Here is an 82,481-nt window from a genome sequence, read left to right as displayed (position 1 = left end):
TCCATTCCGAACCCAGAAGTGAAACATACCAGCGCCGATGGTAGTGTGGGGTCTCCCCATGTGAGAGTAGGACACCGCCAGACTTCAAATAGAATAACCCCAGCCAAGCGGCTGGGGTTTTTTTATGCCTGCTCGCCGGGCGCCCGTTGCGCCCGCACGGCTTACGTCACGCATTCTGCGCGACAATCCACACCGCCCCGTGCGCCCAAGGCGCACGCTACGACGTTATGATATAATGTGGTGGTTATTTTGATTTGGGGTGTTGTTTGTGTGGCCTTTAGCTAATTATCACAGCTTTAAAATTAGCCGTTCTGCCTCGGAGCTATACGAAGTGCGAACGATTGACGATGCACGAAAAGTATCAGGCTTTGATAAGTTTCTGATCTTAGGCGATGGTACCAATACTATCTTCATCGATGATTACGATGGTGTAATAGTCAAAAGCTGTATTTCTGGCGTAGACTGCCAAGCTCAAGATGAGGGCTGGTACATTCGGGTGGGCGCGCAAGAAAACTGGCACCGCTTTGTCACTTGGACATTAAACGAAAACATACGAGGCTTAGAAAACCTTGTATTGATCCCTGGCTCGGTCGGTGCTGCACCGGTTCAGAACATTGGTGCATATGGTGTAGAAGTCAGCCAGTATATTAAAACTGTTGAAGCCGTTCATCTAGCAACAGGTCAACAACACACGCTTACTAACCATCAATGCGACTTCTCCTATCGGGATAGCATTTTTAAGCGGCAACCTGGCGCTTGGCTGATAACTCACGTCAACTTCTTTATCCCTAAGTCCTGGCAACCCAATCTCAGTTATCCTGCACTTGCCGAATTAAACACCGAGACAAGCGTCACAGCGCAGTCGATCGCTGATAAAGTCATAGCGATACGGTCTTCAAAACTACCGGATCCTGCTCGGTTACCAAATGCTGGCTCATTTTTTAAGAATCCACTTGTAAGCGTTGAGCATTATCAACAGCTCATTGGTTCATTTCCCGATCTTATCGCTTTTAAACAAAATACCGGCTATAAGCTAGCCGCAGGTTGGTTAATAGAACACTTAGGCTTAAAGGGTGCTTGTTGTGGTGATTGTTGTGTTCATGATAAACAAGCACTTGTACTTGTGAATCAAGGTCATGCAACAGGTGGTGATGTATTGGCGCTGTGTCGGTTGATTCAACAGCGTGTCGAGCACGCGTTTGGTGTCATGCTTGAGCCAGAAGTCCGAATGGTCGGTCATGGTGGCTTGATTCATGATGTCTCACACTATCCAGGATGAATGGTATGAAAATCGAACAGCGTCTTGAACAGTTAATAACGTTGCTCAGTGACGGAGAGTTCCACTCCGGAGAGGCGCTTGGCGAAGCGATGTCGGTCTCGCGCGCGGCGATTAATCAGTATATCGAAAGGCTCAATGAGCTGGGGATCGACGTGTTTTCAGTATCCGGAAAAGGCTATCGCTTAGCAGCACCTATCGACCTACTGAATGCTGAGTCGATATTGAAAACAAGCAAACTACCTAAAGAGTTACTCAAGGTAGCCGCCATCGTTGGCTCAACGAACGATGATTTGAAGCTTGAAAGCGAGCAACAACAATTACCTCAGGGTTATGCAATTTTAGCTGAAGCGCAGACCAAAGGCAGAGGTCGCCGGGGGAAGCAGTGGATTTCTCCGTTTGGGACTAATCTCTACATTAGTTTGTTTTGGCGTTTGGAAGAAGGCCTTGGTCGAGCGATGGGATTGAGCCTTGCTGTCGGCTTAGCGATTGCACGTGTGCTCCGTGAACAGCTTGAGATCGATCAGGTATCCGTCAAATGGCCAAACGATGTATATATCGAGGGCAAAAAGGTGGCAGGTATTCTCATCGATATTGATAGTTTAGAAGATGGCAGTGCGCGCTGTATCATAGGTGTAGGGATTAACTTAACGCTTCCGGATACTGTTGCCCAGCATATTGACCAAGCCTGGACCGATGTCAATAGCCACCTACCAGCACCTCTGCAACGAAATCAGTTCGCAGGACGGCTACACCAATATCTTGTAGATACACTGACTGATTATGAACGCTCCGGCTTTACGCAGTTTGCTCCACTTTGGCAGCAATACGATAAGTTTGATAATAAACCTGTGCGTTTGTTGTTAGGTGAGCGCAAAGTAGAGGGAATTTGCCGCGGTGTGGATGATACAGGAGCCTTGCTCGTTGAGGTTGACGGTCGTGTTAAACGCTTTTTTGGCGGAGAAATATCTGTGAGGTCCGCTGATGCGACTGGTCATTGATAACGGTAATACGCGCACTAAACTCGCTATTTACCAGAATAATGAACTTATCCATGAATATAAGTATGTGAATGCAGAACTGTTGAGCAATGAACGTTGGTTAGACGATTTGAAAGACGTCAGCATAGCCATCGAGACTGCTTTCGGATGCTCTGTAGCGAACCAAGAAGTGCGCGAAGCGATTGAGCGTGGCCTTCATGTCTTATCAATTGAAGTTGAATGGTTAGGCAGTGCGGGTACGTGGCGTGACGTCAAAAATGCGTATGCAGAGCCTAAGAAGTTGGGCGCTGATCGCTGGTTTGCATTACTAGGATACCGTGTAGAAGCACATAATCACTGCATGATTATTGATGCCGGCACTGCGATGACGATTGACTGGATGGACGCATCGGGTTGTCATTTAGGGGGATGGATTATTCCCGGTCGTCGTTTAATGCATGAATCGATGCATCAAAAAACGGCATTGGTGAAAGGTGAGTTAGCCGAAGACTGCTTTCGAGAACCTGCTAATAATACCGCGACGGCGATGAGTTACGGCGTGCACTACGCGCTTGTTGGCGCCATTAGCCAAGGACTTCATGTGAGTCGTCAGCAGTTCGCTGATGAGCCTTTTGATGTGGTTGTAACGGGTGGCGATGGAGAACGGTTAATTCAGTCGCTCAGTTGTATTGAACCTATTAGTTATATTCGAAAAGACGATTTAGTATTCAAGGGTTTGCTTGCTGCTGCCGATAGCGAGTTATAGAAATTACGTTTTAGGGTAAGGTGATGAGGCAGGTTTTAATTACACTCGCATTGACTGCCCTTGGGTTTAACGCTGTGTCTGCTCAAGAGCAAGGCGGAGAACTCGAGGCTGTGCAGCTCTATAGTGACGCTGAGCTCGTAGATATGTTCGCTGAGAACACACATTTACGACGTGTAGAGAAACAAGATCGCTGTCAATTGGTACAGGATATCGAAGCACAAGCAAATATCGAGTTACGCCCGACTTACCAGTTTCTATATGGCGACATGTTAGCGTGGGGGATTTGCTACTCACAAGACGAAGCCTTAGGCATACTTTATATGGAAAAGGCGGCTCAGCAAGGTCTCATCGCGGCGCTTGAGCAGTTGGGGCGCTATTATCATCAAGGTACGCTGGTGCAAAAAGATGTCGACAGAGCGATTCTCTATCTTCGCGAGGCTGCTTCGCTCGGCAACATTCCCGCACAATTGCGACTCGCCGATATTCTGATCGCCGGGCAAGGCAGTCCGTATGACTTTAAAAATGCCTATCAGTGGTTACATCAATCGATTACTGCTGATGAAACAACATATCAGGCGATAGAGCAACGGATGGATAAACTTGCTCAGCGAATGCCGCCTTCCGTGGTTGAAGAAGCAAAAAGCCCCTTAAACTAGGGGCTTTTTAGTAGGTACTGGTGAGCAGCCGAGATTAGGACAAGCGGGCGCTGAAGTCCTCGTACGTGAAGTGACGTACGACTTCGAAACGGCCATCCTCGCGCAAAATACCGATATCAGGGTGTTGTACACCATTAAAGAACGTCGTCTTTACCATGGTATAGTGCATCATATCGGCAAATACCAAGCGGTCACCGGGTTTCAGCGGTTCATCAAAGCTGTACTCGCCAATAACATCACCTGCAAGGCAGCTATTACCGCCGAGTCGGTAACGGTATGGCTTATCCGCAGGCAGTCCAGCTCCTTCAATATGTGGACGATACGGCATTTCTAATACATCCGGCATGTGTGCCGTCGCAGAAATATCTAACAGTGCAATCGCACCTTGGTTTTCTACGATATCGACCACCTCACAAACGAGAGGACCGGTTTGCCACGCCACAGCAGAGCCCGGCTCCAGAATAATTTCTAGATCGTAGGTTGCCTTGAGACGTTTTAACTGACCTATTAAGTGGTCAACATCGTAACCTTTGCGGGTCATTAAGTGACCGCCACCGAGGTTCAACCACTTTACTTGGTGCAATAAGTCGCCAAACTTACTTTCGACCGCCGCTAATGTTCGTTCTAAGGCAAACGAATCACATTCACATAAGTTATGAACATGTAAGCCCTCAACGTTGTCTAGCGCAACGTTTTCAAGCTCACTTGCACGTACGCCTAAACGCGAACCCGGTGCACTGGGATCATACAGCTCAGTATCAGCTTCTTGATGTTCTGGGTTAACACGTAACCCGACAGAAACGCCGGCTGCTTGTGCTTGTTCACTGTAAGCTTCCCATTGGGTGATGCTATTGAACGAGATGTGATTAACGATCGGCAACAACTGCTCAATGTCCTCAGCCTTGTAGGCGGGAGCATAGGCATGTACTTCACTACCAAACTTATCGGCAGCGAGTTTAGCCTCCCAAACGGAACTTGCAGTACAACCTTTTAAATATTGCTTGATAAGCGGGAAAGCCGACCACATCGAATAGCCTTTAAGCGCCAGAATAATACTGGCGCCGCTTTCCTCTTGCACACGCTTCATCAACTCGAGGTTGTTACGCAAGAGTGCCTCATCAAGCACGTAACACGGCGAGGGGATGTCCTCGCGCAGGTATTTATTCATGTTACTCACCAAAAGGCTGCTCGCATTCAGTGACATGCCAAGGCAAGCCATACTGGTTCAGGCGGTTCATGAACTCGTCTGGATCAAACTGCTCCATGTTCCAAACACCAGGTTTCATCCACTCGCCTTGCAACATCATTGCTGCACCGATCATGGCTGGTACACCAGTGGTATAAGAGACAGCTTGAGCACCGACTTCTTTGTTGGTTTCGGCATGGTCGCAGTTGTTGTAGATGAAGATGGTTTTTTCTTTGCCATCTTTCAGACCTGTTACGTAAGTACCGATACAGGTTTTGCCTGTGTAACCCTCAGCGAGTGAGCCTGGGTTAGGCAATACCGCTTTCAAAAACTCTAGAGGTACAATGTCTTGACCTTGGAACTGAACTGGCTTGATTGACGTCATGCCTACGTTTTCCAATACACGTAAGTGCGTCAGGTATTGGTCGCCAAAGGTCATCCAGAAACGAGCACGCTTAATAGTTGGGAAGTGCTTAACAAGCGACTCAAGTTCTTCGTGATACAACAAATACGATGGGCGCTCACCCACATTCGGATAATCTAAATCTTTACGAACGCTAATCGGATCAGTTTCATGCCACTCGCCGTTCTCCCAGAATTTACCTTTTTGGGTAATTTCGCGGATATTGATTTCTGGGTTGAAGTTAGTCGCAAATGCCTGACCGTGGTCACCACCATTACAGTCGACGATGTCGAGGTAGTGAATTTCGTCAAAATAGTGCTTCGCTGCATAGGCTGTGAACACATTGGTCACGCCTGGATCAAAGCCTGCGCCTAACAGGGCCATTAGACCTTTTTCTTTAAAGCGTTCTTGATAAGCCCACTGCCACGAGTACTCAAATTTAGCTTCATCTTTTGGCTCGTAGTTGGCGGTATCGAGGTAATGTACGCCCGTTTCTAAACACGCATCCATGATCGGCAAGTCTTGGTAAGGCAAGGCAACGTTGATAACCAATTTAGGCTGCACTTTACGAATAAGATCGGCGACTTTAGCAGCGTCATCTGCATCGACTTGGTAAACACCCACCACGCGATCAGCGCCTGCTTGCTCTTGCAATGCTTCACACTTAGAAAGGGTACGGCTTGCCAAATGGATTTCTGAAAAAACCTCTGGCAACTTGGCACATTTTTGTACAACTACGCCGGCTACACCGCCCGCGCCAATGATTAAAACCTTAGACATTCGCTCTATCCTCTATCGTAAATGCGGTCTTGTTTATTGTTGCGAAAGATAGCATAAAATTATCAGTGCTTCATTCGCTATCTTTGCTTTGCGTAATGCGCATGTTGAGCTTATTGGCTGCAAATGTCCAAAGCTGACTTACGTGCTCAATCGTCATCCATGTGGGTCGATCGTTTAAGTGACCAGCCGATGGTTGTGTGAGTAATAGTATCGATTGTTCACAGCCTTGAGCGCGCTGCAATGCAGCGGCAAGTTTATAACTGTGCCAAGCGGCAACACGCGTATTGTTTTGTGACGTGCTGACAATGGTGGCTGGGTAGCAGACATTAGGTTTCACGTTGTGTAACGGTGAATAACTCAATAGCGTATCAAATTGCGCAGCGTTCGAACTCAAACCGTACTCGGTAAACCACGCTTTGGCGTTGGCATTGGCTGTTTGATAACGCAGCATGTCGAACAAGCCATTATCAAGCAGTGCCACACTAAATAAGTCAGGAGACTCAACCATGACAGCAGCGCCCAGCATTGCACCATTACTACGCCCGTAGAATCCGAGTTGATCACTGCGGGTGTATTGGTTGTTGATGAGGTAGTGTGCAGCGGCCTCGATATCGTGAATAACTTGTTGTTTGCCGGCTAACCGACCTGCCTCATGCCACTGCTCGCCAAATTCACCACCGCCACGGACATTGGCGATAGCGATCTGACCGCCAAGCTCTAACCAAGTTAACCAAGCGGGGTTGTATGCAGGCAACATCGATACACCAAAGCCACCGTATGCTACGAGCAGGGTCGGACGTTGAGTTGGCGCCGATGTAACATCTTTACCAATAATAAACATGGGGATGGGTTGCTGATCACTCGATAGGTAACTTACCTGAGTCGCCTCATAGTCATCAACACCAGCCGGCTGTTGAAATGAACGCCACAGGGTGGTGCGTTGCTGTGCTGCCTGATAGCGGTAGATACTACCTGGCTGAGTAAACTGTTCAAATTTGAAAAAGGCCTCATCACCATTTGCTGTGGCAGTGAGTTCTGAGATATGCCCTTGACCCGGTAACGCCAGTTCTCTGAGCATTTGCCCTTGATGATTTAAAATGACGAGTCTTGATTGTGCGTCGTCGAGGTAATGAACCATCAACTGGTCCTTGATGACCACGGCGTCGGCTAAGGTCTGTTCTTGCTCATCAACCAACACGCGATAGGGTTCTGTCGGTTGTTGACGATCAACAGCGACTAAGCGTCCTCGACCTTGCTCGCCGCGCAGTTTAAAAATCAAAGACTGCTGCGTGTTACCAATAAACGTCGCAAATGCGTTGTCTGGAAAATCTATTGCTGTGAGTTGATGTGGCTGTTGCGGGTTGTCTAACAAATACCAATTATTCTGATCGAACCCCGCGGTCGCCTTTACTAGAAGAGAAGACCCATGAGTGAGTGTATAGATATAGCTGTCATTGCTGATACCTGTTTCAATTTTCTGGTCTTCGGTTTGTGACGTGCCGATGCGATGAAAATATGTTTCGACGTGAGCCTGTCCGTCATATTCATTATTCCCAGCCTTGGGGTAACGGCTGTAATAGAACCCATTGGCGTTGGCTGTCCATGCAAGGTCGGTAAATTTGACCCCACTGATGACAGGCTGCTCGGGTAACGTGGGTTTAGCAACTGACGTCACGTACCAGTCGACCCAATCACTGCCTTGCTGGCTGAGGGCATATGCGATCAGTGAACCATCTGGTGAAACGCTAAAGTTATGAATCGACGTGGTGCCTTTATCATCGATTAGGTTGGGGTCAACAATCACATGTGGCGCCCCCGAATCGGAGTGACGTGCATAAAGCACTGATTGATGCTGTAACCCATCATTCTGAAGGTAGAACCAATGGCCTGCAGTCTCAATAGGCGCACTCGTGCGCTCATAATTAGATAGTTCGGTCAGGCGCTGGCGGATAAATTCTGCGCTACTCAGTTCATCCAAGTGTTGCTGAGAGAATGCACGTTGTGCAGATAGCCACTGTTGAACGCCCTGTTTTTGCTCATGTTCTAAAACACGGAACTCGTCAGTCACTGTCTTACCGTGATAGTCATCGTTGGCGGGTTCCGCGTTGATAGCTGGATAACCGTAAGGGTTTTCAGGGGTTGCAGATTTATCGCTCTGGCTTGAACACGCTGATACTAGAGTGACAATCAGAAGGCTCACAATCCGTATCATTTTCATAGGTTATCCTTTAATTGAGTGACTCTACCATTTTATGAACCCTCGCTCGGTGACTCAATCGCTTTACAAAAGTTTAGCGATATCTGACCTTAATACTGCGCTGAGCTGCTTGAACGTATCGACAGCGTAGGTACGTTTAAGTGATTCGATGGTGTGTTCGGGTACCCTGAAATCAGCGGGTGAACAGCGTAATTCACCGTTGTCACTGACTGTCGCTATGGCGCAGAGTGCACTATCGAGCGGCAGGATATACTGGTTGAACGCGCGCAAAAGCTTATTCGCTGTCGCACTGTAAGTTTTTGTTGGTAATTGCTGATCAAACCACCACTGATACTGTGCGTCTCCCCATTCGTACAATGGCACGCACTGGCTTTCGACTTGTGGGGTTAATGGTGAGACCCATAAAGAAGCGTAGCGAGCACTGACCCGATCTTGTTTTGAGCTTAAGCGTACGAGTCGGTAACCGTTATTTTTCCAAAATTGAGCTAAACCGGGCTCGTAACCAAAACTCGTGCCGAGTGCATCAATTTGGTTTGACTTAGCCCAACTGCGGATAGCGTTCAACATATCTGAAGCGATCCGTTGCCGGCGTTTACCTTGTTGTACTGCAATGCGACTGACTCGACACCAGTGAAGAGTCGCTAAGTCAGGGCTTTGTAAGAAATAACTTAAACTTTGCGGAAGAAGGTTCCCTGGCGGACGCCGCTTGCCCAACTGAACTTGCGTCGCAAGTGCTTGGCTAAGAGGCCCCTCTAGCGCGATCCACGCGACTGCAGCCACAACCTTATTCTCGATGTGCAGATACAGATACTGTTGCGGCTCATCGAGCAGCATCTTTAAATCATTGGGGCTACTTTGATAATGTGCCTCAAGTAGCAACTCAAACGCTTGATGTAGCGCACACTCAGGCAAGTCACTGGCGTGGTAAACACCACTGTTTAACTGATGGGTTAACTGCTCAGGTGCTGGGCTCAACAGTAGTGACTGGTTTAGCCAATGTTCGAGAGGGTCGTTGGCCAACCAGCGTAATGGCGCCTCTAATGTGTGCAGGCTAACTTTTGCAAAGCTTCGTTTTGCCCACTCAACAAAGTGAACGGCAAAACCTCGTCCACAGCCCTCGTAACCATCGACAGTTGTTGCCAGCATCCATGTGGGATAGTTTTTTACGAGCCGCTGAATGGCCCATAATGGAATGCCGGCGGCTTCATCAATGATAAGGCGCTCGTTAGTACTTGTTTGCCGCACAAGTGTGTCCCACGCAACAAATTGCACGTCGGGCGCATGTTTTAACAGCACTTGAGCGTTTGCCTTTCGCGGAGCAGTCACAATGCAAGGGGCTGCGTTTTTAGTCGTTGCTAGCGCTGTTCCTAAGCATGCGCTTTTGCCTCGGCCTCGTGGAGCAATAACAATGTGGACTGTTTCAGTGTCACGCAGTTGCTCAATTAGGTGTTGTTGAGCGACTGTCGGTAAGCGAGCAGGGACGGTGTCTGTTGACTCCGCCTCGGGGATCGCTTGCCAGCAATCAATCAAGCGTTTCAGCGCCGGGGTCGGCTGCAAAGGGATGAGTAAGCTGAGCTCGCCACCTGCCATAATGGTTCCGCACACGGTGGCGATTGCATCAAAGTTAACCGTATCGCGACAATCGATAATGACCCGACTAAATTCATGACCGAGGTAATCTCGATACCTGTGGGTGGGGGCATGTGCTGCTGAGTCACTATCCGATAGATAAAGTGTTTGATTATCCGTAACACCATCAAAAGAGGGGCTCAAAAGAGCCCCGTCTGTAACTAACCTTAAGTGTCTAAAGTCGGTGTTTTTTAGAACCACGTGATACCAAAAAACTTACTCATGACAGTATTAACGAACACGACGAATAAGATCGCCGGAATGAACGTGGTGATCGACACGCGCACATATTTCGCCAAAAATGTATTCGGATAATTTGGATTGCCCTCGGCCAGCTCCTGCTCAAGACTGGTATAGCGCCAGTGCCACCATACAAATAAACAAATCAGAAGGCCGTTAAGCGGCAGAATGGTGTCGTAGAACACATCGTAAATAACATCAAATACCGACTTTGTCGCACCGCCATAACTCACGAACTCGGTGAACGCGGGGATAAAGCCAAATGATGTCGCGGCAATAATGGTTAAGATTGTGGTTGCAGCACACATTACAGAGAGCGCTTTCTTACGTGATGTTCCGCGTTGCTGGATAATCGCAGCTGTTGGTACTTCAATGATAGAAACTAATGAGGTAATTGCGGCAACAAAAGCCAACAGGAAGAAAATAGTCGCAGCGATGCTTGCTCCTAAATATCCGATCGAAGCTTCAAGTGCGATAAAAATCTGCGGGAAGAATGAGAAAATCATGCTCACCGACGAGTCACTTAATGAGTTTGGATCGGTATCTGGGTTGATCGCAAAAATAGCAGGCAAGGTCATTAAGCCTGCTGTGAAGGCAACCGCGGTATCGGTAATAGCAACTAACTTACCTGAGGTGACGATGTCGTCTTTACGGCTAAAGTAAGAGCCGTAAGTGATTAGGATCCCCATCCCCAAAGACAAGCTAAAGAATGCTTGCGACAGCGCACCGCTAATCACTGAACCATCAATTTTGCTGAAGTCGGGTACTAAATAGAACTGGATACCCAATACCGCATTGTCGAGCGATAGAACAAAGATAACCAATAGAACCAGCATGACAAACAAAGCGGGCATCAAGAATTTTGCCGCTTTCTCAATGCCCTGGCGTACGCCGCCCATAAGAATGACGTTTACGATTAACGTAACAGCAACCAAGAAACCCACGAAGCTATAGTCGTTGACGAATTGGCCAAAGTAACTGGGGTCGGCGAGTTTATCTAAGTCGCCTATTGCGGCGTGGTATAGATAGCCAAAAATCCATACGGTGATCACCATATAGAAAATTGCGATCATGAACGGTGTTAGGACGGCCAAAAAGCCAGAAAAACTCCAAAATGGTTTGCCGCTGCCGAGCGCTAAGTATGAGCCCAGCGGGTTTTTTTGTGCCTTACGACCGAGACCCATTTCAGCCAGCATTACGGGCAGACATATAAATGCAACAAATAGAGCGTAAATTAGCAAAAATGCGCCGCCGCCATTTTTTGTCGCAGCGACGGGGAATCCGACCAGGTTACCAATACCAACTGCTGAACCTGCAGCAGCTAGAATGAACCCGATCTTCGAACTGAATTGATCGCGTTGTTCGCTCATTAGTTTCCTTCTTCTTTTTAATTGTTATTGTCGAGCTCATTTTTGCGAGCTAAAAATTTAAGCAATCCTAGCAAGGGGCAAGGCACTCGGCAAGCGTACGCCCATCTGTTCTGCGATTAAAGGTGTAAAGCCCGAGTTTAATAAGAAAATTTAAGAAGTTTTAAGGCGCTCTTCAGGAGTTTTAATCTCCTTTAATTCAAGCTCTCTCGTACTGATTTTGTTCGAGGTACACCTATGAGTTTTATCAAGAAGAGCCATAGCAACCCATTTGCAACGATTGTTTGTTTTTTAATTGTTGTGATCCTTGGGTTAAGCACGCTGAATAAATTGCCTGTTCAGTTGATGCCGAATATTGACCGTCCTGTTATCACCATACTCAACTCTTGGCGCTCTGCCTCTCCTAAAGATATGGAGTCGGAAATCGTTGAGCCCCAAGAGCATATGCTTAAAAGTATTGTTGGCATTGAGGAACTCAGCAGTACCGTGCGGAATGGTATTGCACTTACTAAGATTGAGTTCGCTGTCGATGCAGACATGCAACAAGCTTTTATGAATGTGATTAATGCGTTGAACCAGGTCAAAGGCATGCCGCGTGATGCGGAAGAACCAACGACCATCCTAGGTGAGCTTGAAAGTGGCACCGCGACAATGATGGTACAGAAGATTGGCGGTGATCGTTCGAAGGACTTTACCGGTGTTCAGGAACTGATTAAGCAAAAAGTTGAACCTGAACTGCGCAAAATTAATGGTGTAGCCGATGTTTCTTTGCAAAGTTACCTGACCAACCAACTTCAAGTGGTTTTTGACCCATACAAACTCGCTGCTTTAGGTATTACGATTCCTCAGTTGTTAGATAGTGTTAGCCAATCAAAGGACTTTTCCGGCGGGTTTTCTCAAGTGGGGCGACGCGAGTACTCTGTTCGCTACTTGGGTCAGTACACTCCAGAAGATATGGCGCAAATGGTGATTGCCCATAATAACGGGCGGCCAGTTTACCTTCATGAGGTGGCGCGAGTGAGTAAAGGTCACAGTGAGCAGCGCAATTTTGTTTATCGTAACGATGCGCCCGCGTTCTATATCACTTTAGACGCCGCAAAAAATGCCAACACGGTGAAAATATTTGAACAGCTGAAGACAGTGATCGCTGATTTAAATGAGAGAGAGTTAAAATCTCGCGGACTTGAGTTGGTGCTCAGCTTCGATGCCTCCACACATATCAAGCGCGCAGTGGCTTTAGTAAAAAACAATCTTGGTTTCGGTATTGCCCTTGCCATGCTAATGCTATACGGAATGATCAGGGGCGTTCGCTCAACACTATTGATTAGTGTCACGATCCCAGTCTCTCTATGTGCGGCATTACTTGGTTTAGGGCTTCTCGACCGGTCTCTTAATATTATCTCACTTGCTGGGCTTGCCTTTTCAACAGGGCTTGTTCTGGATGCTGCGATCGTCGTTCAAGAGAATATTGTTCGGCTCAGACAACAAGGCCTTGCGCTCATGGATGCATTGGTGCAGGGCACTAGGGAAGTGGCAAGAGCACTTTTTGCAGCCACGCTTACGACGGTCGCTATTTTTGCTCCAGTGGCCTTTCTCGGAGGCGTTGCCGGTCAACTGTTTTATGACCTTGCAATAACCATGACCATCGCGGTTATCGCTTCGATGATGACCGCTTTATTTCTTATCCCGGTGCTGACTGGACTGCTATTTAAGGATAAGGATGTTCACAACAACGAAAGCCAAATCTGGCAACGTTTAGCGGGCATCTATAATCGCTTATGTAGTAATTTTTCTCAGGCATGGCTCTGGGTACTGAGCATGGCTGTCGTGGCTAGTTTAACGATTATCTTTTTAGCACCCAAAACCGATTTCCTACCAGAAGCCAAGTGGGAGGGGATCATTGCTGTGCTGCAAACGCCTCCGGGTGCGAATTATGAGGTGTTGGAAAAGGAACTTGGACAGACACTGATCAAACGTTTACAGCCTTACCGAAACGGTAGCAAGACACCGTCTATAAAGGACTTTAACTTAGCTATGAGCGCTGGTGGCAGAGTCTTGTTTATCTATCCCGAAAAGGCAGAAGACTCAAAGGAACTTCTGAATTTGCTGCAAACCGAGATACTTGCCGACCTTCCTGATACGCGTGGTGTTGCCTTTAACATGTCACTGCTCAACTCAATGGAAGTCAACGGCGGGCGCAGTGTTTATATGGACTTTTCTGGGCGTCTAGATGAGACCACTCGTTTAGTGATTGAACGCACAATCGCATCATTACGTGACAAATTGCCCGGTGGCTATGTGCGACAAGTACCGGGTGCTCAGTTATTGCAAGCGCAGCTTAATATCACGCCCAATAACTATGCTGTTGCGAATGCAGGGCTGAGTAGAAATCAATTGGGGCAAATTATCCGCAGCCTTACCGATGGTCAATACGTCGGAGAACATTTTGACGGCGTTCTTCGTCGCGATGTGATTGTTAAAGCGGACAAATGGACTTCGCCCGAACAGCTGCAAGCCGTGCCTTTGTATACACCGACCAGTGGCGTGCAAACCGTTGATCAGCTGACTGAACAAGAACGCACGGTGAGTGCTACGCGGTTGCGTCGTCTCGGGGGTCAACGCGTACTGACTATTGGCGTTTCTCCTCCAGAAGGAATGTCGTTAGAAGAGGTCGTTGAAATTATGCACCAAGCAAAAACCGAAGCAGAGCAACAACTCGGTTCAGACACGTTTATTAATTTGAGTGGCGGTGCGGATGATTTAAATGAAACGATTAACGCGATGATGGTGAACTTTCTATTTGCAGTGTTGATCTTGTTCCTCATTATGGCGGCTATTTTCCGGTCAATTGGCGATAGTTTATTAGTTTTATTGACCACACCTGTTGCTGTTGCTGGGGGCGTCTTAGGTTTGTGGGTTCTTAACCTACTACAGTTTCAGCCGCTCGATCTGCTCACCATGATTGGCTTTGTTATCTTGCTTGGTTTAGTCGTAAATAACGCCATTCTTCTGATTGAACGGACACGGGCAGGGCAACAGCATGGCTTAACGATTACAGCCGCGATTAAGCAAGCGCTTCAAGAACGTGTACGTCCGATTTATATGAGTTCCCTAACATCTGTGGTTGGCATGCTACCGCTTGCGTTTACTCCGGGTGCTGGCAGTGAACTGTATCGTGGCCTTGCTACGGTCATTATGAGCGGCATGTTGTTTAGCACACTGTTTATGATGGTGTGTATGTCGAGCTTGCTCATGGTGAGTGAGCAACTTAAAGCCAAGTTTAGCCGTTTAAAATCGCTCGCCCCTGTTTCTAATGATTTCAATTAATCGGAGTGCCTAATTATGTATCAGCAAACATCAAAAATTATTTTCTTACTTGGTTTATTGGTGTCACTTTCGCCTTGGGCGAATGAGAAACCTGTGGTTTCAGTAGCTAAGGTGAAAGCAGAGCAGGTCAGTGCAGAGATCAAAGTAACAGGACAGGTTCAATCACGATTTAACTCCGAACTATCCTCAGGCGTATCGGGAATGCTTGAGTGGGTTGCAGAAGTTGGCGATGAAGTTAAACAAGGTGATGTGTTAGCACAGCTTGATAAACGGCAACTGGAACTCGCTCATAAACGCCTAGGCGTACAAATTCGACGGAAGCAAGTTGAAGTGAGGCAGGCGACTCAAAGTTACCAACGCTTAGTTTCATTAAAGCGTTCACAATCGGTATCACAACAGGCTATTGATAATGCCCTAGCAGACATGGAACTTGCGCAGGCTGATCTCGAGTTATTAATGTTAGAGCAACAACAAGCGTTGGATAACCTCAATAAAGCGACGATTGTTGCACCTTTTGATGGCGTTGTTGTTGAGCGCTTTATTCGAGAGGGGCAAGGAGTCACATCGACAACACCTATTTTGCGGCTGGTGAACCTTGAAGCGCTTGAAGTGCGCGTACACGGTCCGTTAAAAATGGGGCGCTATTTAAAGCACAAAGGCTATGCTGATGTTTATTCAACCAAGCAAGTCACTCGTCTTGAATTGCGTGCCATTGTTGCGGTAAGTGACGACCGTTCGCAAACTTTCTCTGCATACTTACCGATTCCTGAGCCATTGGTCGAGCGATTTAATATTGGTCAGGTGGTCAGTGTGAGTGTGCCAAGCTCACAAGTAAAAAATCACTTCACCGTTCCTCGTGATGCTCTATTGCTTGACGACGGGCGCTATTCAGTCTTTGTGTTAGATGATGAGCAGGTAGCGCATCGTGTTGATGTTGAACTCTTGCAGGGGAGCGGTGACCGCATTGCAATCAAAGGCAATGTGCGGCCAAACCAACGCGTTATTGTGCGTGGCGCAGAGACCATGCGAGAGGGTGAGACGGTACGCATCCTGTCAGCAAATGAGTTTCCGTTGGCCACTTAGCGCTGTGTTGTTTTAGCAATCTGCTGCTTAATTTCATGGAACCCTGGATACCCTGACAGCCTTTGATACAACGGATCAACAGGAATAAAAGTAGCAGCAGGTTGCTTTTCGTTTACCGCCCGACCGAGCCACTCAATCGCTTTATCATAGTTTCCAGCAATGATGGCGTAACGAGCCCAAGCCAGCGGCGGCGCATGCTGACCTAAGTTAAGTTGTATCTTTTCTTCAAACAAACGGGCATAGACACTTTGCAAACCTGAGCTAAGGTAGAGCGTTTTGTAGTGATTTACCTGCTCATCGGGCATGCCTTCCGACTTCATCAACTGAATGAGTGTTGAAAAAGCTTCCTCATCGTTGTTTGTCATGATAGCGATTCGGTTGAGCATACGGGGCGAAAGAACGGATTCTGCTTCGGAATTGGCGATTCTTTGAATTTCGGCCTTAGCGCGCTGATACCGGCCTTGCATTAAGTAAACATATGACAAATTGAGGTATTTGTAGTAGTCGGGATTAGTTTGCCGTAGTTCATCAAAGAGCGCCTCAGCCTCTGCAAACTTACCTTGAGAGATGAGTAACTCTGAATAACCTAAATAGACAAGCGGGTTGTCGGGACTGTATTTCAAAGCGTTCAAATAATAGGATTCAGCGGTTTCGAATGCCCAATTAGCACTTTGTTCAATGAAGGCTTTCAATACCCACGCCTCACCATTGCTATTATCACGCGAGAGCACGAAGTCGGTTAGACTGAGTATTTCCTCTTTATAAATACCGATATCGCGAAAACCGTTAAGCTGGCTAATGTTAATTTTTGCGAGTGCGATCGTGTTATAAGCGGGCAAATAGTTGGGATACTGGTCGATTAGCTCCCGTGCTTTGGAAACTGCTAACTGATACTGAGCTAAGTCGTTTGACTCTGTGTGAGCGCGTATGTCTTGGTGACGCTGATCAAGTTTCTCGAGCGTTGTTGGCGAAAGCTGTGCCGTTTGAGCGCTTTCGTGCTGCATTATAAAAAAGCTGGCGCATGTAACCAGCACTACCAGAGTGATAGCAGCGTAAACAGGATAACGTTTGCGTTCACTCTGGTGATTTTCCAGCGTTGAACTGAATTCAGTAGTGTCGGTTACTTCGGGGAGCCATTGATAACCTTTTCCCGACAGGGTTTTTATAAACTTTGGATTGAGACGGTCATCTTGCAGCACCTTGCGTAGTTTGCTAATGGCGACAGATAAGCTGTCTTCGTTGACAATCCGTTCCGCCCAAATTTGGCTCATTAAGTACTGTTTATCAAGAGGTTGCTGAGGGTGTCGGCAAAATACTGTTAATAGGTCACTGACGCGTTGCTCTAGAATAGTCTCTGTCGTGAGATGCACTAGTTTATTTTCGAGCGGGAAAAACGCGTAATCAGAAAAATAAAATACGTTGTCCATAACGATGCTTAATTGTTTTTTAAGCAAACTTACTATTTACCAGGTTTCAGAGCAACTCTTACCAAGACTGCATTTCTATAATCCGTGAAACACACCGTTGAAATGGAAACTTAAGTAGCTCTGCTTGGTACAGGCGATCAGGCTCATCGGCGGCGTTTAGCACCAGTAAACAACCGCGGTCGTAGCATTCATCGACCAACGCAATAAAACGACGCGCTTCGTTATCTAAGTGGCTCTCGTGCTGATGTGTGGCGGCGCGTTGATAACCTTCCTCAATACCTTGCTGGGCAGCATGTTTGGGCTTAAAGGTAAAACGCGGAACATGATTAATCGCAATTTGCTTATAGCGGGATGCCAGCTCCATGTAGTCGCGTTGACTTCGAGGACCGGAGCAAAGCTGATTAAAGTCAAATAAGATGGCGCTGTTAGAGCCGCATTGGCACGGCAACTCGCGGTTCATAATGGTAACGGAGTCACGCGGTGTTAAATCACCGAACTGATTGGTGACATGCTGTTTGAAGCGATGCTCTGGCAAGTCGATAAAGTAGTAGGGTGCCTCGCCTTGTTTCAGTCGTCGGTAATCAATGCCCGAATCAAGGTCAACGATATCGCATTGTTGCTCGAGTAATCGAATAAAAGGCTCAAAACGATGACGCGCCAGTCCACCGCGATACAGTTCAGACGGCGGCGTATTTGAGGTGGTTACGAGGGTCACGCCATGGCTAAATAACGCTTGCCAGAGGTTAGCTAATAGCATGGCATCACCAATATCTTCGACGATAAATTCATCAAGGCATATCACGCGATAATCCTGCGCCCATGCTTCTGCGATACTCAATAAGGGGTCGGATTCACCTTGGCGCTGGTTGAGCTGGTCGTGGATATGCTTCATGAAGTGGTGATAATGCAACCTGACTTTTTCTGAAATGTTCAACTGACCGTAAAACAAATCCATCAACATCGACTTTCCGCGCCCCACCGGGCCGTAAATATACACAGAGGTTGGTTCAATTGACTGAACAAGTTGCTGGCGAAGGTGTTCAAGCCGTGCGCACACTGATGCTTGCAGCGTATCTGCTTGTAATTTTCCCGAGTGGATTAGGCTTTGATATTGAGTTTTTATCATAAAAAAGCGGCCGGTTGAGGGAACCGGCCGAACTCGTTGCTAGTGAACAGCCATTAATACATCATGCTGTATAACGTTCTACGCGCCTTGGATGCGAGCGGATCACCATCAGGTAGCTGATTGATGACGTCCAAAACGTACTTTCTGGCTTCTGTGCTTGCAGGGTCTTTGCGCATGACATCAAATAACAATGCAATGGCTTCTTCGTCTCGGTGTGACTGGTGCAATTGCAACGCCAATTTGATTTTTAGTTCAGTGTTGTCAGGCGCTTCCTCGACTTGCGCTTGTAGCGCTTGTATTTCTGGCGAGTCGGCACTGTCTTCGGCAAGCTCGATTTTGCTCATAATGCGTTGATAGTCGCTATCCTGCTCAACCATCGGGATACTCGCAGCAAGCTCTTTTGCTTGCGCTAAACGACCATGATCGACGGCGGCTTCGGCGAGAAGTTTAACCGTAACCATATTGCGACTATCAATGTCATAGGCTTGTTTAGCCTGCGTGTAGGCTTCTGCCGCGTTACCTTCAGCAAGTGCTTGCTGGGCTCTCTGGATGAAGGTGTCTGCTGGACCTGGTAGGTGGGGTTCAAGCAGGGTCATAATTTCGGATTCAGATTTAACACCGGCGAAGCTATCAACGGGCTGCCCGTCTTTAAAGAAGGCTACCGTTGGTAAACTACGCACGCCAAACTGCATGGCGAGCTCTTGTTGCTCGTCACAATTAATCTTTGCCAAGGTAATATCATCGGGGTATTGGCTCGCAATACGCTCGAGCACAGGCATCAATTGTTTGCATGGTTCGCACCAATCCGCCCAAAAATCAATGATGACTAAACGCTCTTTTGAACCTTCTAGTAAAACCTGCTGAAAATTCTGCAAGGTAATATCGACAATATTGCTTTGTGCCATGAGTCAGCCTTTATTTAAATGTATCAATACCATGCAACATCGGGGCTATGGATAAGAAATTCAATGGCGAAATTACTTAAGCCATGCCAGCACCTTGTCCTTAAGTTGGGTGTAGGGTGGGTATCGCAGTGCAACATCAAACTTAAATGAACGGGTCATAACCGACTTGTGGTGACTTAGCGTATCGAATCCGAATTTGCCGTGATAACGACCCATTCCACTTTGACCTACACCGCCGAACGGAAGCTCTTCATTGAGCATAAACATCAAGGTATCGTTAGCGCAGTAGCTACCAGCACTAACATGCGTTTTAATCTGTGCCAGCGTCCGGTTACTTTTACTGAAGGCGTAGCAAGCTAGAGGTTTAGGTTTCGCGTTAACGTAGTCGATGGCGGTTTGGATAGACGACACTGACTTGATGGGCAGAAGCGGGCCGAAAATCTCTTCATGATGAAGTGGGTGTTGGTCATCTAATCCATCAAGATTAATCAGCGTGGGTGCGATGTATTTTTCCTTACGCTTATAATCGCCACCTGTGAGCACTTCAGTGCCTTCCATTAATTTGATTAAGCGCTGCCAGTGATTGACACTGATAATCCGACCATAATCATCACTTTGTTGTGGATCGGCGCCATAGAAAGTTTCGATTTGACGCTTTATTTGCTCAATCAACGCGTCGCGCACCGTATCCTGAACTAGAACATAGTCAGGTGCGATGCACGTCTGACCCGCATTAAGGTACTTACCCCAAACGATCCGCCGTGCGGTCACTTCAAGATCGCAGTCCTCACTCACAATCGCCGGACTTTTTCCGCCGAGTTCGAGAGTTGTCGGTGTTAAATGAGTGGCGGCATTGCGAAGCACAGCCCGAGCGCCATTACTGCCACCCGTGTAAAAAATGTGGTCAAACGGGAGCTGGGTTAACTGATCAGCGATTGCTACATCGCCAGTGACGACTTTGATGGCATGACTATCAATATAATCACTCAGCTTGTTAGCGATCACTTCGGCTGTTTTAGGCGCGTGCTCTGAAGGTTTTAGCACCACACAATTACCGGCGGCAATGGCTGCGATAGCGGGTGCAATAAGTAATTGCAGTGGATAGTTCCAAGCCCCTAAAACGAGCACCGTCCCCAATGGCTCTGGATACAGTTGGCTGGAGCCTGGCCATGCGAGTAAGGGGGTTCGTACACGGGTCGGTTTAATCCATTTGGCGAGATGCTTTAAGGTATAGTCGATGTGACTCAGCAAATAGTTAAGTTCCGTGAGTCGACTTTCGCTGGGATGTTTACCTAAATCATCGGCTAGCGCCTGCTCTATGGCGTGTTGTTCATGGGTTAAAAAACGCTTTATACCTTCGAGCTGCTGTTTACGCCAAAAAACCGGGCGTGATAGCCCGGTTTTATAGGTGTTACTGAGTGATGTGAATAACTCAGTTACGGATGGGGTGGTGCTCATTCAAGTCCGCCTAACGTAATGGTCTTAATCTCTAGATATTCATCTATACCGTATTTTGACCCTTCGCGTCCAATGCCCGACTCTTTGATACCACCAAACGGGTTATAGGCATGAGAAATACCGCCGGTATTAACGCCGACCATGCCATATTCCAACCCTTCACTGACGCGGAATATGCGCGCTGTGTCTTTCGCCGCAAAATATGAAGCCAATCCAAAAGGCGTATCATTTGCCTGTTGTACGGCTTCTTCCTCGGTTTCAAAGGTAGAAATCGCAATCACTGGACCAAAAATTTCTTCTTGCGTGATATCCATCTCTTGGGTGACGCCTGATACGACTGTGGGCGCGTAGAACAAGTCACCGAGTTCGGTCATCACCGAACCACCGGCTTCGATCGTTGCACCGTCAGATTTAGCACTGATAACAAGGCGCTGAACTTTATCGACGGCGTCTTGATCAATAAGTGGACCGAGGTCAACATTTTCTTTGTCTCCAGGTCCTACATTCAGTGCTTTAACTTTGGCGACGATTTTCTTAACGAATTCATCTTTAACGCTGTCTTGTACAAGCACGCGGTTAGCTGAAATACAGGTTTGGCCGCCGTTGCGGAATTTACAGGCCATGAGTTGCTCGGCCGCTTCATCTAAATCGGCATCATCAAACACGATGAATGGCGCATTGCCGCCAAGTTCTAAAGAGATCTTCTTAATGTTCTCGGCACATTGTTTCATCAAAATTTTGCCGACACCTGTTGAACCGGTGAATGACAGCTTTCTGACTTGCTTAGATGTGGCAAGAATCTCGCCGACCGTTTTTGAGTCGGTCGTTGGTAAAATATTAATCACTCCGTCAGGGATACCCACTTCGCTAGCGAGCTGAGCCAATGCCAAGCTTGATAACGGTGTCAGTTGGGGCGGCTTAACAACAATGGTGCAGCCAGCTGCTAATGCGGGTGCGACCTTGCGTGTGATCATTGCATTTGGAAAGTTCCAAGGAGTGATTGCGGCGCATACACCAACCGGCTGCTTAATCACCATTACACGCTTACTGTTGTCAGTGATCGGTAAGATGTCTCCATTGATACGTTCCGCTTCACCCGCAAACCAATCAACAAAGCTGGCGCCGTACTCTACTTCGCCCACCGCTTCGGCGACAGGCTTGCCTTGCTCGGCGCTCATCAGTTCACCTAACGCCTGTTTGTTGTCGATAATCGCCTGATGCCATTTACGCAATAACGCAGCACGCTCTTGAGTTGATGTGGTGCGCCATTTGGCTAAAGCTGTTTCAGCCGCGTTGATAGCCCGCTGGGTAAGGTCTCCATCAGCGTCGGCCACTTCAGTGATTACCTCGCCATTGGCAGGGTTGGTGACGGCAAATCGTTTTTCCGTCGGTACCCAGTGTCCCTCAATAAAACAATCCTGCTTCGTGAGTGACGACATTGAGTGAGATGACATAACGCCTCCTGTTATTCGGGTTAGTATATCAATGTAGGCAAAAAGCAGCAGAATGGTTCAGTTTTTTAGAAAAATAAATGTTTATCTATGCGTAAATGCATAAAACGTATACAAATGAGTTGTAATTTTCTTATAACTCGGTACAATTCGCGCCTCGCAGTTATCCGTGATAAATAATCTGCGACCGAGTAAGGGTAAGCCTAATTTCTAGAGATGCTCAAAAGCATAATGGTGGCCGGGCGAAACCCTCGAACACACATCGTGGTTTGATACCACCTTATGATTTTGAGAATTTTATGAAAAATGATACTACAGCTGTGTCTTTCCAAGACATGGCATTGCCTTCTGTTGTCTTAAATCAACTTGAAGCTTTAGGTTTCACACAACCTACCCCTATCCAGCAACAAGCCATTCCTAGCTTATTAGAAGGCAACGATGTGCTGGGTGAAGCGCAAACAGGTACAGGTAAAACCGCCGCGTTTTCTTTGCCTGCGTTAGCGTCTATCGATGTAAACCAACGCCAAACTCAAATGCTTGTTGTTACACCTACCCGAGAGCTCGCGATTCAGGTCGCTGATGCCATCGAAAGCTTTTCTAAGCTGATGAAAGGGATGGAAGTTGCAACGGTATACGGTGGCAGCGCATTTGGTCCGCAAATCCAAGCCCTCAAGCGTGGTGCTTCTGTGGTTGTTGGTACGCCTGGACGTTTAATCGACTTGCTCAACAAGAAAGTGTTAAAGCTCGATGGCTTGCGCTTTGCTGTGTTGGATGAAGCCGATGAAATGTTAAACATGGGCTTCATTGAAGACATCGAAACGATTTTACAGTCGGTGCCAGATACTGCACAACGTGCGTTATTCTCGGCGACGATGCCTACGGCGATTCGTAAGTTGGCAAAGACTTACTTAACTGAGCCTGTCAATATCCGCATTGCTCCGGTAGAACAAGCCAAAGCAAACATTCGTCAGCGCGCATGGAAAGTCATGGGTATGACGAAAATGACCGCATTGACTCGTCTTTTAGAAGTGACGGAATACCAGCGTGCGTTGGTGTTCGTGCGTACACGCCAAGACACGATGGACGTCGCTGAATTATTGCAACGCCAGGGTTTCCGTGCAGCACCATTGAGTGGTGATTTGAACCAGGCACAACGCGAGCAGACAGTGACGCAATTGCGCAGCGGCCATATTAAAGTTTTGGTCGCAACTGACGTTGTTGCACGTGGTCTTGACGTACCTGAAATCACTCACGTAATTAACTATGACTTGCCAAGTGATACTGAGTCTTACGTTCACCGTATCGGTCGTACCGGTCGTGCTGGCCGTAGTGGTGAGGCGATCTTGTTCTATCGTGGAAAAGAACGTCACTTGTTGCGTCATTACGAGAAACTGACTAACGGCTCAATCGAATACTTTGACGTACCGTCAGCTGATGAATTGAGTCGCTTCCGTCAAGAGCAGTTGCAGCAGAGCCTGTTGAAGCAGCTCGAGGCGGACGTTGATACAAATATCCAGCAGCTTCTTGCTCGCTGGTTGGAAGATGGCTCGATGACTGCGGAGCAAGTTGCTTTGAGCTTGCTTGCGCAACGTAACGAGCAACAGCCGTTATTCTTAAAAGAAGAGCGACGTCCGCGTCCGGAACGTACTGAACGTGCAGAACGTGGTGAGCGTGATAATGCACGCCCACAGCGTGGCGAGAAGCGTGTACGTGCAAACACTAAACGTGTGCCAGATAGTGAATTTGATACCTACAAGATCCAAGTGGGTCGCGATCACGGTGCACGCCCTGGTGATATCGTTGGCGCAATTGCTAACGAAGCAGATATCGATAGCCAATTTATCGGTCAGATTCAGTTATTTGCTCAACATTCACTGGTTCAATTGCCAAAAGGTATGCCAGCAGAACTGAAGAAAGCGTTGCAGCGTACTCGAGTACGTCAACAACCGATGGCACTTGAGTTATCGGATAGTCCACTTAAGAAAATGCCGCCTCGCGCGAGCAAAGGCAACAGCGACAACCGTCGCCGCGCCCCGCGTAAAGGCCAACCGGCTGCGCGTCGATTTAATTAATCGGCGTTAGCCACTCCGATATCGGCCAGTGATTGCGTGACAATCATCTGGTCGATGTCATATCCCCATTCATTTGCTTTAGCTAGGGCAAAGTCAATATCACTCTGATCGACCTTGGGTGAGCGTGATAGCAACCAAAAATAATCATGCGAATCACTCGTGACAATTGCCATGCTGTAATCGGGCGATAACCAACTCACGTAGTAACCACCATAGAAAGGCCAAAAAAACGTGACTTTATAAGCTGCCGTCATACCTTGCACAGGCTCTGCTTTGCCAATCGCTGTTTGCCATTCTTTATCGACCACGTTGTAGCCGCGATTAGTGACCTCAATGGTGCCATCTGCATTTAAGCGATACTCAGCCGTTACCCCTTGTAAGTTCTCTTCGAAGCTGTGGGGCATGCGAACAATCTCATACCATTTGCCTAAATACTTTTGTGCAGAGAAGTTCTTTACGGGAGGCGCAACCGGTGTTGGATCAGACTTGCAACCCGATACGCCAGCGACCACGGACAATGTGACCAGACCGAAAATGACTTTACTGAGATAATTCATGTTATAACTCATCCATGTTGTTGAGGTAATGTTCCGCTTGGTCCAATAAAGCGCGTTGTTCTTCTTGAGGCTTCTTGTTCCAAAGCGAATACATCATTGCCATACGTTGATTATTGCTAAAATGGGACTCGTGTCGAGACAAGAATTGCCAGTATAGCGAGTTAAATGGGCAGGCGTTCGTGCCCGTCTTTTTATCGGGACTGTAGCGGCACTGTGCGCAGTGATTACTCATCTTCTTGATATAGTTAGCACTCGATATGTACGGTTTGGTGGCGAGCACACCGTTATCGGCGAACTGGCTCATGCCTCGCGTGTTGGGGAGTTCAACCCATTCAAGTGCGTCAATGTAAATACCCAAATACCAAGCGTCAACTTGATCGGGATCGCAACCTGCAAGCAGTGCAAAGTTCCCGGTGAGCATGAGTCGCTGGATATGGTGCGCGTATGCGTACTTTAATGATTGCTTGATGGCTTGCGAGAGACAGCGCATCTGGGTCTCGCCGTTCCAAAAGAACTGAGGTAGATCGCGTTGATGGTTAAGGGCATTCAGGTTTTTATAAGCCGGCATGTGATGCCAATAAATCGCACGTATGAATTCACGCCAACCAATAATTTGTCTCACAAACCCTTCGACTTGATTAATCGTAATGCTGTCTTGGTTTTCACGCCAGTGAGCAATGACCGCGTTAACCACTTCCATGGGGTGAAGCATCTTACTGTTCATCGCAAAGGATAGTCGTGAGTGATACAAGCTCCACGCGTGATCATGTACTTCTGTATCGGTCATGGCATCTTGGTAAGTACCAAAATGCGCCAATTGGTGTTGGCAAAAGAACGCTAAAATATCACGTGCTTGTTGGCGTGTTGTCGGCCAAATGAATTGCTTCGGATCGATTTCACCGAACGACTGTACATCTTGGTCTTGAAGCATTTGATGAATTTCAGTGACGTCGTTTTCGGGACAATAAGGGGCCACCACGGTTTCATTTTTGGGTAGTTTATTGCGGTTTTGATGGTCGTAGTTCCATTGACCCCCTTCGGGTTTGTCGCCTTCCATCATTATATTAAACTGCTTTCGTACGCGACGATAAAAACTTTCCATGAGGAAGTTATCTTTGCCTGGGAACCACTCGGATAAAATGGCTCTAGGCGTCAGAAAGTGCTCACTATCAACCCAATTAATATCGAGGTCGAGTTTACCTGCCCAGCTACGCAATTGATGGTCGACGCGATACTCATCCGGCAACATACAGCTCAGGTTGGCTTTGGTGTGTTGTTGGAGGAGGTTTTCTAAATTATTCGTCAGTGATTGCGTGTTATCCGCGTCATCTAACCTGATGTAATGAACGCGATGACCCGCGTGCTCGAGCGCTTGAGCAAAGTTGCGCATGGCAAGAAAAAACGCAGTGATTTTTTGTATATGGTGTTTGACGTAATCCGTTTCCTGACGCATCTCCATCATCACATATAACACGTGGTCCTGCTTCTCTCGCCACCAACTATGTTTAGCATTCAGCTGATCGCCAAGTACTAAACGAATTTCGGTTATTTTAGTCATTGCTTGCTGAGATACCCTTTAACGGAATTTCTTTGACCGATTTATCCGGTTTAGCATAGCTCAGACGAAACAGTCTCGAAGTGCTGTGATAGCAATCGAGTCCCGACACAGCGACAGTTTCTAACTGGGTCAAGTCAATATAACCGTCTTCCTGTATTGCTTCTTCTCGAGTTTGGATCCATTGAATTTCACCGATAACGAAATCGGTTCCGTTGTGCGTAATATTGGTGATCTCGACCAATTTAACACCCATCGTCAATGGACTTTCTTTAACGAGAGGCGCATGAAAACCATTACAACGTTCCGGTGTTAAACCAGTCGCCTCAAACTCGGACGTCGTACGGTCATAACGCGCCGCCGTTTGATGAGCGGCTTTGACTATCGACTGCGATACATGGTTTATCGTGTAAACACCTGTTTCCTCGATGTTTTCAAGTGTATGTCGCTCGACTGAGTTGGGACGCATAATAAAACCAATCAGTGGTGGATTAGCGCCCAAATGAACCACTGAGCTAACAATGGCTAAATTGTCTTCATTTTTACGGCTGCTTGTGCCAATTAAATTCGCGCTTTTATAACCCGATAGTGAGTTAATGAAGTTAACGCGGTGGCGGTTATCCATATTTGCTAAATCGGCTTGAGCGATGTGTTTGGTCATATAGTGAATACTCCTCTTTGCCTTCAGTTACGTGCTAATCTTGGGATAGGATCTAATACCGAACTGCTTTAATTTGTGGCATTATGGGCAGATTAGATGATTAGGGAGCCGTTATGAGCGACGCACAACAAAAAGTGAATGTAATCTGCATAAAATGGGGTGACAAATACGGTAGCGATTATGTGAATACGCTATATTCCATGGTCAGCCGTAATTTAAGTCTGCCACACCGATTTGTATGCTTTACTGACGAAGCTGAGGGGATTCGCAGTGAGGTCGAAGTGAAGCCAATTCCGAAGATTGGGTTTGAGGACTTTGACGAGAAAAAGCCGTGGGCAAAAGCGCACGGATGGTTAAAACTCACGTGCTTTGCAAATCCTTTGTCGGATCTGACGGGACCGACTTTGTTCCTTGATTTGGATATTGTTATTGTTGGCTCGCTCGATGATTTCTTTACTCCTGAAGGCGACTTCATGGTGATCAAAGAGTGGGATAAATCAGACGCGACCGGTAATACCTCGGTGTTCCGCTTTGAAGCAGGCGCGCATGAGGATGCGCTTGATTACTTAAAGGCGGATCCCGAAAAGGCCACTGATCCTGTGCGCAATGAGCAAGAGTATATTACTCAGTTTGTCGATCGCCAAAACCGCCTTAAATATTGGCCGGAGCAATGGTGCCGAAGCTTTAAGCGCCACTGTATTCGTCCGTTTCCATTGAGCTTTTTCCAACAGCCTCGGATCCCTAATGACGCGCGTGTGATCATTTTCCATGGCAAGCCACACCCAGATGATGCGTTGGCTGGTCGTAGCGGTAAATGGTACCGTAAAGTGCTGCCGACCCGTTGGATAGCCGAATACTGGCAATAACGATGTTACGTTGGCTCTACGGCGGTGTGATGACGGCTATCACGCCGCTGGCGCTTGCTTGGTTTTTTTATCGAGGACGCAGGGATGCTGGGTATCGCAAATACCTGCGTGAGCGCCTTGGTATTATGAACGCTTCAACCGATAAGCAGAACGGGCTTCTTATTCATACGGTATCGGTAGGCGAAACTATTGCTGCTCGGAGTCTTATCCGACAGGCCATCGAACAGTTTCCCAATTGTCCCATCACGATTAGTTGCATGACACCGACAGCGCGTCGCCTCATCAAACAAAGCTTTGGCGATAGTGTCAGCGTGTGCTATTTACCTATCGATAACCCATGTTCCGTACGCCGGTTTTTGTCGCAACTGAGACCGCGTGCGATATGGGTGATGGAAACAGAACTTTGGCCAAACTTGATGCATCATGCGAGCCGGCGCTACATTCCTGTGAGTCTTTTAAACGCGCGGCTATCAAAGCGGTCAGCTCGAGGGTATGCGCGAGTAGATCGATTAGTACGTGACAGTTGGAAAAGCCTTGCCTATGCTGGCGCTCAGTCACGTGCCTCTGCTCGACGTATGCGATGCCTCGGTATGCGAAATGAGCGGCTCTATGTTGACGGGAACTTGAAATATGATGTTTCGGTGCCCACATCAGAACAATTGGCTGCTGAACAGTTGCTTTGTTTGTCCGAGCAACGACCAGTGTGGCTTGCTGCGAGCACGCACCCAGGTGAGGAAAATGCGGTGCTACGCGCGCATCAGCAGCTATTGAAAAAGTATCCAGAAGCACTGCTAATTTGGGCTCCGCGACACCCTGAGCGATTTGACGGGGTTGCAGAGCTGTTGCAAGAGGCTGAGATTAAATGGAGCCGCCGAAGCACGCTTCGAACAACCGGCGTGACAAGCGATTGTCAGGTTTTATTGGCAGATACAATCGGTGAAATGTTGAAGTGGTGCAGTGTTGCACATGTTACATTTGTCGGCGGTAGCTTAATTGAGCGCGGTGGACATAATCCGTTGGAAGCAGTGGCGGCGGGCTCGGCTGTTATTAGCGGGGACAACATATTTAATTTTGCCGAGGTGTATCGGCTATTGGATAAGCAGGGGAGTGTGCACTGGGCAAAGGATTTTGATCTTGCCACACCGCTGCAACATTTGTTTGATAATGATTCAGTAAGAAAAGCGAGCGTAAGTGCCGCTGAACACGTGCTTAGCACGCATCAGGGCGCCAGTCGACGCATGTTAGCCCATGCGCAAAGGTTTAGCGATATAGGACAGCAAATGATAGCGACATTTACGACAAAACGTGATGTGATTAAGTTTGATAAGGACGTGTTGCCAGAATTTGAGGATAACTTCTTTTCTGCTAAATATTGGCAGCAGAAAAAGGCGATTGCTGGTAACGCGGCGGGTCGAGCAACCGTTTGGTTTATTCAGCAGGGTGATCACGGTATGGTGCTACGGCATTATTATCGGGGCGGTTTAGTGGGTAAGGTGAACAAAGATAAGTTCATGCGAGAACCTGTTGAACGCAGCCGTGCGATTGCTGAATTTGATTTATTGGTGAAACTTCGAAACCAAAACCTGCCCGTGCCCAGACCAATTGCTGCACGCATGCGTAAAGTGGGTGTAATGAGCTATACCGCTGATATCTTGGTGGAAGTCATTCCTGGCGCTGTGGACGTATGTCGCTTGTTAAGCGAGCGGCAACTGAATGAAGAACAATGGCAATCTTTGGGCGCAGCCATTCGTCAGTTACATGATAAGAACGTCTACCACTCGGATTTAAATTGTCACAACATTATGCTCGATGACAATGATAAGCCTTGGATCGTGGATTTTGATAAATGTGGCTTTAGAGAACCGGGTGATTGGAAGAAAGAAAATTTAGAACGGTTGCTACGCTCACTGAAAAAAGAAAAAGCGAAGCATGAGACGTTTTATTGGAAAGAGAGCCGAGATTGGCCAGAGCTTTTAACGGGCTACGAAAAAGGCTAATCACATATTCAGACAGGTCAGTATAAAAAGGCCCGTCAATTTCAATTGGCGGGCCTTTTTGTATGCTCTCAGAGGTTTCGGTTAGTCACGAATCTGACCGTTACCTGTGACCACAAATTTCTCGGTAGTGAGCGCTTGCAAGCCCATCGGACCATAAGCGTGTAGCTTACTCGTAGAGATACCGATCTCTGCACCGAGACCCAATTGACCGCCATCAGAGAAACGCGAAGAGGCGTTCGCCATGGTAACCGCTGAATCGACTTCGCGGATAAAGCGTTTTGCTGTTTGGTCGTTCTCTGTAATGATAACTTCAGTGTGTCCGCTACCAAAACGTTTGATGTGTTCAAGCGCGCCATCAAAGTCATCAACAGTGCGGATAGCAATTTCAAGGGCAAGGTATTCTTGACCGAAATCATCGACTGCGATTTCATCAGCACCATCAAAATAGCTGACTGATTTGTTGCAGGCGTGCACTGTGACGTCTTTTTCTGCTAAAGCCTTGGCAGCCATCGGCAAGAACTTATCTGCGATGTCTTGATGCACTAACAAGCCTTCAAGCGCGTTACATACGCCTGTACGCTGCGTCTTACCGTTAAGCAAAATCGCGAGTGCTTTGTCTAAATCAGCATCTTTATCAACATAGAGGTGACAAACGCCTTTATAGTGCTGAATGACAGGGATCTTGCTGGTATCACTGACAAAGTGAATCAGTCCCTCACCGCCGCGTGGGATCACTAAGTCAATATAGTCTTTCTGTTGCAGCAACTCAGTCATAACTTCACGGTCTGGTGTAGGAACCACTGTGATGACATCTTTTGGCAAACCACTTTGCTCAAGTGCTTCATGCAGTGCCGCAGCAATGGCTTTACTACTCTCGATTGCTTCGCGTCCGCAGCGTAGGATCACCGCATTGCCTGACTTAAAGCACAATGCACCTGCGTCCGCTGTAACGTTAGGACGTGCTTCATAAATCATGCAGATGACGCCCAGTGGGATGCGCATTTTTTCAATTTTCAATCCATTTGGACGTTCTTCTAGCAAGTAGCTGTCGCCCACTGGATCTTGTAAATCGATGATTTCTTCAATCGCGGTTGCCATCCCCTCGACACGTTCTGCGGTCAGGTGTAAGCGATCCATCATGGCGTCACTTAAACCTTTCTCTTTACCTGACTGCATATCGGTTTCGTTTACTTTAAGGATTTCGTCCTTGTGTGCACGAATAGTATCAGCCATTTTCTGCAGAACGGCGTTTTTCTCTTTTTCTGATAAAGTGGCCACAGCATGCGCTGCATCGGCTGCGCGCTTGGCAATTTGTTGTGCTAAATCTTGACTCATGAGTCCTCCAAAATCATCAAATCGTCACGGTGAATCACTTCAGTAATTGGGCTATAGCCGAACTGTTCAGCGATATCTTCCGTTTGTTGACCCTTGATGTGCATTAATTCGTGTGAGCTATATTGGCAAATGCCCTTGGCGATAGCGTCGGTATCATTGGCGCTGCGGACAAGTACCGCGTCGCCTCGGTCAAAGTCGCCTTGAACGTCGACAATGCCCGAACTGAGCAGTGACGCACCGTTCTCTAATAAAGCTTTCTCTGCGCCCTCATCGATTAAGACTTCGCCTTGCGCGACGAGCGTGTGACGTAACCAGTGCTTCTTATTGCTAATTGGGTCTGATTGACGTCTAAATAACGTGCCCGGAATTTCACCTTGCAACAACGACTCAAAGGTTTCACCTTTGCGGCCATTGACGATGTAGGTATCGATACCGTGTGAAGTCGCTTTTTCAGCAGCTTCTACTTTGGTTCTCATGCCGCCTGTGCCTACAGCACTGACTGAGCCACCGGCTAATGAGTATATGCTCTCGTCGATTTGCTCAACGACAGGAATCTTTTTCGCGTCAGGGTTTACATTAGGGTCAGCGTCATACAGACCATCAATGTCTGAGCAAATGAACAACGCATCGGCGTCAACGAGGGTTGCGACCATCGCCGCTAGGTTGTCGTTATCACCGACTTTCATCTCGTCTGTCGCGAGTGCATCGTTTTCGTTTACAACAGGTAAAACATTGTGTTCTAACAATCTGTTGAGTGTGTTCTTGATACTTACGTAACGAGCACGGTCACGTAAGTCACTATGTGTCATCAATAGTTGGGCGCATGGAAAGTCAAAAAAGCGCGACCAATATGCCATCATTTCGTTCTGACCAACAGCTGACATGGCTTTTCGGACAGTAACGGGTAGCTTCTGATGCTCAAATGGAATGTGCTTTCTTCCAGCGGCAACACTGCCTGAAGAAACGAGTACGACTTCTTGGCCGCGTTCTCGACACTCGTTAATAAAACGGGCGATGGGCAGTAGGTACTTGGTACTCACTCCGGTTTCATCTGGCGCAATGAGCGCACTGCCTACTTTTAGGACGGCTCTTCGCCAGGATGGCGCTTTCATATAGACTCCCTTTTCATGAATTCGTTAGTAGTCTAACAGATTGGCTTTTTTATCTCTACTCACAGAGCCTTAAAGCTTCATAAGCCAAAGCTATTGTCAATATATTAGTCAAAAATAAATTACTGTGTTAGCTCTATTTCAGATTTATGATTCACTCGGTGGTGTATAGCCTTCCACCGTGACGTCCTTTCTTTCGAATAGGAACTCTTTCATACGTTCTTCTAAGAATTTTCGATCGTCCTCGGCCATCATATTTAGACGATTTTCGTTAATCAGCATGGTCTGCTTTTTTTGCCATTCAGCCCATGCCTCTTTGGATATGTGATTAAAAATACGTTCGCCTAGTTCGCCCGGGTAAAGCTGGAAGTCCAGCCCCTCGGCTTCTTTTTGTAAATATTCGCAATAAACGGTTCTACTCATTTTAACGTCCTTAGTTTTTTAAATAGTTTGACTGTGACAGCGGAGTATCCTAGTTCTTCTTCCTTATTGAATGATACCCAGCGTTGCTGTCTTTCATTAATGGCATTTGAAGCGTCGCTGTCAACTACGATTGGGTGACAATCTAAGGTGAAATGACTGAAGACATGCTTAAACGGTGATAATTCGATCACTTGCTCGGGGCCGGCTGGCAATTCACGTAATAGTTCGTTCTTACTCTCATATTCCGGAAAGCTCCATAGACCTCCCCAAATACCTGTCGCAGGACGTTGCTCAAGCATTACCGAGTGAGTTTTTGGGTTGCGTTGGATAAGAAGGTATCGCGTGCGCACAGGGTTTTGTTTTTTCGGTTTGGGTGCTGGTATGGTGTTTACTGCATCCTCTTTGAGTGCGATACATTGTTCTGCTAAAGGGCAGTGAGCACAGTCAGGTTTGCCTCGAGTACACACCAACGCGCCTAAATCCATCATCGCCTGGTTGTAGTCATCGTGACGTTTGCTCGGCGTGAGTGCCTCTGAATGCTGCCAAAGAGAGCGCTGTACTGATGCTTTTCCGGGCCACTCACGAATACCGTAATAACGCGCAAGTACGCGTTTAACGTTGCCGTCGAGTATCGCGGCGGGCTTGCCAAAGCCAAGAGATAGCACTGCACCTGCGGTCGAACGTCCAATCCCCGGCAGCGCCTCGAGCTCCTCTTGCGTATCGGGTAACTGGCCACCATGTCGCTCAACGGCACATTGCGCTGCCTTGTGTAGATTTCGCGCGCGAGCGTAATAACCCAAACCTGTCCATAAACTGAGTACGACATCTTGGTCGGCTTGCGCGAGTGCCGATAATGATGGAAAGCGCTCTATGAATCGTCTAAAATAGGGAATAACCGTATTGACTTGTGTTTGTTGTAGCATAATTTCTGATAGCCACACCTTATACGGCGTCTTATCGATTTGCCAGGGAAGGGTCTTTCGCCCGAATTTATCAAACCACTGCAGAACATGGTCTGAAAACAGCTCGTTCATTAAGGCCTCTGATTAACATCAATGTATTTTTATATCACTCAGTCTATTGTTTAACGCTTTGTAAATAAACCGCAAACCTGTCTGACAAATAAAAATTTAGCTTTATAATTCTAATTATTATGAACGAACATTATGATCCGCATATGTTATTTATCGTACTAGGTAATAGACGAAGTACGAGATTCTTAATTGCATGAAGAAGGAGATTGCAATGAACAAATTGAACGCAATATTATTGGCTTTAGTGAGCGCTGGCGTGACAGGAACGGCGATGGCGCAACAAACTCAAGTTGAACAAAACGACATTTATGTAGGCGCACGCCTTGGTGCATTTGCTCCGGACTCTGAACGCGTTGCAATCGATAATAACGCACTCGTACCTGTCGATTCTGGTTTCGACACACTTGCGACAGGTCTTGAAGTCGGTGTAATGCTGACCAAAGCATGGGAAGCACGTGTTTACTATGATTACATGGAATCAGATTTGGATCCGACTGGAAACGCCTATGGCGAAAGCTACGGTTCTGACATCCTGTATCATTTTAATGATTTGGTTTACGGTGGTTTAGGTGTTGTCAGTACCGATATTGGTGGAGTCGCTGATAAAGCAGCACGCGCAACTGTAGGTCATCGCTCATTTATTAATAATAATTTAGCGTGGCGCGTTGAAGGTGGTGTTCAACGAGGCTTTGATGAAGATTATACCGAGGGTTTTGCTAACGTCGGTTTACAATGGTTCTTCGGTGGACGCGACGCGGTAACAGAAGCGAAACCTCGTCCAGCTCCGGCAAAACCTGCTGAACCAGCACCGCAGCCTGAACCACAACAGGCTGTAGATAGCGATGGTGATGGCGTAGTTGATAGTCGTGACCGCTGTGCAAACACGCCGGCGACATACTCAGTTGATGAGAATGGTTGTGTACTGTACACCAATGAAACGATTCGCGAAGAGCTACTTGTTGAGTTCGACCTGAACTCTTCTAAAGTCCGCAAAGACGCGATGGAACCCATTGCTGAAATGGCTGAGTTCATGAAAGAGCATCCACAGTTGGATATTACAATTCATGGACACACGGACTCTACTGGCGAAGCTAAGTATAACCAGTGGTTGTCTGAGCGCCGCGCCAAGTCAGTGGCTGACGTATTAGTGGACAGCTATGGTATTTCTGCAAGCCGAGTGAAATCGGTAGGTCATGGTGAAAGCCAACTTAAAGTGCAAGAAAACAGTGCGGCCGATCGTCAAGAAAACCGTCGCATTGAAGCTGAACTGAAGGTTGTTACACGCGTACCGGTTGAAAAGAACTAAATTGCGTTAACCGCCTTTAATAGGTGATAATAGAGAGCAGGCTCATGAAAATGAGCCTGCTTTTTTATTTTAGTGAGCGCAACAGTTGAGTGAAAATAGATGAGTCAGTTTAAAAGTGCTGAAGAAGCCGCAGCAGCTGGAAAATATGTACGTCGGATCCGCAGTTTTGTGAAGCGTGAAGGGCGGTTAACAAAAGGCCAAGCCGCCGCTATCGAACGTCAATGGCCGCAGCTTGGGCTGGCACTTGAGCAAGGGCAGCTCAATTTTGAGACGGTATTTAACAATACCAACCCAGTGACTCTAGAAATTGGCTTTGGTATGGGGCATTCATTGGTCGAAATGGCAAAGAATGCGCCTGAAACGAACTTTATTGGTATCGAAGTGCATGAACCTGGGGTAGGAGCCTGCTTGATGGCTGCAGAGGACGCCGGCGTTACTAATTTACGCTTGTTCAATGACGATGCAGTTGAAGTGCTTGAGCAGTGTATCGCTGATGAGAGCTTACAACAGGTACAAATTTTCTTTCCCGATCCGTGGCATAAAAAGCGCCATCATAAACGCCGTTTGATCCAACCTGAGTTTGTCGCCCACCTGTGTAAAAAGCTAAAGCCGAACGGCGTGATTCACTTAGCGACCGACTGGGAAAACTACGCCGAACATATGCTAGAAGTGTTGTCCGGCGAACCACAGTTAACAAACCTCGCAAAAATGGGGGACTTTATTCCTCGTCCAGACGAGCGACCTAAAACTAAGTTTGAGCAACGTGGCGAAACGAAAGGCCACGGTGTTTGGGACCTTAAGTTTCAGAAAGCAACGTAGTCAGCACATCATTTAAGAACCGGTGACCTAGGGGCGTGAGTTGCCAGTGGTCACTGGTTGACTCGACCCAGCCCTTGGCTATGGCTTCTTCGAGGGCGCTATCGCCTTGTTCTACGCTGAGACCTGTAAAGCGCTCAAATTGTTGTTTTGAAACAGGCTGGAACAGACGAAACTGGTTCATGAAGAACTCGAAACTACGCTCCTCGGGTTCAACATGCCACTCGCGGTATCGTAACGCTCGGGTGAGGTCGAGATAGCCTTGTGGGTGTTTTATTTTTTCACAACGGAGAATCGTGTCTTGCTCCGGTATCGTGATCTTACTGTGCGCACCACAGCCAATACCCAAGTAATCGCCAAACTGCCAATAATTCGTGTTATGCACACTTTGGTGACTCGGTTTGCAGTAGGCACTGACTTCGTATTGTTGGTATCCCGCTTTGATAAGCGCTTCATGCCCGCGTTGATATATCGCCCATAAGGTATCGTCATCGGGTAATGTCGGTGGTCGACTGGCAAACAATGTATTGGGTTCTATTGTTAATTGATACCATGAAATATGAGGTGGATTGAGTGCGATAACGCCCTCTAGGTCACTCAGTGCATCAGCTGCCGACTGTCCTGGCAGCCCATGCATTAAGTCTAGATTAAAGCTTTTTAATGACAGCTCGCTCGCATGCGCAGCTGCGGTGCGTGCTTGTTGTGGGTCATGGATTCGACCCAGTGTACGCAGGTGCTCAGCATTTAGGCTCTGGATACCAATCGAAAGACGGTTTACGCCGGCTTTAATGAATCCCCCAAAACGCTCGACTTCAAAAGTGCCTGGGTTAGCCTCCAAGGTTATTTCGCAATCTGCGGTCAGCGTCACACGCTTTCGCACGCCATCGAGCAATCGCTGAATACCTTCAGCGGTAATTACACTCGGTGTTCCACCGCCAATAAAAATTGACTTAATGGGTCGATCTTGCACGCCTTCGAGATCGGCTGATAGATCATCTAATAAGCGACCAATGTATGCGTGCTCGGGAATACTTCCTTGGATTTTATGTGAGTTAAAGTCGCAGTAAGGACATTTCTCCACACACCATGGGATATGAATGTAAAGCGATAGCGGTGGACGCGTTAATGACATATTAAGCCTGTTCTGCAAATTGCTGAATTAACTGGGAAAGTGCCTTTCCACGATGACTGATTTGTTGTTTGACGGCTTTCTCAAGTTCGGCGGCTGAGCAGTCATGCTCAGGCACATAAAAAATAGGATCATAACCGAAGCCGCCCGTGCCGCTGGGCTGCTTGAGCAACGTACCGCGCCATTCGCCGTGGCAAATCAACGGCGTCGGATCGGCTGCATGTTGCATAAACACGAGTACACAGTGAAAGCGTGCTTCACGTTGCTCAATCCCAGACATCTCGGCAAGTACGCGCTGAATATTATCGGCATCGGTTGCTTGTGCGCCCGCATAGCGAGCAGAGTAAACCCCAGGGGCACCGTCAAGCGCTAATATTTCCAGCCCCGAGTCATCCGCAATGGCGGGTAATCCCGTATATGTACATGCATTGCGCGCCTTAATAATGGCGTTTTCTACGAACGTTGTGCCGGTTTCTTCGGCTTCTGGCACGTCCCACTCACTCTGCGGACGTACTTGCCAAGTCTGGGTTGCAGCTTGGTTTGCCAACATCGATTGCAATTCACTTACTTTTCCTTGGTTTCCTGTTGCTAGCACCAAGGTGAAATCGTGTGTTGTCATAGAAAAATCTCAAGTCAAATTAGTGACATCATGATACCGTTTGAGCGTGCCTTTTAAAATCAATGATTCATAATAAAGGGCATGGATAAATTATAAGAAGAAAAGGAGAATGCATTTGGATGCTGCAAATACACTGATTTTAGTGTGTGGTTTTTTGTTAGTGGTGAGTATCCTTGCAGGTATTATCTCTAATCGCCTGGGCGCACCGATTCTACTCGTTTTCCTCATCGTCGGGATGCTGGCAGGCACCGATGGTGTGTTAGGCCTGAGCTTTGATAATCCTAATATTGCGTTTTTTATTGGTTCGATTGCGCTGGTAATTATTCTATTTGATGGCGGTATGCGGACTAATCCAGAGCGCTTCCGTGTCGCGCTCTGGCCTGCGATAAGTCTAGCGACTATTGGCGTCGCATTGACCTGTACCTTGGTCGCAACGACCGCTGTATATCTATTTGATTTGCCGTGGACAGCGGCACTACTCATCGGTGCGATCTTAAGCTCAACTGATGCGGCGGCGGTATTTGGTATTTTCCAATCGCAGGGCTTGCAGATTAAAGAGCGTGTTGGTGCGACGCTTGAAATTGAGTCAGGCAGTAACGACCCGATGGCGGTTATTCTCACGTTAACCATGACCAGTGCTGCGGCATCGGGTGAGTTCTCAGCATGGTATCAGATGGTCGGTAACGTCGCTTGGCAGCTCGCGGGGGGCCTGATTATGGGATGGCTCGCGGGGCGCGCATTTATTATAGCGGCGCGTAAATTGCCCCTCAGCTTCTCGTTTTTACCACTATTGGCGATAGCCAGTGCCGTCATGGTTTACGCGCTGACTGCTTTTTTGGATGCCAGTGGGTTCTTAGCGGTATATCTAATGGGATTCGTGATCGGTAATTCGCGGTTACCGCAATTGGTGCATATTCTTCATGTGCAGGACGGTCTAGCGTGGTTGAGTCAGATTAGTATGTTCCTCATACTTGGCTTATTGGTAACCCCATCGCACGTGGTGCAGTATTTACCTGTTGCCATCGGTGTTGCGTTTACGCTGATCTTTGTCGCCCGCCCGATAGCGGTGTTAGTAAGCTTATTGCCGTTCAGCTTCCCTTGGCGTGAACAGGTCTTCATTAGTTGGGTGGGTTTGCGCGGCGCTGTGCCGATTATTTTGGCACTATTCCCATGGTTAAGTGGTGTTGAGCAGCAAGAGCTGTACTTTGATGTAGCCTTTGTCGTAGTGCTCATTTCGTTGATTATTCAAGGCTGGACCATCGCGCCCGTTGCGCGCTGGCTTCAATTAGAGGTCCCGAAACGTCCCGAACCAGCTCAGCGAATGCCGCTCGCATCTGTTTCAAGTCGTGAGGCGCTTGAGGTATGGTCTTATCCGATAGATAAAGACTCGCCCGCCTGCGATCACGCATGGAAAGAGCTCAAACTGACCGCGCCTGCGACCTTCGTGGGTGTCATTCGTGACGGCGACTGGCTGCAACCCGAAACACAACCCATTGTGCGTGAAGGCGATGTATTGTTGGTAACCGCAACGGTTAAGGATATTGACGAAGTCAGTCGTATTCTGGCATCCGGTGGCAAAGGCATGCAAATGAGTGACAAAGGCTTCTTCGGTGACTTTACTCTGCGTGGTGATCTGACGATTGCCGAGCTTGCCAGTGTTTATCCAACCGGTGATGTGGATGAGTCGATACTCAGTATGACGCTGAATGACCACTTTAAGGATAAATTCCATCGCCGTGTGGTGATTGGCGATAGCTTAGTTATTGGCTCACTGACAGTAACGGTGCGGAGTTTGCGTAAATCGGGTGATATTGAAGCGGTGGGTGTGAAAGCAACAGAGTGAGCCTCGGCTCACTCTTGATAAAGCTGCTGCTCGAATTCAAGACGGTGGCTTTTCCCGGCACCATCGCTAATATCGATTTTAAAACGCATGAGCTCTTCATCACCGAACAAAAAGTCGGCGATGTAATAAATGCTCTTGCCTTCATCGATTTTTTGAAAGTCGAGTGTTTGTACACCACCGCGCGGGTTGATTACGTGCCCCTTCAAATTGGCTGCAACGGCTTGTTGATCTGCGCTGTTGAGCACGGCGATATTGATTAAACCGGTTTTTTCACTGCGTTGAATGTCATAGGTTGAGGCAATTTCAGCGGTCAAAAAGGTTGAGTTGAACGCATTGTAATGGACATCCCATCCACCCAATTGCTGCTTTTGCTCGGCAAGCGAAGCACCGGAGAAGGTGCTCGCTGCGAGTAATAGGGTAAAGGTTAAATAGCGACTTAGTTGTTGCATTGCTGGCTCCTAAACGCCGATCAAGATGCGTAAGAACTGAATTACAATAATCACAATCAACACCGACAAATCCAATCCACCCAGCGGCGGTATGATACGACGCACAGGGGCAAGGAAGGGTTCGGTTAATTGATACAGCATGGCTTCCATTGGATTGTAGCCCTGCGAGAACCAACTCAGTAATGCGCGGATAATCAGGATCCAGAATAATGTGGTTAGAAACGCACTGACGGTCGACAGTAAGCCCTGTACCACAATTACTAAAGGATTAACGGGGATATCGTTTAACCACACGAGCGCGCCGATTTTGAGCATGCCAAGTGCAACCGCCAATAGTAGACAGGCTAAATCAATTCGTCCGCGTGATGGGATGACTTTGCGCAAGGGGCCAACAACGGGCTCAGTGGCTTTGACGACAAACTGGCTGAGCGGATTGTAGTAATCCGCTCGAACCGCTTGCATCCAAAGGCGCAAAACAACCACGATCAAATAAAGTTCGACCAGTGTGGTTAATAGAAACTGCATCGCGTTATTCATGGTCGCTCCTAAAACAGATCCGCCATTTCCTGATTACGTTTTACTGCGGCTTTAACAGCATCAGCGGAAATAGTGTGCAGATCACGTTGCTGATAAACTTCAACACCTTTTGCGGTTGAACCGCCTTTACTGGTTACTTGTTTGCGCAGATCTTCTAACGTTAGGTCGCTTTCTTTTGCCATTTGCGCAGCACCTAAGCAGGTTTGCTGCACCATCGCGCGCGCCTTTTCGGGATCAAAGCCCAGTTCCATCGCGCCCTTAGCTAAGCTATCCATAAACTCGAAGAAGTATGCTGGACCACTGCCTGCGACCGCACCTAAGATGTCGAGCTGGTCTTCATCGGCGACCCATAACGTATCACCTACGCCATCAAAAACCTCGGTCACATAGGCTTTGTCTTTATCATCGGCACTGTCGGTCACCAAGCCAGACATCCCCTGACCAACCAGTGAAGGTGTGTTTGGCATCACGCGAATGATAGTGATGTCATCACCCAGGTAAGTGCGGTATTTCGGCATGCGAATACCTGCGGCGATTGTAATGATGAGCTTGTCTGCCAAGTTATCAACTTTGCTTTTAATATCTGCGCACACTTGTTCCATTAACTGTGGCTTGACTGAAAGTACGATAACGTCAGCTTGTTTAATGACTTCAATATTGTCTTGGCTGGTGTTAACACCCAAGCTACTCTTCATTTTTTCAAGTTTTTCGGGGCTTGGGTTGCTGACAAAAATGTGGTCAGCAGGGTAGCCACTTTTGCACATGCCGCCGACAATGCTTTGCGTCATATTACCTGCGCCAATAAATGCGATTTTACGAATATCGTTCATTATCACTCCCGTTGTCCAAAAATTGCGCTTCCAATACGTACCATGTTAGCACCTGCGAGTATGGCTTGTCGCATATCACCGCTCATCCCCATGGAGAGGGTGTCAACCGATGGGTGCATTTGCTGTAATTGTTCGTACAGCGAGCGCATGGCCGCGAAGCTGTTGAGTTGTTGGTTTTCGTTGGTATCTGCTTCTAAGATGGTCATGATGCCTCGCAGTTTCAAGTGCGAGCATTGACTCACGAACTCGGCGAGTGCATTCACATCATGTTTCTGCACGCCCGATTTATTCGGGTCGTTGTCGATATTGACCTGTAGGAGCACGTTAAGCGGCGCTAAGTTTTCGGGACGTTGCTCATTCAAGCGACGCGCGATTTTTTCGCGCTCAATGCTTTGCACCCAGTCAAAATGTTCAGCCACCAGTTTCGTTTTGTTCGACTGAAGAGGACCGATAAAATGCCAAACCAGATCGAGGTCGTTAAGCTGTTCAACTTTATCGACCCCTTCTTGAACATAATTTTCGGCAAATTCACGTTGACCTGCCTCATAGGCGGCACGAATCGCCTCAACCGGATGCTTTTTGCTGACCGCCAGCAATCGCACCGTCTCGTTAAAACGACTCTGCGCGGTTATCTCATCGATTTCTTGGCGAATTTGACCAAGACTTTTCACAATATTTTCTGCTACCTTTGTCACTATTATTCCTTGCTTAACAAATAGAGAAATCAACAATGAATGTAAGCGAACTGCTTTCCTTTAGTATGAAGCAATCTGCTTCAGATTTGCATCTTTCTGCGGGCAGTGTGCCTATGATACGGGTGGACGGCGATATTCGACCACTGAAAATGGATCCGCACTCCCACGATGAGCTGCAAGCCATGTTGTTTGAAGTCATGTCTGATAGCCAGCAACAAGAGTTCAATGAACGTTTTGAATGCGATTTCTCGTTTGCGATTGAGTCTGTTGCGCGATTCCGTGTCAACGTGTTTACTCAACGTCATGGCATCGCTGCTGCTTTCCGTGTGATCCCGAGCGAAGTGACGACACTCGAAGAGCTCGATGCGCCTGATATATTTAAAGAGATCGCCGATGCTCCGCGTGGCTTAGTGCTGGTTACCGGGCCTACTGGCTCGGGTAAGTCGACTACGCTCGCAGCTATGGTGGATTACATTAACCGTTCGCGCGCTCAGCATATTTTGACCATCGAAGATCCGATCGAATTTGTGCATGACAATAAACAGAGCTTAATCAGTCAACGCGAAGTACATCGTGACACACGTAGCTTCGAGGCGGCGTTGCGCTCGGCATTGCGAGAAGATCCTGATGTTATTTTAGTGGGTGAGATGCGCGACTTGGAAACCATTCGGCTTGCCATGACAGCGGCCGAAACAGGTCACTTGGTGTTAGGTACATTGCACACAACGTCGGCGCCAAAGACCGTGGACCGCATTATCGATGTGTTCCCAGGGGATGATAAGCCGATGGTGCGCTCGATGCTTTCTGAGTCATTACGGGCCGTGATTTCGCAAAGCTTATTAAAACGTGTGGGCGGAGGCCGTGTGGCTGCACACGAGATCATGCTTACCACGCCGGCGATAAAAAACCTGATTCGAGAGGATAAAGTAGCGCAAATGTACTCAGTCATACAGACGGGTCAGGAAAAGGGCATGCAAACCCTCGATCAATCGTTAAAGAAATTACTCTCACGGGGCGATATAGATAGAGAGGAGGCGCGTCGGTGCGCCGCAAATAGAGAGGATTTTTAGTGGTACGTCTTGGGTTAGCGATAGTATTCACTGTCACCTTTGCATTGGCTGCGCAGGCACAACAGTCAACGCGTATTGCGTTGGGATGTTGTGTCGATCAAAGCGAACGGCAAGCCGTGTGGGATGCGCTGAATCTCGCGGAACCTGAGGTCTTTGCCTTATTGGGCAACGGTGTCTCGGCAGATGCTGATGACATGGATGAGTTGTTAGCTGCTTATGAAGTATTTAACCGTTATCGTGGGCCTCGCTTGTTGAGGCGTAACAGTGCTTTTGTCTCGACCTGGGGTGCTGATGATTACAGTATCGACGGTCATGAAGGTGCGGATAATCCGAGGCGTTATGCGGTCCGCAATCATTTCTTAACGTTTTGGCGCGAACCTTTAACATCGCCGCGCATGTTTCAAGAGCACGGTATTGCTAAGAGCTTTATCGTTGGCGAGGCACCACAGCGCGTTCAGATTATTTTATTAGACACGCGTTGGGCGCGCGAGCCTCTCAAAACTAAAGGTGTGTTCGCTCGGATCGGTCATTATTTTGACGACAATACCGGTCCTTACCAAGTGGGTCCTACTCACCGATTGCTAGGCGAGGGTCAGTGGCAGTGGCTCGAAGAGCAGCTTAAGAAAGACGCAGAAGTCCGTGTGATACTCTCAGAAATGCCTTTTGTTGCGCCGCAGAATGGCTTCCCGAGTTGGGCATTGTTTACCCAAGAACAACAACGCCTATTTGCGCTGATTGATAACCTTGAAGTAAAACATGTGTTGTTTGGGCACGGCGGTGTTCATTTTGGGCAAATTGTGAAGGCGCCTCAGTTGCTAGATTATCCGGTTTGGCAAGTCAGCTCGGGCACAATTAACCGAAGCGATGAAACGCCGTATCAGTTTAATCAGCGACAAGGTTCGGGTGAGCCAAGCACGCGGTTTGGTATGATCGAGATTACGTGGTTAGAACAACCGACCGTGACACTGTCACTTCGTGACGTCAACGGTCGGTCGTTGTCTTCTACAACGATTAATTTGAGTGAGTTGCAGTAGTGCTGAGTTGTGGCGGTTGGCGATGTTGAGTCGCTTGCTCATAACTGTAAGCGGCTTCAATCAACACAGGTTCAGCGTGTGCGGTTGAGAAAAAGCTCATACCTACAGGTAGCTTCGGCTGTTGCGGCAGTTCGATGTAGCCCATTGGAACGGTGATGTGCGGATACCCTGCAACTGCGGCTGGTGAACTGGCTGAACCCGCATAATGATCGCCGTTGACTAAATCGATTTTCCAGCTCGGTCCCGTGGTGGGGGCAACTAATAGGTCAAGATCGTGCTCCGCTAACATGGCATCGATACCCTCTGCGCCTGCTAAACGCTTACTTTTTTCCAGTGCTTCTTGATAGCGCGGCGCATCGGCTTCGGTCATGTTGTTAGCCATAATAAAAAGCTCTTGCCCAAAATAAGGCAGCTCTTGTTGCGCCATTTTATTATTCGCTTCGATCAAATCTGCCATGCTGCGATAAGGCAGCTTGGTGGTGGCAAGGTAGTTGGCCATATCCTGCTTAAACTCGTAGAGTAAAACGGTAAATTCGGCATCGCCAAACTGCCCATAGGTCGGCATTTCGACATCAACTAAGGTCGCTCCCTGTGCTTCTAAAATCTCCAGTTGCTGTTCAAACTGGTTATCGAGCAGTTCATTGTAGCCCATCAAGTTGCGCACCACACCGATCCGCTTACCTTCTAAGCCGTCCTCATTCAGGTACTCGGTAAACACGGTGTCGGTGCGAAAGCTTGCCGCATCGCTACCATCATATGACGCCATCGCCTGCATTAGCGTCACTGCACCTGCGACACTGCGTGTCATAGGGCCGGCGGTATCTTGGCTGTGTGAGATAGGAATGATGCCGTCACGGCTAATCAAACCTAACGTCGGCTTGATACTTACAATGCCGTTGACAGCGCCAGGGCATACCAATGAACCGTCGGTCTCGGTGCCTACTGCGAAGGTGGTAAAATCAGCCGCCACAGCTGCGCCCGAGCCTGCACTCGATCCGCATGTTGAGCGTGTTGTGTCATAAGGGTTGCGAGCTAGTCCGCCAACACCACTCCAACCAGAACTTGAGCGTGTTGAGCGAAAGTTGGCCCATTCACTTAAATTCGCTTTACCGAGAATAATCGCACCTTGCGCACGCAAGTTTTTTACAAGCGCTGCATCGTCCTCGGGGTAATTCTCTGCAAACAGCAAAGAGCCTGCGGTATTGGCTAAACCGTCTGCTGTGTCAATGTTGTCCTTGAGGAGCACTGGTATGCCATGCAGCGAGCCGCGCACATCGCCTTGCTTGCGTGCCTCATCGAGTGCTTTCGCATCGGCTAGTGCATCAGGGTTCAAACTAATAACGGCTCTTAACTCGGCGCCTTGTTGATTATGTGCGGCAATACGGTCTAGGTAATAGGATACTAATTGTTCGGAAGTCAGCTGTCCTTGCTCAAGCGCTTGACTGATAGTGGTGTAGTCTGCATTAGCAAATTGAAACGCCGCTTCGTTTTGATTCGTTGTGGGTGCTTGGGTTGTTTGCGTGGGTGCCGTCTGACAGGCCGAGAGCGCCAACGCGAGGGCGAGTGATAAACTCGTTTTAGTGAGCGTATTAAGACTCATAGGTATCTTCATCCTTGTTATTTTTATGTAGCCCTAAAATCGCATACCTTCTTAGGTATGGCGAGAAAAAATAAGGTAGAATAGCGGAATATTGAGATTTACAGCAGGTTGTATAGGTATGAAAGTTCTGGGTATCGAAACCTCGTGTGATGAAACGGGGATCGCCATTTATGATACAGAAAACGGCTTGTTAGCCCACCAACTTTATTCGCAAGTTAAATTGCATGCGGATTACGGTGGTGTGGTGCCAGAGCTCGCTTCGCGCGATCACGTTCGAAAAGTGCTGCCGCTGATTAAAGCGGCACTCGCCGAGGCGGAGCTAACACAAAAGGACATCGATGCCATTGCGTATACGTGCGGTCCCGGTCTTGTTGGTGCCTTATTGGTTGGTAGTTGTATAGGTCGTAGTTTGGCCTTTGCTTGGGACGTGCCTGCTATCGGCGTGCATCACATGGAAGGTCATTTACTTGCACCAATGCTGGAGGTTAATCAGCCGGAATTTCCATTTGTTGCGTTATTGGTGTCAGGCGGGCACACGCAATTGGTTGATGTGAAAGGTATCGGCGAGTACGAGTTACTCGGTGAGTCGGTGGATGATGCTGCGGGCGAAGCGTTTGATAAGACGGCTAAACTCATGGGGTTAGATTATCCAGGGGGGCCTCGGCTTGCCAAATTAGCTGAAGGCGGGCGTTCTGATATGTTCAAGTTTCCACGTCCCATGACAGATCGTCCTGGTCTTGATTTTTCGTTTAGCGGTCTTAAAACTTTTACTGCGAATACGTTGGCGGCAAGTCCTGATGACGATCAAACCCGTGCTGACATCGCCCGTGCGTTTGAAGATGCAGTAGTCGACACCTTGGCGATTAAGTGCAAGCGCGCATTAGAACAAACTGGACGCAAGCGCTTAGTCGTCGCAGGTGGTGTGAGTGCTAACAAGCACCTGAGACAGCAGCTTGAGCAATTACTTAGCAAGTTGGGTGGACATGTGTTTTATCCACGCACTGAATTTTGTACCGATAATGGTGCGATGATCGCGCTTGCAGGAGCTTTTCGTCTGCAAGCAGGTCAACAGACAGGATTAGCAATCAAAACCTTTCCACGTTGGCCACTTACCGAGTTGGCACCGCACGCAGAGTAACGGTTATTGATCGCGGCGAAACGAGGTTTCTTTACCTGATGTGAGCCGCGCAATATTTGCTTGGTGGCGCCACAAAATGAGCGCGGAGATCATAATAACCGGCACAGTATATTGCGGTTTAATCCAAAACGCATAAAAGGGCGCCAAACAGACCGTTACCAATGCCGCTAAGGAAGAAATCCGACTCAGTTTAAACACGATCAACCACGTGGCAATCAGCAGTAGCGCCATTTCCCATGCTACAGGGAACATCGAACCCAATGCCGTTGCCACTGCTTTGCCGCCACGAAAATTAAAATACAACGGAAAGATGTGACCTAGACAAGCGGCTACAGCGATCAAGCCTAAGAAAAACGGTTCGATACCTAAAAAGTAGGATCCCCATACTGGAATCATTCCTTTGAGTACGTCGAACAATAGCGTCAATAGGGCGGGCAGTTTACCGCCTACGCGGTACACATTGGTTGCACCAGGATTACCTGAGCCAGAGAGGCGGGGATCGGGTAACCGCCAGATTTTGCAGATCAGCACCGCACTACTGATCGAGCCCAGTAAGTAGGCAGCGAGTATCATCAGTAAAGTCAGTGCGCTCATAGGGTTCGTTTCTTTCCAGTATTAGGTTAAGCTTTATAGGTCTAGAATAAGCGGTTTTTAGTTGAATTACCAATGAGGAAATATATGTCCCAACAAGGTTTAGATGAGGTGCTCATTGAGGGGCTCGAAATCGATGCAACGATTGGTGTTTATGACTGGGAACAGGATATTCAACAAAAACTGCTGATCGATCTTGTGCTTGCGTGGGACTGTCAACGGGCAGGCGAATCCGACAACATTGATGATGCGCTCGATTACGCTGCGGTGAGCCAAGCTGTTGAAAAATGGGTTAAGGCGCAACCCAGAGCGTTGATCGAAACGGTGGCCGAAGGTATTGCTGAATTACTGTTTAAGGACTTTGGCGTGACTGAGGCGCAAGTTAAGGTGAGCAAACCAGGTGCGGTGCCAAACGCGGCTAACGTTGCTGTGAAAATACGACGTACTCGTGTTGATGGACCGTTTGGATAAGCAAGATGGCGTGTGTATTTTTAGGGATCGGTTCGAATTTAGATCGTGAACGCCATATTCTTAACGGGCTGATCGATATAAGTGAGCACTTTAACTGGGTAAGACGTTCGCCGGTTTATGAAAGTGAAGCCATCGGCTTTGCTGGTCACGCGTTCTATAACCTTGTCGTTGAAGTGACGACAGAACTGGATGTTGAGGCTGTCTTGCAGCAGTGTAAAGCGATTGAACAGGCACATGGACGCACCCATGGCGGGCCAAAGTTCAGCCCTCGCACGCTGGATATCGATGTGTTGCTGTATGATGACCTGATAAGAGACGCAGACCCTCAGCTTCCACGCGCCGAAATTCTCGAGAATGCGTTTGTATTACAGCCACTGGCCGATATCGCGCCAACACGAAAGCATCCTGTCACAGGTTATACCTATCATACCTTATGGCAGCGCTATAACCGCTCGCAACAGTTGGCTCCCCTTGCAGATGAGCGTTGGCTGCCTTTTTAAGCCAACCCTCGCTTTATTGCTAGTAAACGTTCCTCGCTAAGCGCTCTGCCGACTTCGGGACCCTTTAATCCCCTTGCTACGAGCGCACCCGCGTTGATCGCCCGAGCTTGCGTGAGTGCCTCGACGATACCGCCATCACTGATATTAGGACGTGCGATATTGCGGATATGGGCGAGCTGCTCAATACGATCTGGTTGTCGCCACATATCGGTGTTATCCGCAAGCGTGAGCAGGTCAGAGGGACTCAAGGGCGAAGGTTGCAGTAACTGGGCGCGGCTGGCATAAACAGCCTGCGCCAAGCGCTTGTATTGATTAGGGAGGCGTAAGCGCTGACTGAGTTGTTTCAGATCAAAGTTATCCTGCTGGCGCAACATCAGCGTAGCAAAACGTGTATGGGTGCACGGAGTCACCTGTGTAATTTGTTGGAGGTCACTGAGCAGCTCGGTGCTCACGCTGAGTTCAGGTACGATCGGTTGCCAGGCATCCACTTCAATGAGTAACTCAATAAATGCAGAGGGTGCGTCGGTACTTAAGGCCTTTTCCCATTCTCGCCAAACTCGCTCAGCGACAAGTGTCGTAAGCTCGCCCGATTGTGCCATTGTGCGCATGAGATCTTTGGTCTGGTCTGCGACGATAAAACCAAACGTTTTAAATCGTGCATAAAAGCGCGCAACGCGTAGAACCCGTAAGGGGTCCTCGATAAAAGCCGATGAGACATGGCGTAGCACCCTTTTTTGAATATCTTGCTGACCACCAAAGGGGTCAATCAATTGACCATGCTCATCTTGCGCAATGGCGTTGATGGTTAAGTCGCGACGCTCAAGATCTTCGGGTAAGGTGATCGATGTATCCGTGTTGACCTGAAAGCCTGTATAGCCCTGTCCCTGCTTACGTTCAGTGCGTGCAAGCGCATACTCCTCTCGCGTCTGTGGATGGAGGAATACTGGAAAATCTTTACCGACTTGTTGGTAGCCAAGCTGCAGCATTTGCTCTGGCGTAGCACCAACGACAACGTAATCTTTGTCACCAACGGGACAGCCTAATAACTGATCTCGAACGGCTCCACCTACTAAATATATATCCAAGTGCACCTCCTTGCTTTAAGGTGATGATCGCGAATCACTAGTTTAAGCGCAAGTAAGTCGTTACACTGAGGGTAAAAAAGTTTTGGCATGACTATGTATCAACAGCATTTTGGACTATCCGCAGAACCATTTTCGATCGCGCCGGATCCCCACTTTCTTTATCATAGCGAGCGCCATCAAGAGGCTCTAGCGCATTTGGTACAAGGTTTACAGGGGAGTGGCGGCTTTATACTGCTGACCGGTGAGGTCGGTACAGGCAAGACCACGGTTTCGCGTGCGCTATTGGAACAGCTGCCCGACTCGACCGAGATCGCTTTTATATTAAATCCGATGCTTAATGAGGATGAACTCTTAGCGACTTTGTGTGATGAATGGGGCATTCGTTATCAAAAAGGACGTGCCACGCGAAAAGTGCTCACCGACAAAATAAGTCAGTTTTTGTTGGATGCCCATCAGCAGGATAGGCAGTGTGTCGTGCTGATTGATGAAGCACAACACCTCAAGCCACAGGTATTGGAACAACTGCGATTATTGACCAACCTCGAGACGACGAAGAGTAAGTTGTTGAGAGTGATTTTGATTGGTCAACCTGAGCTACAAACCTTGCTTAAACGACAAGAGTTGAGGCAGCTTGCCCAGCGCATTACGGCGCGTTATCACCTGCTACCGTTAACCAACTATGATACGGAACGTTATATTGCGTATCGCTGTCAGATGGCTGGCGCGAATCGACCCTTATTTACCCAACCCGCCGCAATGAACGCGCATAAGTTAACGGGTGGGGTGCCGAGATTACTCAACTTGCTGTGTGATCGGGCGCTACTGGTGGCATACGCAGACGGCCAGATGCAAGTGGACAAGGCTCATGTAAAACGTGCCGCCCATGAGCTCGGGCAGTTTGACGAACCCCATCAAAAAGCGAATCAACGCCCTCGTTGGCCCTGGTTGTTACTGCCGCTCGCTGCGATGGCGATTGCGGCTGTGATTCGTTGGTGGCCAGCAACAGAAGCTGAAGTCAGCGCTTCTGAGCGTACTTATGATTACCACAATGCGCAGCTACTGGCCTCGGCCTGGCAGCTACCCAAGCCGCCCCGCGATAAAGCATTTTGTGATTGGGTGACGAACTATCAATTGGCGTGCTTAAGAACACATTCGGTCAGTGTGGCTCAGCTACAAAATATTAATTATCCAGCGTTACTGTTAAGTGATGGTCAAGCAGGCACGGTGCTCGCCTCAATGGAACCCGTTGATACACAGGCATGGTCAGGTGAAGTGATAGGCCTGTATCAACGGCCTGACATTCGTTATCAGCGTGGGAGTGCTGACGTGGGTGAATTGACTGAATGGGTTAAGCAACAACTGGCGCGCTATTTAAGTGATAGCCAGCAGCGTTTGGACGCGCGGACGCAATTACAAGCGCTGCAGCGACAAGCAGGCCTGCCGGTAACAGGTGAGCTCAATCCGCTCACGTTGGCATGGTTGAGTGCGCGTTATTATGAATCAGGACCGCGCTTGCAGGAGGTAAACTGATGTCTTCTATCCTCAAAGCCCTTAAACAACAGCAGTCCCCCATTGTGCGCACGCAAAGTCATTTGCATAACGAACTCTTTGCTGCGCAAAAAACAGCAGGTACAGGTGCCGTTAAATGGATTGTTGCTGCCTGTGTAGCCGCTGTCGTGGGGGTGTTGTTCATTTGGTTTGTGCCGTTTGAACAGCAGGGCTCGGTTGCCACAGCGAATGTCGAGCAAGCGCCTCAATATGACTGGGGGTCTGTTAACGACCTCCCTGCGGTGAACTGGGACGCCGCGCCGGAACCTCAGCCGCCTGAGCCAGAGCCCATCGTGGTGAATCCACAAGGTCAGGTGTCAGCGCGGCAAGAAAGTCAGCAGGAGGCGTTGGCGACCGAGGGGATTTCTGACGACTTGTTGAGTCGTTTTGAGCAAGCCGTTAAAGCAACTGCGGATGCCAATCAAGATCCGGTGGACAGTGTTATTCCCACGTTACCGAAATTGAATCCGGCCATGCAGCGTCAGGTGCGACCGTTCAGCTATGATGCCCATATGTATGTTTCGGATGAAAGTCGGCGCTGGATTGAACTCGATCAGCAAAAATTGGCAGTCGGCGATCAATTTCGTGATATGGAAGTTGTAAAGATTGAACCACAACGAGTGGTTTTACGCAGACAGGGCAAGCTTTTCGCGGTAGAAGCCTTGGTTGATTGGAAAGGTGTTCAATGATTGACAATTGACCCTGACCTTTTTACTCTTTAAACAACTGAATTAAACACCCGTTTGAAAATTGCGTTGAACGGGCTTCACATTGTTAAAGAGAGGTAGGTCATGGCCGATTATCGTGCGCCAAGAGATGACATGGACTTTGTCCTTCATGATGTATTCAATGTCACCGCCGATTGGCAAAAAAGCGATATGCTTGCGGATATGATGGATCAGGATACTGCGTCTGCGATCCTAGATGAGGCAGCGAAAGTTGCGGAACAGCTCATTGCCCCCGTTTCCCGCCAAGCGGATGAAGAAGGTGTCACCTTTAATGGCGGTGAAGTGACAACGCCAGCCGCTTACAAAGAAAATTTTCGCCAGCTAGCTGAAGGTGGTTGGGTCGGGGTTACCGCAAACCCTGACTTTGGCGGAATGGGCTTACCAAAATCGCTCTCCGCACAGTACGAAGAAATGCTGTGCTCAGCAGATGTCGCCTTTTCGTTGTATCCGGGGCTTACCTCGGGCGCGATTATGACGCTTGACTTGCATGCCAGCGAAGACATCAAACAAACCTATCTAGAGAAAATGGTGCAAGGTGAATGGACGGGGACCATGTGTCTTACCGAGCCACATGCTGGTACCGATTTGGGTATTATTAAAACCAAAGCTGAGCCGCAAGGTGACGACAGCTATTTAATCTCAGGCACGAAAATCTTTATCACCGGTGGTGAGCATGACCTGGTGGATAATATTGTTCACTTAGTTTTAGCAAAGCTGCCAGATGCGCCTGCCGGCACTAAAGGTATTTCGCTGTTTGTCGTTCCTAAATACCTCGTGAATGAAGATGGTTCAGTGGGTGAACGCAATGCGGTTAGCTGTGGTTCCATTGAGCACAAGATGGGTATTCATGGCTCTGCAACTTGTGTGATGAACTTTGATGCGGCACGTGGCTGGATGGTAGGTGAGCCGAATCGTGGTTTGGCCGCGATGTTCACGATGATGAATTACGAGCGTCTGGGTGTTGGTATTCAAGGTTTGGGTACTGCCGAGCGGTCTTATCAAAACGCGCTTGAATATGCGAAGGACCGGATCCAAGGACGTGGAGCAAAAGCAACACGTGATATGAATGCGGCCGCCGATCCTTTGTTGGTACATGGCGATATCCGCCGCATGCTGTTAACCATGAAATCACTGACCGAGGGTGGTCGTGCGTTTTCAACTTGGGTCGGTCAACAGTTGGACCGCGCTAAGTACGGTGAGTCGGAAGAAGTGAAACAGCGTGCTGATGCGATGGTGGCATTGCTCACCCCCGTGGCAAAAGCGTTTTTAACTGATACTGGGTTAGAATCAACTATTCATGGCCAACAAATTTTTGGCGGGCATGGGTATGTCCGTGAATGGGGTCAAGAACAGTTAATTCGTGATACTCGAATCGCCCAGATTTATGAAGGTACTAACGGTATTCAAGCCTTGGACTTATTGGGTCGAAAAGTAGTGGGCTCCAACGGCCAACTGCTACATCCGTTTGTTGCTGAAATCCGTGAGTTTATTGAGCAAGCAAGCAGCGATGTATGGTCAACTCAATTTAATCAGTTGGCAAATGCAATTTCTGACCTTGAGCGAGTTACCAGCCAGATCATTGAACGCGCTCAGAGTGACGAGAACCAAGTCAACTCGGTTGCGGTGGAGTATTTACATTTAGTCGGTTATATTGCTTATGCATATTTATGGTTACGCATGGCACTGGTAGCCGAGACAAAACAAGATGAGCGGCCTTATTTAGCCAGCAAAATCAAAACAGCGCGGTTTTATTTTGCCCGAATGCTGCCACGTATTGCTTCGCTTATCAGTGCTATCGAAGACGGTAGTGAGAGCTTATACTTACATGACGACGAAGACTTCTAATCAAACTATTAGGTTTTATCGAGATAGTCGCCGCCCCCAAGGTTGGGGCGGCTTTTTTTTAGCCCTGTGGATGGCAATATACATTGGCGGAAAGGCTCCGCTCTGGTTAATAGCGCTTGGCGCACTCGCAACCATGATGGTATTTATTATTATCGTGGTGAAGTTTCGACCAAAACAAGAAGCCGCCTGTTGGGATGGGCGAGAGCTCATCGAACAACGTTTTATTTTGCCACCTAAGCATTATCAACTGAGTGAGTCACCACGTGTTGTGCGTCATGAAGTGGATATTGCGGCACTTGAGTTTAGTGCGGCAGGGCACAAACATGAAGTTTATATTATTTACGATGAGGCGCTGGAGCAGCAGCTCGCAGGAACAGACGTAAGTATCTTAGATAATCGTTAGGAAATAAAAAAAGCGGCGCTTGATGCGCCGCTTTTTGTTTGTCGATAGGCTCGAGGTCTTTTAGTCGTCGAGCGAGAGCAATGTGGCGTTTCCGCCGACCGCTGTAATGTTATCCGAACGTGTCTTTTCGGTAATGAAGCGAGTGAGGTAGTGTGGTCCACCTGCTTTAGGTCCAGTACCTGACATTCCACGCCCACCGAACGGTTGAACGCCAACAATCGCACCGATTTGGTTACGGTTGATGTAAACGTTACCGACGTCAACACGGCTCGCGATATCGTAAGCAAACGTCTCGTTACGGCTATGGATACCGAAAGTAAGACCATATCCGGTACCGTTAATGCTATCAATAACGTCGTCCAATTCTTCTGTCTTGTAGCGAATAACATGCAAGATAGGGCCAAAGTTTTCTTTCACTAACTGGCTGATGCTATCGATTTCGATTGCAGTCGGTGACACGAACGTTCCGCCTTGGGTGTAATCAGGCATTGGCGCACGAGCAATCAGACGACCTGCTTGTTGGATGTCTGAGATATGCTGTTCCAAGTTGGTTTTAGCAATACCATCAATGACCGGACCAACATCTGTTTCATGCAACAGCGGATCACCGACTTCAAGCTCTTCCATTGCGCCACGCAGTAAGTCGAAGATACGGTCTGCAATGTCATCTTGGACAAACAATACACGCAGTGCTGAACAGCGCTGACCTGCACTTTGGAACGCACTGGCAACGACGTCGGTGACAACCTGCTCAGGCAGAGAAGTCGAGTCAATTAACATTGCGTTTTGACCACCTGTTTCGGCGATCAAAGGCACGATAGGTCCAGTACGAGCCGCCAACGCACGGTTGATCGCTTGCGCTGTGTAAGTTGAACCAGTGAAACAAACACCACCGATGTCCTCTTGAGACGTCAAGAAGCTACCGACTTCTGCACCGCTACCCGGCATAAAATGCAAGACATTGCCTGGGATGCCCGCTTCGAGTGCTAGCTGCACCGCGCGGTAAGCAATGAGACCTGTTTGCTCAGCTGGTTTAGCAATAACTGAGTTACCTGTGACCAGTGCTGCTACAACTTGCCCAACGAAAATAGCCAGTGGGAAGTTCCATGGGCTGATACAGATGAAGGTACCACGACCCTCGAGCTTCAGCTTGTTATCTTCGCCAGTAGGTCCCGGCAATTGGATTTCGCCGTCCATTAACTTACGTGCTTCTTTTGCATAGTAGCGACAGAAGTCAACGGCTTCGCGAACTTCGTCAATACCGTCTTGCAAGCCTTTACCCGCTTCAACTGAACATAATGCAATCAACTCGTTGCGGTTGGCTTCCATTAAGTCGGCAAATTTCTCTAGGCAAGTTGCACGCTCGTCGACAGGTACTTCGCGCCATGCACGATAAGCTTTGTTAGCGCTCTGCAAGGCTTGTTCCGCAAGCTTTTTATCACCCCAGTAAATACGACCGACTTGTTTCGCCGTTTCCTGCGGGCTGGTGATACTAACTTGGTGGTCAGTTTCAACGGTCTTGCCGTCAACAATTGGGCCACCTTGCCATTGTTTGTCGCGATACTGTTGTACTGCGGCAATGAAATCATCTGCTTGTGAGTGAATATTCATATTCAATCCTAATGAATTTTTGCGTTCCCCATACATCGCAGGAGGAAGTGGAATCTTGTCGTTTGCATAAACTTCGTGACGCATTGCTGTTTTCAGTGGGTGTACAACCAGTTCGTTGACTGGTGTATCCGCATCAAGGAGTTTATGAACGAATGAAGAGTTGGCACCGTTTTCGAGCAAGCGGCGCACTAAGTAAGGCAGTAGGTCGCGGTGCGGTCCTACCGGTGCATAGATACGCACAACCATACCTGGCTTTTGCTTCATCAATGTATCGTAAAGGTTGTCGCCCATACCGTGCAGGCGTTGATACTCGATACGACGCTTATGTGTTTCGTTCATGTGCTCAATCGCCATAATGGTTTGAGCATTATGAGTTGCGAATTGAGGGTAAATGGCACCATCGGTATCATCGCTCAACAAGTAGCGAGCGCAGGCGATATATGAAAGGTCACTGTGCGCTTTGCGGGTAAACACCGGGTAGCCGGTGACACCATTTTCTTGGCTCCACTTGATCTCATTATCCCAATACGCACCTTTTACTAGGCGAACTGGGATCTCGTCACCACATTCACGGGCAAGCGCGGTAATCCAGCATAGGGTTGGCAGTGCACGTTTTGAGTACGCTTGCACAACCAGACCAAAGCGAGGCCAGCCTTTACACACACCACTGCGGTAAACTTTTTCGAATAACTCAAGCGATAACTCGTGTCTATCTGCCTCTTCGGCATCAATAGTCACACCGACATCGGCTTCTTTGGCGAGTTTTACTAAGTCTGTCAGCGTCGTCGCAAGCTCGGTTAAAACGCGCTCATGATTCGCCGCTTCGTAACGCGGATGTAACGCCGACAGCTTGATAGAGATAGTCGGACGTGGTGCATCTGGGTTGTTGAAATCTTCGTTGGTAATGGTTTTTATCGAGTTAACGTACTGCTGCTTATAGTATTCAGCATCGCTCATCGTCAGGGCGGCTTCACCTAGCATGTCATAGGCGTGTGTGTAGCCTTTATCGCGGTTCTCGCGACTTTCCTTCAATGCTTCATCAATGGTTCGACCCAGAACAAACTGTTTGCCCATGATTTGCATAGCGGCATATGTCGCTTTACGAACCACCGGTTTACCCAGTTTGCGAATCATCCGACGAAATGCACCACGCGGTGTTTCCATCGCCTTACCCGTTGGATTAATCACGCTGTTTGTCAGCGCTAATCCCCAGGTGCCCGAGTTAACGAGCCATGATGCACTTTGACCCATATGCTTCTGCCAATCACCGCCTGATAGCTTATCTTGGATTAAGGCGTCTGCAGTGGCTGCATCGGGAATACGTAACAGAGCCTCGGCAAGACACATGAGAATAATCCCCTCTTTCGTGTCTAAGCTGTACTCTTGCAAAAATGAATCAACCATTCCGTTGTCGGCCTGCTCTCGCACTTGCTCGACTAACTTCGCGGCGCGCTCCGTTACTGTACTAACCGCGTCATCATCTGACGGCACCAGCGGCAACAACTCGCGCATATATGCGTCTTCATCGACGATATAGTTGTCGGTTATTGCTTGCTGTAAGGACTTCAGATCCTCTGCCTGATGGCTTTTGGATAGCACCTCACTCGCTTTGAACATAGCATCTCCTGTTTGGCCAGGCCGAAGCTCGGCGTGCTTCCCCAACGATGGGAATCGGGCGCAAGTATACGATTATTTTTGCGCCGGTAAAGACTTTCCAAGGTCACGTTGCATATTTTCTCGACGACTGTCAATAAAGCCTTGAAAACAATGTTTATTGACCCTTAGGAAACAAGTCAGTACCTTTAGCACAAAGCTTCTAGCACTGGGTATCCCAACATGTCACAAGAAATTGAGCTCAAACTATTAATTGAGCCACAACAGCGTGAGAATACACTCAATGAATGTCGCACCATGGCACAAGAACATGGAGCAGAATCGTCATATCAAGCGCTTGAATTGGCAAACGCGTACTTTGATACCAGCGATCTGAGATTACGACAGTATGATATGGGGTTACGTATCAGACAGTCAGGGGATCAACTAGAGCAAACAATCAAATTGGCTGGCCGAGTGCTTGGCGGTATGCATGAGCGCCCTGAGTATAACCTCGACGTAGACTCCATGGAGCCGGATATTACGCTGTTTGATGAATCCATCTGGCCGGATGACTTTCCGATTTACGACATTCAACGCGATTTACAGGAGCTTTTTAAAACCGACTTTACGCGGCATAAGTGGCATATCCCGAGTGGCGACGGGCAAATAGAGCTGGTACTTGATATTGGCGAAATTCGTGCGGGTGATAAGACCGAGCGTATTGTCGAAATGGAACTCGAATTGCAAGGTGGTGATCTGGCGGATGTTTATCGCTTAGCAGAACGGTTGGTGAAAAACGCGGGGGCCCGCATGGGGTCATTGAGTAAAGCGGCGCGAGGTTATTTGCTTGCCGGTAAAAGCGCGCTTGAACCGTTTGTGCAAACTCACTTTGTGGATATTAACCCAGACTATAGTTTGGCCGATGCTCTGTATAAAGCGCTTGAATACGGTTTACGCCATTGGCAACACAATGAGGCGTGTCTGGAGCACCATGCACATGTCCGTGCTGCACAAGGCATGGCCGATGGTATTTATTTATGTCGCTCGGTACTGGACCAGCTACAAGGCTTAGGTATTGATTGTCAGGATTTAGCCAATCGTATGGCAGAGATTCACCAGTCACTCAGTTGGTTGAAACGGTTTGAGGGATTGGCAGAGCTAACGGCCGAGGATGGGGCTTATCATCGTGCGCTTAAGAAGCAATCGAGCCTTTACGAACATTTGCAAGATACGCAACAACAAGTGATTCAACTCGCCGAACTGATCAACGTTGTACGTTCGAATACGTATCAATGTGTATTACTTGATTTATCTCAGTTCCTGATGGAAAAACCGACTAATGATTCGTTAGAGCAACCCTGCCAAAGTTGGAGTACGGAGCTTTTACGTAATGACTGGAAAGACGTGCAATCGGCTTTTGAAGAAGTTGAAGATATGACTGAAGAGCGCTATTTGAAGTTGTTGCCTCCTCTACAGCATAGCTTGATGCTCGGCACCTGTTTAGGTCAACTCTATGATGCACAACAACGCGATAACTTCCGTTCGCCTTGGCTTGATCTCGCGCGCGGGATCCGTGAGATAAACGCGCTCCATATACTTCATGAAATGGTTAAAAACAGTGACGAGATGGCGGATGAGAAATTACTTGAGTGGCAAAAAGTACAACGCGAGTCGTTGCTAACCGCGTTAGAGTACTCACGTAAGGCTGCATTACGCCGTGAACCCTATTGGCAGCAATAATGCAAAACCGTTTAGATAAATTACCCGCGTCGTCGTTTATCGACGCCTCTGAGCCTGTTTGGCAGCGTATTGAAGAGCAGCTAGACGTGCCTGCGGCGTTGCGCGATCCGTTACGTCATGCCGTGGCGATATCCGCCTTTGTCGCGCAAATTGCAGAGCGCTACCCTGACGCGCTGGTGAGCGCCTGGCAAACACCATTGTCGGCTGAGAATACGCGCACAGCATTTTTGCAGGCGATTGCATCTATTGAGTCCGAGAATGAGCTTAAAGCAACGGTGCGTCGTTTCAGACATACACACATGGCTGCAAGCGCGTTGCTTGAATGGCAAGGAAAACGGACACTTGAAGAATCACTGGCTTTTTACTCGGAACTGGCAGATACGTTGATAATCGAGTCACTACATTGGCTTGAGCAACGCTTTTACCAACGTTTAGGTCAGCCAATTGATGCCGAGGGAGCGTTGCAACACCTTTACGTGCTTGGTATGGGGAAACTCGGTGGACGAGAACTCAACTTTTCATCGGATATTGACCTTATTTTCTATTACCCAGAGCAGGGTGAGACACAGGGTGGTCGTCGCTCGGTAGAGAACTCGGTGTTTTTTACTCGTCTTGCCCAAGCGCTGATCGCGGTATTAGACGAGAATACTTTTGATGGCCAAGCGTTTCGTGTTGATATGCGCTTACGACCCTTTGGACAGTCAGGGCCTCTGGTTACCAGCTTGGCGGCACTTGAACATTATTATCAAGAGCAAGGTCGGGACTGGGAGCGTTATGCCATGGTAAAAGCGCGGTTACTGAACCGGCTGCAAGACCAACAAGCGGATGCCTTCCAAAGCTTGATTCGTCCGTTTGTGTACCGCCGCTATATTGATTTTGGTGCTATTGAAGCGCTGCGAAAAATGAAGTTGTTAATTACCCAAGAAACAAGGCGACAAGGTGCGCAGGGTAATATTAAGTTAGCCGCTGGTGGTATACGTGAAGTTGAATTTATTGCCCAAGCACACCAATTAATTCGCGGCGGGCGCGAGAAGTCATTACAAACGCGCTCAATTTACGACGCTTACCGCTCAATGGTTGAGTTGGATATATTCGAAGCGACGGTCGCTAAACGGTTGTTGGAAGCATATGAATTGCTTCGTGAGGTAGAACACCGTCTGCAACAACTCGCCGATGAGCAAACGCAGAAGCTACCGACTGACCCTCACGAACAAGAAAAGCTGGCTTACCTTATGGGTGAGCCAAGTTATAAGCAGCTTGAACAACGTATTATTCAGGCGATGGACTTTATTCATAATGAGTTCAAGCAGGTGGTCGGTGAAGGCTCTGAATGTGATGAGGAAGAACAAAGCTTACAAGTGCTCTGGCAAGATATGCTGGATGATGATGCCGCGATTGAGATCATTGCTGCTGAAGGCGAGCAGGATGTGGATGGTATTTGGCGACTCATAAAGCAGTTCCGCACCGAGGCGCGCAAACGCAGCTCAGGACCGCGGGGACGTGCCGCGCTGGCGCGGTTAATGCCTTTGCTGTTTCGTCAGGTTATTGCGCAGCCACAGTCTGTGATGATTCTTGAGCGAGTATTGGGTGTTATTCGGGCGATTATGAGTCGAACGGCCTACATCGAGCTGCTAGCAGAAAACCCAGGCGCCCGTATCCAGTTATGCCGACTGTGTGCAGCGTCACCCTGGGTGTCTCAACAACTTGCACTGCATCCTATTTTGTTGGACGAGCTTATCGACCCACAGCATCTGTATCAGCTACCCGAACTCAATGAGTATCCGAGTGTATTGAATGAGTTTTTAGTGCGAACACCGGAAGATGATTTAGAGTCACAAATGGATGCGCTTAGGCAAGCCAAGCAAGTGCTCCAGCTAAAAATTGCCGCAGCTGACATAACCGGTGGACTTGAGTTGATGAAGGTCAGTGATCATTTGAGTTACTTGGCTCAAGCAGTCACCGCAGAAGTTGTGCACCTCGCGTGGCGACAGATGGAACAGCGCCATGGCACGCCACCTGGTCGGTCGATTCATGACACCGGATTCGGTGTGTTGGCGTATGGTAAGTTAGGGGGGTTAGAACTCGGTTATGGTTCCGATCTTGACTTAGTGTTTGTCACGCATGCTGCCTATGAGGGGCAAACGAATGGTCCTAAACCGATAGAGGTGCAACAGTTCTATCTTCGGCTAGCGCAACGTATTCTGCACTTGTTTACGACTCGCACGGTAGCGGGCGTGTTATATGAGGTGGATTTACGGTTGCGACCGTCAGGGCAAGCGGGGTTACTTGTGACTCAGCTAGATTCGTTTATCCGATACCTTCGCGATGAGGCGTGGACTTGGGAATTACAGGCATTAGTTCGTGCGCGCCCGATTTATGGTACTGATGCATTGCAAGCCGATCTGCAAGATATTCGTTGTGCGATTTTATCGCGCAGTCGAGCAGCGCAGTTACTGCGCGATGACATCTTAGGTATGCGCCATAAAATGCGTGCGCACCTATCCAGCGGTGGAGCGCATTTTGACATTAAGCAAGACCCAGGCGGGATTGCGGATATTGAGTTTATTGCGCAATATTTAGTGCTGAATTATGCCCATGAGTACCCACAGCTCACAGAGTACTCCGATAATATAAGGATTCTGACCTGTGCAGAGCAATGCCGGCTCATTAATGCCGTTGAGGCACAGGACCTTATTAATGCGTATCAAATATTTCGCTGCGAGAGCCACGCGCTGGCATTGCAAGGACAGGATGCGTTGAGCCAACACGACCTAACCGCTGAACGGGATGCGGTTCGTCGTGTCTGGCAGCGCTTATTGGGCGAGGGAGAGGCGTCCTAGCTATAATAGCTGGGCATGTCCTCTTCGGGGCGTGTTTTAAAGCGTCGGTGCACCCATAAGTACTGCTCGGGCGCTTTTAACACCGCTTGCTCAACGAGCTGATTAATCAAGGTTGCATCCGCAACATCATCGCCCGTTGGGAAGTTTATAAGCTTGGGCTCGTAGTAAACGTCGTAGCCCGTTCCATCGTCGCGTCGCACACAGCGACTTACAATCACATTGCAGTTTTTGTGACTTGCAAAAAGCATGGTGCCGGTCGTTGTTGAGGCATCAGGTACAGCGAAGAAGGGCGCAAATACGACACGTCGACGACCGTAGTCTTGATCGGGTAAATAACCTGCGATGTCGCCGTTCTTAATCGCGTTCAGCATGCCTTTCACATCGCGACGTTGGATCATATATTTGTTAGAACGCGCCCGTCCCTTCGTCTGCAAATACTCCATAACTGCATTATTGTGAGGGCGATACAAGCCTACTGCAGGCTCAACAAAACCGTGTAGACGTGCGTGCACTTCGAGACTAAGAAAATGAAACAGCAACATCAACACGCCTTTTCCATCCTGCTGCGCATCGCGTAAGTTTTCCTCACCGTGAACATGGAGTTTGCGTTTGATTCGCCAATTGGGCCACCACCAAGCGATACCGACTTCGAAATAGGCAACGCCGGTATTCTCGAGGTTTTTCTTAACCAAATGGTCAATCTCATCACTCGATTTATCGGGAAAAGCGAGTGTTAGATTACGGCGTGCAATAGCCACTCGACGCGGTAGCGCTTTCATTAGGAGCCGACCTAAGCCTTTACCAAGGAAGACTTGAAAACGATAGGGGAGCCACGAGACGGAATACAGAAAAATCACACCTAGCCAGGTTAGCCAAAACTTGGGGTGAAGAAAATAGAGTTTAAACTTGGGTTGTTCGATCACAGACACAGTTCTTATTTTGGAACGAATAATATTAAGGTTACCACAAATTAAAAACGTGCAGTGAACCGACCATTCACTGCACGCTTTGCGGTCGATAGTTATAAAAGCGGCTTATTCAGCTGCAGTGCTATCGACGTTTTCAGAGAGGCTTTCGTTAATTGCTTGCAAATCATCTGCTTGCAACTCGCCAACTGTTTGTTCGAGGTTGATACGCTGACGAATATAGCCGTAACGTGCTTGCGCCAAATTACGACGAGCATCGAATAAGTTACGAGTGCTGTTCAGTACATCAACGATGGTACGGGTACCCACTTCGAAACCTGCTTCGGTTGCCTTAAGTGCACTCTCCGCCGAGGTGACGGCTTGTTGGAATGCTCGAATACTGGCAATTGACGCATTCACTTCATAGTATGCATTACGTACTTGACGCTCAACTGAACGCTGGGTTTCAACCATCGACTGGCTTGCCGCAACGTAGTTGTCACGTGCTTGAGCCACTTCCGATGAGGTGCGGAAACCACTGAAGATAGGCACTGATACGTTGACGCCAATTGAACGTGAGTCAAGGCGTGGCAAATCAGTTGTGGAACCGTCGATAGTCGTTTCAGTATCTTGCGTATTGTAGCTCGCTGTTAAACCCACAGTTGGGTAGTGACCTGCTTGATTGACCGCGATTTGCTGCTCTGCAATGTCAACACTGACCATGCTTTGCATTAGGTTTAAGTTGTTCTCTTCAGCCTTTTTGACCCAACGTAATACTTCTGCTGGTTGTGGATCAGAAGGTGAAAAGGTATCCGTATTAAGACCTGCCAATGACTGTGGGTACTGGCCTGTGATTTCACGAATGTTTTCCATCGCAATTTCAACCGCATTACGCGCTTGAATTTCACGGGCTACGGCGCTGTCATACTGCGCCTGAGCTTCATGAACGTCAGTAATCGCTGTTAGACCAACAGAAAAGCGTTGTTTAGTTTGCTCAAGTTGTCGTTCAATAGCGCGCTTCTCTGATTGTGCAAAAGCTAAGTCATCTTTTGCTTGTAATGCACCAAAGTAAGCATTTACTACGCGCAAACGGAGTGTTTGCTCGGCGGCTTGAAAAGCCACTTCAGCGCGGTACGCTTGTTTATCAGCGATATCTGATTGTTTCCAAGTGCTCCAGTCAAAGATATTTTGGCTTAAGCTGACGCCCGCGCTCCAACCATCAGAGTCACGTTCAAAAGTACCTAGACCAGGCTGGAAAGATTCAGTTGATGAGTCACTGAGACCGACTTCACCGTTAATTTGTGGCCAAAATGCGGAATTGGCAATGTCTACGTTTTTCTGTGCGGCGTCGCGTTCAGCGGCGGCACGCAGTAACGCTGGATCATTTTTCACAGCTAACTGGTATACGTCACGTAAATCTTCTGCGCTGGTGGTAAAACTCGCTGTGGCTAGCGCTAAGCCAACAGTAATGGACACTAAATGTTTTTTCATTGCTAACGTTGCCCTGTGCTGATGGTATTCGACAATGTAATCAGTGTATGAGTCGCTTTTAATCTTCGATAAGTTTACATACACGTTTGAATGATTACCAGTTTAAACTTAATTTGGCTTAACTTTAAGCGAAAGAAGGTTTCAGATCACGCTTAAGTGTAACAGAATGTATGTAAATAGATGAGCTGCTCATTTTTAGCGTTAATTAGGGATTTGTTGTGAAACAGTTTAGTAAAAACGACGTTCAAATTGAAAGTAAAGATTCACTTTATAAAGGTTTTTTGTCAGTTAATCAGTATCAACTCAAGCATAAGTTGTTTGCTGGCGGCTGGGGACCCACGATAACGCGAGAGCTGATGGAGCGTGGCGATGCTGTCGTAGTGATTCCTTACGATCCTGTCACGCACGAACTGGTGGTGTTGGAACAGTTCCGTATGGGCGCCATGGCTAATGAGCACGGTCCTTGGTTACTGGAATTCGTCGCGGGCATGTTCGATGGCGATGAGACCGCGGAGCAAGTTGCACACCGCGAGCTATATGAAGAAGCGGGATTGCGTGCCAAACAACTGGTGAAAGCGTTGAGCTACTACTCGAGCCCGGGCGGCACAGATGAACGTTTGACCATCTACATTGCCGAGGTGGATGCGAGTCAGGCGGCAGAATTTGCCGGCGTTGAATCCGAACACGAAGACATTCGTGTGCACGTCAAATCATTTGAAAGCGTGATAGAATGGTTAAACCAAGGGCGGATTAATAACGCCGCCAGTGTGATTGGTCTACAATGGCTTCAATTGCATATAAATACTCTGCCATTTGCAAAATAGTATAAAGGTGTGACGCGTCGATTATGAGAAATGAGCGGTACGTTGTTGATGTAGCTGAGTTACATCGTATTAATGAACGCAATTATGCGGGACTGATTGGTTTATTACCCGATCACAATCAGTTGCGTCTGATTCGTGCGGGCGCACATCTTGTCTTCGAAATCACGTGGTTAAATGAATCAAAGTACACCAGCGATGTTAGAATAGCGCAAAAGCGCGAGCATTGGTCGGCCGATTACCTGCTAACCCAGTTGGATGTTCGGTTGTATCATGATGTGCGTATGGCCGAAGTGCTTGCCAGCCAAGGTGTGAGTCGACTTCGTGTGCATTATCAACAGCCTAACCCAGACATGCGTCACCCTGATGAAAAACACCAAGTAAATCAGTTCCTCGCCGACTGGCTGACACTGATTCGAACCCATGGGCAACAGCCCATGTTGCGCTTGGATAAATTTTTACCACACGACTTCAAATAAACCGATAATAGCGGTACATTGAATCCACAATAATAACCATATAAACGACAATGTGTCGCGCTGGTCCAAAAAATTAGATCATAACCATGACAGATTATAAATCCGATTCGATCGAGGTCTTAAACGGCCTCGAGCCGGTCCAACGTCGACCGGGTATGTATACAGACACGTCGCGCCCCAATCACCTAGGTCAAGAAGTCATTGATAATAGTGTCGATGAAGCGCTTGCAGGTCATGCTAAAACCATTACTGTTGTGCTGCATAAAGATCAGTCGCTTGAGGTGACTGATGATGGGCGAGGTATGCCTGTCGATATTCACCCAGAGGAGAAAATCCCTGGTGTCGAATTGATCATGTGTAAGCTGCACGCAGGGGGCAAGTTCTCCAATAAGAACTATCAGTTTTCAGGGGGACTCCACGGCGTCGGGATCTCGGTTGTCAATGCATTGTCGAAACGGGTTGAAATCACCATCCGCCGCGATAGCCAAGTCTATGAAATGGCATTTGAAAACGGTGACAAAGTATCGGAACTTGAGGTAACAGGCACCTGTGGAAAACGAAATACAGGTACTCGAGTGCACTTCTGGCCCGACCCTCAGTATTTTGACTCCAGTAAGTTTTCGGTACTTAAGCTAACGCATCTGCTGCGCGCTAAAGCGGTGCTCTGTCCGGGCTTAACGATTCGGTTTATCAACCATATTGATGGCGAGGAAACAAACTGGTTTTATGAAGATGGACTCACCGACTATCTGCGTGAAGCGGTAGAGGATTATCCGACATTACCTGAAGCGCCGTTTGACGGTAGCTTTGTCAGTAAAACGGAAGCTGCCGAATGGGCGGTGACGTGGTTGCCTGAGGGCGGCGAAGCGGTAACCGAAAGTTATGTTAACTTAATCCCCACAGCACTTGGTGGCACACACGTCAATGGATTAAGACAAGGCTTGCTGGAGGCGATGCGCGAATTCTGTGAGTTCCGCAATTTAACGCCCAGAGGCGTAAAGCTGACTCCCGATGATGTGTGGGAACGGTGCAGTTATATTCTCTCATTAAAGATGGAAGATCCGCAGTTCGCCGGACAAACAAAAGAACGCTTATCCTCACGTCAGTCTGCCAGCTTCGTTTCTGGGGTGGTGAAAGATTCCTTTAGTCTCTGGCTGAACGAGCACACTGAACAAGCCGAGGCGTTGGCCGAATTATGTATTTCCAATGCACAGCGGCGCCTAAAAGCCAGCAAAAAAGTTGTGCGTAAGAAAGTCACTTCAGGTCCGGCATTGCCTGGCAAGTTAACCGACTGTTCGGGTCAAGACAGTGAACGCAGCGAACTGTTCCTAGTTGAGGGTGACTCAGCGGGCGGCTCTGCTAAGCAAGCACGTGATCGCGAATTTCAAGCGGTCATGCCGTTGCGCGGTAAAATTCTCAACACTTGGGAAGTCGACCCAGAGCAGATCCTTGCCTCACAAGAAATCCATGATATTTCAGTCGCTATCGGTGTTGATCCCAACTCGGTTGATTTGGATAAGTTGCGCTATAACAAGATTTGTATCTTGGCTGATGCGGATTCTGACGGCTTACATATTGCGACCTTGCTGTGTGCTTTATTTGTAAAACACTTCCGACCTTTGGTTGAGCAAGGTCATATTTTTGTTGCTATGCCGCCGTTGTATCGAATTGATGTCGGTAAAGATGTTTTTTACGCCCTCGATGAAGGCGAGAAGCAGGGCATTCTCGATCGCATAGAAGCGGAGAAACGCAAAGGTAAAGTCAACGTGCAGCGTTTCAAAGGGTTGGGTGAAATGAACCCACTAACACTTCGTGAAACGACCATGGACCCCAATACCCGTCGACTCGTGCAGCTCACTATTGACGATGCTGAGGCGATGGAAGAATTAATGGATATGTTATTAGCGAAAAAACGAGCAGCCGACCGCCGTACTTGGCTTGAGAGCAAAGGCAATATGGCCGATCTGGCAGAACTATAAACATAACCACTGCGCGAAATGAATTTAAATGGAGAACAGCTCAATGTCGAGTGAAGTAACCGAACGCACACCGCTGAGTAAGTTTACTGAGGATGCATATCTCAACTACTCGATGTACGTCATTATGGACCGTGCGTTACCGCATATTGGCGATGGCCTAAAGCCTGTGCAACGTCGAATTATTTACGCAATGTCTGAACTCGGACTTTCGGCACTGGCGAAATACAAAAAGTCTGCTCGCACAGTGGGTGATGTACTTGGTAAATTTCACCCCCACGGTGATAGCGCCTGCTATGAAGCAATGGTACTGATGGCACAGCCATTTAGCTATCGTCACCCGCTCGTTGATGGTCAAGGCAACTGGGGATCGCCGGATGATCCTAAGTCGTTCGCTGCCATGCGTTACACTGAAGCTAAGTTATCGCGCTTTAGCGAAGTATTGTTGAGCGAGCTCGGGCAAGGCACGGTCGACTGGATTCCAAACTTTGATGGCACGATGCGCGAGCCGAAAATGCTACCGGCACGCCTACCGCATATTTTGCTTAACGGCGTTACTGGTATCGCTGTTGGGATGGCAACGGATATTCCGCCTCATAATGCCCGTGAAGTAGCTAATGCGTGTGCATTATTGATTGATAAGCCGAGCGCAGATTTAGATGAGGTGATGGAGCACCTACAAGGACCTGATTATCCCACCGACGCCGAAATTATTACACCTAAAACTGAGTTGAAGAAGCTCTATGAATCGGGGCGTGGGACTGTAAAAATGCGTGCTAAGTATCACCTTGAAGAGGGTGAAATCGTACTGACTGCATTACCTCATCAAGCCTCGGGTGCGAAAGTATTAGAGCAGATTGCGGCGCAGATGCAGGCAAAAAAACTGCCCTTAGTTTCTGACTTGCGCGATGAATCAGACCACGAAAACCCCACGCGGTTAGTCGTTGTTCCGCGTTCAAATCGCGTTGATACTGAACAGTTAATGAAGCATTTGTTTGCCACGACAGACCTTGAGAAGCAGTACCGGGTTAACTTAAATATTCTTGGTTTGGACGGTCGCCCCCAAGTGAAGCCGCTACTGGGTATTCTAACCGAGTGGCTTGAGTTCAGAAAACAAACAGTGACGCGACGCTTGCAATATCGACTTGATAAAGTCGAAGCGCGTTTACATATTTTGCAGGGCTTATTGATCGCGTTTTTGAATATTGATGAAGTGATAGAAATCATTCGTTACGAGGAGCAGCCCAAGCAAGAGTTAATGAACCGGTTTGGACTGACAGATACTCAGGCTGAAGCCATTCTTGAATTGAAATTACGTCACTTAGCTCGACTCGAGGAAATGAAGCTCAAGGGCGAGCAAGATGAATTAGAGAAAGAACGTGAACAGCTTTCGCAGTTACTCAACTCGGATCGCCGACTAAAAACGCTGATTAAAAAAGAGATTCTCGCTGATGCTGAGAAATATGGCGACGAACGTCGCTCGCCGTTGGTTGAGCGAGCTGAAGCCCGCGCCTTGAGCGAAACGGAATTGACACCTGCTGAGGCGGTAACCGTTGTGCTTTCAGCGAAAGGCTGGGTGCGCTGCGCCAAAGGGCACGATGTTGATGGTGAAAAACTCAGCTATAAATCAGGGGATAGCTTTCAAGCCGCAGCACAAGGCAAAAGCAACTTACCTGTCGTGTTTCTTGATACCTCCGGGCGCAGTTATTCGTGTGAGGCGCATGCTTTGCCTTCCGCGCGAAGTCAGGGTGAACCGTTAACTGGGCGGTTCAATATGGTCGCGGGTGAGACCGTGCAGCATGCGCTGATGGCTAAAGATGAACACTATTACTTGCTGAGTTCTGATGCGGGCTATGGATTTGTGTGCCAATTCAAAGACCTCGTTTCGCGTAACAAAAACGGTAAAGCGATTCTTAGCTTGCCTACCGGCGCTAAAGTGATGCCACCGGTGGCAGTACAAGACACTGCTGCTGCGCAAGTTATCGTTGTATCCAACGAGGGGCGTATGTTGGTGTTCCCTATTGCTGACTTACCGCAGTTGGCGAAGGGCAAAGGCAACAAAATGATTAGTATCCCGGCGTTGCGAGCGCAGTCGCGCGAGGAGTACGTTGTCGCTGTGAGTGTGGCAAGTCCAGAAAGCACCGTGACCTTGCATGCTGGACGTCGAAAATTGACCTTAAAGCCTGCTGACTTGGCGCATTATCATGGCGACCGAGGGCGTCGGGGCAACAAGCTGCCACGCGGCTTGCAACGCGTTGATCGCATCGAGGTGGAGTCAACTGCAACAGCTCAAGATGCAACGATCAGTGCTGACGAGAGCGACGAGTAAACTAGAGCCCGCGTTTGGCATTAATAAGGTCTTCCATTGCATCGTTGAATACGGTGACCCAGTAGGGACACAGCTGTGTCCCTGCTAATCGTCTTATCTCTGCCTGAGCACGGCTGAAAGGACGCTTCAGGTGATGTTTGTGCGCACGCTCGTGAGTCATAGCATCAAATGTATCGACAATCGCTAGAATTTTCGCCCCGTCACATATTTGCGTTTGCGTCAGCGCATTCGGATACCCTTTGCCATCGACTCGTTCATGGTGCTGCAGCACCATATGTTTTGCCTCTTGCCACTGCGGCAAGTTCTCTAAAAGTTTAGCCGATAGATAGACATGTGTTTTTAAAGTGTCACTTTGTGTGGCATCGAGGGCTTCGGTGGCATGTAAGATCGTCAGCGGCAAAAAAGACATACCGAAGTCGTGCACGTAGCACGCCGCGGTAAGTTGCCGATCATCTATCGGGGAACCCGCGTGCCTGTTAATTAGTAGCGCAAGTTTCAATTGACGTTTTGCCCTGCCTTGCCAATAACTTGAACGCTGCTCAGCTTGATCGATAAGTGCTTCAAACAGCTGTAAATCGGCGGCGGCATTATCATCAGAACTCGGATGATAGCTTGGTTGCTCGTCAAGGTCGGCGGTGATAACGAGTTCTGGGGCAAGTGTGGCGAGCACCTCGCGCAATGCTGAATCGAGATCATCGTAATCGAGTGATCGGCATAACGCGATGACGCGTTGATAACGTTGCTCGGGATATTCAATACGTGTACTGTTTTTACATGACTGAACAAAATTGAACACTTGGTCGATCAAATTAAAAACGATGTCGCCGATAAGAGCGCTAAACGTGAGACGTTGATTGCGAATATCATCCAGTAGATTTTCTACGGCGCCAATTAAAGGCACCATAGGGTCGAGCCCGATGATCCCTAAGTCGCCTTTCATGGTGTGGATGGCTCGGTATAGTGCTTGTTGATGTGGCTCGGAGTAGGGAGTTGACTCTAGCGCAATGACGCTGTTCTCCGCTTGTTGGTGGAGTTCTTTAATTTCATCCATAAGCTCGATATACACATCGGTGGAAATATCGGGTCGAGTGAATAGCGCCATAACTTACCTAATAATTGACTGATCGGAGTTTTATTTTGAATAAACACGATATACTAGCCGAGCAAAACAACAAGGAGTAATGATGTTAGCTGCGATACGCTGGATATTTTTAGGGATTTTTGTCGTCCTGTTCGGAGTTATCGGCTGTATATTCTGTATATTAAGGCCATTTCATCGTAATAATACATACGTGTGGGCACGTATTTTTGGTTCGGTTACACGTATTCTGGGCGTTAAGCTCGAAGTTAAAGTGCATCCTGATGTGCCGCCGGGTGGACCCTATGTCTATATTTGTAACCATCAGAATAGCTGGGAAATTTTTACTATCGCGGCTATGTTGCCCCCGAATACAGTGACGGTAGGCAAAAAGAGCCTACGTTACATCCCGTTTTTTGGCCAACTCTATTGGTTGGCTGGCAATATTTTAATCGATCGAAAAAATAAAGGTCGTGCACACGGCACCATTTCACAAACAGCGGATGCGATTAAGCGCCGAGATATTTCAGTCTGGATGTTTCCCGAGGGTACGCGAAGCTACGGACGTGGGTTATTGCCGTTTAAAAATGGCGCGTTTCATACTGCCTTTAAAGCACAAGTAAATATTGTGCCCGTGTGTGTTTCAAATTTGCATGAAAAGATTAAAATGAACCGCTGGAATAATGGAACGCTAAAAATTGAGTTCTTAGAACCGATTAATATTGCCAATTATTCTAAAGAGTCTTTACGCCAACTATCACGTGAAACACACGAGGTAATGAAGCACAAAATTGCTCAACTGGATCAACAGATCAGTGCAAACGATAAAGGAAATGTATGAGTTCAATATTAGATGTCTTACTGGAGCAAAGTAATGCGACGATTGATGCGCTGCTCGAAGATGGCGCTGATCCAAGTGAATATTATTTGATCGAGCATCACCTTGCTTCTAGAGACTTTACTAAGCTCGAGAAAGCAGCCGTCGAGATGGTCAAAGAAGGCTATCACGTTGATGACGCGGATGAGTTTGAAGATGAACAAGGCGAGCGCTGGTTTGCTTTTGCCGCATCAACAGAAAGCACTCTCGACCGAGATGTGCTGGCTCGTCAAATTCGAGAAATACTCGTAGTTGCCGAGGAGTGCGACGTCGAGTACGACGGCTGGGGCACCTTTCTTGATGAAGATGAGGATGATTATGAGGACGAGTAACTCGTCCTCACTATTTTTACACCGGCTGCCAACCTCACTACCTCCCGATGACTTTACTTCCCCTATTTACCTCTTTTATTTCTACATCTTAGATTATTAACGTTCTAAATATTTCAATTATAATCATTTGCTAAATTATACAACCACGCCTATTTAATATTATATGACACAAATAATATTCACATGTTGAGGTTGTTATGTTTTCAAATAAGCCCATGTATACGCTACTCGCTGCAGTGTCTTTCTGTTCAGTAGGTGCGGTCAACGCGCAACAAGTAACAGGCACCATGTCAGTGACACTCATCGTAGAAGAGACCTGTGTGGTGGATAACCTCGATACATCTGGAGGCAGTAATGACTTCGGGGTGCTTGATTTTGGCACGGTGACTGACCTAGCGATGGCGGTCGATGCGACCGGAGGCGGAGCGGCAGGTACAGGTATACAAATGACATGCAGTGATGGCTTAGCTTATCAAATCGGCATTAACAATGGCTCTAACGAGAGTGGCTCGGTTAGAAACATGTTTAACGCGATTAATAGTGAGTTAATTGGCTATGAAGTGTATCAGGATGCCGCACGCACCACGCGCTGGGGCGATGTAAACAGCGGTGAAGAGCTCTCAACAAACGGTACTGGTACACAACAAAATTACGTGGTGTATGGACGTGTGCCATCGGCTGTCGCTCCAAGCACCGGCACGTACTCCGATACACTCACCGTGACTGTGCTCTGGTAATGTTATGAAAAGCATCAGTTATTTGTTGCTAATGACGGCGTGGGCATGGTCCAGCTTGAGCTGGGCACAAGTGACACAAACGCAGTCTGATAGCGTTATCATCAAACTCGAGATGGTACCTTTCTGCCAACTGCATACAGAAAATGTCGCATTGGACTTTGGTACCGTGGATCAATTTTCGCCATCACAATCGTTAATGACTCAAACACGCGTGTCATTAACCTGTGCTCGAGGCAGTGATTATCAAGTTAGTCTGGATGGCGGGCTGAACGGTCAGGATGGTCAGCGGTTTGTTGAGAGTAGCGCTGGGGATACACTGCCCTATCAGCTCTATGATGATAACCAATTATCGAACCCTTGGCTGAATAATGAAGTACGAAGTTTCACGGGCACAGGCGTCGAACAAGAAATTGTTATCTACTCAGAGCTGGTGTCGGATTCACTTGCAGGCGTAGGGCAGTACTCGGATACGGTAACCTTTTATGTCAACTATTGAGGACTATATGGTAAAGTTCTTGCTGCCATTAGTGTTGTTGATATTTCCGTTGTATGTAAATGCCCAAGTGGCTATTTGGCCGTTGATGCCGAGGCTTGAAGTTGGAAATAAGTCGGTTAACGTCAACTTAAGTAACAAAGGTGAGCAAGAGAAAGTCCTGCAAGTGAGGGTGATGCGCTGGCAAGTCAACAGTGATGATAATAAAGCGCTTTCTCAGCAAAGCGAGTTAATTGTAAGCCCCGCTATTTTTGAACTTAGTCCAAATGAAACCCAGGTGGTGCGCTTAGTCTATTTTACGGGTGTTGTGCCAGAACACGAAGAAGAGCACATGTACCGAGTATTAATCGATGATTTAACGCCTCAGCGCGATGCGAGTGATGGGGTGTCTTTTAAAATGCGTTATTCGCTTCCTCTTGCTGTCGGAGCGCCGGTCGATTTGCCGACGCCCAACCAGACTCAAGCTTATCAACGACTGGCTAAGGAGGGTATTCAGCTGTCATGCGAGTTCTCCGAGAACCTTAGCCAGCTAGTGATTGAGAATAAAACAGGTATACATTGGCGTATTAGTAATTTACAACTCGATGGCGATCAACTTCACACCGTGAGTGAAGGGTTATTTGATTACCTGCTGCCTAGCGAGCAAATCAGAGTAGAAAGCCCTATTGATTGTGATGAACTTGAGGACTACGCGCTTGTTTTTACTAGCCATCGTCAAGAAATACGTATCCCAATCTAAACAGCTAGCATATGTCATCGTTGGGCTGATGGCCCTTTCAGGCAATGCTCAAGAACCTCGTTACCTCGATGTTTTTTTAAATGACTGGAATAGCGGACAAAGCTTGATGTTTTTTCAGTATGAGCAAGGCTTTGCGATAGAGGGTGATAGTTTGATTTCATTACTAGGTCAGTTACCTGAAACGATTCGCCGTGTCGATAATGCACCACACCTTGTGTGGCTCAATAGCACTGAAATATTTGTAGCGGACTATAACGAGTCAACTCAGCAGATTAATTTAACCGTGCAGCCTAAGTTATTTAGATTAACGCAAAAGGACTCGACACGGAGCATCCCAGAGAGTCGGGCGCAGATGCTGAATAGCGCTTGGATAAATACGGACACCTTTATTGATTGGCAAACAAATCAAGACGAGCTCATAGGTGGTGCTCAGGTAAGCTTAAATGCACGTGTAAGCGACCTACAGTTTAATAGCCAACATGTCGCACAACGCTTACAAGGCGAGTCGCTCAATAGCGTGCGCTTGTCGTCTTCTGTCACTTGGGAGTCTTACGACCAGTTAACACAGTTGATTGTTGGCGATAGCATCTCAGCAGGTGGGAATACGTCGAGAAGCCTGCGTTTCGGAGGTGTACAGTATCGTAAAAATTATAGCTTACGACCTAACTTAATTACCTTTCCTACGCCAGCGTTCGGCGCATCCTCTGAAGTACCATCGGTGGTTGATTTATATATTAATGGGTTAAGAAGCACCACGACCGACGTAGGTCCTGGCCCGTTTGAGTTCGTGAATACACCGTATGTATCGGGTGCAGGCACAGCAACCATTGTGAGCCGGGATATCTTTGGACGCCAAGTGGTGATCAATCAGCCTTTCTACGTCACGCCACAATTATTGCGAAGCGGCTTCAGTGATTATGCGTTGAGTTTTGGTTATGGACGCGAGGACTTTGGGCAGTCGAGCTTTGCTTACAGCAACGAGGCAATCTTTTCGGGCAGTTACCGCCACGGTGTCAGCTCGATGCTTACGTTAGGAGGCGGATTGGATTGGACTTCAGGGTATGCAGGATGGAGAGGTGAAGCACAAGTGAGGTTGGGTCTGCTAGGTGCACTGACTAGTGAAGTCATTTTTGATAGTGAAAGTCATAAAAAGCAGTGGCAAGTTGGTTATGATTATCAAGGCGAATGGTTTCGGCTTAATCTGAGCAATACATTAGCAGACCAGGGCTTTAATGACCTAGTTGGCTATTACAGTCAGATTGATACACCATCACGACAGACGAATGCCTCTTTAAGTGTCAATGCGGCTCATTTAGGTTCGCTCTCGCTGGCTTATATAGAACGAAGCTACGCTCACTCAGGACGATTTAGACAAGATTCGCAATTTGTCTCAGCGAGCTACAGTCGTTCTTGGGGGCGTGGCAACGTGTTTGCAAACTTGACGCGTGACGTCACACTCGATAGTTGGACGGCATCAATTAATTTTAGTTATAACTTTGGCGAAAGTGGGATCGCTGTTGCATCGCATCAAGTTGAAAAGGACCAGCCAAGTTATCGGCAGTATCGCTATTCGTTTGGTAACCGCGGTTATCAGGGATACCAAGTCGAAGCGCTTGCCTCACAAGGGCGTAAAGATGATTTCGCTCAGTTGTCGTCAGAGTGGCGTTTAGAGCAGTCTATTGGCAAGCTCGGTGTCAACAATACCGGGGGGGACTCGCGTGTATTTGGTTCATTTCAAACAGCCTGGGTTTACTCACAGAATTCATTTTGGAATACACGACCTATCGAGCAAGCGTTTGCGATTGTTAAGGTGGGCGAGTATGCCGACGTCCCGGTGCGGTTTTCGCATCGAGAGATCGGTAAAACGGACCAGAACGGCTTGCTGCTTATACCCAACGTGTTAAGCGGTCTCGAAAACCACATTTCCTTTGATCCCTCAGGTCTCCCAGTAAACTCGGGCGTCGAAAAAACCAGTCTAAGTAAAGTGCCAGAAGGGCGCGGAGGCATATTGTATGATTTTAATGTGGTATCACATACACCTGTCTACCTAACTGTTCTAAACACCAGCGGCGAGTTTATTGCCCCAGGTACGTTATTGACTTCATCTACTGGCCGCCAATACTACGTAGGCTGGGACGGCGAGGCCTACGTTCCTTATGCTGATTTACCAATGCACCTCTCATCACCTGAATGCGAGCTCAGCATACCGCGCGCTGAGAGTCGTGATGAAATTGTAAAGCTGACTGTGAAATGTCAGCAACCAGACGCGGAGATAGTTCAGTGAAACAGATCGTGGGGCTTTTTCTGTTCATTCTTTCATCTATCGTTAACACGGCTTATGCTGCATGCTCCGTTTCGGCATTACCTAACTTCGAATTCGGTTTGGAGGTTGAGTCATTCATGGCGCAAAGCCAGATGCTGACAACCAACAGTTATGCGGATATTGACTGCAACCGATCGCTAGAACTCGGGCTATTACCGAGAGCCAATCTGCGTGTGCAGGCGGCGCAGTCAGTTAATGGTTTTGTCATGCGGAATATTTTGGGCGATGAAGTGGCTTATCAAATAAGTCCGGATCCCAACTTTAGTGTGGCACTGGTGACCGTTGGAGATGAAGTCATGGTGACTGATGCGAACCTGTTATCGATTGTGTCAGGTGGCAACTTGCGTCTGCCTCTCTGGGCTCGAACAAATACCGCTAATTTATCCGAGGGGCTGTATACGGATTCTATTTTGTTGCACTTTCGCGGTCGGTTCTGCGACTTAAGTGTCACTACAATTTGCTTAAATCCCGAATACCTCGATATCCAAGTGAGCGTGCAATTGCAGTTAGGTATCGAAAAAGCCTGCGTCATTGATGTGCCCGACACGCTTGATTTAGGACAAGCCGCAGATGTCCAAGATGTATCAGTAACGGATTTACCCATATCGGTTAAATGCACTACACGACAGAACTTTCAGATTAGCGCGGGGCTTGGCCTTCACGCCGCACAAAATCGTCGGTTGGCGAACGGTGAGGGATCGTTTATAGATTATGAAATATGGCAGCCAAATAATGCCGAAAGGCTCTCCTCAGAGACACCACTCGCCGGCAATGGAACGGGCTTTTTTCAGACCTTTAATGCTCAGGTCGAGGTTATCGATAATGGCACCATTCCGGAGGTCGGTGCCTACAGCGATCAAGTGGTAGTGACGGTAAGCTTTTAAAAAGGGCGCCATGAAAAGGCGCCCTTTGATTCATCGGAGTGAACAACGATTACTCAGTCACATGCTTATAGAGATGCTATCTTTGCATGTTGCTGCTTCAGTTGAGCTAACGCCTCTTCAGCTTCTGCCAGTTTTTCACGCTCTTTAGCAATGACGGCCTCTGGCGCTTTACTCACAAAGTTCTCGTTGCTTAACTTACCACTCAGCCGCTTCTGTTCCTGCTCAGCCTTTTGCAATGCTTTATCCAGACGTTTTAACTCCGCGTCTTTGTCGATTAAGCCGGCCATCGGGATATGCAATTGCATACTGTCGACAAGGCTTGTCATACTTGCAGGCGGCTCCTCACCCTCGGCCAAATAATCAATTTTTTCGAGCTTGGCAAGGCTTTGTAAGAAGGTTGTGTTCGTCTCAATACGACCACGTGCCATCTCATCATAATGGGAGATGAGCAGCGGTAACGGTTTGTTAGGTGATAAATCCATCTCACCTCGGACGTTACGGATTGCTAGGATGACCCGTTTTAACCATTCCATATCCTGCATGGCTTGTTGATCGACGTCGGCATTTGCCTGTGGGAACGGCTGCAGCATAATGGTTTCGCCCTCTACGCCAGCCAGCGGTTTCACGCGGTGCCAAATGGTCTCCGTTATATACGGTAAAATTGGGTGAAGTAGACGCAGTAGTTGTTCGAGCACCGTTACGAGCGTGCGGCGTGTACCGCGTTGTTCAGCTTCAGTCCCGTTATTGAGTACCGGTTTGGTAAGCTCTAAGTACCAGTCACAGAATTGGTTCCAAGTAAACTCGTACGCAATCGCAGCGGCTTGGTCAAAGCGATAGGTATCTAATGCGTGACGGAATTCTTTAACTGTGTGGTTAAAGCACGCAATAATCCATTCGTCGGCGAGCGATAACCGACAGTCTTCACCTGATTGACCGCAATCATGCTCCTCGGTGTTCATCAGCACATAGCGGCTCGCATTCCATAATTTATTACAGAAGTTACGATAACCTTCGAGACGTTTCATGTCCCAGTTGATGTCACGCCCTGTCGAAGCCAGCGCAGTCAGCGTGAAACGCAATGCATCGGTGCCGTGCGCCGAGATACCCTCTGGAAATTGCTTACGTGTTGCTTTGGCAATTTTCTCACGCATTTTAGGTTGCATCAGATTAGCTGTGCGCTTTTCAACCAATTCGTCCGCGCTGATGCCGTCGATCATATCCAATGGGTCAAGCACATTGCCCTTCGACTTGGACATCTTCTGACCTTCTTCGTCACGGATCAAACCGGTGACATAGACTTTCTTAAAGGGCACCTGCGGCTGACCATTTTCATCCTTGAGGAAGTGCATGGTCATCATGATCATGCGCGCAACCCAGAAGAAAATAATATCAAACCCGGTGACCAATACATCGGTTGGATGGAAGGTTTTTAAGTCATCAGTTTGCTCTGGCCAACCCAAGGTGGAGAAGGTCCACAATGCCGAGGAGAACCATGTGTCCAGTACGTCTTCATCTTGCGATAACTTGATGTCGCCTAAGTTATTTTCTTGACGGACTTCATCCTCGCTGCGGCCAACATAGACATTACCTTGTTCGTCGTACCATGCTGGGATGCGATGCCCCCACCACAATTGACGAGAAATACACCAGTCTTGGATGTCACGCATCCAACTGAAATACATGTTCTCATACTGTTTGGGTACGAACTCAATACGACCGTCCTCTACCGCCTCGGTGGCTTGTTTTGCGAGCGATTCAACACGCACGTACCATTGATCAGTAAGGTGAGGTTCAATCGGTACACCACCACGGTCGCCATAAGGTACTTTATTTGTATGCTTTTCAATTTTGTCGAGTAAATTGAGCTCTTCAAACGCAGCGATGATTTGTTTGCGCGCTTCAAAGCGTTCAAGACCTGCAAATTGGGCAGGAAGTTCGCCTTTGAACGTTCCCAACGATTCGACCGCTTCACCTTTACTTGTGTACAAACCCGCGGTGCTCAATACATGTGCAGTATCATCAAGCACTGAAATCATGCCGAGTTCGTTACGTTTGCCGATCTCATAATCGTTAAAGTCATGAGCAGGGGTGATTTTGACGCAACCGGTGCCAAATTCACGATCAACATAGTCATCGGCGATGATTGGGATTTGGCGATCGACCAGTGGTAAGTTGATGTGCTTACCCACCAAATGTTGATAGCGCTCGTCTTCGGGGTGAACGGCAACACAGACATCGCCGAGCATCGTCTCAGGACGAGTCGTTGCGACAACCAAATAATCTTTACCGTCTTCCGTTTTCTCGCCATCCGCTAGTGGATAGCGCAGATGCCAGATGTGACCCTGCTGCTCTTTATTTTCAACTTCAAGATCGGAGATTGCGGTTTGTAACTTTGGATCCCAGTTCACCAAGCGTTTGCCACGGTAAATAAGACCTTCTTTGTGAAGCTTCACGAAGACTTCGAGTACTGCTTTAGACAGACCTTCATCCATGGTAAAACGTTCGCGATCCCAATCGACAGAATCACCCAAACGACGCATCTGCGAAGTGATGGTACCACCGGACTGTTGCTTCCACTCCCAGACTTTGTCGATAAACGCTTCACGACCTAAATCGGCGCGGCTTTTGCCTTCTGCTGCGAGCTGGCGCTCAACCACCATCTGTGTTGCGATACCTGCGTGGTCAGAACCGACTTGCCATAATGCATTTTTACCATCCATACGTTGGTAACGCGTCAGTATATCCATGATGGTGTGCTGAAAAGCGTGACCCATGTGCAGGCTACCTGTCACATTAGGGGGCGGGATCATAATTGAATATGCATCACCTTTGCCCGAGGGCTTAAAATAGCCCTTGCTTTCCCACGCTTGATATAACGATTCTTCGATGTCTTTAGGGGAGTACGTCTTGTCCATAATGGCCTTAATTATGCTTTGCTGTTAACGGCTCGGTGCGCATTTGGCAACCGCGAGCTCGATAATGTTTGTATCGCTCTCGTGCGACGGCTTTCTCGTGTTCGGCTGCCGGCACAAGGTCAAAAATGTGTTGGCTGCGTTGTGCTACTTCGGGTACTTGGTTCGCCAAGTTAAAGAGCGCCATACCCGTTCGTGGCTGCTGCTCTGCTTGAAGCCAAGCGAGCGTAACAGGTGCACCGTTTGGCATCGCTTCACCTACGAGCGCGTGGGGAATAAACCCATCGGCAGGCCGCTGCCACAAAAGTTCGTCGAACAATTCGGCCTGCTGTTGATCTTCACACATCACGAGCAATTTCCGATACTGACGAAATAAAGCCGCGATTTTATCGCAAATCAGCTTGTTTTTCTCGTCTTCGTCGGTCGTTTGTACTAAAAAAAACGTTGCACTCGGCATAGCTAGTCGTTCGCATCCACTTGTTGGCAGCGGTTGATCAAGAACTGACTAAGCAATGGCACAGGTCTTCCAGTCGACCCTTTATTAGCGCCGCCACTCCAAGCGGTGCCCGCGATGTCCATGTGAGCCCAGTTATACTTACGTGTAAACCGAGACAAGAAGCAGGCCGCAGTAATAGTACCCGCCTCTTTGCCACCAATATTTTGCATATCAGCAAACGGACTATCGAGTTGTGACTGGTATTCATCCCACAGTGGTAAGCGCCACGCTTTATCGCCACTTTGCGACGCGGCATTTAGGATCTCGCTGGCGAGCGGATTATGTTGACTTAACACGGCGGATGCATGCGAGCCGAGCGCCACAACACAAGCACCGGTCAAGGTCGCTAAATCGATCACTAACTCGGGCTCAAAACGCTCCACATACGTGAGGGTATCGCATAATACCAAACGACCCTCGGCATCCGTATTCAGTACTTCGACGGTTTGCCCGCTCATGGTCGTAAGAATATCGCCTGGTCGGTACGCTTTACCATCTGGCATATTCTCACAACCTGCCATAACGCCAATCACATTAATCGGCAGCTTCATTTCAGCGAGGGCTTGCATAGCACCGAACACGCCGGCAGCGCCGCCCATGTCGTATTTCATTTCGTCCATATTGGCCGATGGTTTAATCGAAATGCCACCCGAATCGAAGGTCAGGCCTTTGCCAACCAACACAATCGGTGCTTGATCGTCAGCCGCTCCTTTGTAGTGCATTAGAGTAAGCACTGACTCATTCTCTGAGCCACGGCCAACCGCTAGGTAAGCATTCATACCCAACTCAGCCATCTCTTTTTCTTCGACGGTGGTGACTTCAAGCTGCGGATAGTGTTCTGCCATTGCATGAGCTTGTTCTGCTAAATAACGCGGAGTACAGATATTAGGTGGCATGTTGGCAACATCACGACACTTATCCATACCTGCGGCGATTGACAGCCCATGATTGATGGCTTGCTCGCCGATAGTTAACTCTTTGCGGCTTGGTACGTTAAAGGTTAATTTACGCAACGGACGACGCGGTTCTTCTTTTTTAGTTTTTAATTGGTTAAAGCTATATATTGTTTGGCGTGCCGCCTCGACGGCCATGCGTACCTTCCAGTAGGTATCACGACCTTTCACGTGTAACTCACTCAGAAAACAGACGGCTTCCATCGAGCCTGTTTCATTTAGCGTATTAATGGTTTTAGCAATGATTTGCTTATATTGACGCTCGTCAAGCTCACGCTCTTTACCGCAGCCCACCAACAATACACGCTCTGCCAGCACATTAGGGACATGATGTAGTAAGAGTACCTGACCTGTCTTGCCTTCTAAGTCACCGCGACGCAGTAAGTTGCTCAGGTAGCCTTCACTGACATTATCGAGTTGTTCTGCGACACCGGATAACCTCCGTGGTTCGAAGACACCCACAACGATGCATGCGGAACGTTGTTTTTCTGGGTTGCCACTTTTTACGCTGAACTCCATGGAATGTGCTCCTATTTCGGTAGGCCGCAAGGACTGCTATAGTTAGCCTAATAAACAAATTTGTTGTTAAAATAACAAGTTTACTTAAAAATCACAGCTATTCCAGTAAAAACCAAAGTTATGAGTCGAGCAACGTGCGCATTTTTAAATATTTGATTGCTGAGACATTAAAGTCTCAAATCGCGGTACTAGTTGTGCTGATGACAATATTTGTCAGCCAAAAGTT

Annotated in this window: 68 protein-coding genes and 1 rRNA gene (1 of these 69 only partly in view); 36 read left to right on the top strand and 33 right to left on the bottom strand. The window is 48.1% G+C overall.

The features are described 5' to 3' along the window. From rrf to DFP83_RS09600, 5 genes are all read left to right on the top strand, one after another. Positions 1 to 83, top strand: a 5S ribosomal RNA gene (rrf, locus tag DFP83_RS13800); the annotation flags it as partial. Positions 84 to 268: 185 nt separating this feature from the next. Further along, positions 269 to 1,279, top strand: a complete 1,011-nt coding sequence (murB, locus tag DFP83_RS09615) for a UDP-N-acetylmuramate dehydrogenase (RefSeq protein WP_157981543.1) — start codon at positions 269 to 271, stop codon at positions 1,277 to 1,279. Between the two features lie 5 nt (positions 1,280 to 1,284). Continuing rightward, complete coding sequence (gene birA, locus DFP83_RS09610) at positions 1,285 to 2,277, top strand: bifunctional biotin--[acetyl-CoA-carboxylase] ligase/biotin operon repressor BirA (RefSeq protein WP_110575178.1); 993 nt, start codon at positions 1,285 to 1,287, stop codon at positions 2,275 to 2,277. Further along, positions 2,261 to 3,022: a type III pantothenate kinase gene (locus DFP83_RS09605; protein WP_110575168.1), complete on the top strand. Its 762-nt coding sequence runs from the start codon at positions 2,261 to 2,263 to the stop codon at positions 3,020 to 3,022. The genes birA and DFP83_RS09605 overlap by 17 nt, the downstream gene beginning before the upstream one ends. Positions 3,023 to 3,045: 23 nt before the next feature. After that, on the top strand, positions 3,046 to 3,678 hold the full coding sequence (locus DFP83_RS09600) for a tetratricopeptide repeat protein (RefSeq protein WP_110575166.1): 633 nt from the start codon (positions 3,046 to 3,048) through the stop codon (positions 3,676 to 3,678). A 34-nt stretch (positions 3,679 to 3,712) separates the two neighbouring features. On the opposite strand, the gene nspC is transcribed toward DFP83_RS09600, so the two are convergent. From nspC to DFP83_RS09575, 5 genes are all read right to left on the bottom strand, one after another. After that, positions 3,713 to 4,846: a carboxynorspermidine decarboxylase gene (gene nspC / locus DFP83_RS09595; RefSeq protein ID WP_110575164.1), complete on the bottom strand. Its 1,134-nt coding sequence runs from the start codon at positions 4,844 to 4,846 to the stop codon at positions 3,713 to 3,715. A 1-nt stretch (position 4,847) separates the two neighbouring features. Next, the gene (locus DFP83_RS09590) at positions 4,848 to 6,047 is read right to left on the bottom strand and encodes a saccharopine dehydrogenase family protein (protein WP_110575162.1); all 1,200 of its coding nucleotides are present in this window, start codon (positions 6,045 to 6,047) and stop codon (positions 4,848 to 4,850) included. A gap of 70 nt (positions 6,048 to 6,117) precedes the next feature. After that, positions 6,118 to 8,265 carry a prolyl oligopeptidase family serine peptidase gene (locus DFP83_RS09585; protein ID WP_110575160.1) on the bottom strand — a complete coding sequence of 716 codons (2,148 nt, stop codon included), beginning with the start codon at positions 8,263 to 8,265 and terminating at the stop codon, positions 6,118 to 6,120. A gap of 63 nt (positions 8,266 to 8,328) precedes the next feature. Beyond that, entirely contained in the window at positions 8,329 to 10,095 is a 1,767-nt protein-coding gene (locus DFP83_RS09580) for a tRNA(Met) cytidine acetyltransferase TmcA domain-containing protein (protein WP_476733794.1), read from the bottom strand. Next, positions 10,086 to 11,504, bottom strand: coding sequence for a sodium-dependent transporter (locus tag DFP83_RS09575; RefSeq protein ID WP_110575156.1), 1,419 nt, complete (start codon positions 11,502 to 11,504; stop codon positions 10,086 to 10,088). The genes DFP83_RS09580 and DFP83_RS09575 overlap by 10 nt, the downstream gene beginning before the upstream one ends. A gap of 234 nt (positions 11,505 to 11,738) precedes the next feature. On the opposite strand from DFP83_RS09575, the gene DFP83_RS09570 reads away from it, so the two are divergent. After that, entirely contained in the window at positions 11,739 to 14,828 is a 3,090-nt protein-coding gene (locus tag DFP83_RS09570; protein ID WP_110575154.1) for an efflux RND transporter permease subunit, read from the top strand. Between the two features lie 15 nt (positions 14,829 to 14,843). Continuing rightward, a complete protein-coding gene (locus DFP83_RS09565; protein ID WP_110575152.1) occupies positions 14,844 to 15,911 on the top strand; it encodes an efflux RND transporter periplasmic adaptor subunit in 1,068 nt (355 codons plus the stop codon). Here the strand turns inward: DFP83_RS09565 and DFP83_RS09560 are convergent. The 5 genes from DFP83_RS09560 to DFP83_RS09540 form a co-directional block, all read right to left on the bottom strand. Beyond that, entirely contained in the window at positions 15,908 to 17,338 is a 1,431-nt protein-coding gene (locus tag DFP83_RS09560; protein ID WP_110575150.1) for a tetratricopeptide repeat protein, read from the bottom strand. The two genes, DFP83_RS09565 and DFP83_RS09560, sit on opposite strands and share 4 nt — an antisense overlap. Before the next feature lie 58 nt (positions 17,339 to 17,396). Beyond that, on the bottom strand, positions 17,397 to 18,464 hold the full coding sequence (gene zapE, locus DFP83_RS09555) for a cell division protein ZapE (RefSeq protein WP_110575148.1): 1,068 nt from the start codon (positions 18,462 to 18,464) through the stop codon (positions 17,397 to 17,399). A gap of 53 nt (positions 18,465 to 18,517) precedes the next feature. Then, the gene (gene trxA, locus DFP83_RS09550; protein ID WP_110575146.1) at positions 18,518 to 19,369 is read right to left on the bottom strand and encodes a thioredoxin; all 852 of its coding nucleotides are present in this window, start codon (positions 19,367 to 19,369) and stop codon (positions 18,518 to 18,520) included. 72 nt (positions 19,370 to 19,441) lie between these two features. Continuing rightward, on the bottom strand, positions 19,442 to 20,827 hold the full coding sequence (locus DFP83_RS09545) for an aldehyde dehydrogenase family protein (protein ID WP_110575144.1): 1,386 nt from the start codon (positions 20,825 to 20,827) through the stop codon (positions 19,442 to 19,444). Then, entirely contained in the window at positions 20,824 to 22,266 is a 1,443-nt protein-coding gene (locus DFP83_RS09540) for an NAD-dependent succinate-semialdehyde dehydrogenase (protein ID WP_110575176.1), read from the bottom strand. The genes DFP83_RS09545 and DFP83_RS09540 overlap by 4 nt, the downstream gene beginning before the upstream one ends. 311 nt (positions 22,267 to 22,577) lie before the next feature. On the opposite strand from DFP83_RS09540, the gene DFP83_RS09535 reads away from it, so the two are divergent. After that, positions 22,578 to 24,350 (top strand): DEAD/DEAH box helicase, encoded by a 1,773-nt coding sequence (locus tag DFP83_RS09535; RefSeq protein ID WP_110575142.1) that lies wholly within the window; start codon positions 22,578 to 22,580, stop codon positions 24,348 to 24,350. On the opposite strand, the gene DFP83_RS09530 is transcribed toward DFP83_RS09535, so the two are convergent. From DFP83_RS09530 to DFP83_RS09520, 3 genes are read right to left on the bottom strand one after another with little or no spacing between them, the layout of a single operon-like run. Continuing rightward, entirely contained in the window at positions 24,347 to 24,907 is a 561-nt protein-coding gene (locus DFP83_RS09530) for a lipocalin family protein (RefSeq protein WP_110575140.1), read from the bottom strand. The two genes, DFP83_RS09535 and DFP83_RS09530, sit on opposite strands and share 4 nt — an antisense overlap. Before the next feature lies 1 nt (position 24,908). Then, positions 24,909 to 26,465 (bottom strand): cryptochrome/photolyase family protein, encoded by a 1,557-nt coding sequence (locus DFP83_RS09525; RefSeq protein WP_110575138.1) that lies wholly within the window; start codon positions 26,463 to 26,465, stop codon positions 24,909 to 24,911. Further along, on the bottom strand, positions 26,458 to 27,123 hold the full coding sequence (locus tag DFP83_RS09520) for a flavin reductase family protein (protein ID WP_110575136.1): 666 nt from the start codon (positions 27,121 to 27,123) through the stop codon (positions 26,458 to 26,460). Before DFP83_RS09520 ends, DFP83_RS09525 begins: the two co-directional genes overlap by 8 nt. Before the next feature lie 113 nt (positions 27,124 to 27,236). Here DFP83_RS09520 and DFP83_RS09515 point away from each other — a divergent pair, with 113 nt between their 5' ends. Together DFP83_RS09515 and waaA are read left to right on the top strand one after the other, a co-directional pair. Continuing rightward, on the top strand, positions 27,237 to 27,989 hold the full coding sequence (locus DFP83_RS09515; RefSeq protein WP_110575134.1) for a glycosyltransferase: 753 nt from the start codon (positions 27,237 to 27,239) through the stop codon (positions 27,987 to 27,989). A 2-nt stretch (positions 27,990 to 27,991) separates the two neighbouring features. Further along, complete coding sequence (gene waaA, locus DFP83_RS09510) at positions 27,992 to 29,986, top strand: lipid IV(A) 3-deoxy-D-manno-octulosonic acid transferase (protein ID WP_110575133.1); 1,995 nt, start codon at positions 27,992 to 27,994, stop codon at positions 29,984 to 29,986. 81 nt (positions 29,987 to 30,067) lie between these two features. On the opposite strand, the gene DFP83_RS09505 is transcribed toward waaA, so the two are convergent. The 4 genes from DFP83_RS09505 to mutY all read right to left on the bottom strand — a co-directional run bounded on the left by DFP83_RS09505 (position 30,068) and on the right by mutY (position 33,887). Then, positions 30,068 to 31,321, bottom strand: coding sequence for a glutamate-5-semialdehyde dehydrogenase (locus DFP83_RS09505; protein ID WP_110575132.1), 1,254 nt, complete (start codon positions 31,319 to 31,321; stop codon positions 30,068 to 30,070). Beyond that, complete coding sequence (gene proB, locus DFP83_RS09500; RefSeq protein ID WP_110575130.1) at positions 31,318 to 32,433, bottom strand: glutamate 5-kinase; 1,116 nt, start codon at positions 32,431 to 32,433, stop codon at positions 31,318 to 31,320. Before proB ends, DFP83_RS09505 begins: the two co-directional genes overlap by 4 nt. A gap of 144 nt (positions 32,434 to 32,577) precedes the next feature. After that, positions 32,578 to 32,853 (bottom strand): oxidative damage protection protein, encoded by a 276-nt coding sequence (locus DFP83_RS09495; RefSeq protein ID WP_110575128.1) that lies wholly within the window; start codon positions 32,851 to 32,853, stop codon positions 32,578 to 32,580. Beyond that, positions 32,850 to 33,887, bottom strand: coding sequence for an A/G-specific adenine glycosylase (mutY, locus tag DFP83_RS09490; RefSeq protein WP_110575126.1), 1,038 nt, complete (start codon positions 33,885 to 33,887; stop codon positions 32,850 to 32,852). The genes DFP83_RS09495 and mutY overlap by 4 nt, the downstream gene beginning before the upstream one ends. 211 nt (positions 33,888 to 34,098) lie before the next feature. On the opposite strand from mutY, the gene DFP83_RS09485 reads away from it, so the two are divergent. Next, entirely contained in the window at positions 34,099 to 35,193 is a 1,095-nt protein-coding gene (locus tag DFP83_RS09485) for an OmpA family protein (protein ID WP_110575124.1), read from the top strand. A 99-nt stretch (positions 35,194 to 35,292) separates the two neighbouring features. After that, the gene (trmB, locus tag DFP83_RS09480; protein WP_110575122.1) at positions 35,293 to 36,012 is read left to right on the top strand and encodes a tRNA (guanosine(46)-N7)-methyltransferase TrmB; all 720 of its coding nucleotides are present in this window, start codon (positions 35,293 to 35,295) and stop codon (positions 36,010 to 36,012) included. Here the strand turns inward: trmB and hemW are convergent. Both hemW and rdgB read right to left on the bottom strand, forming a co-directional pair. Further along, positions 35,990 to 37,141, bottom strand: coding sequence for a radical SAM family heme chaperone HemW (gene hemW / locus DFP83_RS09475; RefSeq protein ID WP_110575120.1), 1,152 nt, complete (start codon positions 37,139 to 37,141; stop codon positions 35,990 to 35,992). The two genes, trmB and hemW, sit on opposite strands and share 23 nt — an antisense overlap. 1 nt (position 37,142) lies before the next feature. Continuing rightward, positions 37,143 to 37,757 carry an RdgB/HAM1 family non-canonical purine NTP pyrophosphatase gene (rdgB, locus tag DFP83_RS09470; protein ID WP_110575118.1) on the bottom strand — a complete coding sequence of 205 codons (615 nt, stop codon included), beginning with the start codon at positions 37,755 to 37,757 and terminating at the stop codon, positions 37,143 to 37,145. Between the two features lie 109 nt (positions 37,758 to 37,866). On the opposite strand from rdgB, the gene DFP83_RS09465 reads away from it, so the two are divergent. Continuing rightward, entirely contained in the window at positions 37,867 to 39,600 is a 1,734-nt protein-coding gene (locus DFP83_RS09465; RefSeq protein ID WP_181416400.1) for a potassium/proton antiporter, read from the top strand. A gap of 8 nt (positions 39,601 to 39,608) precedes the next feature. Here the strand turns inward: DFP83_RS09465 and DFP83_RS09460 are convergent, their stop codons facing one another. The 4 genes from DFP83_RS09460 to DFP83_RS09445 are packed head-to-tail and all read right to left on the bottom strand — an operon-like array spanning position 39,609 to position 42,114. Beyond that, positions 39,609 to 40,049: a DUF4426 domain-containing protein gene (locus tag DFP83_RS09460; RefSeq protein WP_110575116.1), complete on the bottom strand. Its 441-nt coding sequence runs from the start codon at positions 40,047 to 40,049 to the stop codon at positions 39,609 to 39,611. Between the two features lie 9 nt (positions 40,050 to 40,058). Then, entirely contained in the window at positions 40,059 to 40,586 is a 528-nt protein-coding gene (locus DFP83_RS09455; protein WP_110575114.1) for a YggT family protein, read from the bottom strand. A gap of 8 nt (positions 40,587 to 40,594) precedes the next feature. Continuing rightward, positions 40,595 to 41,416: a pyrroline-5-carboxylate reductase gene (gene proC, locus DFP83_RS09450; RefSeq protein ID WP_110575112.1), complete on the bottom strand. Its 822-nt coding sequence runs from the start codon at positions 41,414 to 41,416 to the stop codon at positions 40,595 to 40,597. A 2-nt stretch (positions 41,417 to 41,418) separates the two neighbouring features. Continuing rightward, on the bottom strand, positions 41,419 to 42,114 hold the full coding sequence (locus DFP83_RS09445) for a YggS family pyridoxal phosphate-dependent enzyme (RefSeq protein ID WP_110575172.1): 696 nt from the start codon (positions 42,112 to 42,114) through the stop codon (positions 41,419 to 41,421). A 32-nt stretch (positions 42,115 to 42,146) separates the two neighbouring features. On the opposite strand from DFP83_RS09445, the gene DFP83_RS09440 reads away from it, so the two are divergent. After that, positions 42,147 to 43,181: a type IV pilus twitching motility protein PilT gene (locus DFP83_RS09440; protein ID WP_110575110.1), complete on the top strand. Its 1,035-nt coding sequence runs from the start codon at positions 42,147 to 42,149 to the stop codon at positions 43,179 to 43,181. Next, the gene (locus tag DFP83_RS09435) at positions 43,181 to 44,215 is read left to right on the top strand and encodes a metallophosphoesterase family protein (RefSeq protein ID WP_110575108.1); all 1,035 of its coding nucleotides are present in this window, start codon (positions 43,181 to 43,183) and stop codon (positions 44,213 to 44,215) included. Before DFP83_RS09440 ends, DFP83_RS09435 begins: the two co-directional genes overlap by 1 nt. Here DFP83_RS09435 and DFP83_RS09430 read toward each other — a convergent pair. Continuing rightward, positions 44,193 to 45,815 carry an amidase gene (locus tag DFP83_RS09430; protein ID WP_110575106.1) on the bottom strand — a complete coding sequence of 541 codons (1,623 nt, stop codon included), beginning with the start codon at positions 45,813 to 45,815 and terminating at the stop codon, positions 44,193 to 44,195. The genes DFP83_RS09435 and DFP83_RS09430 overlap by 23 nt on opposite strands. Before the next feature lie 118 nt (positions 45,816 to 45,933). On the opposite strand from DFP83_RS09430, the gene tsaD reads away from it, so the two are divergent. Beyond that, positions 45,934 to 46,953 carry a tRNA (adenosine(37)-N6)-threonylcarbamoyltransferase complex transferase subunit TsaD gene (gene tsaD, locus DFP83_RS09425; protein WP_110575105.1) on the top strand — a complete coding sequence of 340 codons (1,020 nt, stop codon included), beginning with the start codon at positions 45,934 to 45,936 and terminating at the stop codon, positions 46,951 to 46,953. 3 nt (positions 46,954 to 46,956) lie between these two features. Here tsaD and plsY read toward each other — a convergent pair whose 3' ends face one another. Further along, on the bottom strand, positions 46,957 to 47,547 hold the full coding sequence (gene plsY / locus DFP83_RS09420) for a glycerol-3-phosphate 1-O-acyltransferase PlsY (protein WP_110575103.1): 591 nt from the start codon (positions 47,545 to 47,547) through the stop codon (positions 46,957 to 46,959). An 84-nt stretch (positions 47,548 to 47,631) separates the two neighbouring features. On the opposite strand from plsY, the gene folB reads away from it, so the two are divergent. After that, positions 47,632 to 48,015, top strand: coding sequence for a dihydroneopterin aldolase (gene folB, locus DFP83_RS09415; RefSeq protein WP_110575101.1), 384 nt, complete (start codon positions 47,632 to 47,634; stop codon positions 48,013 to 48,015). 5 nt (positions 48,016 to 48,020) lie between these two features. Beyond that, positions 48,021 to 48,515: a 2-amino-4-hydroxy-6-hydroxymethyldihydropteridine diphosphokinase gene (folK, locus tag DFP83_RS09410; protein ID WP_110575099.1), complete on the top strand. Its 495-nt coding sequence runs from the start codon at positions 48,021 to 48,023 to the stop codon at positions 48,513 to 48,515. Here the strand turns inward: folK and DFP83_RS09405 are convergent. Next, positions 48,512 to 49,600: a tRNA nucleotidyltransferase/poly(A) polymerase-related protein gene (locus tag DFP83_RS09405; RefSeq protein WP_110575097.1), complete on the bottom strand. Its 1,089-nt coding sequence runs from the start codon at positions 49,598 to 49,600 to the stop codon at positions 48,512 to 48,514. The two genes, folK and DFP83_RS09405, sit on opposite strands and share 4 nt — an antisense overlap. Before the next feature lie 87 nt (positions 49,601 to 49,687). On the opposite strand from DFP83_RS09405, the gene DFP83_RS09400 reads away from it, so the two are divergent. From DFP83_RS09400 to DFP83_RS09385, 4 genes are all read left to right on the top strand, one after another. Beyond that, entirely contained in the window at positions 49,688 to 51,130 is a 1,443-nt protein-coding gene (locus DFP83_RS09400; protein WP_181416399.1) for an ExeA family protein, read from the top strand. Further along, positions 51,130 to 51,837, top strand: coding sequence for a general secretion pathway protein GspB (locus DFP83_RS09395; protein WP_110575092.1), 708 nt, complete (start codon positions 51,130 to 51,132; stop codon positions 51,835 to 51,837). The genes DFP83_RS09400 and DFP83_RS09395 overlap by 1 nt, the downstream gene beginning before the upstream one ends. Before the next feature lie 102 nt (positions 51,838 to 51,939). Then, positions 51,940 to 53,721 (top strand): acyl-CoA dehydrogenase C-terminal domain-containing protein, encoded by a 1,782-nt coding sequence (locus DFP83_RS09390; RefSeq protein WP_110575090.1) that lies wholly within the window; start codon positions 51,940 to 51,942, stop codon positions 53,719 to 53,721. Positions 53,722 to 53,791: 70 nt separating this feature from the next. Then, positions 53,792 to 54,124, top strand: coding sequence for a hypothetical protein (locus DFP83_RS09385; protein ID WP_241971619.1), 333 nt, complete (start codon positions 53,792 to 53,794; stop codon positions 54,122 to 54,124). Positions 54,125 to 54,184: 60 nt separating this feature from the next. On the opposite strand, the gene putA is transcribed toward DFP83_RS09385, so the two are convergent. Continuing rightward, positions 54,185 to 57,352 (bottom strand): bifunctional proline dehydrogenase/L-glutamate gamma-semialdehyde dehydrogenase PutA, encoded by a 3,168-nt coding sequence (gene putA, locus DFP83_RS09380; protein ID WP_110575086.1) that lies wholly within the window; start codon positions 57,350 to 57,352, stop codon positions 54,185 to 54,187. A 219-nt stretch (positions 57,353 to 57,571) separates the two neighbouring features. On the opposite strand from putA, the gene DFP83_RS09375 reads away from it, so the two are divergent. Next, on the top strand, positions 57,572 to 59,071 hold the full coding sequence (locus tag DFP83_RS09375) for a CYTH domain-containing protein (protein ID WP_110575084.1): 1,500 nt from the start codon (positions 57,572 to 57,574) through the stop codon (positions 59,069 to 59,071). Beyond that, positions 59,071 to 61,911: a bifunctional [glutamate--ammonia ligase]-adenylyl-L-tyrosine phosphorylase/[glutamate--ammonia-ligase] adenylyltransferase gene (gene glnE / locus DFP83_RS09370; protein ID WP_110575081.1), complete on the top strand. Its 2,841-nt coding sequence runs from the start codon at positions 59,071 to 59,073 to the stop codon at positions 61,909 to 61,911. The genes DFP83_RS09375 and glnE overlap by 1 nt, the downstream gene beginning before the upstream one ends. On the opposite strand, the gene lpxL is transcribed toward glnE, so the two are convergent. Then, positions 61,908 to 62,834, bottom strand: coding sequence for an LpxL/LpxP family Kdo(2)-lipid IV(A) lauroyl/palmitoleoyl acyltransferase (gene lpxL / locus DFP83_RS09365; protein WP_110575079.1), 927 nt, complete (start codon positions 62,832 to 62,834; stop codon positions 61,908 to 61,910). The genes glnE and lpxL overlap by 4 nt on opposite strands. A gap of 111 nt (positions 62,835 to 62,945) precedes the next feature. After that, entirely contained in the window at positions 62,946 to 64,307 is a 1,362-nt protein-coding gene (gene tolC, locus DFP83_RS09360) for an outer membrane channel protein TolC (protein ID WP_110575077.1), read from the bottom strand. Positions 64,308 to 64,525: 218 nt separating this feature from the next. Here tolC and DFP83_RS09355 point away from each other — a divergent pair, with 218 nt between their 5' ends. From DFP83_RS09355 to parC, 4 genes are all read left to right on the top strand, one after another. Next, positions 64,526 to 65,131: an NUDIX domain-containing protein gene (locus DFP83_RS09355; RefSeq protein WP_110575075.1), complete on the top strand. Its 606-nt coding sequence runs from the start codon at positions 64,526 to 64,528 to the stop codon at positions 65,129 to 65,131. A gap of 23 nt (positions 65,132 to 65,154) precedes the next feature. Continuing rightward, positions 65,155 to 65,607, top strand: coding sequence for a DUF1249 domain-containing protein (locus tag DFP83_RS09350; protein ID WP_110575073.1), 453 nt, complete (start codon positions 65,155 to 65,157; stop codon positions 65,605 to 65,607). Between the two features lie 86 nt (positions 65,608 to 65,693). Further along, positions 65,694 to 67,586 carry a DNA topoisomerase IV subunit B gene (parE, locus tag DFP83_RS09345; protein WP_110575071.1) on the top strand — a complete coding sequence of 631 codons (1,893 nt, stop codon included), beginning with the start codon at positions 65,694 to 65,696 and terminating at the stop codon, positions 67,584 to 67,586. A gap of 43 nt (positions 67,587 to 67,629) precedes the next feature. After that, on the top strand, positions 67,630 to 69,912 hold the full coding sequence (gene parC, locus DFP83_RS09340) for a DNA topoisomerase IV subunit A (protein WP_110575069.1): 2,283 nt from the start codon (positions 67,630 to 67,632) through the stop codon (positions 69,910 to 69,912). A 1-nt stretch (position 69,913) separates the two neighbouring features. Here the strand turns inward: parC and DFP83_RS09335 are convergent, their stop codons facing one another. Beyond that, positions 69,914 to 71,014, bottom strand: a complete 1,101-nt coding sequence (locus DFP83_RS09335) for an HD-GYP domain-containing protein (RefSeq protein WP_110575067.1) — start codon at positions 71,012 to 71,014, stop codon at positions 69,914 to 69,916. Between the two features lie 82 nt (positions 71,015 to 71,096). Between DFP83_RS09335 and DFP83_RS09330 the strand changes: the two genes are divergently transcribed. From DFP83_RS09330 to DFP83_RS09300, 7 genes are all read left to right on the top strand, one after another. Further along, positions 71,097 to 71,831, top strand: a complete 735-nt coding sequence (locus tag DFP83_RS09330; protein ID WP_110575065.1) for a 1-acylglycerol-3-phosphate O-acyltransferase — start codon at positions 71,097 to 71,099, stop codon at positions 71,829 to 71,831. After that, on the top strand, positions 71,828 to 72,199 hold the full coding sequence (gene rraB / locus DFP83_RS09325) for a ribonuclease E inhibitor RraB (protein WP_110575063.1): 372 nt from the start codon (positions 71,828 to 71,830) through the stop codon (positions 72,197 to 72,199). Before DFP83_RS09330 ends, rraB begins: the two co-directional genes overlap by 4 nt. A 197-nt stretch (positions 72,200 to 72,396) precedes the next feature. Next, entirely contained in the window at positions 72,397 to 72,936 is a 540-nt protein-coding gene (locus tag DFP83_RS09320; protein WP_110575062.1) for a Csu type fimbrial protein, read from the top strand. A gap of 4 nt (positions 72,937 to 72,940) precedes the next feature. Then, a complete protein-coding gene (locus DFP83_RS09315; protein WP_110575060.1) occupies positions 72,941 to 73,432 on the top strand; it encodes a Csu type fimbrial protein in 492 nt (163 codons plus the stop codon). Beyond that, a complete protein-coding gene (locus tag DFP83_RS09310; protein WP_110575058.1) occupies positions 73,419 to 74,168 on the top strand; it encodes a fimbrial biogenesis chaperone in 750 nt (249 codons plus the stop codon). The genes DFP83_RS09315 and DFP83_RS09310 overlap by 14 nt, the downstream gene beginning before the upstream one ends. Continuing rightward, entirely contained in the window at positions 74,125 to 76,452 is a 2,328-nt protein-coding gene (locus DFP83_RS09305; protein ID WP_157981545.1) for a fimbria/pilus outer membrane usher protein, read from the top strand. Before DFP83_RS09310 ends, DFP83_RS09305 begins: the two co-directional genes overlap by 44 nt. Continuing rightward, complete coding sequence (locus DFP83_RS09300; protein WP_181416398.1) at positions 76,449 to 77,375, top strand: spore coat protein U domain-containing protein; 927 nt, start codon at positions 76,449 to 76,451, stop codon at positions 77,373 to 77,375. Before DFP83_RS09305 ends, DFP83_RS09300 begins: the two co-directional genes overlap by 4 nt. Positions 77,376 to 77,440: 65 nt before the next feature. On the opposite strand, the gene DFP83_RS09295 is transcribed toward DFP83_RS09300, so the two are convergent. The 3 genes from DFP83_RS09295 to pepA are packed head-to-tail and all read right to left on the bottom strand — an operon-like array spanning position 77,441 to position 82,255. After that, positions 77,441 to 80,290, bottom strand: a complete 2,850-nt coding sequence (locus tag DFP83_RS09295; RefSeq protein ID WP_110575052.1) for a valine--tRNA ligase — start codon at positions 80,288 to 80,290, stop codon at positions 77,441 to 77,443. A gap of 7 nt (positions 80,291 to 80,297) precedes the next feature. Beyond that, complete coding sequence (locus tag DFP83_RS09290) at positions 80,298 to 80,744, bottom strand: DNA polymerase III subunit chi (RefSeq protein ID WP_110575051.1); 447 nt, start codon at positions 80,742 to 80,744, stop codon at positions 80,298 to 80,300. Positions 80,745 to 80,746: 2 nt separating this feature from the next. Beyond that, positions 80,747 to 82,255, bottom strand: coding sequence for a leucyl aminopeptidase (gene pepA, locus DFP83_RS09285; protein WP_110575049.1), 1,509 nt, complete (start codon positions 82,253 to 82,255; stop codon positions 80,747 to 80,749). A 134-nt stretch (positions 82,256 to 82,389) separates the two neighbouring features. On the opposite strand from pepA, the gene lptF reads away from it, so the two are divergent. After that, positions 82,390 to 82,481, top strand: partial view of an LPS export ABC transporter permease LptF gene (lptF, locus tag DFP83_RS09280; RefSeq protein WP_110575047.1) — the start only. 1,024 nt of this gene lie beyond the right edge of the window; 92 of the gene's 1,116 nt are visible here — the first part of the coding sequence; its start codon is at positions 82,390 to 82,392; its stop codon lies beyond the right edge, outside the window.

The organism is Idiomarina fontislapidosi (assembly GCF_003226255.1).
In the GTDB taxonomy this organism is placed as follows: Bacteria; Pseudomonadota; Gammaproteobacteria; order Enterobacterales; family Alteromonadaceae; genus Idiomarina; species Idiomarina fontislapidosi.
Note: the sequence above shows the minus strand (reverse complement) of the source record. Positions and strands in the feature narration are given on the sequence as shown.

What these genes read in the sequence shown, in the direction of transcription:
- birA (WP_110575178.1), top strand. Translation starts at nt 1,285, where the DNA reads ATGAAAATCGAACAGCGTCTTGAACAGTTAATAACGTTGCTCAGTGAC.
- DFP83_RS09605 (WP_110575168.1), top strand. Translation starts at nt 2,261, where the DNA reads ATGCGACTGGTCATTGATAACGGTAATACGCGCACTAAACTCGCTATT.
- DFP83_RS09600 (WP_110575166.1), top strand. Translation starts at nt 3,046, where the DNA reads ATGAGGCAGGTTTTAATTACACTCGCATTGACTGCCCTTGGGTTTAAC.
- nspC (WP_110575164.1), bottom strand. Translation starts at nt 4,846, where the DNA reads ATGAATAAATACCTGCGCGAGGACATCCCCTCGCCGTGTTACGTGCTT.
- DFP83_RS09590 (WP_110575162.1), bottom strand. Translation starts at nt 6,047, where the DNA reads ATGTCTAAGGTTTTAATCATTGGCGCGGGCGGTGTAGCCGGCGTAGTT.
- DFP83_RS09585 (WP_110575160.1), bottom strand. Translation starts at nt 8,265, where the DNA reads ATGAAAATGATACGGATTGTGAGCCTTCTGATTGTCACTCTAGTATCA.
- DFP83_RS09575 (WP_110575156.1), bottom strand. Translation starts at nt 11,504, where the DNA reads ATGAGCGAACAACGCGATCAATTCAGTTCGAAGATCGGGTTCATTCTA.
- DFP83_RS09570 (WP_110575154.1), top strand. Translation starts at nt 11,739, where the DNA reads ATGAGTTTTATCAAGAAGAGCCATAGCAACCCATTTGCAACGATTGTT.
- DFP83_RS09565 (WP_110575152.1), top strand. Translation starts at nt 14,844, where the DNA reads ATGTATCAGCAAACATCAAAAATTATTTTCTTACTTGGTTTATTGGTG.
- DFP83_RS09560 (WP_110575150.1), bottom strand. Translation starts at nt 17,338, where the DNA reads ATGGACAACGTATTTTATTTTTCTGATTACGCGTTTTTCCCGCTCGAA.
- zapE (WP_110575148.1), bottom strand. Translation starts at nt 18,464, where the DNA reads ATGATAAAAACTCAATATCAAAGCCTAATCCACTCGGGAAAATTACAA.
- trxA (WP_110575146.1), bottom strand. Translation starts at nt 19,369, where the DNA reads ATGGCACAAAGCAATATTGTCGATATTACCTTGCAGAATTTTCAGCAG.
- DFP83_RS09545 (WP_110575144.1), bottom strand. Translation starts at nt 20,827, where the DNA reads ATGAGCACCACCCCATCCGTAACTGAGTTATTCACATCACTCAGTAAC.
- DFP83_RS09540 (WP_110575176.1), bottom strand. Translation starts at nt 22,266, where the DNA reads ATGTCGTCACTCACGAAGCAGGATTGTTTTATTGAGGGACACTGGGTA.
- DFP83_RS09535 (WP_110575142.1), top strand. Translation starts at nt 22,578, where the DNA reads ATGAAAAATGATACTACAGCTGTGTCTTTCCAAGACATGGCATTGCCT.
- DFP83_RS09530 (WP_110575140.1), bottom strand. Translation starts at nt 24,907, where the DNA reads ATGAATTATCTCAGTAAAGTCATTTTCGGTCTGGTCACATTGTCCGTG.
- DFP83_RS09525 (WP_110575138.1), bottom strand. Translation starts at nt 26,465, where the DNA reads ATGACTAAAATAACCGAAATTCGTTTAGTACTTGGCGATCAGCTGAAT.
- DFP83_RS09520 (WP_110575136.1), bottom strand. Translation starts at nt 27,123, where the DNA reads ATGACCAAACACATCGCTCAAGCCGATTTAGCAAATATGGATAACCGC.
- DFP83_RS09515 (WP_110575134.1), top strand. Translation starts at nt 27,237, where the DNA reads ATGAGCGACGCACAACAAAAAGTGAATGTAATCTGCATAAAATGGGGT.
- waaA (WP_110575133.1), top strand. Translation starts at nt 27,992, where the DNA reads ATGTTACGTTGGCTCTACGGCGGTGTGATGACGGCTATCACGCCGCTG.
- DFP83_RS09505 (WP_110575132.1), bottom strand. Translation starts at nt 31,321, where the DNA reads ATGAGTCAAGATTTAGCACAACAAATTGCCAAGCGCGCAGCCGATGCA.
- proB (WP_110575130.1), bottom strand. Translation starts at nt 32,433, where the DNA reads ATGAAAGCGCCATCCTGGCGAAGAGCCGTCCTAAAAGTAGGCAGTGCG.
- DFP83_RS09495 (WP_110575128.1), bottom strand. Translation starts at nt 32,853, where the DNA reads ATGAGTAGAACCGTTTATTGCGAATATTTACAAAAAGAAGCCGAGGGG.
- mutY (WP_110575126.1), bottom strand. Translation starts at nt 33,887, where the DNA reads ATGAACGAGCTGTTTTCAGACCATGTTCTGCAGTGGTTTGATAAATTC.
- DFP83_RS09485 (WP_110575124.1), top strand. Translation starts at nt 34,099, where the DNA reads ATGAACAAATTGAACGCAATATTATTGGCTTTAGTGAGCGCTGGCGTG.
- trmB (WP_110575122.1), top strand. Translation starts at nt 35,293, where the DNA reads ATGAGTCAGTTTAAAAGTGCTGAAGAAGCCGCAGCAGCTGGAAAATAT.
- hemW (WP_110575120.1), bottom strand. Translation starts at nt 37,141, where the DNA reads ATGTCATTAACGCGTCCACCGCTATCGCTTTACATTCATATCCCATGG.
- rdgB (WP_110575118.1), bottom strand. Translation starts at nt 37,757, where the DNA reads ATGACAACACACGATTTCACCTTGGTGCTAGCAACAGGAAACCAAGGA.
- DFP83_RS09465 (WP_181416400.1), top strand. Translation starts at nt 37,867, where the DNA reads ATGCATTTGGATGCTGCAAATACACTGATTTTAGTGTGTGGTTTTTTG.
- DFP83_RS09460 (WP_110575116.1), bottom strand. Translation starts at nt 40,049, where the DNA reads ATGCAACAACTAAGTCGCTATTTAACCTTTACCCTATTACTCGCAGCG.
- DFP83_RS09455 (WP_110575114.1), bottom strand. Translation starts at nt 40,586, where the DNA reads ATGAATAACGCGATGCAGTTTCTATTAACCACACTGGTCGAACTTTAT.
- proC (WP_110575112.1), bottom strand. Translation starts at nt 41,416, where the DNA reads ATGAACGATATTCGTAAAATCGCATTTATTGGCGCAGGTAATATGACG.
- DFP83_RS09440 (WP_110575110.1), top strand. Translation starts at nt 42,147, where the DNA reads ATGAATGTAAGCGAACTGCTTTCCTTTAGTATGAAGCAATCTGCTTCA.
- DFP83_RS09430 (WP_110575106.1), bottom strand. Translation starts at nt 45,815, where the DNA reads ATGAGTCTTAATACGCTCACTAAAACGAGTTTATCACTCGCCCTCGCG.
- tsaD (WP_110575105.1), top strand. Translation starts at nt 45,934, where the DNA reads ATGAAAGTTCTGGGTATCGAAACCTCGTGTGATGAAACGGGGATCGCC.
- plsY (WP_110575103.1), bottom strand. Translation starts at nt 47,547, where the DNA reads ATGAGCGCACTGACTTTACTGATGATACTCGCTGCCTACTTACTGGGC.
- folB (WP_110575101.1), top strand. Translation starts at nt 47,632, where the DNA reads ATGTCCCAACAAGGTTTAGATGAGGTGCTCATTGAGGGGCTCGAAATC.
- folK (WP_110575099.1), top strand. Translation starts at nt 48,021, where the DNA reads ATGGCGTGTGTATTTTTAGGGATCGGTTCGAATTTAGATCGTGAACGC.
- DFP83_RS09400 (WP_181416399.1), top strand. Translation starts at nt 49,688, where the DNA reads ATGACTATGTATCAACAGCATTTTGGACTATCCGCAGAACCATTTTCG.
- DFP83_RS09395 (WP_110575092.1), top strand. Translation starts at nt 51,130, where the DNA reads ATGTCTTCTATCCTCAAAGCCCTTAAACAACAGCAGTCCCCCATTGTG.
- DFP83_RS09390 (WP_110575090.1), top strand. Translation starts at nt 51,940, where the DNA reads ATGGCCGATTATCGTGCGCCAAGAGATGACATGGACTTTGTCCTTCAT.
- DFP83_RS09385 (WP_241971619.1), top strand. Translation starts at nt 53,792, where the DNA reads ATGGCAATATACATTGGCGGAAAGGCTCCGCTCTGGTTAATAGCGCTT.
- putA (WP_110575086.1), bottom strand. Translation starts at nt 57,352, where the DNA reads ATGTTCAAAGCGAGTGAGGTGCTATCCAAAAGCCATCAGGCAGAGGAT.
- DFP83_RS09375 (WP_110575084.1), top strand. Translation starts at nt 57,572, where the DNA reads ATGTCACAAGAAATTGAGCTCAAACTATTAATTGAGCCACAACAGCGT.
- glnE (WP_110575081.1), top strand. Translation starts at nt 59,071, where the DNA reads ATGCAAAACCGTTTAGATAAATTACCCGCGTCGTCGTTTATCGACGCC.
- tolC (WP_110575077.1), bottom strand. Translation starts at nt 64,307, where the DNA reads ATGAAAAAACATTTAGTGTCCATTACTGTTGGCTTAGCGCTAGCCACA.
- DFP83_RS09350 (WP_110575073.1), top strand. Translation starts at nt 65,155, where the DNA reads ATGAGAAATGAGCGGTACGTTGTTGATGTAGCTGAGTTACATCGTATT.
- parE (WP_110575071.1), top strand. Translation starts at nt 65,694, where the DNA reads ATGACAGATTATAAATCCGATTCGATCGAGGTCTTAAACGGCCTCGAG.
- parC (WP_110575069.1), top strand. Translation starts at nt 67,630, where the DNA reads ATGTCGAGTGAAGTAACCGAACGCACACCGCTGAGTAAGTTTACTGAG.
- DFP83_RS09335 (WP_110575067.1), bottom strand. Translation starts at nt 71,014, where the DNA reads ATGGCGCTATTCACTCGACCCGATATTTCCACCGATGTGTATATCGAG.
- DFP83_RS09330 (WP_110575065.1), top strand. Translation starts at nt 71,097, where the DNA reads ATGTTAGCTGCGATACGCTGGATATTTTTAGGGATTTTTGTCGTCCTG.
- rraB (WP_110575063.1), top strand. Translation starts at nt 71,828, where the DNA reads ATGAGTTCAATATTAGATGTCTTACTGGAGCAAAGTAATGCGACGATT.
- DFP83_RS09320 (WP_110575062.1), top strand. Translation starts at nt 72,397, where the DNA reads ATGTTTTCAAATAAGCCCATGTATACGCTACTCGCTGCAGTGTCTTTC.
- DFP83_RS09315 (WP_110575060.1), top strand. Translation starts at nt 72,941, where the DNA reads ATGAAAAGCATCAGTTATTTGTTGCTAATGACGGCGTGGGCATGGTCC.
- DFP83_RS09310 (WP_110575058.1), top strand. Translation starts at nt 73,419, where the DNA reads ATGTCAACTATTGAGGACTATATGGTAAAGTTCTTGCTGCCATTAGTG.
- DFP83_RS09295 (WP_110575052.1), bottom strand. Translation starts at nt 80,290, where the DNA reads ATGGACAAGACGTACTCCCCTAAAGACATCGAAGAATCGTTATATCAA.
- DFP83_RS09290 (WP_110575051.1), bottom strand. Translation starts at nt 80,744, where the DNA reads ATGCCGAGTGCAACGTTTTTTTTAGTACAAACGACCGACGAAGACGAG.
- pepA (WP_110575049.1), bottom strand. Translation starts at nt 82,255, where the DNA reads ATGGAGTTCAGCGTAAAAAGTGGCAACCCAGAAAAACAACGTTCCGCA.